The organism is Phenylobacterium sp. (assembly GCF_031984885.1).
GTDB lineage: Bacteria > Pseudomonadota > Alphaproteobacteria > Caulobacterales > Caulobacteraceae > Phenylobacterium.
In genome coordinates, this window is the sequence record NZ_DAMABV010000006.1 from 168,943 (window position 1) to 278,137 (window position 109,195).

The 109,195-nt window shown below is 69.2% G+C and carries 111 protein-coding genes, 5 tRNA genes and 1 pseudogene (2 of these 117 running past the window's edge); 73 read left to right on the forward strand and 44 right to left on the reverse strand.

Features of this window, described 5'->3' with window-relative positions; all coding sequences use genetic code 11:
- The 7 genes from RTL41_RS11140 to RTL41_RS11170 form a co-directional block, all read right to left on the reverse strand.
- Positions 1 to 862 carry the start of a TonB-dependent receptor gene (locus tag RTL41_RS11140; RefSeq protein WP_312164332.1) on the reverse strand. The gene continues 1,406 nt to the left of window position 1, outside the view, so the window shows 862 of its 2,268 coding nt (coding positions 1–862); the start codon lies at positions 860 to 862; its stop codon lies beyond the left edge, outside the window.
- 106 nt (positions 863 to 968) lie between these two features.
- Positions 969 to 1,880: a S1/P1 nuclease gene (locus RTL41_RS11145; protein WP_312164334.1), complete on the reverse strand. Its 912-nt coding sequence runs from the start codon at positions 1,878 to 1,880 to the stop codon at positions 969 to 971.
- A gap of 94 nt (positions 1,881 to 1,974) precedes the next feature.
- Entirely contained in the window at positions 1,975 to 3,510 is a 1,536-nt protein-coding gene (locus tag RTL41_RS11150) for a Ppx/GppA family phosphatase (protein ID WP_409418324.1), read from the reverse strand.
- Positions 3,491 to 5,689 (reverse strand): RNA degradosome polyphosphate kinase, encoded by a 2,199-nt coding sequence (locus RTL41_RS11155; RefSeq protein WP_312164338.1) that lies wholly within the window; start codon positions 5,687 to 5,689, stop codon positions 3,491 to 3,493. The genes RTL41_RS11150 and RTL41_RS11155 overlap by 20 nt, the downstream gene beginning before the upstream one ends.
- Positions 5,690 to 5,749: 60 nt before the next feature.
- Complete coding sequence (locus RTL41_RS11160) at positions 5,750 to 6,334, reverse strand: DnaA ATPase domain-containing protein (protein ID WP_312164340.1); 585 nt, start codon at positions 6,332 to 6,334, stop codon at positions 5,750 to 5,752.
- Between the two features lie 204 nt (positions 6,335 to 6,538).
- On the reverse strand, positions 6,539 to 7,303 hold the full coding sequence (locus tag RTL41_RS11165) for an arginyltransferase (protein ID WP_312164341.1): 765 nt from the start codon (positions 7,301 to 7,303) through the stop codon (positions 6,539 to 6,541).
- An 89-nt stretch (positions 7,304 to 7,392) separates the two neighbouring features.
- Positions 7,393 to 8,298, reverse strand: a complete 906-nt coding sequence (locus RTL41_RS11170) for a flagellar motor protein MotB (RefSeq protein WP_312164343.1) — start codon at positions 8,296 to 8,298, stop codon at positions 7,393 to 7,395.
- An 85-nt stretch (positions 8,299 to 8,383) separates the two neighbouring features.
- Between RTL41_RS11170 and RTL41_RS11175 the strand changes: the two genes are divergently transcribed.
- Together RTL41_RS11175 and RTL41_RS11180 are read left to right on the forward strand one after the other, a co-directional pair.
- The gene (locus RTL41_RS11175; protein WP_312164345.1) at positions 8,384 to 9,238 is read left to right on the forward strand and encodes an NAD(P)-dependent oxidoreductase; all 855 of its coding nucleotides are present in this window, start codon (positions 8,384 to 8,386) and stop codon (positions 9,236 to 9,238) included.
- Between the two features lie 3 nt (positions 9,239 to 9,241).
- Positions 9,242 to 9,697 (forward strand): hypothetical protein, encoded by a 456-nt coding sequence (locus RTL41_RS11180; protein WP_312164347.1) that lies wholly within the window; start codon positions 9,242 to 9,244, stop codon positions 9,695 to 9,697.
- 30 nt (positions 9,698 to 9,727) lie between these two features.
- On the opposite strand, the gene RTL41_RS11185 is transcribed toward RTL41_RS11180, so the two are convergent.
- From RTL41_RS11185 to RTL41_RS11195, 3 genes are read right to left on the reverse strand one after another with little or no spacing between them, the layout of a single operon-like run.
- Positions 9,728 to 10,111: an NUDIX domain-containing protein gene (locus tag RTL41_RS11185; RefSeq protein WP_312164349.1), complete on the reverse strand. Its 384-nt coding sequence runs from the start codon at positions 10,109 to 10,111 to the stop codon at positions 9,728 to 9,730.
- Positions 10,108 to 11,115: a porphobilinogen synthase gene (gene hemB, locus RTL41_RS11190; protein ID WP_312164351.1), complete on the reverse strand. Its 1,008-nt coding sequence runs from the start codon at positions 11,113 to 11,115 to the stop codon at positions 10,108 to 10,110. Before hemB ends, RTL41_RS11185 begins: the two co-directional genes overlap by 4 nt.
- Positions 11,112 to 11,591, reverse strand: a complete 480-nt coding sequence (locus RTL41_RS11195) for a hypothetical protein (RefSeq protein ID WP_312164354.1) — start codon at positions 11,589 to 11,591, stop codon at positions 11,112 to 11,114. The genes hemB and RTL41_RS11195 overlap by 4 nt, the downstream gene beginning before the upstream one ends.
- Positions 11,592 to 11,696: 105 nt before the next feature.
- On the opposite strand from RTL41_RS11195, the gene RTL41_RS11200 reads away from it, so the two are divergent.
- The 5 genes from RTL41_RS11200 to hemA all read left to right on the forward strand — a co-directional run bounded on the left by RTL41_RS11200 (position 11,697) and on the right by hemA (position 16,932).
- Complete coding sequence (locus RTL41_RS11200; RefSeq protein WP_312164356.1) at positions 11,697 to 12,836, forward strand: isobutyryl-CoA dehydrogenase; 1,140 nt, start codon at positions 11,697 to 11,699, stop codon at positions 12,834 to 12,836.
- Entirely contained in the window at positions 12,833 to 13,879 is a 1,047-nt protein-coding gene (locus RTL41_RS11205) for an enoyl-CoA hydratase/isomerase family protein (RefSeq protein WP_312164358.1), read from the forward strand. Before RTL41_RS11200 ends, RTL41_RS11205 begins: the two co-directional genes overlap by 4 nt.
- Before the next feature lie 45 nt (positions 13,880 to 13,924).
- Positions 13,925 to 14,644: a methyltransferase gene (locus RTL41_RS11210; RefSeq protein WP_312164360.1), complete on the forward strand. Its 720-nt coding sequence runs from the start codon at positions 13,925 to 13,927 to the stop codon at positions 14,642 to 14,644.
- Positions 14,645 to 14,653: 9 nt separating this feature from the next.
- Positions 14,654 to 15,550 (forward strand): 3-hydroxyisobutyrate dehydrogenase, encoded by an 897-nt coding sequence (gene mmsB, locus RTL41_RS11215; protein ID WP_312164362.1) that lies wholly within the window; start codon positions 14,654 to 14,656, stop codon positions 15,548 to 15,550.
- A 152-nt stretch (positions 15,551 to 15,702) separates the two neighbouring features.
- Entirely contained in the window at positions 15,703 to 16,932 is a 1,230-nt protein-coding gene (gene hemA / locus RTL41_RS11220) for a 5-aminolevulinate synthase (RefSeq protein WP_312164364.1), read from the forward strand.
- A 114-nt stretch (positions 16,933 to 17,046) separates the two neighbouring features.
- On the opposite strand, the gene RTL41_RS11225 is transcribed toward hemA, so the two are convergent.
- A complete protein-coding gene (locus tag RTL41_RS11225; protein ID WP_312164366.1) occupies positions 17,047 to 17,478 on the reverse strand; it encodes a MucR family transcriptional regulator in 432 nt (143 codons plus the stop codon).
- Positions 17,479 to 17,666: 188 nt separating this feature from the next.
- Between RTL41_RS11225 and glyA the strand changes: the two genes are divergently transcribed.
- From glyA to RTL41_RS11270, 9 genes are all read left to right on the forward strand, one after another.
- Positions 17,667 to 18,956, forward strand: coding sequence for a serine hydroxymethyltransferase (gene glyA / locus RTL41_RS11230; protein ID WP_312164368.1), 1,290 nt, complete (start codon positions 17,667 to 17,669; stop codon positions 18,954 to 18,956).
- A gap of 42 nt (positions 18,957 to 18,998) precedes the next feature.
- A complete protein-coding gene (gene nrdR / locus RTL41_RS11235; protein ID WP_312164370.1) occupies positions 18,999 to 19,472 on the forward strand; it encodes a transcriptional regulator NrdR in 474 nt (157 codons plus the stop codon).
- Complete coding sequence (locus tag RTL41_RS11240; RefSeq protein ID WP_312164372.1) at positions 19,462 to 20,112, forward strand: RibD family protein; 651 nt, start codon at positions 19,462 to 19,464, stop codon at positions 20,110 to 20,112. The genes nrdR and RTL41_RS11240 overlap by 11 nt, the downstream gene beginning before the upstream one ends.
- Positions 20,113 to 20,703: a riboflavin synthase gene (locus RTL41_RS11245; protein ID WP_312164374.1), complete on the forward strand. Its 591-nt coding sequence runs from the start codon at positions 20,113 to 20,115 to the stop codon at positions 20,701 to 20,703.
- 30 nt (positions 20,704 to 20,733) lie between these two features.
- Positions 20,734 to 21,198 (forward strand): 6,7-dimethyl-8-ribityllumazine synthase, encoded by a 465-nt coding sequence (gene ribH, locus RTL41_RS11250; RefSeq protein ID WP_312164377.1) that lies wholly within the window; start codon positions 20,734 to 20,736, stop codon positions 21,196 to 21,198.
- Complete coding sequence (nusB, locus tag RTL41_RS11255) at positions 21,195 to 21,653, forward strand: transcription antitermination factor NusB (protein WP_312164379.1); 459 nt, start codon at positions 21,195 to 21,197, stop codon at positions 21,651 to 21,653. Before ribH ends, nusB begins: the two co-directional genes overlap by 4 nt.
- Positions 21,640 to 22,590 carry a thiamine-phosphate kinase gene (thiL, locus tag RTL41_RS11260; protein ID WP_312164381.1) on the forward strand — a complete coding sequence of 317 codons (951 nt, stop codon included), beginning with the start codon at positions 21,640 to 21,642 and terminating at the stop codon, positions 22,588 to 22,590. The genes nusB and thiL overlap by 14 nt, the downstream gene beginning before the upstream one ends.
- A gap of 43 nt (positions 22,591 to 22,633) precedes the next feature.
- The gene (locus RTL41_RS11265; protein WP_312164383.1) at positions 22,634 to 23,089 is read left to right on the forward strand and encodes a hypothetical protein; all 456 of its coding nucleotides are present in this window, start codon (positions 22,634 to 22,636) and stop codon (positions 23,087 to 23,089) included.
- Between the two features lie 215 nt (positions 23,090 to 23,304).
- A complete protein-coding gene (locus RTL41_RS11270) occupies positions 23,305 to 25,431 on the forward strand; it encodes a sodium-translocating pyrophosphatase (protein ID WP_312164386.1) in 2,127 nt (708 codons plus the stop codon).
- Between the two features lie 75 nt (positions 25,432 to 25,506).
- Here the strand turns inward: RTL41_RS11270 and RTL41_RS11275 are convergent, their stop codons facing one another.
- On the reverse strand, positions 25,507 to 25,998 hold the full coding sequence (locus RTL41_RS11275) for an outer membrane protein assembly factor BamE (RefSeq protein ID WP_312164389.1): 492 nt from the start codon (positions 25,996 to 25,998) through the stop codon (positions 25,507 to 25,509).
- A 105-nt stretch (positions 25,999 to 26,103) separates the two neighbouring features.
- Between RTL41_RS11275 and RTL41_RS11280 the strand changes: the two genes are divergently transcribed.
- From RTL41_RS11280 to RTL41_RS11315, 8 genes are all read left to right on the forward strand, one after another.
- A complete protein-coding gene (locus tag RTL41_RS11280) occupies positions 26,104 to 26,634 on the forward strand; it encodes a ubiquinol-cytochrome C chaperone family protein (protein WP_312164392.1) in 531 nt (176 codons plus the stop codon).
- Positions 26,631 to 27,152 (forward strand): YceD family protein, encoded by a 522-nt coding sequence (locus RTL41_RS11285; RefSeq protein ID WP_312164394.1) that lies wholly within the window; start codon positions 26,631 to 26,633, stop codon positions 27,150 to 27,152. The genes RTL41_RS11280 and RTL41_RS11285 overlap by 4 nt, the downstream gene beginning before the upstream one ends.
- 84 nt (positions 27,153 to 27,236) lie before the next feature.
- Complete coding sequence (gene plsX / locus RTL41_RS11290; protein WP_312164396.1) at positions 27,237 to 28,289, forward strand: phosphate acyltransferase PlsX; 1,053 nt, start codon at positions 27,237 to 27,239, stop codon at positions 28,287 to 28,289.
- Positions 28,290 to 29,270: a beta-ketoacyl-ACP synthase III gene (locus RTL41_RS11295; protein ID WP_312164399.1), complete on the forward strand. Its 981-nt coding sequence runs from the start codon at positions 28,290 to 28,292 to the stop codon at positions 29,268 to 29,270.
- 155 nt (positions 29,271 to 29,425) lie between these two features.
- Entirely contained in the window at positions 29,426 to 29,728 is a 303-nt protein-coding gene (locus RTL41_RS11300) for an integration host factor subunit alpha (RefSeq protein WP_056019003.1), read from the forward strand.
- 13 nt (positions 29,729 to 29,741) lie between these two features.
- Entirely contained in the window at positions 29,742 to 30,155 is a 414-nt protein-coding gene (locus RTL41_RS11305; protein WP_312164403.1) for a MerR family transcriptional regulator, read from the forward strand.
- An 89-nt stretch (positions 30,156 to 30,244) separates the two neighbouring features.
- Positions 30,245 to 30,321, forward strand: a tRNA-Pro gene (locus RTL41_RS11310).
- 179 nt (positions 30,322 to 30,500) lie between these two features.
- Positions 30,501 to 31,136 (forward strand): outer membrane beta-barrel protein, encoded by a 636-nt coding sequence (locus RTL41_RS11315; protein WP_312164405.1) that lies wholly within the window; start codon positions 30,501 to 30,503, stop codon positions 31,134 to 31,136.
- Between the two features lie 34 nt (positions 31,137 to 31,170).
- Here the strand turns inward: RTL41_RS11315 and RTL41_RS11320 are convergent, their stop codons facing one another.
- Both RTL41_RS11320 and RTL41_RS11325 read right to left on the reverse strand, forming a co-directional pair.
- Entirely contained in the window at positions 31,171 to 31,368 is a 198-nt protein-coding gene (locus RTL41_RS11320) for a DUF2842 domain-containing protein (protein WP_312164407.1), read from the reverse strand.
- Between the two features lie 39 nt (positions 31,369 to 31,407).
- A complete protein-coding gene (locus RTL41_RS11325; protein ID WP_312164409.1) occupies positions 31,408 to 31,656 on the reverse strand; it encodes a GlsB/YeaQ/YmgE family stress response membrane protein in 249 nt (82 codons plus the stop codon).
- A 138-nt stretch (positions 31,657 to 31,794) separates the two neighbouring features.
- Here RTL41_RS11325 and RTL41_RS11330 point away from each other — a divergent pair, with 138 nt between their 5' ends.
- Positions 31,795 to 32,826: a COX15/CtaA family protein gene (locus RTL41_RS11330; RefSeq protein WP_312164412.1), complete on the forward strand. Its 1,032-nt coding sequence runs from the start codon at positions 31,795 to 31,797 to the stop codon at positions 32,824 to 32,826.
- Here RTL41_RS11330 and RTL41_RS11335 read toward each other — a convergent pair.
- The gene (locus tag RTL41_RS11335; RefSeq protein WP_312164415.1) at positions 32,823 to 34,259 is read right to left on the reverse strand and encodes an alkaline phosphatase PhoX; all 1,437 of its coding nucleotides are present in this window, start codon (positions 34,257 to 34,259) and stop codon (positions 32,823 to 32,825) included. The two genes, RTL41_RS11330 and RTL41_RS11335, sit on opposite strands and share 4 nt — an antisense overlap.
- A 217-nt stretch (positions 34,260 to 34,476) precedes the next feature.
- On the opposite strand from RTL41_RS11335, the gene rplM reads away from it, so the two are divergent.
- The 5 genes from rplM (at position 34,477) to RTL41_RS20880 (ending at position 37,465) form a co-directional block, all read left to right on the forward strand.
- Positions 34,477 to 34,950 carry a 50S ribosomal protein L13 gene (rplM, locus tag RTL41_RS11340; protein ID WP_312164418.1) on the forward strand — a complete coding sequence of 158 codons (474 nt, stop codon included), beginning with the start codon at positions 34,477 to 34,479 and terminating at the stop codon, positions 34,948 to 34,950.
- A 5-nt stretch (positions 34,951 to 34,955) separates the two neighbouring features.
- The gene (gene rpsI, locus RTL41_RS11345; protein WP_056019023.1) at positions 34,956 to 35,426 is read left to right on the forward strand and encodes a 30S ribosomal protein S9; all 471 of its coding nucleotides are present in this window, start codon (positions 34,956 to 34,958) and stop codon (positions 35,424 to 35,426) included.
- A gap of 92 nt (positions 35,427 to 35,518) precedes the next feature.
- Positions 35,519 to 36,499, forward strand: a complete 981-nt coding sequence (argC, locus tag RTL41_RS11350; protein WP_312164421.1) for an N-acetyl-gamma-glutamyl-phosphate reductase — start codon at positions 35,519 to 35,521, stop codon at positions 36,497 to 36,499.
- Entirely contained in the window at positions 36,496 to 36,936 is a 441-nt protein-coding gene (locus RTL41_RS11355) for a GNAT family N-acetyltransferase (protein ID WP_312164423.1), read from the forward strand. The genes argC and RTL41_RS11355 overlap by 4 nt, the downstream gene beginning before the upstream one ends.
- 265 nt (positions 36,937 to 37,201) lie before the next feature.
- Positions 37,202 to 37,465 carry a peptide-methionine (R)-S-oxide reductase gene (locus tag RTL41_RS20880; protein WP_409418325.1) on the forward strand — a complete coding sequence of 88 codons (264 nt, stop codon included), beginning with the start codon at positions 37,202 to 37,204 and terminating at the stop codon, positions 37,463 to 37,465.
- 46 nt (positions 37,466 to 37,511) lie between these two features.
- Here RTL41_RS20880 and RTL41_RS11365 read toward each other — a convergent pair whose 3' ends face one another.
- Both RTL41_RS11365 and phaC read right to left on the reverse strand, forming a co-directional pair.
- Entirely contained in the window at positions 37,512 to 38,480 is a 969-nt protein-coding gene (locus RTL41_RS11365) for an alpha/beta hydrolase (protein WP_312164426.1), read from the reverse strand.
- 23 nt (positions 38,481 to 38,503) lie between these two features.
- Positions 38,504 to 40,462: a class I poly(R)-hydroxyalkanoic acid synthase gene (gene phaC / locus RTL41_RS11370; RefSeq protein ID WP_409418326.1), complete on the reverse strand. Its 1,959-nt coding sequence runs from the start codon at positions 40,460 to 40,462 to the stop codon at positions 38,504 to 38,506.
- A gap of 152 nt (positions 40,463 to 40,614) precedes the next feature.
- On the opposite strand from phaC, the gene RTL41_RS11375 reads away from it, so the two are divergent.
- From RTL41_RS11375 to RTL41_RS11430, 12 genes are all read left to right on the forward strand, one after another.
- Positions 40,615 to 41,016, forward strand: coding sequence for a hypothetical protein (locus tag RTL41_RS11375; protein WP_312164428.1), 402 nt, complete (start codon positions 40,615 to 40,617; stop codon positions 41,014 to 41,016).
- 116 nt (positions 41,017 to 41,132) lie between these two features.
- Positions 41,133 to 42,353, forward strand: coding sequence for an LL-diaminopimelate aminotransferase (locus RTL41_RS11380; protein ID WP_312164429.1), 1,221 nt, complete (start codon positions 41,133 to 41,135; stop codon positions 42,351 to 42,353).
- Positions 42,350 to 43,639, forward strand: coding sequence for a homoserine dehydrogenase (locus RTL41_RS11385; RefSeq protein WP_312164432.1), 1,290 nt, complete (start codon positions 42,350 to 42,352; stop codon positions 43,637 to 43,639). The genes RTL41_RS11380 and RTL41_RS11385 overlap by 4 nt, the downstream gene beginning before the upstream one ends.
- A 45-nt stretch (positions 43,640 to 43,684) precedes the next feature.
- The gene (gene glpX, locus RTL41_RS11390; protein WP_312164434.1) at positions 43,685 to 44,638 is read left to right on the forward strand and encodes a class II fructose-bisphosphatase; all 954 of its coding nucleotides are present in this window, start codon (positions 43,685 to 43,687) and stop codon (positions 44,636 to 44,638) included.
- A 4-nt stretch (positions 44,639 to 44,642) separates the two neighbouring features.
- Positions 44,643 to 46,442, forward strand: a complete 1,800-nt coding sequence (gene recJ, locus RTL41_RS11395) for a single-stranded-DNA-specific exonuclease RecJ (protein ID WP_312164437.1) — start codon at positions 44,643 to 44,645, stop codon at positions 46,440 to 46,442.
- 103 nt (positions 46,443 to 46,545) lie between these two features.
- Positions 46,546 to 46,620, forward strand: a tRNA-Glu gene (locus RTL41_RS11400).
- Between the two features lie 165 nt (positions 46,621 to 46,785).
- Positions 46,786 to 47,391, forward strand: a complete 606-nt coding sequence (locus RTL41_RS11405) for a cold-shock protein (protein ID WP_312164440.1) — start codon at positions 46,786 to 46,788, stop codon at positions 47,389 to 47,391.
- Positions 47,392 to 47,467: 76 nt separating this feature from the next.
- Positions 47,468 to 48,028, forward strand: coding sequence for a DUF192 domain-containing protein (locus tag RTL41_RS11410; RefSeq protein WP_312164443.1), 561 nt, complete (start codon positions 47,468 to 47,470; stop codon positions 48,026 to 48,028).
- Positions 48,021 to 48,449, forward strand: a complete 429-nt coding sequence (locus RTL41_RS11415) for a PaaI family thioesterase (RefSeq protein ID WP_312164445.1) — start codon at positions 48,021 to 48,023, stop codon at positions 48,447 to 48,449. Before RTL41_RS11410 ends, RTL41_RS11415 begins: the two co-directional genes overlap by 8 nt.
- Before the next feature lie 70 nt (positions 48,450 to 48,519).
- Positions 48,520 to 48,596 (forward strand) — tRNA-Pro (locus RTL41_RS11420).
- A gap of 28 nt (positions 48,597 to 48,624) precedes the next feature.
- Entirely contained in the window at positions 48,625 to 48,930 is a 306-nt protein-coding gene (locus RTL41_RS11425; RefSeq protein ID WP_312164447.1) for an ETC complex I subunit, read from the forward strand.
- Between the two features lie 11 nt (positions 48,931 to 48,941).
- A tRNA-Arg gene (locus RTL41_RS11430) sits at positions 48,942 to 49,018 on the forward strand.
- Here RTL41_RS11430 and RTL41_RS20885 read toward each other — a convergent pair.
- The 3 genes from RTL41_RS20885 to metC all read right to left on the reverse strand — a co-directional run bounded on the left by RTL41_RS20885 (position 48,977) and on the right by metC (position 51,572).
- Entirely contained in the window at positions 48,977 to 49,711 is a 735-nt protein-coding gene (locus RTL41_RS20885) for a DUF4386 domain-containing protein (protein ID WP_409418330.1), read from the reverse strand. The two genes, RTL41_RS11430 and RTL41_RS20885, sit on opposite strands and share 42 nt — an antisense overlap.
- A complete protein-coding gene (locus tag RTL41_RS11435; RefSeq protein WP_312164449.1) occupies positions 49,708 to 50,301 on the reverse strand; it encodes a TetR/AcrR family transcriptional regulator in 594 nt (197 codons plus the stop codon). Before RTL41_RS11435 ends, RTL41_RS20885 begins: the two co-directional genes overlap by 4 nt.
- Before the next feature lie 74 nt (positions 50,302 to 50,375).
- Entirely contained in the window at positions 50,376 to 51,572 is a 1,197-nt protein-coding gene (gene metC, locus RTL41_RS11440; protein ID WP_312164450.1) for a cystathionine beta-lyase, read from the reverse strand.
- A gap of 223 nt (positions 51,573 to 51,795) precedes the next feature.
- Here metC and RTL41_RS11445 point away from each other — a divergent pair, with 223 nt between their 5' ends.
- Entirely contained in the window at positions 51,796 to 52,737 is a 942-nt protein-coding gene (locus RTL41_RS11445; protein WP_312164452.1) for an amino acid ABC transporter substrate-binding protein, read from the forward strand.
- Here RTL41_RS11445 and sseA read toward each other — a convergent pair.
- Genes sseA through RTL41_RS11460 form a run of 3 tightly spaced genes read right to left on the reverse strand, consistent with a single transcriptional unit; the run spans position 52,734 to position 55,873 of the window.
- Complete coding sequence (gene sseA, locus RTL41_RS11450) at positions 52,734 to 53,573, reverse strand: 3-mercaptopyruvate sulfurtransferase (protein WP_312164454.1); 840 nt, start codon at positions 53,571 to 53,573, stop codon at positions 52,734 to 52,736. The genes RTL41_RS11445 and sseA overlap by 4 nt on opposite strands.
- A 2-nt stretch (positions 53,574 to 53,575) precedes the next feature.
- Complete coding sequence (locus RTL41_RS11455) at positions 53,576 to 54,574, reverse strand: cysteine synthase A (RefSeq protein ID WP_312164456.1); 999 nt, start codon at positions 54,572 to 54,574, stop codon at positions 53,576 to 53,578.
- A gap of 42 nt (positions 54,575 to 54,616) precedes the next feature.
- A complete protein-coding gene (locus tag RTL41_RS11460; RefSeq protein WP_312164458.1) occupies positions 54,617 to 55,873 on the reverse strand; it encodes a cyclopropane-fatty-acyl-phospholipid synthase family protein in 1,257 nt (418 codons plus the stop codon).
- Positions 55,874 to 56,059: 186 nt separating this feature from the next.
- On the opposite strand from RTL41_RS11460, the gene kdsA reads away from it, so the two are divergent.
- From kdsA to RTL41_RS11485, 5 genes are all read left to right on the forward strand, one after another.
- Positions 56,060 to 56,911 carry a 3-deoxy-8-phosphooctulonate synthase gene (gene kdsA / locus RTL41_RS11465; RefSeq protein WP_312164460.1) on the forward strand — a complete coding sequence of 284 codons (852 nt, stop codon included), beginning with the start codon at positions 56,060 to 56,062 and terminating at the stop codon, positions 56,909 to 56,911.
- Between the two features lie 16 nt (positions 56,912 to 56,927).
- On the forward strand, positions 56,928 to 58,382 hold the full coding sequence (rfaE2, locus tag RTL41_RS11470) for a D-glycero-beta-D-manno-heptose 1-phosphate adenylyltransferase (protein ID WP_312164462.1): 1,455 nt from the start codon (positions 56,928 to 56,930) through the stop codon (positions 58,380 to 58,382).
- Positions 58,379 to 59,377 (forward strand): ADP-glyceromanno-heptose 6-epimerase, encoded by a 999-nt coding sequence (gene rfaD / locus RTL41_RS11475; protein ID WP_312164464.1) that lies wholly within the window; start codon positions 58,379 to 58,381, stop codon positions 59,375 to 59,377. The genes rfaE2 and rfaD overlap by 4 nt, the downstream gene beginning before the upstream one ends.
- 13 nt (positions 59,378 to 59,390) lie before the next feature.
- The gene (locus RTL41_RS11480; protein WP_312164466.1) at positions 59,391 to 60,515 is read left to right on the forward strand and encodes a DUF3089 domain-containing protein; all 1,125 of its coding nucleotides are present in this window, start codon (positions 59,391 to 59,393) and stop codon (positions 60,513 to 60,515) included.
- A gap of 64 nt (positions 60,516 to 60,579) precedes the next feature.
- A complete protein-coding gene (locus RTL41_RS11485; RefSeq protein ID WP_312164468.1) occupies positions 60,580 to 61,575 on the forward strand; it encodes an NADP-dependent oxidoreductase in 996 nt (331 codons plus the stop codon).
- Here RTL41_RS11485 and recG read toward each other — a convergent pair.
- Positions 61,572 to 63,647 (reverse strand): ATP-dependent DNA helicase RecG, encoded by a 2,076-nt coding sequence (gene recG, locus RTL41_RS11490; RefSeq protein WP_312164470.1) that lies wholly within the window; start codon positions 63,645 to 63,647, stop codon positions 61,572 to 61,574. The genes RTL41_RS11485 and recG overlap by 4 nt on opposite strands.
- Before the next feature lie 77 nt (positions 63,648 to 63,724).
- Here recG and RTL41_RS11495 point away from each other — a divergent pair, with 77 nt between their 5' ends.
- From RTL41_RS11495 to mfd, 3 genes are all read left to right on the forward strand, one after another.
- The gene (locus RTL41_RS11495; protein ID WP_312164471.1) at positions 63,725 to 64,315 is read left to right on the forward strand and encodes a hypothetical protein; all 591 of its coding nucleotides are present in this window, start codon (positions 63,725 to 63,727) and stop codon (positions 64,313 to 64,315) included.
- A gap of 61 nt (positions 64,316 to 64,376) precedes the next feature.
- Entirely contained in the window at positions 64,377 to 64,667 is a 291-nt protein-coding gene (locus tag RTL41_RS11500) for a succinate dehydrogenase assembly factor 2 (RefSeq protein ID WP_312164473.1), read from the forward strand.
- On the forward strand, positions 64,657 to 68,145 hold the full coding sequence (gene mfd, locus RTL41_RS11505) for a transcription-repair coupling factor (protein WP_312164475.1): 3,489 nt from the start codon (positions 64,657 to 64,659) through the stop codon (positions 68,143 to 68,145). Before RTL41_RS11500 ends, mfd begins: the two co-directional genes overlap by 11 nt.
- 44 nt (positions 68,146 to 68,189) lie before the next feature.
- On the opposite strand, the gene RTL41_RS11510 is transcribed toward mfd, so the two are convergent.
- Positions 68,190 to 69,518: a diguanylate cyclase domain-containing protein gene (locus RTL41_RS11510; RefSeq protein ID WP_312164476.1), complete on the reverse strand. Its 1,329-nt coding sequence runs from the start codon at positions 69,516 to 69,518 to the stop codon at positions 68,190 to 68,192.
- A 134-nt stretch (positions 69,519 to 69,652) separates the two neighbouring features.
- Here RTL41_RS11510 and RTL41_RS11515 point away from each other — a divergent pair, with 134 nt between their 5' ends.
- A complete protein-coding gene (locus tag RTL41_RS11515) occupies positions 69,653 to 70,429 on the forward strand; it encodes an SDR family NAD(P)-dependent oxidoreductase (protein WP_312164478.1) in 777 nt (258 codons plus the stop codon).
- Positions 70,430 to 70,491: 62 nt separating this feature from the next.
- The gene (locus tag RTL41_RS11520; RefSeq protein WP_312164480.1) at positions 70,492 to 71,625 is read left to right on the forward strand and encodes a CaiB/BaiF CoA-transferase family protein; all 1,134 of its coding nucleotides are present in this window, start codon (positions 70,492 to 70,494) and stop codon (positions 71,623 to 71,625) included.
- Between the two features lie 62 nt (positions 71,626 to 71,687).
- Here the strand turns inward: RTL41_RS11520 and RTL41_RS11525 are convergent, their stop codons facing one another.
- Entirely contained in the window at positions 71,688 to 72,767 is a 1,080-nt protein-coding gene (locus tag RTL41_RS11525; protein ID WP_409418327.1) for a substrate-binding domain-containing protein, read from the reverse strand.
- A gap of 278 nt (positions 72,768 to 73,045) precedes the next feature.
- On the opposite strand from RTL41_RS11525, the gene RTL41_RS11530 reads away from it, so the two are divergent.
- A complete protein-coding gene (locus RTL41_RS11530; RefSeq protein WP_312164482.1) occupies positions 73,046 to 74,029 on the forward strand; it encodes a YihY/virulence factor BrkB family protein in 984 nt (327 codons plus the stop codon).
- On the opposite strand, the gene RTL41_RS11535 is transcribed toward RTL41_RS11530, so the two are convergent.
- Entirely contained in the window at positions 74,001 to 74,234 is a 234-nt protein-coding gene (locus RTL41_RS11535; protein ID WP_312164484.1) for a sulfurtransferase TusA family protein, read from the reverse strand. The two genes, RTL41_RS11530 and RTL41_RS11535, sit on opposite strands and share 29 nt — an antisense overlap.
- Positions 74,235 to 74,322: 88 nt before the next feature.
- Between RTL41_RS11535 and RTL41_RS11540 the strand changes: the two genes are divergently transcribed.
- On the forward strand, positions 74,323 to 75,756 hold the full coding sequence (locus tag RTL41_RS11540) for an MFS transporter (RefSeq protein ID WP_312164486.1): 1,434 nt from the start codon (positions 74,323 to 74,325) through the stop codon (positions 75,754 to 75,756).
- Here the strand turns inward: RTL41_RS11540 and RTL41_RS11545 are convergent.
- The 3 genes from RTL41_RS11545 to RTL41_RS11555 are packed head-to-tail and all read right to left on the reverse strand — an operon-like array spanning position 75,753 to position 78,843.
- Positions 75,753 to 77,174: a CoA transferase gene (locus RTL41_RS11545; protein WP_312164488.1), complete on the reverse strand. Its 1,422-nt coding sequence runs from the start codon at positions 77,172 to 77,174 to the stop codon at positions 75,753 to 75,755. The genes RTL41_RS11540 and RTL41_RS11545 overlap by 4 nt on opposite strands.
- Complete coding sequence (locus RTL41_RS11550; RefSeq protein ID WP_312164490.1) at positions 77,171 to 77,938, reverse strand: 16S rRNA pseudouridine(516) synthase; 768 nt, start codon at positions 77,936 to 77,938, stop codon at positions 77,171 to 77,173. The genes RTL41_RS11545 and RTL41_RS11550 overlap by 4 nt, the downstream gene beginning before the upstream one ends.
- A complete protein-coding gene (locus RTL41_RS11555) occupies positions 77,935 to 78,843 on the reverse strand; it encodes a class I SAM-dependent methyltransferase (protein WP_312164492.1) in 909 nt (302 codons plus the stop codon). Before RTL41_RS11555 ends, RTL41_RS11550 begins: the two co-directional genes overlap by 4 nt.
- Positions 78,844 to 79,169: 326 nt before the next feature.
- Here RTL41_RS11555 and ftsZ point away from each other — a divergent pair.
- Positions 79,170 to 80,189, forward strand: a pseudogene (ftsZ, locus tag RTL41_RS11560) (cell division protein FtsZ); the annotation flags it as partial.
- A 75-nt stretch (positions 80,190 to 80,264) separates the two neighbouring features.
- On the opposite strand, the gene RTL41_RS11565 reads toward ftsZ, so the two are convergent.
- The 3 genes from RTL41_RS11565 to RTL41_RS11575 all read right to left on the reverse strand — a co-directional run bounded on the left by RTL41_RS11565 (position 80,265) and on the right by RTL41_RS11575 (position 82,803).
- On the reverse strand, positions 80,265 to 81,023 hold the full coding sequence (locus RTL41_RS11565) for a hypothetical protein (protein WP_312164493.1): 759 nt from the start codon (positions 81,021 to 81,023) through the stop codon (positions 80,265 to 80,267).
- 90 nt (positions 81,024 to 81,113) lie between these two features.
- Positions 81,114 to 82,412: a dicarboxylate/amino acid:cation symporter gene (locus RTL41_RS11570; protein WP_312164495.1), complete on the reverse strand. Its 1,299-nt coding sequence runs from the start codon at positions 82,410 to 82,412 to the stop codon at positions 81,114 to 81,116.
- 145 nt (positions 82,413 to 82,557) lie between these two features.
- A complete protein-coding gene (locus RTL41_RS11575) occupies positions 82,558 to 82,803 on the reverse strand; it encodes a hypothetical protein (RefSeq protein ID WP_312164497.1) in 246 nt (81 codons plus the stop codon).
- Positions 82,804 to 83,108: 305 nt separating this feature from the next.
- Between RTL41_RS11575 and ccoN the strand changes: the two genes are divergently transcribed.
- The 9 genes from ccoN to hemN all read left to right on the forward strand — a co-directional run bounded on the left by ccoN (position 83,109) and on the right by hemN (position 92,115).
- Complete coding sequence (gene ccoN / locus RTL41_RS11580; RefSeq protein ID WP_312164570.1) at positions 83,109 to 84,593, forward strand: cytochrome-c oxidase, cbb3-type subunit I; 1,485 nt, start codon at positions 83,109 to 83,111, stop codon at positions 84,591 to 84,593.
- Positions 84,594 to 84,608: 15 nt separating this feature from the next.
- On the forward strand, positions 84,609 to 85,343 hold the full coding sequence (ccoO, locus tag RTL41_RS11585; RefSeq protein WP_312164499.1) for a cytochrome-c oxidase, cbb3-type subunit II: 735 nt from the start codon (positions 84,609 to 84,611) through the stop codon (positions 85,341 to 85,343).
- Positions 85,340 to 85,519, forward strand: a complete 180-nt coding sequence (locus RTL41_RS11590; protein ID WP_312164502.1) for a cbb3-type cytochrome c oxidase subunit 3 — start codon at positions 85,340 to 85,342, stop codon at positions 85,517 to 85,519. The genes ccoO and RTL41_RS11590 overlap by 4 nt, the downstream gene beginning before the upstream one ends.
- Positions 85,506 to 86,372, forward strand: a complete 867-nt coding sequence (ccoP, locus tag RTL41_RS11595; RefSeq protein WP_312164504.1) for a cytochrome-c oxidase, cbb3-type subunit III — start codon at positions 85,506 to 85,508, stop codon at positions 86,370 to 86,372. The genes RTL41_RS11590 and ccoP overlap by 14 nt, the downstream gene beginning before the upstream one ends.
- 3 nt (positions 86,373 to 86,375) lie before the next feature.
- A complete protein-coding gene (ccoG, locus tag RTL41_RS11600; RefSeq protein ID WP_312164506.1) occupies positions 86,376 to 87,881 on the forward strand; it encodes a cytochrome c oxidase accessory protein CcoG in 1,506 nt (501 codons plus the stop codon).
- The gene (locus RTL41_RS11605; RefSeq protein WP_312164508.1) at positions 87,878 to 88,354 is read left to right on the forward strand and encodes a FixH family protein; all 477 of its coding nucleotides are present in this window, start codon (positions 87,878 to 87,880) and stop codon (positions 88,352 to 88,354) included. Before ccoG ends, RTL41_RS11605 begins: the two co-directional genes overlap by 4 nt.
- Positions 88,345 to 90,522 carry a heavy metal translocating P-type ATPase gene (locus RTL41_RS11610; RefSeq protein WP_312164510.1) on the forward strand — a complete coding sequence of 726 codons (2,178 nt, stop codon included), beginning with the start codon at positions 88,345 to 88,347 and terminating at the stop codon, positions 90,520 to 90,522. The genes RTL41_RS11605 and RTL41_RS11610 overlap by 10 nt, the downstream gene beginning before the upstream one ends.
- Entirely contained in the window at positions 90,523 to 90,672 is a 150-nt protein-coding gene (gene ccoS / locus RTL41_RS11615; RefSeq protein ID WP_312164512.1) for a cbb3-type cytochrome oxidase assembly protein CcoS, read from the forward strand. It begins immediately after the preceding gene.
- A 63-nt stretch (positions 90,673 to 90,735) separates the two neighbouring features.
- A complete protein-coding gene (hemN, locus tag RTL41_RS11620) occupies positions 90,736 to 92,115 on the forward strand; it encodes an oxygen-independent coproporphyrinogen III oxidase (protein WP_312164514.1) in 1,380 nt (459 codons plus the stop codon).
- 6 nt (positions 92,116 to 92,121) lie between these two features.
- On the opposite strand, the gene RTL41_RS11625 is transcribed toward hemN, so the two are convergent.
- The 4 genes from RTL41_RS11625 to RTL41_RS11640 all read right to left on the reverse strand — a co-directional run bounded on the left by RTL41_RS11625 (position 92,122) and on the right by RTL41_RS11640 (position 98,014).
- Positions 92,122 to 92,757, reverse strand: a complete 636-nt coding sequence (locus tag RTL41_RS11625; RefSeq protein ID WP_312164516.1) for a helix-turn-helix domain-containing protein — start codon at positions 92,755 to 92,757, stop codon at positions 92,122 to 92,124.
- Between the two features lie 97 nt (positions 92,758 to 92,854).
- Positions 92,855 to 94,444, reverse strand: a complete 1,590-nt coding sequence (locus RTL41_RS11630) for a fatty acid--CoA ligase (RefSeq protein ID WP_312164518.1) — start codon at positions 94,442 to 94,444, stop codon at positions 92,855 to 92,857.
- 10 nt (positions 94,445 to 94,454) lie between these two features.
- Entirely contained in the window at positions 94,455 to 95,639 is a 1,185-nt protein-coding gene (locus RTL41_RS11635) for an acyl-CoA dehydrogenase family protein (protein WP_312164520.1), read from the reverse strand.
- An 11-nt stretch (positions 95,640 to 95,650) separates the two neighbouring features.
- Positions 95,651 to 98,014, reverse strand: a complete 2,364-nt coding sequence (locus RTL41_RS11640) for a TonB-dependent receptor (protein ID WP_312164521.1) — start codon at positions 98,012 to 98,014, stop codon at positions 95,651 to 95,653.
- A gap of 168 nt (positions 98,015 to 98,182) precedes the next feature.
- Here RTL41_RS11640 and RTL41_RS11645 point away from each other — a divergent pair, with 168 nt between their 5' ends.
- Complete coding sequence (locus RTL41_RS11645) at positions 98,183 to 98,935, forward strand: helix-turn-helix transcriptional regulator (protein WP_312164523.1); 753 nt, start codon at positions 98,183 to 98,185, stop codon at positions 98,933 to 98,935.
- Between the two features lie 7 nt (positions 98,936 to 98,942).
- On the opposite strand, the gene cysW is transcribed toward RTL41_RS11645, so the two are convergent.
- The 3 genes from cysW to cysP are packed head-to-tail and all read right to left on the reverse strand — an operon-like array spanning position 98,943 to position 101,632.
- Entirely contained in the window at positions 98,943 to 99,773 is an 831-nt protein-coding gene (gene cysW / locus RTL41_RS11650; RefSeq protein WP_312164525.1) for a sulfate ABC transporter permease subunit CysW, read from the reverse strand.
- A complete protein-coding gene (gene cysT / locus RTL41_RS11655) occupies positions 99,770 to 100,576 on the reverse strand; it encodes a sulfate ABC transporter permease subunit CysT (RefSeq protein WP_409418328.1) in 807 nt (268 codons plus the stop codon). Before cysT ends, cysW begins: the two co-directional genes overlap by 4 nt.
- 48 nt (positions 100,577 to 100,624) lie before the next feature.
- Positions 100,625 to 101,632: a thiosulfate ABC transporter substrate-binding protein CysP gene (gene cysP / locus RTL41_RS11660; RefSeq protein ID WP_312164529.1), complete on the reverse strand. Its 1,008-nt coding sequence runs from the start codon at positions 101,630 to 101,632 to the stop codon at positions 100,625 to 100,627.
- Between the two features lie 296 nt (positions 101,633 to 101,928).
- Here cysP and RTL41_RS11665 point away from each other — a divergent pair, with 296 nt between their 5' ends.
- Together RTL41_RS11665 and RTL41_RS11670 are read left to right on the forward strand one after the other, a co-directional pair.
- Positions 101,929 to 103,275, forward strand: coding sequence for an LLM class flavin-dependent oxidoreductase (locus tag RTL41_RS11665; protein WP_312164530.1), 1,347 nt, complete (start codon positions 101,929 to 101,931; stop codon positions 103,273 to 103,275).
- Between the two features lie 12 nt (positions 103,276 to 103,287).
- Positions 103,288 to 103,464 carry a hypothetical protein gene (locus RTL41_RS11670; protein WP_312164532.1) on the forward strand — a complete coding sequence of 59 codons (177 nt, stop codon included), beginning with the start codon at positions 103,288 to 103,290 and terminating at the stop codon, positions 103,462 to 103,464.
- Here the strand turns inward: RTL41_RS11670 and RTL41_RS11675 are convergent.
- Both RTL41_RS11675 and RTL41_RS11680 read right to left on the reverse strand, forming a co-directional pair.
- Positions 103,461 to 104,171, reverse strand: coding sequence for an SDR family NAD(P)-dependent oxidoreductase (locus RTL41_RS11675; RefSeq protein WP_312164534.1), 711 nt, complete (start codon positions 104,169 to 104,171; stop codon positions 103,461 to 103,463). The two genes, RTL41_RS11670 and RTL41_RS11675, sit on opposite strands and share 4 nt — an antisense overlap.
- A gap of 41 nt (positions 104,172 to 104,212) precedes the next feature.
- Positions 104,213 to 105,058 (reverse strand): CmcJ/NvfI family oxidoreductase, encoded by an 846-nt coding sequence (locus RTL41_RS11680; protein WP_312164535.1) that lies wholly within the window; start codon positions 105,056 to 105,058, stop codon positions 104,213 to 104,215.
- 226 nt (positions 105,059 to 105,284) lie between these two features.
- On the opposite strand from RTL41_RS11680, the gene RTL41_RS11685 reads away from it, so the two are divergent.
- Positions 105,285 to 106,241 (forward strand): fatty acid desaturase, encoded by a 957-nt coding sequence (locus RTL41_RS11685; RefSeq protein WP_312164537.1) that lies wholly within the window; start codon positions 105,285 to 105,287, stop codon positions 106,239 to 106,241.
- On the forward strand, positions 106,238 to 107,083 hold the full coding sequence (locus RTL41_RS11690; RefSeq protein WP_312164539.1) for a PhnD/SsuA/transferrin family substrate-binding protein: 846 nt from the start codon (positions 106,238 to 106,240) through the stop codon (positions 107,081 to 107,083). The genes RTL41_RS11685 and RTL41_RS11690 overlap by 4 nt, the downstream gene beginning before the upstream one ends.
- Before the next feature lie 12 nt (positions 107,084 to 107,095).
- On the opposite strand, the gene RTL41_RS11695 is transcribed toward RTL41_RS11690, so the two are convergent.
- The gene (locus RTL41_RS11695; RefSeq protein WP_312164541.1) at positions 107,096 to 107,230 is read right to left on the reverse strand and encodes a hypothetical protein; all 135 of its coding nucleotides are present in this window, start codon (positions 107,228 to 107,230) and stop codon (positions 107,096 to 107,098) included.
- A tRNA-Ser gene (locus RTL41_RS11700) sits at positions 107,231 to 107,320 on the reverse strand.
- A 165-nt stretch (positions 107,321 to 107,485) separates the two neighbouring features.
- Between RTL41_RS11700 and RTL41_RS11705 the strand changes: the two genes are divergently transcribed.
- From RTL41_RS11705 to RTL41_RS11715, 3 genes are all read left to right on the forward strand, one after another.
- The gene (locus tag RTL41_RS11705; RefSeq protein WP_312164543.1) at positions 107,486 to 108,445 is read left to right on the forward strand and encodes a septal ring lytic transglycosylase RlpA family protein; all 960 of its coding nucleotides are present in this window, start codon (positions 107,486 to 107,488) and stop codon (positions 108,443 to 108,445) included.
- A gap of 63 nt (positions 108,446 to 108,508) precedes the next feature.
- Complete coding sequence (gene tmk, locus RTL41_RS11710; protein ID WP_312164572.1) at positions 108,509 to 109,153, forward strand: dTMP kinase; 645 nt, start codon at positions 108,509 to 108,511, stop codon at positions 109,151 to 109,153.
- Positions 109,146 to 109,195: the 5' end (the start) of a DNA polymerase III subunit delta' gene (locus RTL41_RS11715; protein ID WP_312164545.1), read on the forward strand. 949 nt of this gene lie beyond the right edge of the window; only the first 50 of its 999 coding nucleotides appear in the window; it begins with the start codon at positions 109,146 to 109,148; the stop codon falls past the right edge of the window. The genes tmk and RTL41_RS11715 overlap by 8 nt, the downstream gene beginning before the upstream one ends.

Sequence of the window (109,195 nt, forward strand, 5' to 3'; positions counted from 1 at the left end):
GATAGACCGCCGGGGCGACGCTGGGCAGCCTGAACAGCGGCGTGCTCTCCGAATAGCGGCGATCGAACGTCGCAAAGCCGTAGAGCGTCGTATCGCCGACCGGCAGCTCGGCGTTGGCGGCCAGATTCAGGTCAGTGGATTCCGGATCGCCATGGCGCTGGGTGACGCGGCCGATGCGTGGATCGATCCGCGCGGAATTGGTGAAGTTGCGATAGCGCGCCTCGGCGCTGAGCGTCAGGAAGCCGTCCTCGCCCAGCTTGAAGCCCTGGCGATAGGTTCCGATCGCCGTTTCGCCGTCGCCGTTCTCGGTCTGCCCGATCTGGAAGCTGCCCTGGCCGCCCTCGGCGTCGTGGCGCAGGATGATGTTGATGACCCCGGCGATGGCGTCCGAACCGTATTGGGCCGCCGCGCCGTCGCGCAGCACCTCGACCCGGGCGATGGCGCTGGCCGGAATGGTGTTGAAGTCGATCGGCACCGTGCCGCGGCCGACCGTGTTGTTGAAGTTCAGCACCGACGATGAATGCCGCCGATGGCCGTTGATCAGCACCAGCACCTGGTCGGGGCTGAGCCCCCGCAACGTCGCCGAGCGGGTGTTGGCCGAGGAGGGGCCGGTCGACGAGCGGGGGAAGTTGAAGGAGGGCGAGACGAACTGCAGGATCTTCGAGAGGTCGTTCAGGCCCCGGGCCGCCAGTTCCTCGCCCGAATACACGTCGACCGGCGAGGAGGTCTCGGTGGCCAGGCGCGCCGCGCCCCGCGAGCCGACCACCACCAGTTCGCCCAGGTCTTTCGGCGGGCTCTGGCCCCAGGCCTGACCGGCCATCAGGGCCAGTCCGGCCGCTCCCCACAACACCTTACGTCGCATGCCATCCCCCTTTGAGCGCTTGCGAAGCGGCTTGTGGCCGAGGGGATGGGCAGGGTCGAACGCAAAGCCTGCGACGGGCGTTGCGCGAAACGCAACGCGGGGCGCGTCAGTCCTTGGCGACCAGGGTCCGGGCGAGGTCGGCGAGCCGATACCCGGCCAGCGTCAGGCGGCGCTCGGCCTGGGCCGTAGCGTCGCGGACATAGGCCTTGCTCAGGTCGGGCGCCTCGGCCGCGGCGTCGCTCGACGTCAGGTCGGCGCGATAGGTCAGCGGCGCGGCGAGGGCGTAGCTCTCCCTGCGCCAGGCGCCGAAATCGGTCGGCTTGGTCTCCAGTTCCGGGAACGAACTGCGCGGATGGAGCTTCATGAGCGCGCGGGCCCGCGCCACCGCCTTCTCGGGTTCGCCGTCGCGATTGACCGAGTCGTCCCAGAACCAGTGCAGGCTGATCGGCTCGCCGGTCTTGGGATCGCGGACGTACTGCAGTCCGCCGCCGCGGTCGCCCTTGGGAAACCGGGCGGAGAAGAGTTGGGCGGTGTGCAGCGGCTGATGGATGTCGCCGGCGATGTGAAAGACCCAGGCCAGCGCCGTCGCGCGATCGGCGATGGGCGCGGCAGGGTCGCCAGCGACCGCCATGTTGAGGGCGAAGGCCTGATCGGCGGCCCCGGCCTGGTCGTCGGCCGGCGGCGCCGGCGGGGGTGCGCGGGAATCCACGACCGGGCTCAACGCATGGTGCCAGGTCGGATGGTCGTGCGCGCCGCCGCGCACATCGTCGGGCCAGCGGGCCAGCTCCATGAACACCCGCCGCGACCGCTCGTCGCCGGTCGCGCGGCCGATCGCGACCTCGAACGGGCCTCGGTCGGGATGGTGGGCGGCGATGGCCAGCAGTCGTTGCAGCGTCTCGGGATCGCTCGCGGCCAGTTCGTCATAGGCGATGGCGGCGGTGACCATGTGGCCTGGCCGGGTCCAGGCGTGGGCGGACGCTGGGATGGCCAGGACCAGGGCGGCGGCGAACAGGCGCATGTCGGTTTCCTCCAGAATGAGGACGCCTAGGTATCAGTCGTCTTGCGCGGCCATGTCGCAAAGGCCCGAACGCAGGTTGCGTCGCATGCAACGGCTAGCCGACCTGCAGCTTGAGCCGCAGGGCCTGGGCCAGGGTCTGGGCCCGCTTGGTGGTCTGCTCGCCCAGCAGCATGTCGCCCCAGCCGGGTTGGGCGGAGAGAACCAGCCGCTCGCCCTCGATGGCCAGGGTCGAGTGCGCGAGCAGGCCGGCGTTGCGGCCCGAGAGGTCGCAGCCCAGCCGGATCGCCGATCCCAGGGCGCGCGCCCGCTGGCGGCGCTCGCTGGAGAGCACCTTGGCGACGGTCCCGGGCTCCGGCGTGCTGGGGGCCGAGGAATGCCGGGCGAAGGCGGCGCTGGCCAGGAAGGCGCGCTCGGGATGGTTCATGCCCGCGATCGGCGCGCGCAGCACCTGCTCGAAGGCCAGTTCGCCCCGATGGTCGGGATGCAGCCGCGCGCCCAGGTCCGCCAGCCGGCAGGCCGCGGCGATGAGCGTCGGCTCCCGCGCGCCGAACACCGGCGCCAGCCGGCTGAAGGCGGGCGTCAGCCACCTGTGGAGCGCGACCCCGAGGTCGCCGGACAGGCCCCGCACCGTGGTCAGCGCCTCGCAGCCCTCGATCAGCGGGTCGCGGGCGGCTTCCTCCGGCGGCATGGCTTCCAGCAGCAGGCCCTCACGCAGGCCGTAGGCCGAGACCACGATCCGTTCGATGCCCAGGCGCTCGATCAGGGCGTCGAGCACCAGGGCCGAATAGGGCAGGGTGTCGAAACGCTTCTTCGACAGGCCCTGCATCCGCTCCAGGCTGCCCTTCGACTGGCGGGCGACGAAGCGGGCGACGTCCACGGCGTCGGAGCGGTTCATCTCGTACTGGTGGGCGACGCGCAGGGGATAGTCGGCCATCTCCATGTGCAGGAGCGCCAGGTTGCGCCACGCGCCGCCGACGGCGTGGAACTCCCGGGAGCGGAAGGAGAGGCCGGCGCCGTCGATCCGCTGCTCGATCACCTTGCGGACCTTGTCCAGGTCCAGGGTCTTGGGGGCCCCCAGCGCGAACGGGCCGAGCGGCAGGGTGATTCCGTCGCGCGGGGCGGCGGGGTCCAGGTGGACGAGCTCCAGGCTGGAGCCGCCCAGGTCGCCCACGACGCCGGAGGCGTCCGGTTGCCCGGCGATCACGCCCAGCGCCGCGTAGCGGGCCTCCTCGGGCCCTGAGACCACCCGCAGGCGCAGACCCGTCTCCATCTCGACGCGGGCCAGGAAGGCCGGGCCGTCGGAAGCCTCCCGCACGGCGGCGGTGGCGACGGCGAAGATGTCGGCCCGGTCCCAGCCGCTCAGTGCGGCCCGAAAGCGGCGCAGGGCGACGAGGGCGGTCTCCACGCCTTCCGGCGACAGGCGGCCGGTGGCCGGCAGGTCGCGGCCAAGCCCGGCCAGCGCCTTCTCGTTGAAGACGGTCCAGATCGCCCGGCCTTCCAGCCGGTAGATGACCAGACGCACGGAGTTCGAACCGACGTCGATGACGGCGGTCTGGCGGGAGCCCGGGTCTTGAAGCGCGTTCGCCCCAGGGTCGCCTTGGAAAGCCCGGCTATCCGCGCGGGGCCACATGATCGATCGCGCGCGGCATGTCCTTCACCTTCTGCCCCCGGCCCGACAGGCTGGGATTGGTCATGAAGTACTCGTGCGCGGAGAAGGCGCCCGGGTGGTCCCATGATGGGTCCCGGGTATAGCGGCCGTCCGCGTCGAGCGTCCAGCTTTGCGCTTCATCCTTCAGATTGGCCACCATGATCTGTTGCAGGACCTGCTGGTGGACCGTCGGGTTCTCGACGGGCGTGAGGCATTCCACGCGCCGGTCGAGGTTGCGGGGCATCCAGTCGGCCGACGAGATGAACACGCGATTCTCGGCCGAGGGCATCGCCGCCCCATTGGCGAAGGCGACGATTCGGGCGTGCTCCAGGAAGCGCCCGACGATGGATTTCACCCGGATGTTCTCCGACAGGCCGGGCACGCCGGGCCGCAGGCAGCAGATGCCGCGGATCACCAGGTCGATCTGCACCCCGGCCTGGCTGGCCTCGTAGAGGGCGTCGATGATCACCGGGTCGACCAGCGAGTTCAGCTTGGCCCAGATGGCGGCCGGCTTGCCCTCGCGGGCGGCCTGGACCTCGCGCATGATGAAGGTGAGCAGGTCGGCCTTCATGGTCAGCGGCGACGGCGACAGCTTTTCCAGGTGCTCGGGCCGGGCGTAGCCGGTGATGAAGTTGAACAGCTTGGCGCTGTCGCGGCCCAGGGCCGGGTCGCAGGTGAACAGCGACAGGTCGGTGTAGATCCGCGCCGTGACCGGGTGGTAGTTGCCGGTCCCGAAGTGGCAGTAGGTGCGAAGCTGGTCGCCTTCCTTGCGCACCACCATCGAGAGCTTGGCGTGGGTCTTGTACTCCACGAAGCCGAAGACGACGTGGACGCCGGCGCGCTCCAGGTCGCGCGCCCACTTCAGGTTGGCTTCCTCGTCGAAGCGCGCCTTGATCTCGACCAGGGCGGTGACGTTCTTGCCGTTCTCGGCCGCCTCGATCAGCGCGGCGACGATCGGGCTGTCGGACGAGGTCCGATAGAGCGTCTGCTTGATCGCCAGCACGTTGGGGTCGCGGGCCGCCTGGCGGATGAACTGGATCACCACGTCGAAGCTCTCGAACGGGTGGTGGACCAGGATGTCCTTGTCGCGAATGGCCGCGAAGCAGTCGCCGCCATAGTCGCGGATGCGCTCGGGGAAGCGGGCTTCGAACGGCTTGAACTTCAGGTCGGGCCGGTTCGACGGGATCAGTTGCGACAGCTCGTCCAGGCCCAGCAGGCCGTCGATGAGGATGATGTCCTCTTCCTTGGCGTGCAGGTTCTCGACGATGAAGTTGCGCAGTTCCTGAGGCATCTTGGCCTCGATCTCGACGCGGACGACCGACCCCAGGCGGCGCTGCTTCAGCCGCACCTCGAATTCGCGGACCAGGTCTTCGGCTTCTTCCTCGATTTCCACGTCGCTGTCGCGGATCAGCCGGATCACGCCCAGCGCCTCGACGTCGCTGTCGGGGAACAGGTGATCGAGGAAGAGCGCCGTCAGGCTCTCCAGGCTGATGAACCGGCGCTCGGGCCGCTTGCGGCGGCTGGGGGCGGCCGGCAGCTCCCAGAACCGGGCGACCTGGGCCGGGATCGGCACCAGCGCGTAGAGCATGCGCCCGTCCGACTTGCCCTTCAGCTTGAGCACGATCGAGAAGGCGAGGTTCGGGATGAACGGGAAGGGATGGGCCGGATCGATGGCCAGCGGCGTCAGCACCGGGAACACGCGCGAGAGGAAGACGCCTTCCAGCGCCTGCTTCTCCGCCGCGGTGACGTCGTTCGCCATGACGACCGTCAGGCCCTCGCCGGCCAGTTCTTCGCGCAGGCGCCGCCATTGCGACTGCTGGTCGGCCATCAGGTTGGCCGCCTCGGCGTTGACCCGCACCAGTTGCTCGGCGGCGGTCAGGCCGTCCTGGCTGACCGCGCGCACGCCTTCGCGGGCCTGGGCCTTCAGGCCCGCGACGCGGACCATGTAGAATTCGTCGAGGTTGTTGGCGGAGATCGAGAGGAACCGCAGGCGCTCCAGCAGCGGGTGGCGCGGGTTCTTGCTCTCGTCCAGCACGCGTTCGTTGAAGGCGAGCCAGGACAGTTCGCGATTGAAGAAGCGATCCGCTGAATCGACCAGTTCGGGGTCCAGGACCAGGGGACTGGCGTCGGCGGGCCGCGGCGGGGGAGCGGCGTAGGTCATCGAGGGCGCATCCGTAGGCATGGGCTGGTTCTGGACCAGCCGATCAGGTCCCGCAAGTCGTCAGTCGAATAGATCAAGATTCTCCATATCATCTTCAAGAATCTGTCGCGCAAGCATGCGCGAAATAGGGCGTTGTTCATCATCGGCGGCTTCGTCCAGCCGCTTGACGATCTCGTGTGCGAACGGGATCGACCGTTCCATGCGTCGCAGCAGGTACGGATAAACCTCCTTGGGCGGGCGAATGCTCCGCTCGCGGAAGAATTTTCTTAGGACGCCCTCCAGCACCTCGTCGTCCGGCTCCTCGATCTCGGCGACGAACAGCGCGTTCAGGCGCGAGCGCAGGTCGGGCAGTTCCGTGCGCCAGGCGGCGGGCGCCTCGCGGGCGGTCAGCAGCAGGCCGCAGCCCTCGCGCGCGGCCATGTTGATCAGGTGGAACAGCGCTTCGTCGTCGACGCCCTGGTCGACGTCCTCCAACAGCACGGGCCGGTCCGCGGCCGCGGCGACGTCCGGGCTCTTGCGATCGAGCGTCAGGGCCTGCGCGCGCTGCGCCCACTCCCGCGCCAGGTGCGTCTTGCCGCCGCCGGCCGGCCCGATCAGGGCCAGCGCGCCGCCCGGCCAGGCCGGCCATGCGTCCAGGGCCGCCATCGCCAGCGCGTTCGAGGGGCCCCTGATGAAGTCCTCACGGGCGAAGGAAGCCGGGCGCCGGAGCCTCAGGCGTAGTTGCCGCGTCATGCGCCAGGTCCAGACAACTGAAACACGCGCTCAATTTACCAAGACGGCCAGGGGCGGTCGACTTGGACGAAGGCGCTGCTTGGGGATGATTTGCCGATATCGCTGGAGAAACCGGCCTCAGGTCTCCGTAGTCCGCGCCTTGTCGCGCGCCGACATCAGCGACCAGCCTTCGGGCCGCAGCAGTTCGATCGGCGAGTAGCGGACCTTGTAGTCCATCTTCTCCGAACCGCGGACCCAGTAGCCGAGATAGACATACGGGATCTGCGTCAGGCAGGCCTGGACGACGTGGTCGAGGATCACGAACGAGCCGAGGCTGCGCTTGGTCAGGCTGGGGTCGTAGAACGAATAGACTAGGCTCAGCCCGTCGTTCATCAGGTCGACCAGCGCGCAGGCGATCAGGTCGCCCGGGCCGCCGTCCCTGGAGCGCAGGCGATACTCGATGATGTGGGTGCGGACCGCGGTGTCCTCGACCATGGCCACATAGTCGGGCCAGGTCATCTCGGCCATGCCGCCGTCGGCGTGCCGAGTGGTCAGGTAGCGGCGGAGCAGGTCGAACTGCTCCATCGTCGCTTCGGCCTCGACCAGGTGACGCTCCAGGTCCTCGTTGCGGGCCAGGGCCCGGCGCTCCGAGCGCGAGAACACGTAGTCGCGGGCCGGAAGCCGCGCCGAGACGCAGGCCGAGCAGCTTTCGCAGGCCGGGCGGTAGGCGATGTTCTGCGAGCGGCGGAACCCGACCTGGGTCAGGCTGTCGTTGACGCTGGCCCCGTCGGACAGCGGCAGGTGTGCAAAGACCTTCCGCTCATGCCGGTCCGGCAAGTAGGGACACGGACTTGGCGCGGTCAGGAAGAACCTGAGCTGTCGCGTCGGAAAGTGTTGCGTCACGGACGGCTCTCGAAACAGTGCGCCTGAAACCGATTAGGCGTCATGGGAAGCTCGGGCGCAAGCTCCCATGCGTCAGCTATGCAAACTCCTCACTGCAGGCCGTGATCCGGCGGCAGCACCGGCGCCTCGCGCAGCAGCACGATGGCGATGCGGCGGTTGCCGGCCAAGGTCGGGTCGTCAGGGTACAGAGGTTCGGAATTGGCCTTGCCGGACACCTGGTAGACGCGGTCGGGATCGACCCCCGCCGACTGCAGCACCCGGCGGGAGGCGTCGGCGCGGCCGGAGGAAAGCTGCCAGTCGCCGTCGGCCTTCACCCCGTTCGGGGACATGCTGGTGTGCCCGGACACGCTGATCCGGTTGGGAAGCTGGTTGATCACCCGGGCCACGGCGCGCAGCAGCAGCTTGGCGCGGTCGTTGGGTTCGGCGCGGCCGTTGGCGAACATCGAGCGGCCTTCCTGGTCGACCAACTGGATGCGCAGCCCTTCGGGCGTCACGTCGATCAGGATGTTCTTCGACAGCTCGGCCAGTTCGGGCATGTCCTGCAGCGCCTGGCGCAGGGACTGGGCGGCCGAGGCGAAGGCGGCCTGTTCGCGCTGCAGAACCGCTTCGCGCAGCGCCTCGGTCGAGGCCTCGCGCGCCATTTCCTTGGCCGCGTCGGTCTGGGTCCCGTCGTTGGGATTGCGCGACTCGGGCGCCATCTCCTCGATGATCGACTGCGAGCCGGCCGCCATGGCGCCGTCGTCGCCCAGGGCGGTGCCGCCCAGGATGCCGCCCGAGCCCGAGGTGCTTTCCGAGACGCTGGCGGGCGCGAAATAGTCGGCGATGCCGCGCTTCTGCTCGGGGCTGGTGGTGTTGATCAGCCACATCAGGAGGAAGAAGGCCATCATCGCCGTCACGAAGTCGGCATAGGCCACCTTCCAGGCGCCGCCGTGGTGGGCGTGCCCGTGGGCCTTCTTGACCTTCTTGATCAGGATAGGCGCTTCGCCCATCGCCATGGTGTTCTACCCCGGAAGCCCTGATTTCCGGGCAAGATGCGAGCCAGGCCGTTAAGATGGCGTTGAGCTTAAGAAGGAAGTTGGAATGAGAATCGCGTTCGTGGGCCTGGGCGTCATGGGCTTTCCGATGGCCGGTCACCTGGTCGGGGCCGGCCACGAGGTGGCGGTGTTCAATCGCAGCCCCCAGAAGGCCCAGGACTGGGTCGCCCAGCATCGCGGTCGGGCCGGGGCGACCATCGCCGAGGCGGCCGAGGGGGCGGAGATCGTCTTCCTCTGCGTCGGCAATGACGACGACGTCCGCGGCGTCGTCGCCCAGGCGCTGCCGGCCATGGCGGTGGGCGGGATCGTCGTCGACCACACCACCACCTCGGCCAAGGTGGCGCGCGAGATGGCGGCGTTGGCCCAGGAAAGCGGCCGCTGGTTCGTCGATGCCCCGGTCTCCGGCGGCCAGGCCGGCGCCGTGAACGGCCAGCTCACCGTCATGTGCGGCGGCGACCCGGCCGCCTTCGCCCGCGCCGAGCCGGTGATCGCCGCCTTCGCCAAGGCGACCCGGCTGATGGGCGGTCCCGGCGCGGGCCAGTTGACCAAGATGGTCAACCAGATCTGCATCGCCGGCGTCGTCCAGGGCCTGGCCGAGGGCCTCCACTTCGCCAAGCGCGCCGGCCTCGACCCGCTGGAGGTCGCCGCCGCCATCTCCAAGGGCGCGGCCCAGTCCTGGCAGATGGACAATCGCTGGACGACCATGAGCGAGGGCCGCTTCGACTTCGGCTTCGCCGTGGACTGGATGCGCAAGGACCTGGGCCTGGTGCTCGACGAGGCCCAGGCCAACGGCGCGCGGCTCGACATGACCGCCCTGGTCGACGGCTACTACGCCGAGGTCCAGGAGATGGGCGGCAATCGCTGGGATACGTCGAGCCTTGTGGCGCGGCTGGAGAAGTAGGGAATGCTCGAGCACGATGGCGTCGCGGAGAAAGCCTTCCTCGCCGAGTTCGACTTCAACTTTCCGTACGCAGACACGGTCGCGGCCAAGCGGCTAGTCGAGCGGGCTCAAGGCATCTCGTTGAACGCCGTCTTTTGCGTACTCAACGAGATTTGCCGAGCGCCCTATCCCGGTGTGGTGACTCGGGAGAGGCAGCGCGAGCTGCTTGAGCTATGGCGGATGGGACTTGATCATCCTCTCAAACAGTCCCTGGAACGCTGTGCGATCGCCTTAATCGATGACGCCCCTCTGCCTTGGGAGGAGAGCATGGAGATCATGCGGCTTGTTGGAACCTATCCAGCTCAGCGCGCTGCGCTTGGCATCGCCTACTGCTCGGGCGGCGGAGAAGTGGACGGCGATGCCCAGGCGCACAAACTCGATGGCGAAATTCGTCGCATGTGGGAGACGCAGGGCGTCTAAAGGGACCCATCGGCCCTTCCGTTCGGCCCTCTACCCCAGCCGCGGCAACACCTGGCGCTCCAGCAGCGGCGCCAGGCGCACCCGCGGCGGCGACTTCGGCTCGATCCAGAGCAGTTCCTCGATCTCGGCCTGGGCCAGGACGCCGCCGGCGACCTCGGCCAGGTAGATCGCGCCGTAGACGCGGGTGTCGGGCTCGTTGGCGGCCGGCGCGTCGAAGGTGCCCAGGTGCTGGGCGCTGACCAGGTCGCAACCGAGTTCCTCGCCCAGTTCCCGCGACAGCGCGTCGAGATCGGCCTCGCCGGGGTTGCGCTTGCCGCCGGGAAGCATGAACGCGCTCGTGCCGCGCTTGCGCACGGTCAGGACCCGGCCTCCATGATCGCGGATGACGCCGGCGACGATCTCGACCGCCTTCACGCCCCCAGCATCCGCGCGGCGCGCGGTGCGAAGTAGCTGATGATCCCGGCCGCGCCGGCGCGCTTGAAGGCGCCCAGGCTCTCCAGGATGGCGCGTTCCTCGTCGATCCAGCCGTTCTGGGCGGCGGCCATGATCATGGCGTACTCGCCCGAGACCTGGAACGCGAAGGTCGGCATGTTGAACTCGCGCACCACGCGGCTGACGATGTCCAGATAGGGCATGCCCGGCTTGACCATGACCATGTCTGCGCCCTCGGCGATGTCGAGGGCGACCTCGCGCAGGGCTTCCTCGGCGTTGGCCGAGTCCATCTGGTAGGTCTTCTTGTCGGCGGGACCGGCGGTGCCCAGCTTCCCCGAGCCGATGGCGTCGCGATAGGGGCCATAGAAGGCCGAGGCGAACTTGGCGGCATAGGACATGATCATCACGTCCTGCAGGCCCTCGGCCTCCAGCGCCGAGCGCAGCGCCCCGCAGCGGCCGTCCATCATGTCGGACGGGGCCAGGATGTCGCAGCCGGCCTTGGCCTGGACCAGGGCCTGCTCGACCAGGCGTTCGATGGTCGCGTCGTTGGCGATCTTGTCGCCTTCGATGACCCCGTCATGGCCGTGGTCGGTGAACGGGTCGAGCGCCACGTCGCACATGATCCCGACCTCGGGGGCCGCGTCCTTCATGGCCTTCACGGCCGTGGCGATGATCCCGTTCGGATCGGCGGCCAGCGAGCCGGCGGCGTCCTTCTTGGCGCCGTCGATGTGCGGGAAGATGGCGATGGCCGGAACGCCCAGCTTGCGGGCCTCGACGGCCGCCTTGGCGCAGTCCTTGACCGACAGCCGCGAGACGCCGGGCATCGAGGCGACCGGAACCTCGCCGTCGCCCTCGTGGACGACCATCGACCAGATCAGGTCGGCGGGGGTCAGGACGCTTTCGCGGACCAGGCGTCGGACCCAGTCGGCCTGGCGCAAGCGGCGAAGACGCAGGGCGGGGTAGGCGGCGAGGGGGGGCATGCTCATGAGCGCGCGCTGTGGCCCATCCCCTGCGCCGACGCAAGCCTGATGAAGCCCAGGGCCGGCGCGAACATCAGCCAAAGCCCGCCAATGGCCGAAAACAGCCCCATGCCGGCGATGAGGGCGATCAGCGTTCGGTCGACCGTGACGTCGGACAGCTTCACCTGGACCTGGTCGGGAATGCGCCAGCCGTCCAGGCGGGTGACCTGGAAGAGTTCCCCGGCGATGCTGATCACCGCGCCCAGGAAGCAGAGCCCCGCCGCCAGGGCGATGACGAAGGCCACCCAGAATATCCGAATCTGGAAACCGTAGTGCGAGCCGATGGTCGGCGGCGCCTCGTCACGCTGCGAATAGGCGATGATCGCCGCGATCAGCGCCGGCACGCCGGCGAAGAAGATCGCCGAGAACAGCAAGGCGTAGTTGATGTAGGCGAGATTGCGCGCGGACTCGCCAACGCGTCCGTCGACCGCTTGGACCGCCATGCAAATCACCCCGAGAAAGACCCGCCCCCGCGCGTCGCGTCGTTGACAGGTTGCTCCAGCGGAGCGACTTGCTCAAGTCAGCCTCTCAAATCCGGGTTGGAGCGAATGGATTTCACCCTCTCTGACGACCAACGCGCAATACAGGATGCGGCCAGGGCCTTCGCGGAGGCCGAACTTGCCCCGAACTCCGCGCGATGGGATGAGGACAAGCACTTCCCGATCGACGTCCTGCGCAAGGCTGCGGCCCTGGGCTTTGCGGGAATCTACATCGGCGAGGACGTCGGCGGCTCGGCCCTGACCCGGCTGGACGCCTCGATCGTGTTCGAGGCGCTGAGCTACGGCGACGTCTCGGTGGCCGCCTACCTGACCATCCACAACATGGCCTCGTGGATGATCGACCGGTTCGGGGCCGAGGAGCTGCGCAAGAGGTATCTGCCGCGCCTGACGACCATGGAGCTGATCGCCAGCTACTGCCTGACCGAGCCGGGCTCCGGCTCCGACGCGGCGGCCCTGCGCACCACCGCGACGCTGGACGGCGACCACTACGTGCTGAACGGCTCCAAGGCGTTCATTTCCGGCGGCGGGGTCTCCGATCTCTACGTTGTGATGGCGCGCACCGGCGAGCCGGGCCCCAAGGGCGTCTCGGCCATCGTGGTCGAGACCGGAACGCCGGGGCTCTCCTTCGGAGCCCAGGAGAAGAAGATGGGCTGGAACGCCCAGCCCACGGCCCAGGTGAACTTCGACAATGTCCGCGTGCCCGTGACGAACCGGATCGGCGGGGAGGGCGAGGGCTTCCGCTTTGCGATGATGGGCCTGGACGGCGGGCGGCTGAACATCGCCTCCTGCTCACTGGGCGGCGCGGCCTTCGCGCTCGACACCGCCCAGGCCTACATGAGCGAGCGCAGGCAGTTCGGAAAGCCGCTGGCCGAGTTCCAGGCCCTGCAGTTCAAGATCGCCGACATGGCCACCGAGCTGGAGGCCGCCCGGCTGATGGTGCGCCGCGCCGCCGACGCGCTCGACCATCGCGATCCGCAGGCCACCAAGTACTGCGCCATGGCCAAGCGCTTCGCCACCGACGCCGGGTTCGAGGTCGCCAACCAGGCGCTGCAGTTGCACGGCGGATACGGCTATCTGAAGGACTATCCCCTCGAGCGAGTCGTCCGCGACCTGCGGGTCCACCAGATCCTCGAGGGCGCCAACGAAATCATGCGGGTGATCATCGCCCGGGAGATGTTCCGGCAATGACTGACGAAGTCCTGATCCGCGTCGAAGGCGATGTCGGCCGCATCACGCTGAACCGTCCCAAGGCCCTGCACGCCCTGACCACGGCCATGTGCGCGGCGATGACGGACGCCCTGCTGGCCTGGCGCGACGATCCGGCCGTGAAGCTGGTCCTGCTGGATCACACCGGCGAGCGCGGCTTCTGCGCCGGCGGCGACATCCGCATGCTGGCCGAAAGCGGGGCGGGCGACGGCAAGGCCGCGCGCGAGTTCTTCTTCGTCGAGTATCGCCTGAACCATCTGCTGTTCGAGTACGCCAAGCCGGTCGTGGTGATCATGGACGGCGTGACCATGGGCGGCGGCGTCGGCCTGGCCATGCCGGCCGGCTATCGGGTGGCGACAGAGCGGACCACCTTCGCCATGCCCGAGACGGGCATCGGCCTCTTCCCCGACGTCGGCGGCGGCTGGTTCCTGCCGCGCATGCCCAGCCATATCGGGACCTGGCTGGCCCTGACCGGCGGGCGGATCAAGGCGGCGGACTGCGAGCTGGTCGGCGTCGCCACCGATTTCGTCGAGAGCGGCAAGGTCGAGGCGCTCAAGGCCGCCATCGTCGCCGACCCGGCCGCGATCGACGGCCTGCTGACCGACTACGAGGGCGACGCCGGGCGTCCGCCCCTGGCCGAGCATCAGGACGAGATCGACCGCATCTTCGGGGCCGACAGCCTGGAGGACATCCTCGCTCGCCTGAAGGCGGCCAGGACCGAGTGGGCCGACGAGCAGCTCAAGGTGCTGGCGACCAAGTCGCCCCAGACCATGAAGGTCGCGCTGCGCCAGTTGCGTCTCGGCGGGAAAATGGAGTCCTTCGCCGAAAACATGACGATGGAGTACCGTATCGGCGCCCGTGTCGTGCAGCGCCACGACTTCATCGAGGGCGTGCGCGCGGTCATCGTCGAGAAGGATCACGCCCCGCGCTGGAGCCCCGCGACGCCCGAGGCCGTCACCGAGGCCATGCTCGACGAGATTTTTGCTCCCCTTCCTTCCGCTGAGGAGTGGTCGCCTCTACCTTGACCCATAACGGCGGTCCGCGACGGAACCGCCGAGGGAGGACACGGGATGAAGCGCGAACTTTTGCTGGCCGCCGGCGCGGCCTTGATGTTGTGCATTTCCGGAGCGCAGGCCGCGCCGCCGGCCAACGTGACCGCCGCTGTCGCCGATGCCGGGCGGACCGACGCCGACAAGGCTCGCGACGCCGACAGGAAACCCGAGGAAATGCTTGAATTTGCTGGCGTAAAGGCCGGCGACAAGGTGGGCGAACTGCTGCCCGGCGGCGGCTATTTCACCCGTCTGCTGAGCGCCGCGGTCGGGCCGGACGGCAAGGTCTATGCCGGGGTTCCGGAGGCTGACGTCGAGAAGGCCAAGGCGGCGGCCAAGGGCAATGTCGAGGTCGTGGCCCTGACCCCGGGCGCGCTGGCCTTTCCCGAGCCGGTCGACCTGATCTTCACGGCGCAGAACTATCACGACTTCCACCTCAAGCGCCTGAACCTGGACGTCGCGGCGACCAACAGATCGCTGTTCGACGCCCTCAAGCCGGGCGGGACGCTGCTGATCATCGACCATGCCGCCGCGCCGGGATCGCCGGTCGAGGTCGCCGACACCCTGCACCGGATCGACCCGGCTGTCGTAAAGCGCGAAGTGGAAGCTGCCGGTTTCAAGTTCGTCAGCGAAAACAACGCCGTGCGCAATCCGGATGACCCGCATACGGCCAACGTCTTCGACCCGGCGATCCGCGGCAAGACCGACCAGTTCGTCTACAAGTTCCAGAAGCCCAACTAAGGACCCGCCATGCGTATCGCGTTCATCGGACTGGGGAACATGGGCGGCGGCATGGCCGCCAACCAGGCCAAGGCCGGCCGGCAGGTGGCCGCCTTCGATCTGGCGGCCCCGGCGCTGGAACGCGCGGCGGCGGCGGGCTGCGCGCCCGCCGCGTCCGTCGCCGAGGCGGTCGGGGACGCCGATGCGGTGATCACCATGCTCCCGGCCGGTCCGCATGTCCGGAAGGTCTACGCCGAGGACATCCTTCCGCACGCGCCCCGGAGCGCGCTGCTGATCGACTGCTCGACCATCGACGTGGAGAGCGCCCGCGCCGTGGCCGAACAGGCCAAGACGCAAGGCTTCCGCTTCGCCGACGCCCCGGTCTCGGGCGGGGTGGCCGCGGCCGACGCCGGGACCCTGGCCTTCATGGTCGGCTGCGACGAGCCCGACTTCGCCGATGTCGAGGCGGTCATCCAGCCCATGGCCCGCGCCGTCATCCGCGCCGGCGACCACGGAGCAGGGCAGGCGGCCAAGATCTGCAACAACATGGTCCTGGGGATCTCGATGATCGGGGTCTGCGAGGCGATCGCCCTGGCCGAGAAGCTGGGCCTTGATCCGGAACGGTTTTTCGAGATCGCCTCGAAGTCGTCGGGCCAGTGCTGGTCGATCAGCAGCTACTATCCCTGGCCCGGGCCTGTGGAGGCCGCGCCGTCCAACCGCGGCTACCAGGGCGGGTTCGCGACCGCCATGATGCTGAAGGACCTGAAGCTGGCCCAGCAGGCCGCCGCGGCGTCCGGCGCGGCCACGCCGATGGGCGCCCAGGCCGAGGGACTCTATGCCCTATTTGACCGCCTCGGTTATGGAACTAAGGACTTTTCCGGAGTTCTTCAGATGTTGCGCGGTCGGCTAGACGAACTGCAAGCCTGATCACGGACGCTGAAAGTTCGTTAACGAAATCTGATCGATTGCGCATGACGAATTGTAGACAATCAGGGCCTGCGGCGCGATAAGCCGGCCAATTGCAAGGGGACCGCTCCGCGGCGCGAGATCGTCGAACGCCTCGGGCGGAATTCAAGTCTATGGATTACAAGAACGCCTTCGCCACCGCCCTCGAACAGATCCGTTCGGAAGGCCGCTATCGGGTGTTCGCCGACTTGAAGCGTCACCGCGGGCAGTTCCCGCGCGCGACCTGGACCCGCCCGGACGGCGCTCAGTCCGACGTCGTGGTCTGGTGCTCCAACGACTATCTCGGCCAGGGCGAGAACCCCATCGTCACCGACGCCATGCACCAGGCGATCGACGAGGCCGGCGCCGGCTCGGGCGGCACCCGCAACATCTCGGGCACCACGCATTACCACGTCGAGCTCGAGCATGAGCTCGCCGACCTGCACGGCAAGGAAGCGGCGCTGCTGTTCACCTCGGGCTACGTCTCGAACGAGGCTTCGCTCTCCACGCTCTACAAGATCCTGCCTGGGCTGATCATCTTCTCTGACGAGCTGAACCACAACTCGATGATCTCCGGCATCCGCGCCGGCGGCCGCGAGCGCCGTCGGGTGTTCCGCCACAACGATCTGGCCCACCTGGAAGAACTGCTGGCCGCCGCGCCGGCCGACGCGCCCAAGGTCATCGCCTTCGAGAGCGTCTACTCCATGGACGGCGACATCGCCGACATGGCCGGCACCGTGGCGCTGGCCAAGAAGTACGGCGCGATGACCTATCTCGACGAGGTCCACGCGGTCGGCATGTACGGCCCGCGCGGCGCCGGCGTGGCCGAGCGTGACGGCGTGATGGACCAGATCGACATCGTCGAGGGCACGCTGGGCAAGGCGTTCGGCGTCATGGGCGGCTACATCGCCGCCGACGCGGTGATCGTCGACGCGATCCGCAGCTACGCCGACGGCTTCATCTTCACCACCTCGATCCCGCCGGCCCTGGCCGCCGGGGCGGTGGCCTCGATCCGGTATCTGAAGCAGCACAACGAGGTCCGCGAGGCTCACCAGGAGCGCGCCGCCACCCTGAAGGCCCGCCTGCGCAAGGCGGGGCTGCCGGTGATGGACTCGGTCAGCCATATCGTGCCGGTGCTGGTGGGCGACGCGGTCCACTGCAAGATGATCTCGGACATCCTGCTCGACGAGCACGGCATCTACGTGCAGCCGATCAACTATCCGACCGTGCCGCGCGGCACCGAGCGGCTGCGCTTCACGCCCTCGCCGGCCCACACGGACGAGATGATGGACGCCCTGGCCGACGCGCTGGAGAAGCTCTGGGTCCACTGCAACATCGCCCGCGTCGGCGGGCAGGCGGCTTAAGGTTCGTCCTTGCCGCCAGCGCCGGGCGGGCGCATACCCGCCTGAACTCGAAGTCTTCGGAGATCCTGCGGGTTCGCTGATCAAGTCAAACCAAGGGCGGCCAGGCCGCCCCGCCTATTTCCCGCGACGCACGCCTCGGCCCAGGCCGATCTGCTTGGCGAAGTCGGACCTGCGCGCCGCATAGGCCGGCGCGACCATCGGATAGTCGGGCGGCAGGCCCCAGCGGCGACGGTAGTCCTCGGGACTCATGTCGTAGCGCGAGCGCAGGTAGCGCTTGAGCATCTTCAGCTTTTTGCCGTCTTCGAGACAGACGATGTAGTCGTGCTGGATCGAACGGCCGATGGGGACAGCGGGCCGCGGCTTCTCTTCGGGGACGGGGGCCGGACCCTTGCCGAGGCCTTCGAGCGCGCCGTACACGGACCTGATGATTTCCGGCACCGCCTCGGCGGCGACGGCGTTGCGGCTGACATAGGCGGCGACGATATCGGCCCCAAGCCGCATCAATTCCTCGCCCGAACGAACCTCGGGCTCGGCTTCAATACTCATTCAGGACCCCCTGAGAACGCAATGACAAGCGAAGCGGGCGCGCGGACGCGGGCCCCTCCGTGGGGTTTGCAACGTCGTACGCAGAAGAATGTTCCATGCCGTTGGATCGCAGGTCCGATGGCGCTAAAGAGCGCATCACGAGGCGCTCAGCCCACTTCCGCCTCCCTGGTTTCCCGAAAGGCCCGCCCATGACCGTCCATGCACAAACCCCCGCAGACGCCTTCTTCTCGTCCAGCGTCGCCGAAACCGACAAGGACATCGCCGCCGTGCTGGGCGGGGAACTGAAGCGCCAGCAGGACCAGATCGAACTGATCGCGTCCGAGAACATCGTCTCCAAGGCGGTGATGGAGGCGCAGGGCTCGGTCCTGACCAACAAGTACGCCGAGGGCTATCCGGGCAAGCGCTACTACGGCGGCTGCGAAGTCGTCGACGTGGCCGAGCAGATCGCCATCGATCGCGCCAAGCAGATCTTCGGCTGCGAGTTCGCCAACGTGCAGCCGCACTCCGGCAGCCAGGCGAACCAGGCGGTGTTCATGGCCACCATGAGCCCGGGCGACACCTTCATGGGCATGGACCTGTCGGCGGGCGGGCACCTGACCCATGGCAAGAACGTGAACCAGTCGGGCAAGTGGTTCCGTCCGGTGGCCTATGGCGTGCGCCAGCAGGACCACCTGATCGACTACGACATGGCCGCCGAGGTCGCCCTGGCCGAGAAGCCGAAGGTGATCATCGCCGGCGGCTCGGCCTATAGCCGCCACATCGACTTCGCGCGGTTCAAGGAGATCGCCGACAGCGTCGAAGCCCTGCTGATGGTCGACATCGCCCACTATGCGGGCCTGGTCGCCGGCGGCGTCTATCCGAACCCGTTCCCGCACGCCGACATCGTCACCACCACCACGCACAAGACCCTGCGCGGCCCGCGCGGCGGCATGATCCTGACCAACTCCAAGAAGCTGGCCAAGAAGATCGACTCGGCGGTGTTCCCCGGCCTGCAGGGCGGTCCGCTGATGCACGTGATCGCCGCCAAGGCCGTGGCGTTCGGCGAGGCGCTGAAGCCCGAGTTCAAGCAGTACGCCCGCCAGGTGGTCGACAACGCCCGCGCGCTGTCCGACAGCCTCCAGAGCGCCGGCTTCAAGATCGTCTCCAACGGCACCGACAGCCACCTGATGCTGGTCGACCTGACGCCCAAGGGCGTGTCGGGCTCCGACGCCGAGGTCGCCCTGGAGCGTGCTCACATCACCACCAACAAGAACGGCATCCCGTTCGATCCGCTGCCCCCGATGCAGACCTCGGGCCTGCGCGTCGGCACGCCGGCCGGCACCACCCGCGGCTTCGGCCCGGGAGAATTCCGCCAGATCGGGACCTGGATCGGCGAGGTCCTCGATGGTCTTGCCAAGGGCGGCGACAACAGCGCCGTAGAAGCCAAGGTCCGCGACGAAGTGCTGGCGTTGACGAAACGCTTCCCCATCTACAGCTAGTCCCTGTATCTAGGGGTCTGGTTGGCCGGAAGGGGCTAGATCATGCGGTGCCCGTTCTGCGGCCACGCCGAAAGTCAGGTCAAGGATAGCCGCCCGTCGGAAGACGGCGCGGCCATCCGTCGTCGTCGTCTCTGCCCGGAGTGCGAGGGTCGTTTCACGACCTTCGAACGCGTCCAACTGCGCGAGCTGACCATCGTCAAGCGCTCGGGCCGCCGCGCCCCGTTCGACCGCGACAAGCTGGCGCGCTCGATCGCCCTGGCGACCCGCAAGCGGCCGATCGAGCCCGACCGGATCGAGAAGATGATCTCGGCGATCGTCCGGCAGCTCGAAAGCATGGGCGAGACCGAACTGCCCTCGTCGGTGGTCGGCGAACTGATCATGAAGCATCTCAAGGGCCTCGATGACGTGGCCTATGTCCGCTACGCCTCGGTCTATCGGGATTTCCGCGAGGCCGGCGAGTTCGCGACCTTCCTGGGCCAGGAGGGCCTGAACGACGGCGACGAGGATGGGCGCTAGCGTCACCCTCAAGCTGGCCACCTCGCTCGACGGTCGGATCGCCACCGCGACCGGCGAGAGCCGCTGGATCACGGGCCCGCAGGCGCGCAAGGCGGTGCATCAGTTGCGCGCCGGGCATGACGCGGTGCTGGTGGGGGTCGAAACCGCCCTGGCGGACGATCCCGAACTGACGGTGCGGCTGGAGGGCTGGAACGGTCCGCAGCCGGCGCGGGTCGTGCTCGACAGCCGCCAGCGCCTGGCCGACGACTGCAAGCTGGTGGCCACGGCCCGGGAGATCCCGACCTATCTGATCGCCACCACGCCGCCCGAGCCCCGCCTGGTGCAGGCTGGCGTTCGGGTGCTGCAGGTCCACGCCGTTGGCGACGAGCGCCCGGAATTGCGTGACGTCGTGGAAACCCTGGCGAGAGAGGGCCTGCAGCGGCTGTTCGTCGAAGGCGGCGGGCAGGTGGCGGGAAGCTTCCTGCGCTGTGGCCTGGTCGATCGGATCGAGTGGTTCCGCGCGCCGATGGTCATTGGCGGCGAAGGCCGGCCTGGGATCGGCGCGCTGGCGCTGAGCGCCCTGGCCGACGCCCCGCGGCTGCGCCGAGTTGAAATCCGCGAGGTCGGGGACGATCTCTGGGAGCGTTACGAGAGGATCTGAATGTTCACCGGCATTGTCACCGACGTGGGTCGCCTGCGCGCCGTCCGCGAGACCAATCGCGACCTTCGCTTCGAGGTCGAGACCAGCTTCGACCTGTCGACGATCGACATGGGCGCCTCGATCAGCCACGCCGGCTGCTGCCTGACCATCGTCGAGAAGGGCGATAACTGGTTCGCCGTCGAGATTTCCGGCGAGACCCTGGGCCTCACCACGCTGGGCGCGTGGAAGGAAGGCGACCCGATCAATCTGGAGCGGGCCGCGCGGGTCGGCGACGAACTGGGCGGGCACATCGTCTCCGGCCACGTCGACGGCGTCGGCGAGGTGATCTCCGTCGAGTCCGAAGGCGGCTCCCATCGCGTGAAGGTTCGCGTTCCGAAGCCTCTGCACCGCTTCGTCGCGCCCAAGGGCTCGATTACGGTCGACGGCGTTTCGCTGACCGTGAACGAGGTCGAGGACGACGTTTTCGGGGTGAATCTGATCCCCCACACCTGGGACGTGACCACGCTGGGCCGGCTGAAGCCCGGCTCCAAGGTCAATCTCGAGATCGACATGCTCGCTCGCTATCTCGCACGCTGGCGAGAAACGGCCTAAAGGGTCCGTCCAAACAGAGACTGGAGCCCCATGCTCGAAGACAAAATTCGCATCCTGATCGTCGAGGCCCGCTTCTACGACGATCTGGCCGACGAGATGCTGAAGGCCGCGGCCGACGTGATCACCGCGCACGACGCGGAATACGACGTGATCAGCGTGCCCGGCGCGCTGGAGATTCCGGGCGCGATCGCGGTGGCGGAGGAGGGCGGTCACCGTCCCGCCGGCAAGCGCTACGACGGCTATGTCGCGCTGGGCACGGTGATCCGCGGCGAGACCTATCATTTCGAGATCGTCTCGAACGAGTCGGCGCGCGGCATCATGGACCTGACGGTCGGCAAGCGGCTGGCGATCGGCAACGGCATCCTGACCGTCGAGGACGAGGACCAGGCCTGGGCGCGCGCCAGGGCCAGCGAAGGTGACAAGGGCGGCGGCGCGGCCCGCGCCGCGCTCGAGATGATCGCCCTGAAGCGCCAACTGCTCGGACAAGGCCGATGAGCCGCAGCCAACGTTCCGTCGCCCGTCTGGCGGCGATCCAGGCCCTCTATCAGATGGAGGTTTCCGGGGTCGGCGTGGAAGCGGTGATCCGCGAGTTTTCGGACCATCGTTTCGACCGCACGCTGGAAGGCGACATCGAGGGCGAGGGCGCGACCCTGGCCGCCGCCGACGAGGCCTTCTTCGCCGACCTGGTGCGCGGCGTCGTCGAGCATCAGCGCGAGATCGACGCCGCCGTCGTCAAGCGCCTGGCCGCCAACTGGCGGCTGGAGCGGCTGGACGCCACGGTGCGCGCCATCCTGCGCTCTGGCGTGTTCGAGCTCTCGCACCGTCCCGACGTCCCTACCGAGGTGGCGATCGACGAGTATGTCGAGCTGACCAAGTCCTTCTTCGAGGGCCCCGAGGCCGGCTTCGTGAACGGGGCGCTGGACGCGGTGGCCCGCGATGTCCGGGGCTGACGACGCCCCTGACGATCTGCCCGACGAGTTCGGGCAGATCGCTCGCCTCTATCGCCCTCTGACCCGCGGCGCGCCCGAGGCGTTCGACCTGCTGGACGATGCGGCGGCGATCCCGTCGCGGCCGGGCTTCGATCTCGTCATCACCAAGGACGCGATGGTCGAGGGCGTGCACTTCCTGGCTGGCGAGGCCCCAGACCTGATCGCGCGCAAGCTGCTGCGGGTGAACCTGTCGGACCTGGCCGCCAAGGGGGCCGAGCCCTACGGCTATTTCCTGGCTGTCGCCTGGCCCAGGGACTTCGACTGGCCAGCGCGGCAGGCCTTTGCGGCCGGCCTGGCGGCGGATGGCGAGGCGTTTGGCCTGGCGCTGCTCGGCGGCGATACGGTCTCGACGCCGGGGCCCCTGACGCTGTCCCTGACCATGCTGGGCTGGGTTCCGGCCGGGCGGATGATCCGCCGGGCCGGCGCCAGGCCCGGCGACCTGGTCATGGTGTCGGGGACCATCGGCGACGGCTGGCTGGGCCTGGCGGCGGCGCGCGGCGAGCTCCCGGACCCGGACGGGTATCTGGCCGGGCGCTATCGGCTCCCCAGCCCGCGCCTGGATCTGCGCGAGGTGCTGGCGGCCCAGGCCAGCGCGGCGGCCGATGTTTCCGACGGCCTGGTCGCCGATGCGCGCCACATCGCCAGGGCCAGCGGCGTTCGGCTGCGCCTGGAACTCGAGCGCCTGCCGCTGTCCGACGCCGCGAGAGCCTGGTCGAACGGCGCCGCGGGGCTGGCGGCGCTGGCCAGCGGGGGCGATGACTACGAGATCGTGTGCACCGGCCCGTCGCCGATCCCCGGGCTGACCGTGATCGGCGACGTCGTGGCCGGCGAGGGGGTCGAGGTCCGGGCGGCTGGCGCGCTCGTCGATGTCGGCGCGGGCGGCTGGCGGCATCTCTGACGCTCAAGCTTCCGGAAACCCGCCTGCTGTAAGGCTGGTCGCCATGATCCGCCGCGCCGTCATCGCCAGTCTTCTCGCCCTGGCCGCCGCGCCGGCCCGGGCGGCCGCGCCGCCCGAGGACGCGCAGAAGGACATCGGCCAGTATGTCGACGTCTCGCCGGTCGCGATCCCGATCCTGGCCGAGGGATATCTGGTCAACTACGTCTTCGTGACCATCAGGGTGAACCTGACCTCCGGCGCCAACGCGTCGAAGTGGCGGAGCAAGGAGCCCTATTTCCGCGACGCCCTGGCCCGTCTGGGACACCGGACCTCGTTCGCCAAGCCCGGGGACTACGCCTCGATCGATGCGCCCCGCCTGATCGCGGCCTTTCAGCGTGAAGCGGTGGCGATCGCTGGCAAGGACGTGAAGGGCGTGGTGATCACCGCCCAGACCGCCAAGCAGCAGCGCGGACTGCCCAGACCGGGGCCCAGGACCCCCAGGCCCGAGATCCAGCCCTAGAAAAGCGGCGCACAAGCCGCCTGTCGCCGCGTCACCATGGTCAAGGGGGCGTTGCACGCATGCGTTACAACTGGCAACGTCTCGACCATCAATAAGGAGCGGCGGATCAACGACGCTCTGCTTGAGGGAAAACGACAGGGGCCTGGAGCGTCGAGCACCGCCCAATCGTGGGCGGCGACCGGCGTCTTCGCGCAATCGATAGGGGCGCTTAGAACATGAGTCTTACGCTTACGCTGGTGATCACCGCCGGCCTGCTGGCGGTGCTCTACGGCATCGTGCGAACCGCACAGTTGTTGCGGGCTTCACCCGGTAGTCCACGCATGCAGGAGATCGCCGCGGCGATCCAGGAAGGCGCGCAGGCCTATCTGCGGCGTCAGTACACCGCCATCGGCATCGTCGGGATCGTGGTCCTGGTCGCCGCGGCCATTCTGATCGGGCCGCTGGCCGCGGTCGGGTTCGCGATCGGCGCGGTCCTGTCGGGCGCGGCGGGTTTCATCGGCATGCTGATCTCCGTCCGTGCGAACGTGCGCACGGCCCAGGCCGCGTCCGAAGGCCTGGCCAAGGGGCTTTCGCTGGCGTTCCAGTCGGGGGCCATCACCGGCATGCTGGTGGCGGGCTTCGCCCTGATCGGCGTCGCCGGCTACTACGCGATCCTGATCGGGCCGCTCGGGCATGAGAACACCAGCCGCGAAGTGGTCGACTCGCTGGTCGCCCTGGGCTTCGGCGCCTCGCTGATCTCGATCTTCGCCCGTCTCGGCGGCGGGATCTTCACCAAGGGCGCCGACGTCGGCGGCGACATGGTCGGCAAGGTCGAGGCCGGCATTCCGGAAGACGACCCCCGCAACGCCGCGACCATCGCCGACAACGTGGGCGACAATGTCGGCGACTGCGCCGGCATGGCCGCCGACCTGTTCGAGACCTATGCGGTCACCACCGTGGCGACCATGGTGCTGGCGGCGATCTTCTTCCGCGGCACGGACGTGGTGAGCAGCATGATGCTGCTGCCGCTGGCCATCTGCGGTGTCTGCATCGTCACCTCGATCATCGGCACCTTCGGCGTGCGGCTGGGCAAGTCCAACAACATCATGGGCGCGCTCTACCAGGGCCTGATCCTGACCGGCGTGCTGTCGGTGGCGGCGATCTACTGGGTGGTGACCACGCTGGTCACCGGCCCGGTCACCGTCGGCGACAAGACCTTCGACGCCACGAGCCTGTTCTGGTGCGGCATCACCGGCCTGGTGGTCACGGCGCTGATCGTGGTGATCACCGAGTACTACACCGGCACCGGCTTCCGGCCGGTGAAGTCGGTCGCCAAGGCTTCGGTCTCCGGTCACGGCACCAACGTGATCCAGGGCCTGGCCATGTCGCTGGAATCCACCGCCGCGCCGGCCCTGGTCATCGTGGTCGGGATCATCGTGGCCCATGGCCTGGCCGGCCTGTTCGGCATCGCCATCGCCACGACGGCCATGCTGTCCCTGGCGGGCTTCATCGTCGCCCTGGACGCCTTCGGCCCGGTCACCGACAACGCCGGCGGCATCGCGGAAATGGCCGGCCTGCCGCCGGAAGTCCGCGTCACCACCGATGCCCTCGACGCGGTCGGCAACACCACCAAGGCGGTGACCAAGGGCTACGCCATCGGTTCGGCCGGCCTCGGCGCCCTGGTGCTGTTCGCGGCCTATACCGAGGATCTGAAGTACTTCGCGGCCAACGCGGCGCCGGGCTCGTTCTTCGACGGACTGGGCGCGGTCGCCTTCGACCTCTCCAACCCCTACGTGGTCGTCGGCCTGCTGATTGGGGGGCTGTTGCCCTTCCTGTTCGGCGGGATGTCGATGACCGCCGTGGGCCGGGCCGCCGAGTCGGTCGTCGCCGAGGTGCGGCGGCAGTTCAGGGAGAACCCCGGCATCATGACCGGCGAAGTCAAGCCGGAGTACGGCCGCGCGGTGGACATCCTGACCAAGGCGGCGATCAAGGAGATGATCGTTCCGTCGCTGCTGCCGGTGTTCTCGCCGATCGTGCTGTTCATCATCATCAACCTGATCGCCGGCAAGGTGAACGCCTTCGCCAGCCTGGGCGCCATGCTGATGGGGGTGATCGTCACCGGCCTGTTCGTCGCCATCTCGATGACCTCGGGCGGCGGCGCCTGGGACAACGCCAAGAAGCTGATCGAGGAAGGTCACTACGGCGGGAAGGGCTCCGAGGCCCACAAGGCCGCGGTCACCGGCGACACCGTCGGCGACCCCTACAAGGACACGGCGGGTCCCGCCGTGAACCCGATGATCAAGATCACCAACATCGTGGCTCTGCTGCTGTTGGCGGTCCTGGCGCAGGGCGTGGTCGGCTAGACCCCGCGGCATCGCAAAAACGAGAAAGCCCCGGAGACTCTCCGGGGCTTTTTTGTTCGGCGCTTCGACGTCGTCCTAGCGACGGTCGCCCGGGCGCGACCCGGGAATGCCTTCGTCGTCGGAGTTGGGCAGCATGCCGCCGCGGCCGACGTTGCCCAGCAACTGCTCGAGAATCGTCAGCTCGCGGCCCCGAGTCGGGGTCTCGCGGCCGTTGAAGGCGATGACCTTGCCGTCCTTCAGCGTCATGGTGTCGACGGTTTTCACCACCTCGCTGTCCTTGTCGAAGGTCACCGCGACCACGTTGCGCGAGGTGACGATGGGGCGGCGGAACGCCACACGCTCCTTCACCTGGTCGATGTAGAACCAGACGTTCGGATCGAAGGTCGAGGTCGCCGACGGCGATCCGAGATTGGCGCGGACGGTCGATTTCGTATCGGTTCCGACCTTCACATCCCTCGGGTTGGCCTCGATGGCCTGGAAGCCGGAGTAGGTCGTAATAGGCGCACAGGCGGTGGCCGAGGTCAGCAGACCAGCGGCAAGTGCGACATAGGCGACGCGGCGAAACATGTGCGGACCGGACCTGTTCAATTCTTCGAGGCTTTGACCTATCGCTCGCCGCCCCTTAGTTCAATGCCGCCTGTATCTACGCCTGACGGCGAAATCGAGGCCGACATGTTTCTGGACCGCTTCTTCCGCCCTCGCACGACCCTGGCCATGGGCCAGAAACTGTACGCCGGGGTCGTGGCGCAGGCGCGCACGCCCGCGCTCTACGAGGCCTACGGGGTCCCCGATACGGTCGAGGGCCGATTCGAGCTCTACACCGTTCATGTCTTCCTCCTGCTCGACCGGTTGCGGGGGCAGGGGAGCCGGGCCGCCGAGACTTCGCAGGCGCTCTTCGACACCTATCTCGGCGCGCTGGACGACGCCCTGCGCGAGATGGGCGTCGGCGACCTCTCGGTCGGCAAGAAGATGCGCAAGCTCGGCGAAGCCTTCTACGGCCGGGTGAAGTCCTATGAGTCGGCCTTCGCGGCCCTGCCGCAGACCGACCACCTGCACGCCCTGCTCGGCCGCACCGTCTATGCGCAGGGGGGCGCGGAGAACGTGGCCAAGCTCGGCGAATACGTCTTGCGGCAACGCGCCGAACTGGCCCAGCAGAAGCTTGAGGGCCTGCTCGAGGGGCAAGCGGCCTGGAGCGCGGCATGAGCGCCTGGAAACATACGGTCCGGCTCGCGGACCTCGCGCGCGGCCCGGTGAGCGTCACGCTCGAGCCGGACGCCGAGACGCGAGCCGTGCTCGCCAAGGAGCTTGGCCTGGAGAGCCTGCCTGCGCTCACCGCACGGCTGACGGTTCGCCCGTGGCTGGACGGCGCCGAGATCAACGGGCGCTTCAAGGCGCGGGTCGAGCAGATCTGCGGCGTGACCCTCGACCCCTTCGAGTCGGAACTGGACGGCGACGTCGCGGTGCGGGCCGTCCCGACCGGCAGCCCCAATGCGCCGGCCGAATCGGCGGGGGGCGAGGTTGAAATGGACCTGGATGCGCCCGATCCGCCCGACGTCCTGGCCACAGACGAACTCGATCTCGCCGGCTATCTGGTCGAGCACCTGGCCCTGGAGATCGATCCCTTTCCCCGCAAGCCGGGAGCAGAGTTCGACTACACTCCGGATGCTCCCGAGGAATCTCCTTTCGCCGTTCTCAAGCGCCTGAAGGACGATGGTGCGTGATCGGCTCATTGTTTGCATCGGGGCGCCTCGGGTCATATCCTGACCTGGCTTGCGGCGCGACGCTGTGAGGAGTTAAGCAGCGCCGTGACGAGATCCCTAGCCATTTCGATTGATGCAATGGGGGGCGACCACGGCCCCTCGGTCGTGGTTCCCGGCGTCGCCCGTGCGGCGGCCGAGGCGCCGACCTTGCGCTTCCTGCTGCATGGCGACCAGGAGGCCATCTCCTCGGAACTCGCCAAGCACGCCGCCCTCAAGGACCGAGTCGAAATCCGCCATGCCGAGCGCGTGGTGGCGATGGACGAAAAGCCCGCCCAGGCCCTGCGCCGCGGCAAGGGCACCTCCATGTGGTCGGCGATCGAGTCGGTGAAGGCCGGCGAGGCGCAGGGCGCGGTGTCCGCGGGCAACACCGGCGCCCTGATGGCGATTTCGCTGCTGCTGCTGCGCATGAGCGTGGACGTCGAGCGGCCCTGCCTGGTGGTCGGGTGGCCGGGGGTGAGGGGAATCACCACGGTCCTGGACGTCGGCGCCAATGTGGATTGCGACGCCGAACGCCTGGTGGAGTTCGCGATCCTGGGCGAGGCGTTTCACCGCGCCGCGCACGGCGTGGCGCGGCCGACGGTCGGCCTGCTCAACGTCGGCTCCGAAGACATGAAGGGCCATGAGGAGGTGCGTCAGGCGCACGCCATCCTGCGCTCGGGCAAGTTTGACCTGGACTATCGCGGCTTCGTCGAAGGGGACGAGCTCTCGCAGAACAAGGTCGACGTCGTCGTCACCGATGGCTTCACCGGCAATATCGCCTTGAAGACCGCCGAGGGCACGGCGAAGTACCTGGGCGGCGAACTGCGGGCGGCGCTGACCGGCACCCTGACCTCCAAGCTGGGAGCGCTGATGGCGCGCTCCGGCCTGCTGAAATTCCGTGAGAAGCTAAGTCCCGACGCTGCGGCGCCTCTGCTTGGCCTCAATGGCGTGGTGGTGAAGAGTCATGGCGGCGCCTCCGACCGGGATATCGCCGCCGCGATCCGCATGGCCTCGAAACTCGCTCAAAGCGACTTCGCAGCGGAGATCGAACGGAATATGACGCGGCTCACCGCCGCGGTGGCCGAACAACAGCCGCCGGCCGTGGATGGAGCCGCCTGAGTGACCAAAGTTCTGCGTAGCGTCGTGACCGGAGTCGGAGGCTATCTGCCCGACGAGATCGTCACCAACAACGACCTGGCCAAGTTCGTCGACACCTCCGATGAGTGGATCGTCGAGCGCACGGGCATCCGCCAGCGCCACCGCGCCGCCAAGGACCAGCCGGTTTCGGACCTTGCCGTCGAGGCGGCAAGGCGGGCGCTGGAAGCGGCGGGCAAGACGCCGGCGGACGTGGACCTCATCATCGTCGCGACCACGACCCCCGACCTGACCTTCCCGGCGACGGCGACGATCGTACAGCGCAAGCTGGGGTGTCCGGTCGGGATCGCGTTCGACGTCCAGGCGGTCTGCTCGGGCTTCGTCTATGCGCTCTCCACCGCCGACGGCTTCGTCGGGCGCGGGCGTTCGAAGTGCGCGCTGGTCATCGGCGCGGAGACCATGACCCGCCTGATGGACTGGACCGACCGCGGCACCTGCGTGCTGTTCGGCGACGGCGCCGGGGCGGTCGTTCTGGAGCCGCAGGAAGGCGAGGGGACCACGGCGGATCGCGGCCTCCTGGGGTTCGCGCTGCGGGCCGACGGCGCCAAGCAGGATCTGCTGTTCGTGGACGGCGGGGTTTCGACCAACGGCCAGGTCGGTCACCTGCGGATGCAGGGCAACCAGGTCTTCCGCCACGCGGTCGTGAACATTTCCGAGGCGATCTTCGCCGCCGCCGCCGACGCCGGAGTCGAGATCGCAGAGGTCGATTGGTTCATTCCCCATCAGGCCAACCAGCGCATCCTCGAAGGGGTCGCCAGGCGGGTGGGCATCCACGAATCAAAGGTCATTTCGACGGTCGCCGAGCATGCGAACACCTCGGCCGCATCGATTCCGCTGGCCTGGTGGAAGGGCGTCCAGGATGGGCGCATCAAACCTGGTCAGATGCTGCTGCTCGAGGCGATGGGCGGCGGGCTGACCTGGGGCGCCTGCGTCGTCCGGCTATAGCGCCTGTTGCGAAGCACTTGCGTCTTCAGCGCGTAGGCGCGAGGGTGCGAGTGCGGACGATCAATCCGCTGAAGTCTTTGACCTGACGTGACAATCGGGTAGTGACGGCAGAACGACTAATAGAGTAACGGTGTTTTTTCGGGGTAGGGGCGTTCATGAAAGGCGCTACTGTGACGCGGGCCGACCTGTGCGAGGCGGTTCATGAGGAAGTGGGGCTGACCCGGCAGGATTGTTCCGAGCTGGTTGAGCGGACGCTGGAACTCATGGCCCAGGCTCTCGAAAAGGGCGAGCAGGTGAAACTTTCGGGATTCGGGGTCTTTCAGGTGCGTGAAAAGCGCGCCCGCATGGGCCGCAATCCCAAGACCGGGGAGCCCGCTGCGATCGAGCCGCGCCGGGTGATCGGCTTCCGAGCCTCCCAGGTCATGAAGGCGCGGGTGGACCGCGCCCTGGCGAAGTGAGGAAGGCGGCCAAGTGGCCAAAGGTCCGGACGCCTTTCGGACGATCTCAGAAGCAGCCGACGAGCTGAACGTGCCGCAGCATGTGCTGCGGTTCTGGGAGACCAAGTTCTCCTTCATCAGGCCGATGAAGCGAGCGGGCGGGCGGCGTTTCTACCGCCCGCAGGACATCGCGGTGCTGCGCGGCGTGCGCGCGCTGCTGCATGACGCAGGCTACACCATCAAGGGCGTGCAGAAGCTGCACAAGGAACAGGGGCTGAAGCGCCTGCTGGCCGCGGCCGACGGCGACATCGGCCCGCGCCCGGAAGGGCTGGCCCTGGACCTCGCCAACAGCGACCTGACCGAGGAAGGCCGCGAGCGGCTGCTCTTCGCCCTGGACGATCTTCAGAGCGCCAAGCGTCGCCTGGACGCCTTGCTGGACAAGGGCTGAGGCCAGCCTAAGGGACGTGATCGTCCCTCGACCTCGAAATACAGCTTGCCCGCCGTGCGCAAGTGGTTAGAAGGGCCGCTCGCCGATGTCGGAGCGTGGCGCAGCCTGGTAGCGCACTTGACTGGGGGTCAAGGGGTCGCAGGTTCGAATCCTGTCGCTCCGACCATCGGCGATACGGCCTTTCGCAGCCGTTCCTCCTGAAAAATTCCATGCCGCTAAGTCCGCCCCGCGCGGGCGAGACCTCGTGCGCGTAAAAATTGTAGAAATCGGTGAGCTACCACCTGGCATTGAGATTCAATTAACCATCCGCCCCGATCTTGCGCGCCATTGATTGGGAGGGAACACATGAACCTTAAGCTTTGCGCCGGCGTCGCCGGAACCGTCGTCCTGGCCGCCTCGAGCGCCATGGCGCAGTCGTCCGTGCCGGTGGGCTCGTACGTGCAGGTCAACCTGGGCGCCGGCGTCGCCGGCCAGACCGAGGTCAGCGTCTCGTCGCCGACCGGCTCCGGCTCGCAGGACGCGGACGTCGACGCCGGCTTCTTCGGCAGCGTCGCGGTCGGGCGCAACTTCGACAACAATGTCGCGGTGGAAGCCGAGCTGCTCTACGGCAAGAACGACATCGACACGGCCGATATCGACCGGGTTCTCGGCTTCAATCTGGACGCCTCGGTGAAGACCACCGCCGTGATGGCCAACGTCTACTACAATGTCGGGGGCCTGGGCCCGATCAACGCGCGGATCGGCGCGGGCGTCGGCTACGGGCAGTCGGAATACGAACTGCTGGGCGAAAGCGACAAGGGCGACGGCGTGATGTGGCAGGTGCTGGTCGGCGGCGCCTATCCGATCAACGACAAGGTCAGCCTGGACGTCGGCTACCGCTACCTGCGCGCGCCGGAATACGAATTGTCCGATGCCGGGACCAAGGTGAGCGCCGAAACCGGGGCTCACGTGGTGACGCTCGGCGCCCGCTTCGGCTTCTAGTCGCCGGCGAAAGGCCGCCCGGCGACGGGCGGCCTCAACGGCCGCGGTTCATCCAGGAGATCAGCGGCAGGATCGGCACGCCCCAGGCGAGCCCCCCGATGCCGTAGAACGCCAGCTTGGCCGCCCAATGGTCAGGCAGGCGCTCCCCGATCATCGTCAGCAGCCAGGCATAGAAGCCCAGGAAGACGACGATGCCGATGCCGCCAATGAATTTCCGGACGCGCGCGCTCATGCCCCTGCCTATAGGCGCCAGCGCGCGCGCCGTCACGTCCTAGCGCCTTTTGATGAGGCCCAGGAGAAACAGAAGCACGATCGCGCCGAGGGTGGCGACGATGAAGCTGCCGATCCAACCTCCGAAGCTGAAGCCGACAAGCCCGGCGATCCAGCCGCCGAGCAACGCCCCGACCACCCCGACAAGCAGGTTGGTCAGCAACCCGTGATCACGTTTCATCACCTTCTCGGCGACGAAGCCTGCGGCGATGCCGATGACGATCCACCCGATGATACCCACGCCCTGCATAGTTTGACCCTCCGGTTGAGTTCCACTCACCAAATGCGGTCAAGCTTCCGTGGTTCCGCCCCCCGAGCATGGACCTTAGGCGCGATCTCCGATAGCGGATCGCCGTAAGAACGCCCTGAAGAGCCTGCACCTTAAGTCATGACCTCGTTTCTTCGTTCAGACCGGTCGCGCCCGGTCGCGGTTTGGCTGTTCATCGTGGCCGCCCTGGTGCTGGCGATGGTGGTCGTCGGCGGGGCGACCCGCCTGACGGATTCCGGCCTTTCGATCACCGAGTGGAAGCCCGTCACCGGCGCCCTGCCGCCGATGTCGGCTGAGGACTGGGCCCAGGAGTTCGCGCGGTACAAGGAGATCCCGCAGTACCAGCAGGTGAACCAGGGCATGAGCCTGGAGGCCTTCAAGGCCATTTACTGGTGGGAGTGGAGCCATCGCCTGCTGGGCAGGCTGGTGGGCGCCGCGTTCGCCCTGCCGTTCGCCTATTTCCTGATCCGCCGCGAACTGCCCAGGCGCCTGGTCATCCGCTGCGCCGGGCTGTTCGTGCTGGGCGGCCTGCAGGGGGCCGTCGGCTGGTGGATGGTCGCCAGCGGCCTGGTCGACCGCGTCTCGGTCGCGCCCGAGCGCCTGGCCATCCACTTGGGCCTGGCCTTCGCGCTGCTCGGCGCGCTGGTCTGGACGGCGCTCGACGCCTGGTCCGGCGCGCCTCGGCAGACGGTGCCTAGCCCCTGGACCAAGGGCGCCTGGTTGCTGATCGGCCTGATCTTCTTCCAGATCCTGCTGGGCGCGCTGGTGGCCGGCAACGACGCCGGCTTGGTCTACAACGACTGGCCGTTGATGAACGGGGCCCTGTTCCCCAAGGAATATGCAGGCGAGGGGCTATGGGCGACGCTGGCCCACAGCCAGGCGGCGGTGCAGTTCAACCACCGGATCGTCGCCTATCTGCTGACGCTCGTCGGCCTGGCCATGGCCTGGGTGGCGACCCGCTCGCGCTACTTGCCGGCCGAGGCCAAGACCCTGGCCCTGGCCACCGGCGGCGCGATCGTCCTGCAGGCGCTGCTGGGGATCGTCACCCTGGTGGCCGCGGTCCCGGTCTGGCTCGGCATGGCCCACCAGGTGACCGCCGCCCTGGTGCTGTCGCTGGCGGTGGCCTTCGCCTGGCGGGTGCGTCGTCCCTAGGCCCTGAACGCCTTCCACGGCCCGGTGATCGCGAGCGTGCAGCCGGGCGTGTAGATGTTGACGAACAGGGTCGAGCCGTCGGGCGAGAAGCAGGCGCCGGCCAGTTCCGACGTGCCCCGGACCTTGGCGCCCGGCAGGGTCTGGGCGTTGCGGCCGAGCGTGTAGATCTGGCCTTGCGGCGTGATGGCCCGCAGATAGTTGCTGCCGCCGATCTTGTCCTCGCAGGTCACGATATGGCCCCACGGCGCGATGGCCAGATTGTCGGCCATTTCCATCGTCCGGATGTCCGAGGGCTCGACGAAGAGCTGCAGGCGTCCTGGGGCGTCGGCTTCGCCGGCCTGGCCCTCATGGGCGCTCGGCACGTAGCGCATGACCTGGCCGTGGAACTTCGGGCCGCCGCTGATGCAGGTGAAATAGAGCTCGCCCTGGCCGAAGAAGACGCCTTCGCCGCGCGCGAACCAGGAGGCCCCGGCGGCATTGCCGCGTTGGCGCAGGTCGGTGTCGGGATTGTCCACGCCGTCCAGGTCGATCCAGCGGACGTTGCGCCAGTCGCCCTGTTTCCAGGAGACCGCGTCCCAGTTTCGCGGGTCGCCCTCGCCGACGACGGCCAGGGCCTGGAGCTTGCCGCCGGCGTGGAGCTTGCGGCGGTCGTTCGGCAGGTAGCGGTAGAACAGGCCTTTGCCGTCCACCTCGTCCTCGGTCAGGTAGACGACGCCGGTGCGCGGGTCGATGGCGCAGGCCTCGTGCTTGAAGCGGCCCATGCCGGTGATCGCGACCGGCTCGGCCAGGCCGCGCAGGGCCGAGGGGACCTCGAACACCCAGCCGTGATCCTTCTTCACGCCCTGGCCGGCCTTCACCACCGTCTCCTCGCAGGTGAGCCAGGAGCCCCAAGGGGTGACGCCGCCGGCGCAGTTCACCGCCGAGCCGGCCAGGCTCAGGTGCTGGGCCTTCAGCTCGCGCGACTTGAGGTCGTAGATCAGGGTGCTCGTGCCGCCGCCCAGCGGCAGGCCGTCGATGTCGGTGTCATAGAGGCTGGCGGCCGCCACCTTCGACGCCAGGCCGCGGTCCTCGCCGAAGGCGGTGATCTTCAGATCGCGGGGCGGGGGGCTGATCTCGTGGTTGCGGACCAGGGCCACCCGGTTGCGGCCGGCCGGGAAGCAGCCCATGCCGTCCATCTTGCCCGCGGCCACCAGGCCGTCGTCCATCCTGTCCCCGGCGCGCGAGATCACCTTGTAGGAGAAGCCCTCGGGCAGGTCGAAAATCTCGGCCGGGTCGCGGCGCAGCGGGCCGTAGCCGGCGACTTCGCTGGCGTAGCCGGGATTGGAATAGCCCTCCGCATCGGCGGTGATCTGGGCGTTGGCGTAGCGCGCCAGGCCGGCGAAGGCGGCTGAGGCGGCTGCGGTCTGGAGGAACTGACGGCGGGACGCGAACATGAAGGGGTTTCCAGCTAGGCCTCGGGACGAGAGGCGACCATAGAAGCTGGACCGCGAAATCCGACGGTATTATAATACCTAAGCCGGGAAAGCCTTATCCGGTAACGATTTGCGGCTTGTCGCGCGCAAACAGTGTTGACAGGGGCGCGGTAACCCCGTACTAGCCGCGCCCTCGCCGGGACCTTTCTCGTCCCGCCAACCTAACGGACCCGTTCCCATGATGAAGACGACGGCTTCGCTGAAGCCCGCCGACGTCGAGAAGAAGTGGATCGTGATCGATGCAGAGAACGCCGTCGTCGGCCGTCTCGCTTCGTTCATCGCCATGCGTCTTCGCGGCAAGCACCGCCCGGACTACACCCCGCACGTCGATTGCGGCGACTATGTCGTCGTGGTCAACGCCGACAAGGTGAAGTTCACCGGCAAGAAGCTGCAGGACAAGACCTACTACTGGCACACCGGTTATCCGGGCGGCATCAAGGAACGCACCGCGGACAAGATCCTCGGCGGCAAGTATCCTGAGCGCATCCTGGAAAAGGCCGTCGAGCGCATGCTGCCCAAGGAAAGCCCGCTGGCCCGCAAGCAGATGACGCACCTGCGCATCTACAACACCGGCGAGCATCCGCACGAAGCGCAGAACCCCGAGACCATCGCGTTCGCTTCGCTGAACGCCAAGAACGTGCGGAGCCTGTAAGACAGATGTCCGAGACCCAAGGTTTCGAGGCCCTGCAAGGCCTCTCGTCCAACCCGCAAGCCGCGCCGGCCGAGCCGAAGATCGACGCTCAAGGCCGCGCCTACGCCACCGGCAAGCGCAAGAACGCCATCGCCAAGGTCTGGATCAAGCCCGGCAAGGGCACGATCACGATCAACGGCCGCGACCAGGAAGTGTATTTCGCTCGCCCGGTGCTGCGCATGATGATCGCCCAGCCGTTCCAGGTCACCGATCGCGTCGGCCAGTTCGACGTCATCGTTTCGGTCGAAGGCTCTGGCCTGTCGGGCCAGGCCGGCGCCATCCGCCACGGCCTGTCCAAGGCCCTGACCTACTACGAACCGGCCCTGCGTCCGGTCCTGAAGCCGCACGGCTTCCTGACCCGCGACAGCCGCGTCGTCGAGCGTAAGAAGTACGGCAAGGCCAAGGCCCGCCGCAGCTTCCAGTTCTCGAAGCGCTAAGAGCTGCGCGAGCAATCGCGTTTGGGAAGGGCGCTTCGGGAAACCGAGGCGCCCTTTCTGCTGTTTGATCCACCCGTTCTGGATTTCCGACCATGGCCCACACAGTCTTCATCGATGGCGAAGCCGGCACCACCGGCCTGCAGATCCGGCAGCGGCTGGCCGAGCGCCGCGACCTGGAAGTCGTGTCGATCGACCCGGCCAAGCGCAAGGATCCGGCCGCCCGGGCGGAGCTGCTGAACGGGGTCGACGTCGCCATCCTCTGCCTGCCCGACGAGGGGGCCAGGGAAGCGGTGGCGATGATCACCAACCCGGCGGTCAAGATCGTCGATCCGTCGACGGCGCATCGGGTGTCGCCCGACTGGGTGTTCGGCTTTCCGGAATGGAAGCCCGGCCACCGCGACGCGATCCGGGCTTCGAAGCGGGTGACCAATCCAGGCTGCTGGTCGACGGGCTTCATCGCCCTGATGGCGCCGCTGGTGCGCGACGGCCTGGCGCCGACGGACTGGCCGGTCAGCGTGCACGGGGTTTCGGGCTATTCGGGCGGCGGGCGCAGCCTGATCGAGGAGTTCGAGCAGCAGGCGCCGCCGGCCGGCACGCGCGACGCCTATCGCGGCTATGGCCTGACGCTGAGCCACAAGCACCTGCCCGAGATGGTCGCCTATACCGGCCTGGCCAACACGCCGTTGTTCTCGCCGGCGGTCGGCCGCTACGCCCAGGGCATGCTGGTGGAGATCCCGCTGCACCTGAACATGATGCCCAAGGCGCCCAGCCTGAAGGACCTGCGCGAGAGCCTGGCCGGCGCCTACGAGGGCGAGGCCTTCGTGGAGGTGGCGTCGGAAGCCGAGTGCGCCGAACTCCAGGCCGCGCGGGCCGGGGCCGCCGCCTATGTCGCGGCGCTGGACCCCGAGGCGCTGAACGGCACCAACCGCATGAAGCTGTTCGTGTTCGGGGCCGAGGGCCGCGGGCAGGCGCGCCTGATCGCGGTGCTCGACAACCTGGGCAAGGGCGCCTCGGGCGCGGCGGTCCAGAACCTCAACATCATGCTCGGCCTGCCGGAAGGCGAAGGGCTGTGAACCTGCGCAGGGCCGCAGTCGCCGATGCCGAGACCTGTGCGATGATCCAGAGGGAGGCCAATCTGGCGTCCCTGCCGTTCCTGCCCGCCGATCCGGATGTCACCGGCGCGGTTCAGTTCTTCGGGACTGTTCTGATACCCGAGAACGAGACCTGGATTGCGGAGGTTGACGGCCAGCCCGTGGCCTATGTCGCCTTCCATCCGGGCTGGCTGGAGCATCTCTATGTGCTGCCGGGCCATCAGGGGCGTGGGATCGGTCCGGTCCTCCTGGCCAAGGCCCTGGAGGACGGGTCCGCGCGCGAGCTCTGGACGTTCCAGAAGAACGCCAGGGCGCGGAAATTCTACGAGGATCGTGGTTGGGTTCTGGTCGAGCTGACCGACGGTCAGGGAAATCGCGAAAAGGAACCGGATGCGCGTTACGCCTGGGCCGGGCCCTGAGCTTGCATCCGACTCGCGGCGGGCGTCGTATTCCTCTGCATGAGCAAGATCGACCGCCGCGCCTTTCTGATGGGCTCAGCCCTGGCCTGCGTTCCGGCGCTCGCCGGCGCCGCCACGGACCCCTATGCCGCCTCGCCCTGGCGCAAGCTTACCGACGCCGACTGGCGCAGGCGCCTGGACACGCCGACCTACAACGTCCTTCGCAAGGAGGCGACCGAGATGGCCGGGACCAGCCCCCTCAACAAGGAAAAGCGGAAGGGGACCTATGTCTGCGCCGGTTGCGCCCTGCCGCTGTTCATCTCGGAACTGGAAGTTCGAGAGCGGGACGGGGTGGCCGAGCTTCTACACCGCGATCAAGGGCGCGCTCGGCAAGAAGACCGACTTCGCGATCGGCGTGCCGCGGACGGAATATCATTGCGCCCGCTGCCTGGGACACCAGGGCCACGTGTTCCCGGACGGCCCGCGTCCGACCGGCCTGCGCTACTGCAACAACGGCGACGCCTTGAGGTTCGTACCCGCCAGGGCGTGAGCGGCAGGGAGGGATTGCAGCAACCGTCCCGTTGGCGGGCCTATCGTCATGTTTGCGGCGCGATCTTCCCGGAACCTGCCGATCGCTCGATCGCGGCCAGCACGTGGTCGACGCCGCGCAGCACGGCGTCCGAATGGGTGAGGCCGAGCAGGGTGGCGTGCTGGGCGGCGGGCTCGTTCTCGTAGTAGCCGGCGCGGGAGTTGCGCTCGGGCGCGCGGCGGGCCGTGTTCCAGCCGGCCATCAGCTCTGCATTACCGGCCGTGATCACCGCCACCGGCCAGTCCGGATCGAGGGGAACGGCGGCGGCCTGCACCGCCCCCTGCGGCCAGACCATCACCTCGTCGGCGGCGGTGCGGGCGTGGCGGCCGGAGACGAAGGCGTGGCGTTTCTCGGCCTTGCCCTGCGGCGGCAGGCCGATGCGGTCGCCCATGTAGTAGGCGATCTTCGAGAGACCGAGACTGCCGGCGAGCGCGCTGACGCGGCCCACGGCCTGGACGCCGCTCAGGAAGCGCTGCGCCTGGGGATTTTCGGCCATCTCCGGCGTGGTGGCCTCGAGCAGGACGAGCCCGGCCACCTGGTCGGGATGGCGGCCCGCATAGAGGCGGATGTGCTGGCCGGCCATCGAATGGGCCATGAACACGAAGGGGCCGGTTTCGCCCGAGGCCGCGATCAGCCTGGCGAGGTCGGCGACGATGGCGGCGCTGTCGCGGGGTTTGGGGCCCGGATCGGAGAAGCCCATGCCGGCCCGGTCATAGGCGCAGGACCGAAGGCCCTTGGCCGCCAGACGCTGCTGGATGGCGGCGAAGTCGGCCGCCAGGCCCCAGGCGCCGGCCTCCATCCAGATCACCGGCTGGTCGGTCTTGGGGCCGACGCAGACCAGCCGCAGCTTGCGGCCGCCGATGTCGACGAGGCGGCCGCTCGGCTCGAAGGGTCCGGAAAGGGCGACGAGCGCGAAGCCCGCGCCGATCCATAGGGCCAGCAACGCCGCCAGCCCCAGCACGACCGCCTTGATCATCTCGCCCCCGAACGCTCAGTCGCCTACGACTTGACCTTCACATAGGAACCCGGCGCGTCCTCGATAGGGGCGAGCTTGCCCTTGGCCGGATCGCGCGCGGGAACCAGGCCGCCGGACTTGGCCCGCAGCCACTCCGCCCAATGCGGCCACCAGGAGCCGGGCGTCTCGGCAGCCCCGGCCATCCATTGCTCGACGGACTCGGGCAGGTCGCTGTTGGTCCAGTGCTGGTACTTGTTCGCGACCGGGGCGTTGATCACCCCGGCGATGTGGCCAGATCCGGCCAGGGTGAAGGTGACCGGGCCGCCGAACAGCCGCGCGCCGCGATAGACCGAGCGGGCCGGGGCGATGTGATCCTCCTTGGAGGACTGCACATAGACCGGGGTCTTCACGTTCTTCAGGTCGAGCTTGACGTTGTCGAGCACCAGCTCGCCCTTGGCGAGGGCGTTCTCGCCGTAGAACTTGCGCAGATAGAACAGGTGCAGCGCCTTGGGCATGCGGGTCTGGTCGGAGTTCCAGAACAGCAGGTCGAAGGGCTTGGGCTCCTTGCCCATCAGGTAGTTGTTCACGAAGAACGACCAGATCAGGTCGTTGGCGCGCAGCGAGTTGAAGGTCTCGGCCATGGCCTGGCCCGAGAGCACCCCGCCGGCGGCGTCCATCTGCTTTTCCAGGTCGCCCAGCCAGTCCTCGTTGGTGAACAGCAGCAGGTCGCCGGCTTCGGCGAAGTCCTGCTGGGCCGCGAAGAAGGTCGCCGAGGAGATGCGCTGGTCGTTCTTGGCGGCCATGTGCGCCATGGACGAGGAGAGCAGGGTGCCGCCGATGCAGTAGCCGACGGTGTTGACGCGATCGACGCCGGCCTGGGTCATCGCCGCGTCGGTCGCCGCATAGATGCCCTCGTGCATGTAGTCTTCGAAGGTCTTGCCGGCGAGGGCCGGGTCCGGATTGACCCAGGAGGCCACGAAGACGGTGAAGCCCTGGTCGGTGAGCCAGCGGATCATCGAGTTCTCGGGCCGCAGGTCGAGGATGTAGAACTTGTTGATCCAGGGCGGGAAGATCAGCAGCGGGATCTCGTGCACCTGCTCGGTCGTCGGGTTGAACTGCAGGAGCTGCAGGATCGGGTTCTGGAAGACGACCTTGCCCGGCGCGGTGGCGACGTTCTCGCCGATCTTGAACATCTCGTAGTCGGTCTGGCTGATCGCCAGTTGGCCGCCGCCGCGGGTCAGGTCGACGGCGAAGTTCTCCATGCCCTTGACCAGCGACTCGCCGCGGCTGGCCATCGCCTCGCGCAGGGCGGCGGGGTTCGAGGCCAGGAAGTTCGAGGGCGAGAAGGCGTCGGTGAGCATCTTCATGAAGAACTCGACGCGGCGCTTGGTCATCGGATCGGCGCCCTCGACCTCGGAGACCAGCCCGTTCAGCCAGTTGGAGGTCAGCAGGTACGATTGCTTGATGACGTCGAAGACGGGGTTCTCGATCCAGTCGGGATCGTTGAAGCGCTTGTCGCCCTTCTCGGGCTTCACGACCGGCTCGACGCTTTCGCCGCCGGCGCGGCGCGCGGCCGACTGCCAGAGCTCGAGATAGCGCTGGAACAGGTCGGCCTGGGCGCGGACCAGGCGGTCGGGTTGCGCCACGAGGCGGCCCATGACGTCGGTCAGGGCGGGGGCCACATGGAAGGGATCGGGCTGCAGGCCGGCCGGGCGTTCGGCCTGACGCAGCGCCGCCTCGGCGATTGCGCCCTGGGCGGTGAGGGCGGCGCGGGCGAGGTTGGCCGAGAGCTTCTCGACCATCTCGCGCTGGTCGGCGCTCAGGAGGTCGAGGCCCGGGCGAGCGAGGTTGGGGGCGGCCTGCGGCTCGGGGGCCTTCGCATCCTGCCCGGGCGCGGCGGCTTCCTGCCTGGCCTCGGGCTTGGGCTTGGCCGACGCCTTGTCAGCCGCCTTGGCCTTCTTCTTCCCCTTGGATTTCGTCGGCGCAGCGGCTTGATCAGTCATCGCACAGGTTCCTCCCACATGCGTATTCCTTTGGGGCGAAGCCGTTCACGCTCTTCCGCCCGACGCGATAGTGGCATAAGACCGGGACGGAAATGAACGCGCCGCTACGACTTTTTGCATGTTCTTCGCTCGGAGCCTCCGCTCGGGGGGTTTTGGGCTGCGCGGCGAGCGCCGTCCTGCTGGCCGGATGCATCAGCAACCCGTTCGCGCAGGCGAAGGTGGACCCCAATTCCGCGGTGGCCGAGGACGTCGCGCGGATGGCGCGCGAGTCGCGGTCCTATCCCAGCTTCGCCGACATTCCGCCGCCGCCCGCGCGGCAGCGGCCCGTGGGATCGTGGGGCAAGGCCGCCGACCAGCTCGAAGTCGCCGGCGCGCAACTGGACCGCGACACCGCCCCTAATACCTGGACGTTGAGCGGCACCGATCGCTTCGTGGCGCGCGCCCGCGCCCAGGCCGGGCCCGACATCGGGACCGACGCGTCGACCACGCCGTCCAGCGAAGCTTTCGCCAAGGAGCTGCGGGAGCGAGCTACCCCGCCTCCGTCGCCGAGATAGATGCGGCTGGCGGGGGCATAAAAGACCTTGAACCTGCTTGGCGGACCCCTTCGCGGGGGCTATCCATGCGCGACTTCAGCTCCCCATCGCCGCGGCATGCGCGGCCAGAGCTCAAAATGACTCCCGATTTCCATCGTATCCGCCGTCTCCCGCCCTACGTCCTCGAGGAAGTGAACCGCATCAAGGCGCGGCTTCGCAGCGAGGGCGTCGACATCATCGACTTCGGCATGGGCAATCCCGACATGCCGACCCCCAAACACATCGTCGAGAAGATGATCGAGACGGCCCGCGACCCCAAGGCGGGCCGCTACTCCGCCTCCAAGGGCATCTCGGGCCTGCGCAAGGCCATGGCGGGCTATTACCAGCGCCGCTTCGGGGTGACGCTGAACCCCGACAGGGAAGTGATCGCCACCCTGGGTTCGAAGGAGGGCTTCGCCAACCTGGCCCAGGCGCTGACCGCGCCCGGCGACGTCATCGTCTGCCCCAACCCGGCCTATCCGATCCACGCTTACGGCTTCATCATGGCCGGCGGGGTGATCCGCCACGTCCCGGCCCATTCGCCGGAGGAATACTTGGCGGGCGTCAGCCGCGCGGTGAAGCACTCGGCCCCGCCGCCCAGCGTGCTGATCCTGTCCTATCCGTCGAACCCGACCGCGCAGTGCGTGGACCTCGACTTCTACCGGGACGCCATCGCCCTGGCCAAGAAGCACGAGATGCTGGTGATCTCCGACATCGCCTATTCGGAGATCTATTTCGACGACAACCCGCCGCCCTCGGTGCTGCAGGTCGACGGGGCCAAGGACATCGCGGTCGAGGTCAATTCGCTGTCCAAGACCTATGCGATGGCCGGCTGGCGCGTGGGCATGGTGGTCGGCAACGAGCGGATCTGCTCGGCCCTGGCGCGGGTGAAATCTTATCTGGACTACGGCGCCTATACCCCGATCCAGGTGGCCGCGGCCACGGCGCTGAACGGTCCGCAGGACTGCGTCGACGAGATCCGCGCGATCTACAAGGCGCGCCGCGACACCCTGGTTTCGTCGATGAAGCGCGCCGGCTGGGAGATTCCCTCGCCGCCGGCCTCGATGTTCGCCTGGGCGCCGGTGCCCGAGAAGTTCAAGGAGGCCGGCTCGCTGCTGTTCTCCAAGCTGCTGATCGAAGAGGCGGGCGTGGCGGTGGCGCCGGGCGTGGGCTTCGGCGAGTACGGCGAGGGTTATGTCCGCGTCGGCCTGGTCGAGAACGAGCAGCGCATCCGCCAGGCGGCGCGCAACGTGAAGAAGTTCCTGGCCAACGCCGACGAGATCCTCGGCAGGGCCCACAACACCATGGCGGCGCAATGAGTAAGTCTGAGTGGCGGGTCGGGGTCGCGGGCCTGGGTACGGTCGGCGGCGGCCTGCTGAACTTCCTGGCCGATGTTCCCGGCTTCGCGCCGGCCGGCGGCCAGGCCGTGGTGACCGGGGTCTCGGCGCGTTCGCGCTCGCGGCCGCGGCCGTTCGACATCTCCAACCTGCCCTGGTTCGACGATCCGGTCGAACTGGCGAAGTCGCCGGACATCGACATCTTCGTCGAGCTGATCGGCGGCTCCGACGGGCCGGCCAAGGCCGCGGTCGAGGCGGCGCTGAACGCCGGCAAGCCGGTCGTGACGGCCAACAAGGCGCTGATCGCCGAGCACGGGGCCGAGCTGGCGGCCCTGGCCGAGTCCAAGGGCGTGCCGCTGCTGTTCGAGGCCGCGGTGATGGGCGGCACCCCGGCGGTGAAGATGCTGCGCGAGGCGATGGTCGGCGACGACGTCAAGTCGGTGGCCGGTATCCTCAACGGCACCTGCAACTACATCCTCTCGGAAATGGACACCGGCGGGCGCTCGTTCGCCGAGGTCCTGGCCGAGGCCCAGCGCCTGGGCTACGCCGAGGCCGACCCGACCATGGACGTCGGCGGCTTCGACGCGGCGCACAAGATCTCGATCCTGGCCGCCCTGGCCTTCGGCTGCGCGCCGAACTACGCCGCGGCCGAGATCGAGGGCATCGACCAGGTGGCGCTGCTGGACATCCAGCTCGCCAAGGACCTGGGCTACAAGATCAAGCTGATCGCCTCGGCCGACAGCTCGGCCGACGGGGTGCTGGTGCGGGTGCACCCGACCCTGGTGGCGCAGAACCATCCGCTGGCCCAGGCGGGCGGCGCGCTCAACGCGCTGTTCATCGAAGGCACGCGGATCGGCCGCATCTTCATCCAGGGGCCGGGCGCCGGCTCGGGCCCGACCGCCGCCGCCGTGGCCGCCGACATCGCCGACGTGATGACGGGCGCCCAGCGTCCGGTGTTCCAGGCGCCGGCGGGGTCGCTGAAGCCCTTCACTCCGGTCGATCCGGCCAGGAGCATGAGCCGGGCCTATCTGCGCTTCCTGGTGAAGGACGAGCCGGGCGTGATCGCCGCGGTGTCCGAGACCTTGGCCGAGGCGGGCGTCTCGATCGAGAGCTTCCTGCAAAAGCCGGTGGAGAACGCCGAAGGCGTGCCGATCGTGCTGACCACCCATGCGGTGGCGGAGTCGGTGCTGACGGCGGCGATCGACCGCATCGCCAATCTGCCGGCCGTGCTGGAAAGACCGCGCCTCTTGCGGATCGCCCGCATATAAGAATCCAACGACAATCTGCGCCCGATAAGGCGCTGGGAGAGACAGATGAGTTCGCAAGATCTGGATCGCGGCCTGGTTCTGGACGCGGTCCGGGTGACAGAGATCGCCGCGATCGCCGCCTGGAAGCTGGTGGGCCGTGGTGACGAGAAGGCCGCCGACCAGGCCGCCGTCGACGCCATGCGCACGGCGCTGAACGACCTCGACATCGACGGCGAGATCGTCATCGGCGAGGGCGAGCGCGACGAGGCGCCGATGCTCTACATCGGTGAGAAGGTCGGCCGCGGGACCGGCCCGGCCATCGACATCGCGCTCGATCCGCTGGAGGGCACGACCCTGACCGCCAAGGCCATGGCCAACGCGCTGGCGGTGATGGCCTGGGCGCCGAAGGGCACCTTGCTGAACGCGCCCGACACCTACATGGACAAGATCGCCTGCGGCCCCGGCTATCCGGCCGGGATCATCGATCTCGACAAGACGCCGGCGCAGAACGTCCAGGCGCTGGCCGAGGCCAAGGGCGTCGAGCCGTCCGAGATCACCGTCTGCGTGCTGGACCGTCCGCGCCACGCCGAGATCATCGCCTCGGTCCGCTCGGTGGGCGCGCGCGTCTACCTGATCACCGACGGCGACGTGGCCGGCGTGATCAACACCTCCGACCCGACCACGGGCGTCGACCTCTATGTCGGCCAGGGCGGCGCGCCGGAGGGCGTGCTGGCCTGCGCGGCGCTGAAGTGCGTCGGGGGCCAGTTCCAGGGCCGGCTGGTGTTCCGCAACGCCGACGAGAAGGCGCGCGCGGCCCGGGTCGGCATCACCGACCTCGACAAGAAGTACGACCTGCACGAGATGGTCCGCGCCGACGCGATCTTCGCGGCGACCGGGGTCACCAACGGCGCCCTGCTGGACGGCGTGGTCTATGAGGACGGCTTCGTCCACACCCATACGCTGGTCATGAACTCGTCCACCCGCACGGTGCGTGAAGTGCGGATGAAGCGTCCGGTCTAGGACCATGCCCGACGGGGGCGAGGCGGCGGGTTATCTCGGCGTAGCGCGGTCGCTCACCGGCCGGATGTGGCGCGAGCGGCCGGCGGACGCCGCCGTCGTTCGCCGCCACCAGCTCGGGCTGGGCCTTTCCGAACCCCTGGCGCGGGCCCTGGCCTCGCGCGGGGTGGGGGGCGACGCCGGCGAGACCTACCTCAATCCCACGCTCAAGGCGCTGTTTCCCGATCCGTCAAGCTTCCTCGACATGGACCGGGCGGCGGCGATCCTGATCGACGCCCTGCTGGCTGACCGGCCGATGACGGTGTTCGCCGACTATGACGTCGACGGCGCCTCGAGCGCGGCCCAGCTCGTCCGCTGGTTCCGCGTTATGGGCAAGGAACTGCCCATCTACGTCCCGGACCGGATGACCGAGGGCTATGGCCCGTCGCCGGCCGCGTTCCGCAAGATCCGCGACTCCGGCGTCGACCTGGTGGTCACCGTCGACTGCGGCGCGGCCGCCTATGAGGCGCTGGCCTGCGCCAAGGAGATCGGGCTGGACGTGGTGGTGATCGACCACCACCTGATGCGCGACCTGATCCCCGACGTCGCGGCCCTGGTGAACCCCAACCGTCCCGGTTGCGAGTCCGGGCAGGGCGTGCTGGCCGCCGCCGGCGTGGCCTTCGTCCTGCTGGCCGCCCTGAACCGCGAGGCGCGGGGCAGGGGGCTGTTCGAAGGCCGGCCCGAGCCGGACCTGCGCCAATGGCTCGACCTGGCCGCCCTGGGCGCGATCTGCGACGTCACCCAGTTGGTCGGCTTCAACCGGGCGCTGACGGCCCAGGGGCTGAAGGTGATGTCCGCCTGGCGCAACCCCGGCCTGAAGGCGCTGCTGGAGGTCGCCAAGGGCTCGGGACCGGCCAGCGTGTTCCATGCCGGCTTCATCCTCGGCCCGCGGATCAATGCGGGCGGGCGGATCGGCCGCTCGGACCTGGGGGCGCGGCTGCTGTCGACCGACGATCCGGAGGAGGCCGCGGCCCTGGCCGCCGAGCTCGACGCCCTCAACGCCTCGCGCAAGGAGGTCGAGAAGGAGATCTTCGAGGAGGCCGTCCGCATCGTCGAGCGCGAGAGCAACCAGGCCGACGCGCCGATGACCCTGGTCGCCGCCGACGGCTGGCACCCCGGCGTGATCGGCATCGTCGCCAGCCGGCTGCGCGAACGCTATCGCAAGCCGACCATGGTCATCGGCGTCGATCGGGCCGCGAACGTCGGCAAGGGCTCGGGACGCTCGCAGCCGGGGGTCAATCTGGGCCGGGCGGTGCAGGCGGCGTTCGACGAGGGGCTGCTGCTGGCGGGGGGCGGTCACGCGATGGCCGCCGGCCTCTCGGTGCGCCCCGAACTGATCCCGGACCTGCGCGCCTTCCTGAACGACAAGATGTCCGCCGAGGCCGAAATCGCCGCCGCCGAAGACGCCCTGGACATCGATGCGCTGGTGACGGCCGGCGGGGCCGACCGGGGGCTGTGGCAGGCCTTCCAGGCCATGGCCCCGTTCGGCCCCGGAAACCCCGAGCCGATGTTCGCGGCGGCCAATGTCCGCGTGGAGCGCCCCATGGCCCTGCGCGGGGGACATGTGCGGGTCACCCTGACCGACGGCTCGGGGGGGGGGCTGAAGGCCGTCGCCTGGCGCGCCGAGGAGACGGAACTCGGCCGCCGGCTGCTGAACGAAGCCGGCGCGATCCATGTCGCAGGTCGTCTGAAGCCGGACGATTGGCAGGGACGCGAGAGCGTCGAACTGGAAATCGAGGACGTCGCCGACCCGCGCCGCGTCGGCTGAGCCTTGAGCCGAAGGCGCTCGGATAACGGCGTACTGAAAAAGGTTGAGCAAGGCGCTTGCGCCCCCGCGGAATCGACAATATAGACACCGCTCTCGCGGACGCGGTCCCTTCGTCTATCGGTTAGGACGCCAGGTTTTCAACCTGGAGAGAGGGGTTCGACTCCCCTAGGGACTGCCACCGCGAGGCTCCCAAAAACACCAAGAATGCGACGCAGGCGTGAGAAACACGACCGATGCGTGTGGGGCCTGTAAAATGCCCCATTGACGGCATTAGCCCACAAGAACACTGTTATGGTTGGCCATATCCGAAAGGATCGGGGGGAGACCGGGGCCAGAGGGGCAGATGTCTGGTTACGAATTCGAGGGAGTAGGTCCACACGAAGAAGCCGTGCGGATCAGCGGGCGTGTGAAGTGGTTCGACGCCGGCAAGGGCTATGGTTTTGTCGTTCCTGACGACCCCAATCAAACGGGGTTGAAGGACGTTTTGCTTCACGTGACAAGTCTTCGCAATTCCGGACGCGAAAGCGCTCTGGAGGGTGCGGTGATCGTGTGCGACGTGATCAGGCGTCCCAAGGGCTGGCAGGTCGCCGAGGTGCTGGAGGTGGACGAGAGTTCGGCTCCGCCTGCGTCGGACCGCCGCCGTCACGACGACGGGCAACATGGGCGACGCGACGCCTTCGACCGTGGCGGGTTCAACGCCCGTCCGCAACGGCGGCCGCTGGCGCCGCGCGGTCCGCTGGAGCGGGCCAAGGTGAAGTGGTTCAACCGCGCGAAGGGCTACGGCTTCGTGGTCCGCGACGGTGAGACCGGCGACATCTTCGTGCACATCGAAACCCTGCGCAGGTCCGGTATCGAGGACCTGCAGCCGGGGGACGACGTCATGGTGCGCTTCGCGGAAGGTCCGAAAGGGCTTGTCGTCGCAGAGATCGAGTCTGTAGGTCTGGCCTAGGGTCCCCTGGGGACTCTCGATCCGGTGGGGCGCGGCGGTCGTCGCGCTCCGAAACCTGCAGCCTCGGAGGTCTCCGGTGCCCAGTCTGATGAGGCCGCCTCGCGGCCTGACCGCGCTCGTCGGCGCGTTGGCCCTGCTGGCGGCCTGCGCGCAGGAGCCGGCCGCTCAAACCGCATCCAGTTCGGAACTCCCGACGGTCGCCAAGCCCGTATCGGCGCCGGCCGCGGTGGGCGGGGCGGCGGGCGAAGCGCCGGCCGGGCTCGAGGTCCTGGAGACGGTGACGCCCAGCGGGCGCACGCGCTTCTTCGTCGAGATCGCCGACAACGACGCCGAGCGCGAAAGGGGGCTGATGTTCCGCAAGGAAGTGCCCTCCGATCGCGGCATGCTGTTCGACTTCCAGACCCCGCGCGAGGTGGCGTTCTGGATGAAGAACACCCTGATCCCGCTCGACATCATCTACATCCGGCGCGACGGGACGGTGCTGTCGATCGCCCGCAACACGACGCCGTTGTCGGAGACCCCGATCCCGTCCGGCGGACCCGTGGTCGGGGTGCTGGAGCTTGCCGGCGGGCGCGCCGAGCAGATCGGCCTGATGCCGGGCGACCGGATCGAACATCGGATCTTCAAGCGTGACTGACCCCGACGTCGTTCCCGAGCCGCCGACCGGCTTCGTGCCGTCCGGCAGCCGCGGACCCTTTTCGAGCCACAACGGGCCGTATTTCCACCGGGCCGAGATGGGCGAGACGACCGAGCAGGCGTTCTATGCCCTGCCGCGGCACGCCAACGGCCTGGGCCTGGTCCACGGCGGGATGCTGACGGCGTTCCTGGACGGCCTGATGGGCGCGGCGGTCTATCGCTCGGTGCGCCAGACGGCGGTCACGATCCATCTCTCGGTGGACTTCCTGCACATGGCGCGGGTCGGCGAATGGGTGATGGGCGAGGCGAGGGTCACCCGCGCCACCCGCGACGTCGCCTTCGTGGAGGCCCGGGCGCACGTGGCCGGAACCGACGTCGTCCGGGGCTCTGGCGTGTTCAAGCTGATGCGACGGCACGGCTAGAGGCTCGCGGCGACTTTGTTCAATTGCGGGAAAGGCCAAAGCCTTATATCCCGCCCACGCCGGCGCTCTTCGGGGTGTAGCGCAGCCTGGTAGCGCATCTGCTTTGGGAGCAGAGGGTCGCAGGTTCGAATCCTGCCGCCCCGACCACGCCGGTCAGAATTTTATGAGGCTTCGCATGCTCGCGCGCATCTATCGTCCCGCCAAGAACGCCATGCAGTCCGGCAAGGCCAAGACCAAGGACTGGGTGCTGGAGTTCGAGCCGGCGTCGGCCAGGCGCTCGGACCCGCTGATGGGCTGGACCCTGACCAGCGACATGAACGGCCAGATCCGCCTGTCCTTCGAGACCCGCGACGAGGCGGTGGCCTACGCCCAGGCGCACGGCATTCCGTTCCAGATCACCGAACCGAAGACGCCCAAGCGCATCCTGAAGGCCTACGCCGACAACTTCGCCTACACTCGCAAGCAGTCCTGGACGCACTAGCGGCCTGACAGGCGCCCATAGCTCAACCGGATAGAGCATCCGCCTTCTAAGCGGACGGTTGCAGGTTCGAGTCCTGCTGGGCGCGCCACACCGCCCGTTGCGGTTCCCGCCTGTCCCGCAGCATCATGACGCCCAGAACCAGCGCCCATAACGTCCAAAGCGTATAGGCGGCGGCGTTGACGGCGCCGGCCAGGGGCGCGCCATAAGGCTCGGCCATGCCGAAGACCACGCCGGCCGCAAGGACTGCGCCGGCCAGGGCGAAAACCCGGCTTTTCCTGAACAGCAGCGCTGAGACGAAGATGGTCCAGGCCCCGGTGAAGAGGTAGCCGAGGTGCTCGCCCACGCCCATGCCGAGATAGCGGTTGGCGGCGTCGAACAGGGCGACGGCCATGGCCTTGTCGAGTTGCGTCGCTTCCGGCGCCGTATAGGCCGTAGCGAGGGCCGGAACCAGCATCACCCAGCGGAGCAGGCCGAGCGCCTGGACCAGCCCGGCGAGGACGCCGGCGCCGACCGACAGCGCTGCGAGCAGGAGGCCATGCCTGCGCAGGACCAGGCCCGTCGCGATCGCTGCGCCGATCATCAGGACCGCTGCCGCGGTCATCGCATACCAGTACGCCTGCAGTTCCGCCCCGCCCGCGGCGAAGCGAACCAGCACCTCGCCCGGCGGGCGGCGAAGAATGTCGGGATAGTCGAAGCGCAACTGCAGGCCGGCGAAACCGGCGGCGAAGACGAGCGGGGCGACGATCCAGAGGACGCCGGCGGTGCGGCGGGCGGCGTTCATCGGTGCGCCTCGAGATGCGGGACGAGGAGGCGGCGGAACAGGCGCACGCCCTGATCCATAGCGGCGCTGCTGAAGGCGGCGCCGCCGGCATGGTTGAAGACGAGCCAGAAATCGCCGACCAGCCACAGCAACTGAACGAGATCGTCGAGCTCTTCCTCGTCGCGGAAGGGCCTGAGCACGCCCGCCTCGACGAACCGTCCGAGTAGCGAGCGGGTGTTGGCCACGCCGGCGGCGCGGTTGGTCCGATAGGCCTCGGCAAGCTCCGGGTCGGCGTCGAGCAAAAGCGCCAGGTCGCGGAAGAAGAAGCGGTAGCGCGCCTGGATCGCGAAATTGCCCGCGGCCATCGCCTCCATCGTCGCAACGTCCGGCTCCGCGCCCGGCGGGATGGCGTAGTTGTCGGCCCACTCGTCCGAGATGCGCGCGAACAGCGCGCGCACGATCTCGGCCTTGTTGCGGAAATGATAGTAGAGGTTGCCGGGGCTCATCGAGAGCGCCTCGGCGATGTGGTTGGTCGTCACCTGCGCTGGGCCGCGCTCGTTGAACAGCGCCAGCGCGGTGTCGAGGATGCGGGTCTTCGTATCGGCCTTCATGGCCGGATCGATTAGAGCATTTACTCTAAAGCGTCAAATCGCCTGCATTTCCCGGCCTGCCGGGCGCTCCGCCGTCAGGCGAGGCGTGCATAGGCGTCGAGGCCACGGCGCAGGTCGGCGATCAGGTCCGCTTCGGCTTCCAGGCCGATGTGCAGGCGCATCAGGGGCCCTTCGTAGGTCGGGGCGTATTTGCGCTTGCCGAGTTGCGGATCGCTGACGATCGCCAGGCTTTCGAAGCCGCCCCAGGAGAAGCCGAGGCCGAACAGTTGCAGGGCGTCTAGGAAGGCGTCGGCGGCGGCGGGCGAGCCGGTCTTCAGCACGAAGCCGAACAGGCCGCAGGCGCCGGTGTAGTCGCGCGCCCACAGTTCGTGGTCCGGCGATCCCGGAAGGGCCGGGTGGATGATCTGGGCGACCTCCGGCTGCTGGGCCAGCCAGGCGGCGATGCGCAGGGCGGCGTCGCCCTGGGCCTTCAGGCGTGCGGGCAGGGTCCGCAGGCCCCGCAGCATCTGGTAGGCGTCCTCGGGCGCGACCGCCCAGCCGAGGTTGTGCACCCCGTCCTGCAGCTTGCGCACCAGGGCCGGGTCGCGCGCGGCGGCCGAGCCCATGAAGACGTCCGAGTGGCCGCCGACATACTTGGTCAGGGCCTGGACGCTGATGTCGACGCCATGCTCCAGCGGCTTGAAGAGGTAGCCGGCGCCCCAGGTGTTGTCGGTGAGGGTGAGGATGCCGCGGGCCTTGGCGAGCTTGGCGACGGCGGCGAGGTCGGTCATCTCGAAGGTCAGGGAGCCGGGCGACTCCAGCATGATCAGGCGGGTCTGGTCGCTGGCCAGGGCGAGCAGGTCTTCGGGCGACAGGCGCGGGTCGAAATAGCGGACGGTGACGCCATAGCGCTTGAGGACGTTGTCGCAGAAGCGCCGGCTGGGCTTGTAGATGTTGTCCGCGGCCAGGACCTCGTCGCCGGCCTGCAGCACGGCCAGGACCGCGCCGGTGACGGCGGCGAGGCCGGAGGGGTAGAGGCAGACGCCCTGGGCGCCCTCCATTTCGCCGAGCGCGCACTTGAGCGCGTCGTGGGCGGCGAGGCCGGCGCGGCCGTAGGTGAGGAAGGCGTCGTCGTCATAGAGCGCGGCGGCGTTCGGCAACAGGACGGTCGAGCCTTTCTGGATCGGCGGTCCGACCGTCTTGACCAGATCATCCGCGCGGACGCCGCCTGCGCGGATGAGGCGTGTTTCTTCGGTGAGGCGGGTTGACGGGGTGGAGCGAACTTGGGCCATGATCGCGTGGCACTTAGAGCCTCCATAGCTTCGCAATCAAGGAGGGCGGCCAATCTCGCGGCTCAGTATTTCTACGAAGACCCTCAGCGGCCTTGCCGCAGTCCTGCTGCTGGCCGCCTGTGGCAAGGAACAAGCCGCTCCGCCGCCGCCGCCCCCGCCGAAGGTCGACGTTCCCGCCGCGGCCGCCGCCTATACGCCCAAGGCCAGTCCGACCCTGGCGGCCGTGAGGGCCAGGGGATGGGTGTCCTGCGGCGTCAATCCGGGCTTGCCGGGCTTCGCCTTCGCCGACGACCGCGGCGCCTGGCGGGGGTTCGACGTGGACATCTGCCGCGCGGTCGCGGCCGCGACGCTGGGGGACGCGAAGGCGGTCCGCTTCACGCCGGTGGACGCCGCCGACCGCTTCGCGGCGCTGCGCGGCGGCAGGATCGACGTCCTGGCGCGCAACACCTCGTGGACGCTGGCGCGAGACACTGGCGAGGGGGTCGACTTCGCGGCCGTCACCTATTTCGACGGCCAGGGCTTCCTGGCGCCCAAGGCGCTGAACCTGACCAGCGCCGACGAGCTGAACGGGGCGCGGATCTGCGTGCAGCACGCCACCGCCAGCGAGGCCAATGTCGAAGACTATTTCCGGACCCGGGGCCTGAAATACACGCCCGTCGTGACCAAGACCGAGGCCGAGGCCCGGGCGGTCTATCAGAGCGAGGGCTGCGACGCCTTCACGGCCGACGTCTCGGCCCTGGCCTCGGCGCGCTCGGTGATGAACAGCCCGAACGCCCATGTGATCCTGCCGACCGTGATCTCCAAGGAGCCGCTGGCCCCGGTCGTGCGCCAGGACGACCCGGTCTGGACCGACATCGTGCGCTGGACCGTCTATTCGCTGATCCTGGCCGAGGAGGTCGGGGTCAGTTCGAAGACGGCGGACGAACTGGCCAAGAGCTCGTCCGATCCGCGGGTGCGGCGGCTGCTGGGCGCCGAGGGCGACTTCGGGGCGCCGATGGGGCTGAAGCCCGACTTCGCCTACCAGGCCATCCTGCAGGTCGGCGCCTATGACGAGATCTTCGCGCGCAACGTCGGGGCCCAGTCGGCCCTGAAGCTGGAGCGGGGGCACAACGCCCTCTGGAACGCGGCCCAGCCCGGGCTGCTCTATGCGCCGCCGGCCCGCTAGGGGCCGGTGACGACCGGCGCGTCCGGCAGGCCGCCCCACTCGGTCCAGGAGCCGTCGTAGACGGCGGTGCGATCGAGGCCCAGCCTGGCCAGGGCGAGGGCCAGCACGGACGCGGTCACGCCCGAGCCGCAGGTGGTGACGATCGGCCTGGCCAGATCGACGCCGGCCGCCTCGAAGGTCGCCTTCAATTCGTCGGCCGGCCGCAGGGTTCCGTCGGCGGCGATCACCTGCTCCCAGGGCAGGTTGGCGGCGCCGGGCATGTGGCCCGAACGCAGACCGGCGCGCGGTTCGGGGGCCTCGCCGGTGAAGCGCGCCGCGGCGCGGGCGTCCAGCATGCGCGCCGCGCCCGAGGCGAGGATCTCGCGGACATCGGCGGCGCTGCGCACGAGGCCGGGGTCGAAGCGCGGCTCGACCGCGACGGGCTGGGGGCGAACCTCGCCGGCCTCGACCGGGCGCCCCTCGGCCAGCCACTTGCGCAGCCCGCCGTCCAGCACGTGGACCTTGTCGTAACCCATCGCCCGGAGCGTCCACCAGACGCGGGCGGCCGAGCGGATGCCGTGGACGTCGTAGACGACGATCTGGGCGTCGCGGGCCAGGCCGAGCGCGCCGGCCGCTTCGGCGAAGGCTTGCGGCGTCGGCAGCATGTGCGGCAGGTCGGTGTCGTGATCGGCGACATGATCAATGTCGAAGAACACGGCTCCAGAAACATGCCGTTGGAGGTGCTCCTCGCGGCCGTTCCGGGCCTCGGCCGGCATGTGCCAACTGCCGTCGACGACGCGGACGTCGGGAGAGCCGAGGCGCTCGGCCAGCCAGGCGGTGGAGACGACCGGGGCCATGGCTACAGCCAGCGCGGGACGGGGAAGCCGCGCTCCTTGAGGAACGCCGGGTTGAAGATCTTGCTCTGGTAGCGCGAGCCCTGGTCGCAGAGGATGGTCACGATGGTGTGGCCTGGGCCGAGGTCCTTGGCCATGCGGATGGCGCCGGCGACGTTGATGCCGGTCGAGCCGCCCATGACCAGGCCCTCGTGCTCGACCATGTCGAAGATCACGTTCAGCATCTCGACGTCGTCGATGCGATAGGGGTGGTCGACGCTCAGGCCTTCGAGATTGGCGGTGATCCGGCCCTGGCCGATGCCCTCGCTGATCGAGGTCCCTTCCGACTTCAGCTCGCCGTCGGCGTACCACGAATAGAGCGCCGCGCCGTGCGGGTCGGCCAGGCCGATCCTGATGTCCGGGTTGCGGGCGCGCAGGCCCTCGGCGACCCCGGCCAGGGTGCCGCCCGATCCGACCGCGCAGATGAAGCCGTCGACCTTGCCGTCGGTCTGGGCCCAGATCTCGGGGGCGGTCGTTTCGACGTGGGCCTGGCGGTTGGCGACGTTGTCGAACTGGTTGGCCCAGATCGCGCCGGCCGGCTCCTTGGCGTTCAGCTCCTCGGCCAGGCGGCCGGAATAGCGCACATAGTTGTCGGGATTGGAGTAGGGGACCGCGTCGACCTCGACCAGCTCGGCGCCGAGCAGGCGGATGGCGTCCTTCTTCTCCTGGCTCTGGGTGCGCGGGATGACGATGGTGGTGCGATAGCCGCTGGCGGCGCCGACCATGGCCAGGCCGATGCCGGTGTTGCCGGCGGTGCCCTCGACGATCCGCCCGCCGGGCCGCAGCAGGCCGCGGCGTTCGGCGTCGCGCACGATGTAGAGGGCGGCCCGGTCCTTCACCGAGGCGCCGGGATTCATGAACTCGGCCTTGCCGAGGATTTCACACCCGGTGGCCTCGCTCGCACGGCGAAGGCGGATCAGCGGGGTGTTTCCGATGGCGTCGAGGACGCTGGGAGCGACGGTCATGGCCGTCTACTTAAGGCTCGAATCCAGGAAGGAACAGGGGGATCAGGCCTTGGCGAGGCTGAGCTGCACCACATTGGTCCGCTCGGTGCGGAAACCGGCCTCGCAGTAGCTGAGGTAAAACCGCCAGAGCTTGCGGAACCGCGCGTCGAACCCCAGGGTCGCGATCTCGTCCCAGGCGCTTTCGAAGCGCTTGCCCCATTCGGCCAGGGTGTCGGCGTAGTCCTGGCCAAAGCGCGTGATGCCGGTCCAGGCCAGACCCGCGCGCGTGGTCTCGCTCTTCAGCCGGGCCTCGGAGGGCAGCATGCCGCCGGGGAAGATGTACTTCTGGATGAAGTCGGCCCGCCGGCGATAGGCGTCGAAGATCTCGTCGCGAATGGTGATGATCTGCAGGCCGGCCCGGCCGCCGGGATTGAGCACCTGCTGGATCTTGCCGAAATAGGTCGGCCAGTAGCGCTCGCCCACCGCCTCGAACATCTCGATGGAGGCGACGCGGTCGAAGCGGCCCTCGACGTCGCGATAGTCGATCATGCGGATCTCGGCCCGCTCGTTCAGGCCCTGGTCGAAGATCCGTTTCCTGGCGAAGTCGAACTGTTCCTGCGAGATGGTGATGCCGGTGACCTTGGCGCCCACCTCCTTGGCGGCGAATTCCGCGAACCCGCCCCAGCCGCAGCCGATCTCCAGGACCGATTGATCGGTCTCCAGGCCCATGCCGTGGGCCAGGCTGCGGTACTTGTTGGTCTGCGCCTGGTCGAGGGGCTGTCCGCGCCGTTCGTAGCGGGCCGACGAATAGGTCATCGTCCGGTCCAGCCACTGGGAATAGAAGGCGTTGCCGAGGTCGTAGTGGGCGTGGATGTTCTTGCGCGAGCCCTTGCGGGTGTTGGCGTGCAGCCTGTGGCCGACGAAGTTGACCGCCCGCATCAGCGGGTTGCCGAGGAAGAAGCGGGCCAGGCGGTCGAAGTTCAGGCTCATGGCGCATAGCACCGCCGACAGGTCGGGCGTGTCCCACTCGCCGGCCATGTAGCCTTCCGCAAAGCCGATATCGCCGGCGGCGAGCACGCGGCGCATGAAGGCGAAGTCGTGAACGATGATCCGGGCCTCGGCGCCCGGCTCGCTTCCCTTGATGCGCAGCTCGCGGCCGGACGGGGTGGTGAAGGTCAGCGTGCCGGCCCGCCAGTTCAGCGCGAGCAACCGGGCCGCGAAGCGGAACGCGGCAGGCGCGCCGGCCAATGCCGGCAGCTTGCCGAAGGCCCGTGGTGAAGCGGCCAGTGCCGCCAGCGATGGTTCATGCGCCAAGCTCATGGTCGCAGCCCTCGTTTTTCACACGCTCACAGTGCATTTGGGATCGAAATGAATCAACTCCAGTGGCGCTCCGCGATCGGGCAGAACCCTGTGTTCACGTTTTCGCGCTTGTGAACGGACCGGACGCGCGCCACTTAGGCGCCAGCGGCGGGCCTGCCGCGGCATGAGCAAAATACCGGGATTGTCATGACCTCACTGACGCTTGACCGCTGGAATCTCTCGATCGGGGACGACCAGCCCTTGGTCGTGATCGCAGGCCTGAACGTGCTCGAGGACCTCGAGCTGGCGCGCGATGCGGCGCGTCATCTGAAGGAGATCACCGGCGAGCTTGGCCTGCCCTATGTGTTCAAGGCCAGCTTCGACAAAGCCAACCGCTCGTCGATCCGCAGCTATCGCGGCCCCGGGATCGAGAAGGGGCTGGAGATCCTCAAGGCGATCAAGGCCGAGTTCGACGTTCCGATCTGCACCGACCTGCACGAGGTCGAGCAGGCCGAGCCGGTGGCCGAGGTCGCCGACCTGGTGCAGATCCCGGCCTTCCTCTGCCGCCAGACCGACCTGGTGGTGGCCACGGCCCGCGCCACGCAGAAGGCCGGCGGCCTGCTGCACGTCAAGAAGGGCCAGTTCCTGGCCCCCTGGGACTGCCGCAACATCCTCGACAAGATCAACGAGGCGGTCGAGCAGGACATGACCATCCTGTGCGAGCGCGGGGTTTCGTTCGGCTACAACAACCTGATCGTCGACATGCTGGGCATCCAGGAGATGAAGGAGCTGGGCGCGCCGGTGACCATCGACGCCACCCATGCCGTCCAGTTGCCCGGAGCGAACCCGAAGTCGAACGGCGCCTCGACCGGCGGCCGTCGCGCGGGCGTGCCGATCCTGGCCAAGTCGGCGGTCGCGGCCGGCGCCGACGGCGTCTTCCTCGAATTCCACCACGACCCGGACAAGGCGCTCTGCGATGGGCCGAGCTGCCTGCCGCTGAGCGACGCCAAGGGCCTGCTGTCCACGCTGAAAGCGGTTCATGCGGCCGTGCGCCAATAGGTTTAGGCTCTGATCCATGGACCTCGCGGCCCTTCAGAAGATTCTCTCGGCCCTGGCGGGCGCCCGCATCGTCTGCGTCGGCGACCTGATGGTCGACCGGTTCGTCTATGGCGACGTCACCCGCGTCTCGCCCGAGGCGCCGATCCCGGTGCTGGCCCGCAAGCGCGAGCTGGTGATGCTGGGCGCGGCCGGCAACGTGGCGCGCAACGCCGCGGCGCTGGGCGGCGAGGTCTGCCTGGTCGGGATGATCGGCGGCGATCCCGAGGGGCTGGAGGCGCTGCGCCTGATCAAGGCCGAGGAGGGGGTCGAGGGCTTCGTGGTCACCGACGCCGGGCGTCCGACCACCCTGAAGACCCGGTTCGTCTCCGGCGGCCAGCAACTGCTGCGCGTCGACATGGAGACCAGCGGCCCGGCGGCGGGCGATGTCGAACAGCGGCTGGTGCGCACGGTGCGCGACGTGGCCAAGGGCGCGGGCGTCATCCTGCTGTCCGACTACGGCAAGGGCGTCGTGACCCCGGCGGTCATCGAGGCCTGCCGCGCCTCGGGCGCGCTGATGATCGTCGACTCCAAGGCCCGCAGCTTCGCGCGCTATGGCGCGGTGGACATCGTCAAGCCGAACGCGGCCGAACTGGCCCACGCCACCGACATGCCGACCCAGAGCGACGTCGAGGTCGAGGCGGCCCTGGCGCACGCCCTGACCCTGTGCGAGGCCAAGGCGATCCTGGTCACCCGCGCGGCCAAGGGCATTTCGCTGGCCGTTCGCGACGAGCCGGTGCGCCACTTTCCCGGCGTGCCGCGCGAAGTCTTCGACGCCTCAGGCGCGGGCGACACGACCCTGGCGGCGCTCGGCGTCGCGCTGGCCGCCAAGGTCGAGGTGGCCGACGCCATCGAGTTCGCAATGCTGGCGTCCGGGGTCGCGGTCGGCAAGGCCGGCACCGCGGTCGTCACCCCCGAAGAGATGATCGAAGCCTCGATCACCGCCCACATGGCCCCCGCCGAGGCCAAGATCGCCACGCCCCAGCGCATGGCCGACGAGATCGCGCGCTGGCGGGCCAAGGGGCTGAAGGTGGGCTTCACCAACGGCTGTTTCGACATTTTGCATCGTGGCCATGTCGCCTACCTGACACAGGCGCGGGCCTGGTGCGACCGGCTGATCGTCGGGGTCAATTCGGACCGCTCGGTGCGCGAACTGAAGGGCGAGGGGCGTCCGGTGAACGACCTGGAGAGCCGCGCCATGGTGCTGGCGGGCCTGGGCTCGGTCGACCTGGTCGCGCCCTTCGACGAGGATACGCCGATCAAGCTCATCGAGGCCGCGCGGCCCGACGTGCTGATCAAAGGCGCCGACTATGCCGAGAGCGAGGTAGTCGGCGGCGATTTCGTGAAGTCTTATGGGGGCGAGGTCAGGCTGGCCCAGATCGTCGACGGCTATTCGACGACCGCGGCCATCGCCCGGATGCAGGAGAAGGCATGACCCGTCGCATCATCTTCGTCACCGGCGGCGCCGGCTTCATCGGGTCGAACATCGTGGCCAGGCTGGCCGAGGATCCGAACCTCGACGTCGTGGTCTGCGATCGCCTCCGCGAGGCGGAACTGGGCAAGTGGCGCAACATCGCCAAGCATCCGATCGGCGATTTCGTGGCCCCCGAGGCGATGTTCGACTGGCTGGACAAGCGCTGGCGGGACGTCGAACTGGTCGTGCACATGGGCGCGGTCTCCTCGACGACGGAACCCGACGCCGACAAGATCATCCATTCGAACTTCACGCTGTCGCGCGACCTGTTCCGCTGGTGCGCCGATCACCAGCGCCGTTTCGTCTATGCGTCCTCGGCCGCGACCTATGGCGACTCGGTCGATTTCCAGGACAGCGACGACATCGACTCGCTCGCCGCCCTGCGCCCGCTGAACACCTATGGCTGGTCCAAGGCGCTGTTCGACCTGTTCGCGGCCCGGCAGGCCGCGCGCGACTATGCGCCGCCGCAATGGGTGGGGCTGAAGTTCTTCAACGTCTACGGGCCGAACGAGGAGCATAAGCACTCGATGAAGTCCGTCGCCTCGCAGATCTGGCCGAAGATCCGCGACGGCCATTCGGTGCAGCTTTTCAAGTCGTATCGCGAGGGCGTGCCGGACGGCGGCCAGAGCCGCGATTTCGTCTATGTCCGCGACGTGGCCGACGTCGTCGCCTGGCTGGCCAAGAACGAGCAGGTGAACGGGATCTACAATCTCGGCTCGGGCACGGCGCGGACCTTCGAGGATCTGGCGCGCGCGGTGTTCACGGCCGCGGGCCGCGAGCCGGAGATCGAGTACACGCCGATGCCGCCCGCGATCCGCGACAAGTACCAGTACTTCACCCAGGCGCACATGGAGCGGCTGCAGGCCGCCGGCTACAATCAGCCGATGACCAGCCTGGAGGACGGCGTGGCCGACTATGTGACGCGCTATCTCTCCCAGCCCGATCCGTACCGTTAGGCGACGGGGGACCATGGCGGACCGTCCGAGGGGTTTTCGGCGTCTGGTGACCGCCGCGATCGTCCTGGTCGCGCTGGTGCTGTCCGCCGCCGCCTATGTCTGGCGCGACGACATCCTTCGGACCCGGCTCGATCCCAAGGAGCCGTTCCAGATCTACGACCCGCCGCCTGCGCCCGACTATGCGCAGCGCGCCGCCTGGGCGCTGATGCCCAAGGCGCCCGAGACGCCGACGATCGGCGAGCCGGCGGCCGACGTGTTCTTCGTCGGGCCGACCACCTTCGACGGCGGCCGCCACTGGAACGCCCCGATCGACGATCCGAAGGCCGACCGGCTGTTTCGCCAGGTGATGGCGCCCAACTATGCCGGTCCGTTCGTGCGGGTCGGCCGGATCTTCGCACCGCGATACCGCCAGGCCAGCCTCTACACGCTGATGACCCTGCGCGACGACGCCAAGGAGGCGCGCCGGTTCGCCTATGGCGATGTCGCCGCCGCGTTCCGCTATTATCTCAGCCACTACAATCAGGATCGCCCGTTCGTGATCGTGGGCGTGGAGCAGGGCGGCACCCTGGCCAGCCGGCTGATCGCCGAGGAGATCGCGCCCCATCCCGCCCTGCGCTCGCGGATCGCCGCGGCCTATCTGATCCAGACCGTCGTCCCCTCGGACCGTCCGCCGTTGCCGCCGTGCATCGCGCCCCGGCAGACCGGGTGCCTGGCCGCCTGGGCCTCGGTCTATGAGGGCGATCCTGAGCGCGCGCAGGCGCTGATCGACCGCTCGCTGGTCTGGAACGAGACCGGGCAACTGGTCAATCTGGGCGGGCGCACGCCGGTCTGCTTCAATCCGCTGTTCGGGGCCGTGGTGGACGCCGAGGCCCCGGCCCGGCTGAGCCTGGGCGCGACCAACGCCACCGGCCTGGAGTGGGGCGCGCGGCCGGCCTTCCTGACCCGCCAGGTCGGGGCCCGGTGCGAGAAGGGCCTGTTGCGGGTCACCCGGCCAAAGTCGCCCTCGCTGAAGCCGTCGGGCTCCTGGACCGATCGCCGGCGGGTCCCCGGCTACAACCTGTTCTTCGCCGATCTGGAGGCCGACGCGAGCGCGCGTGTGGCGGCCCTGGCTGAGCCGCGGTCGCCGGCCGCCGATTGACCCCCGGACGCCGGAGGGACCATCGTGGGCGAAGGCGCAGCCGGGCGCCGCAGGAGACCGCGCGATGGACAACCGCCAGATCGTTCTCGACCAACTGCCGCAGGGCAAGCTGACGCCTGAGCATTTCCGCATGCAGACCGCGCCCGCGCCGGCGGCCGGGGAGGGCGAGGTGCTGGTCCGCACTCGCTATATCTCGCTCGACGCGGCCAACCGGGCCTGGATGCAGGGCGCGACCTATCGCTCGGCCCTGGCGGCCGGGGACGTCATGGCGGGCGGCGCCGTGGCCGAGGTGATCGAGAGCAAGGCGGCCGGGCTGAAGCCGGGCGACCTGGTCTTCGCCGACACCGGCTGGCAGGACTATGCGGCGCTTCCCGCGAAGGGATTATCGCCGCTGCCCGACCTCCAGCCGGTCACGCACCTGATCAGCGTCTATGGCGTGGCGGGACTGACGGCCTATTTCGGGCTGATGGAGTGCGGCCGCCCGCAGGCCGGAGAGACGGTCGTGGTGTCCGCCGCCGCGGGATCGGTCGGGTCCATCGTCGGGCAACTGGCGAAGATCAAGGGCTGCAAGGTCGTCGGTGTCGCCGGCGGCGCGGAGAAATGCGCCTGGCTCACCGACGAGCTAGGCTTCGACGCGGCGGTCGACTACAAGGCCGGCGACGTGCGCCGGGCCCTGCGGGCGGCCTGTCCCGACGGGATCGACGTCTATTTCGACAATGTCGGCGGCGACATCTTCGAGGCGGCGCTGTTCAACATGAACAACTTCGGCCGCATCGCCTGCTGCGGGGCGGTGTCCCAGTACGACGGCGCCGCGCCGCCGCACGGGCCGCGCGGGGTTCCGGGCCTGATCGTCACCAAGCGCCTGAACGTCCGCGGCTTCATCGTCTCGGACTTCTACGACCGCCGCGACATCGCCCTGGCCGAGCTGCAGGGCTGGGTGGCCAGCGGCGCGCTGAAGGTGCAGGAGGACGTGATCGAGGGGCTGGAGAACACGCCCGCGGCCCTGGTCGGCCTGCTGGCCGGCGAGAACCGCGGCAAGCGAATGATCAAGGTTAGCTAGCCGGCGTCCTTCAGCGGCGAAGCCGGCCGCCAGTCGAAGAGCTCCTGAAGGACCCGCAGCGCCTGTCCGCGCGGCGAGGTCAGATCGGGGTCGCGATCGGTGATCATGCGGGCGTCGTCGCCGGCCGCCGCGATCAGGTCGCGATGGGCGATCGGGTCGGCGAACACGTAGGCGGGGAAGCCCGACTGGCGCAGGCCCAGGGCGTCGCCGCCGCCACGCAGTTCGAGGTCGGTCTCGGCGATCTGGAAGCCGTCGTCGGTGCGGCGCAGGATGTCCAGCCGCTTCTGGGCGGTCTCCGACAGCGGCGGGTCGTAGAGCAGCACGCAGGCGCTCTCGCGCGAGCCGCGCCCGACCCGGCCGCGCAACTGGTGCAACTGGGCCAGGCCGAAGCGCTCGGCCTGCTCGATGACCATGATCGTGGCGTTGGGAACGTTCACCCCGACCTCGACCACCGTGGTGGCGACCAGCAGGCTGATCCTGCCGTCGGCGAAGTCGGCCATGACGGCGTCCTTCTCCGGCCCGGTCATCTTGCCGTGCACCAGGCCCACGCCCGGCCCGATGCGCTGGCGAAGCTCCTCGGCGCGCTTCTCGGCCGCCTTGAGGTCGATCAGTTCGGATTCCGAGACCAGCGGGCAGATCCAGAACGCCTGGGCGCCCTGGGCGATGACGTCGCGCAGGCGGGCCTCGACCTCGGGCAGGCGGTTCATCGGAACCGCGCGGGTGGCGACCGGCGTGCGGCCCGGCGGCTTCTCGTCGATGCGCGAGACGTCGAGGTCGCCGTAGACGGTCAGCTCGAGCGTGCGCGGGATCGGCGTCGCCGACATGGCGATCAGGTGGACCGCCTCGCCCTTGGCCTGCAGCCGCTGGCGCTCGGCGACGCCGAAGCGGTGCTGCTCGTCGACGGCGGCGAGCTGCAGGTTCTGGAAGGCGACGTCGTCCTGGAAGAGGGCGTGGGTTCCGACCGCGACCTGCACCGCGCCCGAGGCCAGGGCCCGCAGCTTCTCGGCGCGCGCCAGGCCCTTGTCGCGCCCGGTCAGGAGGACCGCGGCGATCCCATGATCCGACAGCGGGCCGCAGATCGTCTCGAAATGCTGGCGTGCGAGGATCTCGGTCGGCGCCATCAGGGCGCTCTGGCCGCCCGAGGCGGCGACGTCCGCCATGGCCAGCATCGCCACGACCGTCTTGCCGGAGCCGACGTCGCCCTGGATCAGGCGGCTCATCCGCTCGCCGGCGGCGAGGTCGGCGCGAATGTCGGCCAGCGCGCGTTCCTGGGCGCCGGTCAGGGTGTAGGGCAGGTCGCTCCGGACCTTGGCGGCCAGGTCCGAGGGCGCGATGCTGGCGGCGGGCGCGGCGCGGCGGTCGGCCTTTCGCTGGGCCATGGCCAGTTGGTGGGCCAGGAGTTCGTCATAGGCCAGCCGCCGGGCGTGCGGGGTCTGCGGCGACAGGTCGATCTCGGACTGCGGCGCGTGCATCAGCTCCAGCGCCTGGCGCCAGTTCGGGAAGCGTTCGCGCGCCAGCCATGCCGGGTCCTGCCATTCCGGCAGCTCGGGCGCGCGGCCCAGGGCTTCCAGCGCGAACTTGCGCACGGTGCGGGCGGGCAGGCCGGCCGTGGCGGGATAGACCGCCTCGAACGCCGGGATCTCGTCGGCGCGATCGAGCGGGACGATATAGTCCGGGTGGGCGATCTGCAGGTTCAGGCCGAAGCGCTCGACCTTGCCGCTGACCAGCCGTCTGGCGCCGAGCGGATGCTTGGCCTCGAGCTGGCCGCCGAAACTGCCGAAGAAGACCAGGCTGAGCACGCCCGTGCCGTCATAGGTCTCCACCCGCCAGGGCTGCTGGGGACTGCGCGGGCGCTTGTAGGCGTCGATCTGGACCTCGAAGATCTGCACGGCGCCCTCGATCGCGGTGGCCGCCGTGGCGCGCTCGCGCCGGATCACCGAGTGCGGCCGCAGGAAGGCGACGTCGCGCACGATCGGCCCGGCCAGCTTTTCCAGCAGGGGCGCAACGCGCGCGCCCACGCCCTTCAGCGAGGTGACGGGGGCGTAGAGCGGAAAGAGAATCTCGGGCCGCATGCAAGGAACATAGCGCGACCATGGACAGGGCGCGGCCCCCATGATGAAGTTCCGCAAAACCCAAGGGGGGAATCCATATGCGTAACGCGCTTCTGGCGGCGGTCGGCGTCGCCTTGCTGGCCGGCTGCAGCCCGGCCGAACAGGCGGAGCAGGCCAAGGCCCCTGTCGCCGAACCGGCCGTTCCCGTCGATCCGACCTTCACCGGCCTGACCCGTCCGAAGGGCGACGCCCAGTTCGGCTATTACCTGCCGACCAGCGAGGTGAAGGTCGGCGTCTACCGGCTCGACAACCTACACATCGCCGGCCAGATGGGTTTCAACGACTGGGAGAGCGGCCAGCGCACCAAGACCTACGCGCCGGTCATGCTCGAATTCGTCGACATCACCAGCCCGGCCCGCAGGAACGCCCTGGGAAACGTGGTCTATTCGGTGAAGCTCAAGGTCCTGCCGACCGCATACGCCGTCACCGACGACCGGATCCGCCTGGTGGGCAGCCATCCCAAGCTCGGCGAAGTGCGGCTGGACGCCAGGCTCGACCCGGCGGCGCTGAAGAAATCCCAGGCCGCCAAGGGCAAGGACGACGTGACCGTCGCCAGCGGCGCGCTGCAGGTCGGCGACACCCCGTTCAAGGACGTATCCTTCACCTGGCGCGGCGGCGACTGGGGTTGAGCCACTTTCGCTAAGCGCACTCTGGCGTGAGCTGGTGGGGCGGCCTATATCGGCCGCTCCCATGAGCACCGATGACACACGACTGAAGCGTTTGAAGTTCCGGGCCTGGCACCGGGGCTTTCGGGAAGCGGACCTCATCCTGGGGCCGTTCGCGGACAAATACGCCCATAGCTTGACGCCCGAGCAGCTCGACGCCTTCGAGGCGCTGATGGAGCAGGCCGACCAGGACCTCTATGAGTGGATCGTCGAGCGGACGCCGACCCCGCCTGAGTTCGACGGCGAAATCATGGGCATGATCAAGGCGTTCCGCTTCGAAGCTTACGAGGCGCGGGGAGGGCCGCATGGCGGCTGACGGTTTCCGTGCGCCGACGGCGGCGGAGACGCGGCGCATCGCCCAGGATCCGGGCCGGCTCGACCTGGTCGGCGCGCCGGAGGGCTTCGACGCCCTGGTCATGGCCGACATCGTCAAGGCGCGCGGCGGCCTTTCGATGTTCGTGGCGCGGGACGGATCGCGCCTGTCGGCGTTCGTCGACGCATTCTCGTTCTTCGCCTCGAACGTCGAGATCGTGCGCTTCCCCTCGTGGGACTGCCTGCCCTACGACCGCATCGGGCCGTCCGCGGGCGCCGCCGCCGAGCGGATGACCGCCCTGGCGCGGCTGGCCAAGGGGTTCGACCCCAAGAAGCCGGCGCTGCTGGTGACCACGGTCCCGGCCCTGCTGCAGCGCGTTCCGCCGAAGTCGGCGGTCGAGGGCGCGGCATATTCGGCCACCGTCGGCAACGTGGTCGAGATCGCCGACCTCGAACGCTATTTCGCCATCAACGGCTATCAGCGCGCCTCCACCGTGTCGGAGCGCGGCGAGTTCGCGATCCGCGGCGGGGTGATCGACGTCTTCCCGCCCAACGCCGAGGAGCCGGTTCGCCTGGACCTGTTCGGCGACACGCTGGAATCGATCCGCGGCTTCGATCCGGAGACCCAGCGCTCGACCCGCCAGCTCAAGGACATCTCGCTGCTGCCGGTCAGCGAGGCGTTGCTGGACAAGGACGCCATTTCCCGCTTCCGCCGCGGCTATGTCGAGGCGTTCGGCGCGCCGGGCGGCGATCCGCTCTACGACACGGTCAGCGAGGGCGGCCGCCGCGCGGGCATGGAGCACTGGCTGCCGCTGTTCTACCCGGACATGGCGACGCTGCTGGACTACCTGCCGTCCGACACCCTGATCGCCCTGGATCACCTGGCCGACGCGGCCCGCGACGAGCGCCTCTCGATGATCGAGGACGCCTACGACGCCCGCGCCCAGGCCGACCGCAAGGTCCACTACCGCCCGCTGGAGCCGAGCCGGCTCTACATGGACGCCGACGAGTACCGCGAACGCCTGGCCGTGCGGCCGACCCGCCGGTTCTCGGCCTTCCAGGAGGTCGAGGGCGAGACCGTCGTCGACATGGGCGCGCGGCTGGGCCGGGCCTTCACCGCCGAGCGCCAGCAGGACTCGGTCAACCTCTTCGAGGCGACCGCCGACCATGCCCGGCGCCTGGTCGGGGAGGGCAAGCGCGTGCTCTTCGCCTCGTGGTCCGACGGCTCGTCCGACCGCCTGGGCGCGATGCTGGCCGATCACGGCCTGAAGAACATCACGCTGGCGCCCTACTGGGACGCGGCCCGGGCGGCCGATCCGAAGGTGTTCCAGCGCGTGGTGCTGCCGCTGGAATCGGGCTTCGAGACCGACAAGCTGGCGGTCATTTCCGAAACCGACATCCTCGGCGACCGCCTGGCGCGGCCGCGCCGGCGGCGGCGGGCTTCGAACTTCCTGGCCGAGGCCTCGTCGCTGGCGCCCGGCGATCTCGTCGTGCACATCGACCATGGCATCGGGCGCTATGAGGGCCTGAAGACCCTCGACGTCCAGGGCGCCCCGCACGATTGCCTGGAGCTGCAGTACGGCGGCGAGGCCAAGCTCTACCTGCCGGTCGAGAACATCGACCTGCTGACCCGCTACGGCAGCGACGGCGAGGGCGTGCAGCTCGACCGCCTGGGCGGCGCGGCCTGGCAGGCGCGCAAGGCCAAGGCCAAGGAACGGCTGCGCGAGATGGCCATCGGCCTGATCCGCATCGCCGCCGAACGGGCGACCAAGGACACCGACGCCATCGTCCCGCCGCATGGCGTGTTCGACGAGTTCTGCGCCCGCTTCCCCTACGAGGAGACCGAGGACCAGCTCAACGCCATCGGCGACGTGCTGGAGGACCTGGGCGCGGGCAAGCCGATGGACCGGCTGATCTGCGGCGACGTCGGCTTCGGCAAGACCGAGGTCGCGCTGCGCGCCGCCTTCGTGGTGGCCATGAGCGGCCAGCAGGTCGCCGTGGTCGCCCCGACGACCCTGCTGGCCCGCCAGCACTACAAGACCTTCTCCGAGCGCTTCCAGGGCTGGCCGGTGAAGGTCCGCCGCCTGTCGCGGCTGGTCCCGGCCAAGGAGGCCAGCGAGACCCGCACGGCCCTGGCCAACGGCGAGGTCGAGATCATCGTCGGCACCCATGCGGTGCTCTCCAAGCAGGTCGGCTTCAAGAACCTCGGCCTGGTGATCGTCGACGAGGAGCAGCACTTCGGGGTCAAGCACAAGGAGAAGCTCAAGGAGCTTCGCGCCGACGTGCACATGCTGACCCTGACGGCGACGCCGATCCCGCGGACCTTGCAGATGTCGCTGTCGGGCATCCGCGAGATGTCGATCATCGCCACCCCGCCGGTCGACCGGCTGGCGGTGCGGACCTACATCACCCCCTTCGACCCGGTGGTCATCCGCGAGGCGCTGCTGCGCGAGAAGTACCGCGGCGGCCAGGCCTACTACGTCGCCCCGCGGATCAGCGACCTGCCGGACCTGCAGCGGTTCCTGCGCGAGCAGGTGCCCGAGGTGAAGTTCGTCGTCGGTCACGGCCAGATGGCGCCGACCCAGCTCGAGGAGGTGATGAGCGCCTTCTACGAGGGGCAGTACGACGTGCTGCTGTCGACCACCATCGTCGAGAGCGGCCTCGACATCCCGACCGCCAACACCATGGTCCTGCACCGCGCCGACATGTTCGGCCTGGCCCAGATGTACCAGTTGCGCGGCCGCGTGGGCCGGGCCAAGGCGCGGGCCTACGCCTATCTGACCACGCCGGCCGAAAAGCAGATCACCCTCTCGGCCGAGCGTCGCCTGAAGGTGCTGCAATCGCTCGACAGCCTGGGCGCCGGCTTCCAACTGGCCAGCCACGACCTGGACCAGCGCGGCGGCGGCAACCTGCTGGGCGAGGAGCAGTCGGGCCACATCCGCGAGATCGGGGTCGAGCTTTACCAGCAGATGCTGGAGGACGCGGTCAACGAGCTGAAGGAGCTGGCCGGCAAGGGCGAGGCGGCCGACCGCGGATGGTCGCCGCAGATCAACACCGGCGCCGCCGTGCTGATCCCCGACGACTACGTGCCCGACCTGAACGTCCGGCTGTCGCTCTATCGCCGCCTGTCCGAGGCCGAGAAGGCGGGCGACCGCGAAGCCCTGGCCGCCGAGATGATCGACCGCTTCGGCCCGCTGCCGCCCGAGGCCGGGCAACTGCTGAAGGTCGTGGCGATCAAGGGGCTGTGCCGCGAGGCCAACGTCGCCAAGATCGACGTGGGTCCCAAGGGCGCGGTCGTCACCTTCCGCGGCGACGAGTTCAAGAACCCCATGGGCCTGGTCGGCTTCGTCCAGAAGAACCAGGTCGCCTGGAAGATCCGTCCCGACCACAAGGTCGTGGTGAAGGGCGAATGGGAGACCCCCGAACAGCGGCTCGCGGCCGCCGAGGGCATATTGAGCGAACTGGCGAAGCTGGCGGCCTGAGGCGTTTGGCGCCAAGGCCGGCCGCCGCTGCGGCGGAGAATGCTCTAGCTGGCCTTCTGGTGCGCCCGCGCGGCGGCTTCCTCCAGCGCCTTGCCGACGCTCTCGGGCGAGGTGACCTCGGCGACGCCGATGTCGAAATCGACGACGAAGGGCGGCTGGCCGTCGCCGGCCTCGAAGGCGGTGCAGCCGATGACCGCGGCGATCCGCTCGCCGGCGGCGCGGGCGGCCGCCTTGCCGGTGGCGGGCAGGGCCAGGGCGAACACCTCCTGGCCGAGGCGCGCGGCGGTGTCCTCGACACGCACCAGGCGGCCGATCATCGAGCCGATCTGCGGGATGGCGCGGTCCAGCCAGCCGCCGGCGCGGGCGGCCGACACGTCGGAGCGTTCGGCGACCTTCAGTACGCAGACCGATAGCGGGCGGCCGCGGATGCGCGAGGCCTGGGCCAGCCGGCCGACATGGCGGGCGAACAGGTCGCGGGTGAACAGGCCGGTGGCCGCGTCCATCAGGCCCGACGTCCTGGCCATCTCCAGGGCGCGGCGGATGGCGGTCTGGCGGCGATAGCTGCGGGCCAGTTCGAGGACGCGCCGCGCCGTCTCGGTCTCCGGCGTTTCGGGGGAGGCCACGTCCGAGACGCCCCGGTGATAGGCCTCCGACATCGTCACATAGCTCTCCTGGCGCATGTAGAGCAGCGCAGGCGTGTGATAGAGGCGGGTGTTGCGCCGCATGCCGGCGGCGATGGACAGGGCTTCCTGGCTGGTGTCGCCGGCCCAGAGCACCACGGCGTCGAACGGCCGCTCATGCAGGTAATCGAAGGCCGTATAGGCGGTGAAGGCGCCGACCACCTCGGCTCCCGACCGGGTCAGGGCGTTGGCCAGGGCCAGGAACTGCGGCGCGGGCTCGCCGATCGCCAGCACATGGTAGGACGAGGCGTCCGGCTCGGGCATGTCCAGCCGCCGGCCGCGGTCGGCGAAGGTCTCCAGGCGCAGCTCGAACTCTTCCTCGGCGACGGCGGTGCGGACCAGGGTCTCCAGCCGCATCACCATCTGCGCCGGATGCACGGGCGCGGCCAGGGTGAGGTCGAAGTCGTAGGTGTCCAGTTCGGGGCCGGGGTCGCCGATGGCGATGACGGGCAGCCGGCGCGGCGCGCAGGCGGCCTTCAGCCGGCGCGACATGGTCAGCGCCTCGTGCCCGCCGCTGGCCAGGTCGACGATCGCCGCCTCGACATGCAGATCGGCCAGGGCCGCCGTGGCGGCATAGGGGCCGCGCGCCGTCACCGTGCGCCAGCCGAGCCGGTCCAGCCCTTCGGCCAGCGGTCCTGCGAGGGCGTCGTCCCTTGCAACGATCAAGACTCGCGCCTGGACGCCCGCCGTCATTCGCTTAAACCCTGGCTCTTGGTCGCGACGCCAGCGCCCAGGCTGGGCGGGAATCGACGTGCGTCTCGACTATACAGCCGCAGGGCGAATGACACAGCGACGCCGAGTCGCAAGACTGTGGAGGACGGATCGGGATGGAACAGACCCTGAAGGGCCAGGTGGCGGTGATCACCGGGGCGTCCGGCGGACTTGGCGCGCACTTCGCCCATGTCCTGGCCCGGGCCGGCGCGTCGGTCGCCCTGACGGCGCGGCGACTGGATCTGGTCGAAAACCACGCCGGCGCGATCGCGGGCGAGGGGCGCCAGGCGATGGCGCTGAAGCTGGACGTCGCCGACGCCGCCTCCATCGGTCCGGCCTTCGACGAGGTGGAGACCGCCCTCGGACCGATCTCGATCCTGGTCAACAACGCCGGCGTCGGCGGCGAGGGGCTGGCTCTCGACCTCGCCATCGAGGACTGGGACCGCACCTTCGACGTCAATGTCCGCGGCGTGTTCTTCGCCGCCCAGCAGGCCGCCAGGCGGATGATCGCGTCGGGAACGGCCGAGCGCGGCGACGCGCGGATCGTCAACATCGCCTCGATCGCCTCCCATACGGTGCTGCCGGGGCTGTCGGCCTACTGCGCGTCCAAGGCCTCGGTCGCCATGCTGACCCGCAGCCTGGCGCGGGAATGGGCCCGCCGGGGGATCGCGGTGAACGCCATCTGCCCGGGCTATATCGAGACCGACATCAATGCGGGATGGTTCAAGACCGAGGGCGGCCAGAAGCAGATGAAGGGCTTTCCGCGGCGGCGGCTGATGGAGGCGGGCGACCTCGACGCGGCCCTGATGATGCTGTGCGGCCCGGCGGCGCGGGCCGTCACCGGCGCGGTGATCACCATCGACGACGGCCAATCCTTGCCCGGCGGCGGCTGAACCCGTTGGCTGACGGCGCGTCATAGCCTCTAGGCTGGGACCAAGAGACAGGGAGACATCGTATGGGTCAGGGACCGCTTTCAGGCCTGAAGGTCGTGGAGTTCGCCGGGATCGGGCCAGGCCCGTTCTGCGGCATGCTGCTGTCGGACCTGGGCGCGGACGTGGTGCGGATCGACCGCAAGGGGCACGGCCGCGCCTCGGCGGCCGACATCACCAGCCGCGGCCGCCGCTCCATCGGCCTGGACCTGAAGAACCCCGCCTCCATCGAGACCTGCCTGAAGCTGATGGAGAGCGCCGATGCGGTGTTCGAGGGCTTCCGCCCCGGGGTGATGGAGCGCCTGGGCCTGGGGCCGGACGTCGCCCTGAAGCGCAATCCGAAGCTGGTCTATGGCCGGATGACCGGTTGGGGGCAGTTCGGCCCCTATGCCAACGCCGCCGGCCACGACATGAACTACATCGCCATCACCGGGGCGTTGCACGCCATCGGCACGGGCGAGAAGCCGGTTCCGCCGCTCAACCTGGTGGGCGACTTCGGGGGCGGCGCGCTCTATCTGGCGTTCGGGCTGCTGGCGGGGGTGCTGAGCGCGCGGGAAACCGGCCGGGGGCAGGTGATCGACTGCGCCATGAGCGACGGCGCGGCCTCGCTGATGTCGATGTTCTACGGCTTCAAGGCCAGCGGGATGTGGAAGGAGGAGCGCCGCGCCAACCTGCTCGACGGCGGCGCGCACTTCTACGACACCTACCAGTGCGCCGACGGCAAGTGGATCTCCATCGGCTCGATCGAACCGCAATTCTACGCCCTGCTGCTGGAGAAGACCGGCATCAACGACCCGGCGTTCGCCGCCCAGATGGATCGCGGCGCCTGGAACGGCCTGCGCGAGAAACTGGCCCATGTGATCGCCCAGAAGACCCAGGCCGAATGGTGCGAGATCATGGACGCCACCGACGTCTGCTTCGCCCCGGTGCTGGACCTGGACGTGGCCCCCAGGCATCCGCACAACGTCGCGCGGGAGACCTTCGTGGAGCTCGGCGGGGTGGTGCAGCCCGCGCCCGCGCCGCGGTTCTCGGTGACCCCGGGGGCGATCCAGGGGCCGCCGCCGGCGATCGGGGCGCACGATCGCGAGGCGCTCGGCGACTGGGGCTTCTCGGCGCAGCAGATCGACGAGCTCAAGGCCGCCGGGGCCCTGGCCGGATAGGACAAAGGCCCCGAAGCGCGTCGCCTCGGGGCCTCCGTTTCGCCACGTGTGGGGAGCGCGGCCTACTTCTCGGGCGCGCTGATGGTCTTCAGGTCGCTGGCCGCGGTCTTCTGGGCGGCGTGGTCTTCGGCGCCGAGCGGGATCAGGCCGCGCTGTTGCAGGTAGCCGCCCTTGCCGGTGGCGGCGTCCGACACGAACGCGTTCACATATTCCCGCAGGCCCGGGATGACGCCGATGTTCGCCTTCTTCACGTAGATGTAGAGCGAGCGCGACACCGGGTAGGAGCCGTTCGAGATGGTCTCGAAGGTCGGGGCCACGCCGTCCACGGTCGCCGCCTTGACGGTGTCCATGTTGTTCTCGAGGAACGAGTAGCCGAACACGCCCAGGGCGTTGGGGGTCTTGGTCAGGGTCTGGACGATGGCGTTGTCGTTCTCGCCGGCGTCGACCCAGGCGCCGTCGCCGCGGATCGTGTGGGCCTTGGCCTTGAAGCCGTCCTCGTCCTTCTCGCGCAGGGTCTCGAGGGTCGGGATCTTCCGCGCGCCCTTTTCCAGGCCCAGCTCGACGAAGGCGTCGCGGGTGCCCGAGGTCGGCGGCGGGCCGTAGACCAGGATCGCCTGCGACGGCAGCGAGGCGTCGACGTCCTTCCAGTTCTTGGCGGCGTTCTTGGCGAAGCCGCTGGGCGAGGGGAGCTCGGCCGCCAGGCCGCGATAGACCTGGTCGATCTTGAAGTTGTAGGTCGGGCCGTTCTTGGCGTTGGCGATGACGATGCCGTCATAGCCGATCTTGACCTCGATGATGTCGGTGACGCCGTTGGCCGCGCACTGCTCGAACTCGGACTTCTTGATCGGGCGCGAGGCGTTGGCGATGTCGGGGAAGCCCGCGCCGGTGCCGCTGCAGAACAGCTTGAAGCCGCCGCCGGTGCCCAGGCTCTCGACCTTGGCCGGACGTCCGCCCGTGGTCTTGGCGACGTTTTCGGCGACGCGGGTCGCAAACGGGAAGACGGTCGAGGAACCGGCCGCCCAGACCTGGTCGCGCCCGCTGGCGCTGGGGCCGGCGGCCTTTTCGGTTCCACCCTTCGGGGCTTGCTGGCCGCAGGCGCTCAGGGCGACGGCGGCGACGGCGAGATAGGCGAAAGTCTTCATGATCTGGCTCCGCTGGGTGACGCAGAGGCGCTAACATTGTTGTTTGACGGTTATGTGAAGGTTGAGTGACGAACGCGCGCAAACTGAACGGGTTCTACGAACCGCGTTCAGCCGGGGTTCAGCCGCCGCGGACCAGTCTCGTCCCTGGCCGGTCGTCGCTCACTCCCGTCCCTCAATGCGGCGGCCGGCTCGATGGCAATGACACGCCCATCGGCGGCGCGCCGGTTTCCCAGCAAGGGCCGGCGCGCCGTAGGCGTGCGGCCCGGCTCGATCATCGCTTGCGTGAGGGCGCGCGCTTCAGCACCTTCCGCGCCATGTCGCTGCGGCAACGAATCCTGAACCTGCGTGAAGTCGATTGGGATCCTTCCCATTGGCTGCGCCTGGCGCTGCTGATCACCGGCCGCGCGCTCCGCCGCCTCTGGGGGCGCGACGTCATGCTCTACACGGGCGGCGTCTCGTTCTTCATCATGCTGGCGGTGTTCCCGGCGCTGGCGATCGGCATCGGCCTCTACAGCCTGCTGGCCGACCCGAACGAGGTGGCGCACCAGGCCGAGGCCCTGGCCCGGCTCATGCCGTCCGGCGCCCAGGCGATCTTCCAGGAAGAGCTGGAGCGGCTGGCGCAGACGCCGTTCCACTCCGTCTCGGCGCAGAGCGGCGTGGCCCTGGTGGTCGGCGGCTACGCGGCCCATCGCGGCTTCAAGGCGCTGCTGGCGGGCCTGTCGTTCATCCACGACGAGGAGGCGCCGCGCGGCTTCCTGGGTTTCAACCTGCTGGCCCTGGTGGTGCTGATCGCGGCCTTCGTGATGCTGGCCTCGCTCTCGGCGGTGTTCTTCTACTTCCGCTTCGTCGCCGCCGCGTTCGGGCTCCGGCCGCTGGCGGGGGTGTCCTGGCTCTACAGCGAATGGACCTGGGTCAGCTTCGGCCTGACGATGGCGATGACCATGATCTATCGCTTCGCCATGTCCAGCCGGGCGGTGGCCTGGCTTCCGTCGATCCTGGGCGGGGTGTCGGCGGCGATCCTCTGCCTGCTGGTGTCGTGGGCCAGCGCCTTCTATGTCGAGCAGATCGCCCATCTGGGCGCGACCTACGGCTCCGTCGCCGCGGTCGTGGTCTTCCTGATCTGGCTGTCCTGGAGCGTGAACGCCGTCTTCTTCGGCGGGGCGTTCGCCACAGAGATCGAGATCGTCCTGGGCGAGCGGCGCCGGCAAAAGGCCCTGGCGCAGGCGGTCGACCCTAGCCTGGCCGCGCGACCAGAAAACTGAGCACGCCGTCGGTCTCGGCGCTCTCCACGACCACGAAACCGCCGCCGGCCGCGAAGTGCGGGACGTCGATCCTCGCCAGCGGATCATCGGCGAGCAGCCGCACGCGCGCGCCCGCAGGCGCGTCCTCCAGGGCCCGTCGCAGGCGCAGGGTCGGCACCGGGCAGCGATGGCCGCGCGCGTCGACGGTGATCTCGGCAGTAAACATCTTGTGGGGCCATACAGGCAGATTGTCCTGAACCCAAGCGTCGCCGTTGCGTTGTGGCTCACTTATGCAAGGCAATGGGGGAGGGCGCATGAGCGGCAGCTTCACAACCAATGTTCCGGCCCGGCTGGACCGGCTGCCCTGGAGCCGTTTCCACTGGCTGGTGGTGACGGCGCTGGGGATCACCTGGATCCTGGACGGCCTGGAGGTGACCCTGGTCGGCTCGCTGTCGCCGGCGATCTCGGAGGGGCTGGGCCTCTCCACCACCCAGATCGGGCTTTCCGGCAGCGCCTATATCCTGGGCGCGGTGCTGGGCGCGCTGGTGTTCGGGCGGCTCACCGACAGCTTCGGCCGCCGACGGCTCTTCACCATCACGGTCGGGGTCTATCTGGTCGCCACCATCGCCACGGGCTTCGCCTGGGACTTCTGGTCGTTCGTGCTGTTCCGGTTCCTGACCGGAGCGGGGATCGGCGGGGAGTACGGCGCGGTCAACTCGGCGATCCAGGAGCTGATCCCGGCCCGGCGGCGCGGCTATACCGACCTGGCCATCAACGGCAGCTTCTGGGTCGGCGCGGCGCTGGGCGCCGCCGGCTCGCTGATCGTCCTGGACCCGAACCTCGTCGACCAGGCCTGGGGCTGGCGCCTGGCCTTCATCATCGGCGGCCTGCTGGCCCTGATCGTCATCTATGTCCGCCGGTTCATTCCCGAGAGCCCGCGCTGGCTGATGACCCACGGCCACCCCGAGCAGGCGGTGGCGGTCGTGGCCGCCATCGAGGCCAGCGTCGAGCGAGCCTCCGGTCGCCCGCTCGGACCTATGGATGAGCTTCCCCGGCTGCGCCTGCGCCCGATGAAGACCTCGTGGTTCGACATCGCCCGGTCGCTGATCGTCCACCATCCGCGGCGGACGGTGCTGGGCCTGGTGCTGATGGCGACGCAGGCCTTCTGCTACAACGCGATCTTCTTCACCTACGCCCTGATCCTCACGAAGTTCTACGCGGTGCCGGCCTCGGCCATCGGCTGGTTCATCCTGCCGTTCGCAGCGGGGAATTTCCTAGGCCCGCTGCTGCTGGGCCACTTCTTCGACAGCATCGGCCGCAAGCCGATGATCGCCCTGACCTATGGCGTCGCCGGGGTGCTGCTCTGCGTGACGGGCTGGATGTTCTCGGAGGGCCTCCTGACCGCGGCCTCGCAGACCGCCGCCTGGACGGTGATCTTCTTCTTCGCATCGGCCGGGGCCAGCGCCGCCTATCTGACGGTCGGCGAGAGCTTTCCCCTGGAGACCCGGGCGGTGACGATCTCGCTGTTCTACGCATTCGGGACGCTGCTGGGCGGGGTCGGCGGGCCGGCCCTGTTCGGGGCGCTGATCGACACCGGCGCGCGCAGCCAGATCCTCTGGGGCTATCTGCTGGGCGGGGGGCTGATGCTGGTCGCCGCGGTCGTCGAGCTGTTCCTGGGCGTGGCGGCCGAGCGCAAGCCCCTGGAGGAGGTGGCCCGGCCGCTGTCGATGATGGACGACGCGCCCTAGGCGGGCCAGGCGGCGGGATGGGCGCCGAGCGGAGTGGTCGGCCTGGTCCATCGCGCCGGGGTGAGGGACATCTGCACCGGAGGCCGCAGATGCCGGACCGGGCCGAAGCCCGAGGGCGAGTCCATGCGCCAGCCGTCGATCTCGGCGGGGGAGGCCGGCTGCGTGGCGGCCAGCGCCTCCACCGGCCTCAGGCCGAGCGCGCGGAGCCACATCGCCGTCTGGGCCAGCGAGACGCGCACCATGTAGCTGCCGCCGTACAGCGCGCGCCGCTGCAGCGCCACCATGGTTCCGAAGGCGGCCAGGAAGCCGGTCGTGTAGTCCGCGACCGCCGCCGGTTGCAGCCGTGGGCCCGCGCCGCCGAACGCCGCGCCATGGATGTCGGCCATGCCGGTCACGGTCTGGGCGAGCTGCTCCCAGCCCGGGCGGCCCGACCAGGGCCCTTCGTGCCCGTAGGCGTTGATCGAGGTGTAGACGATGCCGGGACGCAGCCGGGCCAGGTCCAGCGGCCCCAGCCCCATGCGTTCCAGCGAGCCGAGCCGGTAGCCCTGGCTGAACACGTCGGCTTCGGCGACCAGCTCCTTCAGGCGCGCCAGCTCCGCGGGCAGGTCGAGCCAGGCCGACAGCTTGCCGTGGCCCACGTCGCTGATGAAGAACTCCGTCGCCGGGAGGTTGGGCGAGGCGATGTAGAGCACGTCGGCGCCGTGCTGGGCCAGGGTGCGTCCGCAGGTGGGCCCCGCGAGGACCCGCGTCAGGTCGAGCACGCGCAGGCCGGAGAGCGGCGCGTCCCCCGCCGCCGGCAAGGGCATGGGCGGGCCTTCGGCGATCTTCACGACCTCCACGAGCGGGCGCGCGGCCAGGATGCGCCCTTGCTCGGACTGGTCCCACTCCTCGGCGGTGCGGACCATCGCCCCGCAGACGCCGGCCTCGGCGATCGCGTTCTCCAGATCCATCGCCGTCCAGGTCATCGCGGCCGCCGCGACGGCGGCGGTGTCGGCGGGCGAGCCGAGCAGCCTGTGCAGCTTGGCGGCGCTGCTCGGAAAGCTAGGGTGCAGGAAGACGTGCCGGCGGTCCTTGGTCTCGAAGAACCCCATGGCGGGCGTGCCGCGCCCGCCGCCTCCGGCGTCGTCGGGGCGCAGCGGCGGCGCGCGGGACGAGTCCTCGAACACCTGCAAGGCGAAGCTCAGCAGCGCCGCGCCGGCCTCGCGCGGCGACACCGCGACCTCCTGGGCCTGGCCCGAGCGCATCGTCCAGAGCTCGGCGGCCAGGGTCCCCACCGCAGCCAGCGCCGCCGCCGCGGCGGCCTCGGCGTGGAACCGGGTGTTCAGCGCCGGCGGCTCGTCGGCGATGCGGACGAAGTCGGGGCGCGGCCGTCCCGCCAGCCGCATCAGTTGGTCGAACGCCTGGTCGGCCGGGGTCATCGGGGGCCTCCGGCGGCTTCCGTCGCGGTGACTGCGAACACCTGCTCGGCCGTGGCCGCGGGCAGGACGCGGTAGTCGCCGGCCTCGAGGTCGTCGGGCAGGGAAAGCCCCCCGATCCGGTCGCGGTGCAGGGCGGTCACGTGGTTGCCGACCGCCGCGAACATGCGGCGGACCTGATGATAGCGGCCTTCCTCGATCAGCAGCCGGGCCTTGCGTTCGCCGAGCGGCTCCAGCACCGCCGGCAGCAGCGGCTTTTCCTCGCCCTCCAGCATCAGCGCGCCGGCGGCGAAAATCTCGCCTTCGTGCCCCTCCAGCGGCCGGTCGAGGTCGGCGACGTAGCTCTTCTGAACGTGACGCCGCGGCGAGATCACCCGATGCAGGAAGTCGCCGTTGTCGGTGATCAGCAGCAGGCCGGAGGTCTCCTTGTCCAGGCGCCCGACGCTGGAAAGCGCCGGGTCCCGCACCCGCCAGCGCGGCGGCAGCAGGTCGTAGATGCGGTCGCCATATTCCTTGTGGGAGCAGACCACGCCCAGCGGCTTGTGCATCATCACCACCAGGGGCGGCGGCGGATCGACCGGCTGGCCCATCACCCGCATCCGCTGCGGCAGGTCCGCACCGATCGCGATCCGCGCGCCGGCGTCGGTCAGCGCCACGCCGTCCAGCACGATCTCCCGCGCGGCGACCAGTCCGTGCATCTCCTTGCGGCTGCCATAGCCCAGGTTGGAGAGCAGGCGGTCGAGCCGCATGGTCGGGACCTTGCTCATCGTCGGGCCTCGTAGATCTTGTAGCCGCCGCTGTCGGCCACCGGGACGACGGTCTTGAACGCCTCGGCCAGCGCCGCTTCGTAGGGCAGGTGGCGGTTGGCGGTCAGCCACAGGCGTCCGCCCGTCCGGAGCACCCCCGCCGCCGCGCGGATGAACGCCTGGCCCAACATGCGGTCTTCCTGGCCGCCGTCGTGGAAGGGCGGGTTCATGACCACGAAATCCAGGCCCGACAGCGCCTTGGCGGCGTTGCGCACGTCGGCCCATTCGAAGCTGGCGCGCGGATCGACGATATTGTGGCGCGCACAGTCGAGGGCGCGTCGATCAAGCTCGATCAGCTTCAGGGTCTGCACGTCGGGCGAGGTCAGCACCGCGCGCGACAGCCAGCCGATCCCGCATCCGAAGTCGGCGCCGTGACCCGCCAGCGGGGGCAGGTTGCGCAGCAGCAGCTCGCTGCCCGGGTCCAGGCGATCCCAGCTGAATACGCCTGGCTGCGACCACAGGCCGAGCGGCAGGATGCGCGGCGCGCCGTCGTCCAGCGCGCCGGCCAGGTTGAGCGCGGCCTGGGGCCGTTCGAGCTCGCAGATCCGATGATGCCGGCGCGAGGTCTCGGCGACGTCGCAGCCGAAGCCTTGCAAGGTCTTTTTCAAGCGCAGGCCGCCGCGATCCTTCGGCGCGGCCGCCGTCAGGAGCCCGCCGGGCTTGAGCGCCCGCAGGGCCTGGGCCAGCAGGTATCGCGCCTCGATGGCGCCGCCGGGAACCAGCAGGGCGATCTCGTCCAGCGAGGCGTCGTCCAGCGAGGCGATGTCGTCGGACCCCGGGATCAGCGGCGAGAGCTGGCGCGCGCCCCTGGGCGTCTCGATGACGTCAGGCGGCGGGTTTCCATAGACGGCGGCGAGCAAGGGCATGGTCCGGGGCGGCGAATCCTAAGGGCGCATCTCTAACCCGTCGCAATCGGACACCGAAGTTGAGTTGGCGGCGCGTCGCGACGGGTCCACCCCTCTTGGCATGGCTAAGATACATTCGACAGCCGTTGTCGCGCCCGGCGCGCAGATCGACGGGACTGCGGCCTAAAACCCGCCGCCGCTTGCTGTTTACGCCGCAATGGGCCAAGTCGTGACCCCGTGCCTGGACGGTCGAGTCCGGTTTGCACCACATTCCTGTGGAACTGGTCCGCGCTTGGTTGTGGAATCGCCGGCGGTCACGGCAGGGACGTACGAGGAGTTTTGCGAGCATGTCAGTGTCACCCCCCAACGGAACGCGCCCGGCGGTCACCCAACTGAAGCCCCGGATCGTCGTGTTCGGTGTGGGCGGCGCGGGCGTCAACGCGGTCAACAACATGATCGAGTCGGGGCTGGAGGGCGTCGACTTCGTGGTGGCCAACACCGACGCCCAGCAGCTATCGCTGTCGCTGGCCAGCCAGCGGATCCAGCTTGGCGTGCGGGTCACCCAGGGGCTCGGCGCCGGCGCCAATCCCAATGCCGGCCTCAGCGCCGCCGAGGAGTCGGCCGAGGACATCATCCGCTACCTGGACGGCGCGGACATGGTGTTCATCACCGCCGGCATGGGCGGCGGCACCGGCACCGGGGCTGCGCCGTTCGTCGCCCGCTGCGCCCGTGAGCGCGGCATCCTGACCGTCGGGGTGGTCTCCAAGCCGTTCCGCTTCGAGGGCCGCCACCGCATGCGCCTGGCGGAAGCGGGCCTGCAGGAACTGCAGCAGTACGTCGACACCTCGATCATCGTGCCCAACCAGAACCTGTTCCGGGTGGCCACCGAGCAGACCACCTTCGCCGAGGCCTTCGGCATGGCCGACCAGGTGCTGCATTCGGGCGTGCGCTCGATCACCGACCTGATGGTGCTGCCGGGCCTGATCAACCTCGACTTCGCCGACGTCCTCAGCGTCATGGGCGGCATGGGCGCGGCGATGATGGGCACGGGCGAGGCCACCGGCGCCGACCGCGCGGCCGTCGCCGCCCAGAACGCCATCCAGAACCCGCTGCTGGACGAAACCTCGCTAGCCGGCGCCAAGGCGGTGCTGATCAACGTCACCGGCGGGACGGACATGACCCTGCTGGAGGTCGACGAGGCCGCCAACGTCATCTCCGATCAGGTCGATCCGGACGGCAACATCATCTTCGGCGCCGCCTTCGATCCGTCGCTGGAGGGCAAGCTGCGGGTTTCCGTGGTGGCCACCGGCATGAACTCGCTGAACGGCGGGGCCGAACAGGCGCAGGCCCCGGCGACGCCGGCGGCGTCGCTCGCAGCGGATGGCGCTTCGTCGTCAACGCCGCGCCGCTTCTGGTGACGCGGCGGGGCGGCCGGGCGCGGCTCAGAACGTGAACGTCAGGCCGACCAGCGGCCCGCTGAACGAGGCGTCGTAGATCAGCCGGTCGCCCTCCCACTTGGTCGAGTAGTAGCGGTAGCCGGCCTGGGCGGTGATCGTGTCGTTGAAGCGGTAGGACAGGTAGCCCTGCAGCTCGTAGAGGTAGTCGGAGGAAACCCCGAACCCGCCATAGGTGGCGATGCCGGTCAGGCCGAAGTGTTCGCTGAGCCGGGTCTTGCCGCGCACCCCGACGACCGGGTCCCAGAGATCCTCCTCCGTGCCGAAGGAAACGCCGCGGTTGGCGGTGCGGACCGAGACGTCGGTGTCGATCCCGAGGTAGTGCGCGCCGCCCAGCAGGTCGACATACGCCGTCTCGGTCTCGTAGGCCCGCCAGTAGGCGACGATGAGGCCCTTCGTGCCGGAGATCTTCACCTCGCCGTCGATGGCGGGCAGCGGCCCGGCGGTGATGTTCTTGTCGGCCTCGATCTCGTAGTAGGTCAGGTCGCCCAGCACCCCGAACCGGCCGTAGCGCACGTCGACGGCGCCGGTGAACGCGCCGGACAGGCCGATGTCGTCGAAGTTCACGTGGATGTCGGGATCGAGACCCCCTCCTGGGGTGCGCCCGGACTCGGCGGTGACGTCGCCCTGCGGGAACGCGACCCAGAGGTAGGGCGTCACCGAGATGCTCCAGTCGTCCTCGGCCTGCGCAGCCAGCGGGAACATGGCGGACGCCAGCAGCAACGTGAAAACCCCGATCGTGCGCATGAAGTGTCTCCTGGATGGCGACAGGGAGACTGGGCGATCGCGACGATCAATGCTGTCGGGGGAAGACCCTAGGGGCGCTGCGCGAACAACCTATTCGACGGGCTTCCTCCGATAGACCTCTTCGTCCAGTTCGCCTTCCCACTTGGCGACGGTGACGGCGGTGGAGAGGTCGCTGGTCGCGTTCGTGATCGTGCGGGTCATGTCCAGCAGCCGGTCGAACGGCAGGACGAAGCCCACCACCAGGGCGGTCTGCTCGGCGCCCAGGCCGATCACCTGCAGCACCGCCGCCAGCATGAACAGCGAGGCCGAGGGCACGGGCGCGGTCCCCAGCGCCACCACCGTCGTAGCCAGCGCCAGCATCACGTACTGCGAGAAGTCCAGTTCGACCCCGAACGCCTGCGCCGACAGCATCGCGAGCAAGGCGACATAGAGGGCGGTGCCGTCCATGCTGAGCGTGACGCCCAGGGGCAGGGCGGTCGACGTGACGGCGTGACTGACGCCGAGGTTCTTCTCGGCGACGCGCATGGCCACCGGCAGGGTCGCGGCGCTCGACGAGGTCGAGAAGGCGATCGTCACCGCATCGGTGATGTCGCGGAAGAAGGGCAGGACCGGCATCCGCGCGAAGAAACGCACCAGCCCGCCATGGACCACCAGGGTCTGGACGGCGCAGCCGAGGACCAGGGCCAGGGCCAGCTTCATGACATGCAGGAAGGCGCCGGGCCCGGACGTTCCCATCACCCAGGCGACCAGGGCGAAGACCCCGAACGGCGCGACCTCCATGATGAACCGCACGATCTGCAGCATGATGTCGGCGCCGATCTGGAAGATCCGGGCCACCGGCTCGCCCCTCGGCGCGATGGCCAGGATGCCCAGGCCGACCAGGATGCCGAAGAAGATCACCGACTGGATGTTGCCTTCGGCCAGCGCCGCGATCGGATTGGTCGGGATGATGCCGATCAGGTGCTGGCCGAGGCTCGGCGGCGCCTTGGTCACCGCCTGGGGCGTGGCGCCCGACAGGTCCATGCCGACGCCGGGCTGGAAGATCGTCCCCATGGTCAGGCCGACGGTCACCGCGAAGACGGTCAGGGTCAGATAGATGACCAGGGTCTTGATGCCGATCGATCCCAGCCGCCGGGGATCGCCCATGGCGGAAATCCCCGACACGATCGAGAAGAAGACCAGGGGCGCCACGATCATCCGGATCAGCCGGATGAAGACGTCGCCCATCCACTTGATCTGGACGGCGGCCTCGCCCAGCGCCAGTCCCACGGCGGTCCCGAGAACCAGGGCCAGCAGGATCCGCTTCCACAGCGCCACGTCGAACCAGTAGCGTCGGAGCGGGCCGTGGCCCTTGGCGGCTTCGGGCGCGGCGTCTTGGTCAGTCGCCATACTGATTCCTCAGATTGCGGCGCGGGGAAGGACTGACTGACGATAGGCGCACGAACGCGCAACAGGCCAGCCCGGAGCGCGATCATGGACCGGCTGCGCCCGGAGTTGGCCTGAAGGAGGACTGGTTTGGAGGGCGCCGTGCGCCTCAGCTCGACGAGCTAGCCGCGGCCTTCATCCGGCGGCGGCCGGCGATCAGGGTCGCCGTCCCGGAGGCCAGCAGGGCCGCCGCGCCGATCAGCCAGGGGCAGTGAGGCTGGCCCGCAGCGCCGCAGATCACCCCGAGATTGGCGACGCCGCGCGCGGCCAGCCAGGCCATCTCGGCGCTCAGCGCCGATCCCACGAGCATGACCGCTCCGGCGGCGGTGACCAGATCCGACTTCAACTGCGTCATGGCGTCCTCGATTTCGTGACTGGAAACCATAAGCCCAGGGCGCGGCGGCGGCGCCTTGACCGAAATCAATGCCGCTCCTGCGGGGTGCGGTCATGTCCCGGGTGTCGTCACCATGACTCGCTTGGGGGACTATGACCAGCTTGCCGGCTCCAGAGACCAGCACGCCGCGCGATGCGGTGCTTCTCTTCATCCTGATGGGCGTCTGCGCTTTCGGCGCGCTCATCGCCACCGCCTTGTCGGCGGATCCGCTGTTCCGGCTGCAAGGCTGGATCTTCCTGGCCGCGTTCCTGGCCGCCCTGTCGGTCATGACCGTCGCGATCAACTCCGGCCGCCTGCGCTCGCCGCAGGACCGCTACGCCGACGGCGTGGTCAGGGCAGGGGTGATCGCCACCATGTTCTGGGCGGTCGTCGGCATGTCGGTCGGCGTGTTCATCGCCGCCCAGCTCTCCTGGCCAAGCCTGCTCTATTTCTCCGATCACGGCTGGCTGAACTTCGGCCGCCTGCGCCCGCTGCACACCTCGGGCGTGATCTTCGCGTTCGGCGGCAACGCCCTGATCGCCACCTCCTTCTACGTGGTGCAGCGCACCTGCCGCGCGCGCCTGGCCGGCGGCGTCTGGCCCTGGTTCGTGTTCTGGGGCTACCAACTGTTCATCGTGCTGGCGGCGGTCGGCTACGTGGCCGGCATCACCCAGTCCAAGGAATACGCCGAGCCGGAGTGGCTGGTGGACCTCTGGCTGACCATCGTCTGGGTCGCCTACCTGCTGGTGTTCCTCGGCACGATCTGGAAGCGCAAGGAACCGCACATCTACGTGGCCAACTGGTTCTACCTGGCCTTCATCGTCACCATCGCGCTGCTGCACATCGTCAACAACCTGGCCGTCCCGGTCGGGGGGCTGAACAGCCGCAGCTACTCGCTGTTCGGCGGCGTCCAGGACGCCCTGCTGCAGTGGTGGTACGGCCACAACGCCGTCGGCTTCTTCCTGACCGCCGGCTTCCTGGCGATGATGTACTACTTCGTGCCCAAGCGCGCGGAGCGGCCGGTCTATTCGTACCGCCTGTCCATCGTCCACTTCTGGTCGCTGATCTTCATCTACATCTGGGCGGGCCCGCACCACCTGCACTACACGGCGCTGCCCCAGTGGGCCCAGACCCTGGGCATGACCTTCTCGATCATGCTGTGGATGCCGTCCTGGGGCGGGATGATCAACGGCCTGATGACCCTCTCGGGCGCGTGGGACAAGCTGCGCACCGATCCCGTCATCCGCATGATGGCGGTCTCCATCGCCTTCTACGGCATGGCGACCTTCGAAGGCCCGCTGATGTCGATCCGCGAGGTCAACGCGCTCAGCCACTACACCGACTGGACCATCGGCCACGTGCATTCCGGCGCGCTCGGCTGGGTCGGCTTCATCTCCTTCGGCGCCGTCTACTGCCTGGTGCCCTGGCTCTGGAAGAAGGAGCGGCTCTACTCGCTGAAGCTGGCCGAGTGGCACTTCTGGATCGCGACCCTGGGGATCCTTCTCTACATCTGCGCGATGTGGGTTTCCGGGATCATGGAAGGCCTCATGTGGCGCGAATACACGCCCCAGGGCTTCCTCGCGAACTCCTTCGTCGAGACCGTCGCGGCCAAGCACATCGAGAACGTCATCCGCACCCTGGGCGGAGCCATGTTCCTCGCTGGCGCGGTGATCATGTCCTACAACCTGTGGCGTACGACCCGCATGCCGAGCCAGGCGCCCAGCGCCCAGAGCCTCGGCGGTCCCGCCCCCGCGCTCGTCGCGGCGCAGTAAGGCGAGACGTCCAACATGTGGAAGCATCACACCAAGCTGGAGCGGCATTCCCTGCCGCTGGTCATCGCGATCCTGATCGTCGTCTCCATCGGCGGCATCGTCGAGATCGCGCCGCTCTTCTGGCTGGAGAGCACGGTCGAGGAGGTGGAAGGGGTGCGCCCCTACACCCCGCTCGAACTGGCCGGGCGCGACATCTACATCCGCGAGGGCTGCTACACCTGCCACTCGCAGATGGTCCGCCCGCTGCGTGACGAGGTCGAGCGCTACGGCCACTACAGCCTCGCGGCCGAGAGCATGTACGACCACCCGTTCCAGTGGGGCTCGAAGCGGACCGGCCCGGACCTGGCCCGGGTCGGCGGCAAGTACTCGGACGGCTGGCACAAGGACCACCTGGTCGACCCGCGCTCGGTCGTGCCGGAATCGGTCATGCCGCCCTACGCCTTCCTGGCGCAGAAGACGCTCGACTACCGCGACATCCAGGACAAGATCCGCGCCATGACCAAGGTCGGCGTGCCCTACACCCAGGACATGATCGACAACGCCAAGGACGACCTGGAGACCCAGGCCGACCCGTTCGCGGCGCCGACCAAGTTCCAGGCCCGATACGGCGGCAAGGTGCTGCAGCGCGACTTCGACGGCGAGCCCGGCCGGCTCTCCGAAATGGACGCCCTGATCGCCTACCTGCAGATGCTCGGCACGCTCGTCGACTTCAGCACCTACCAGGCCCAGGCGCCGGAGAACCGGCGATGAGCGAGCTGACCTACGAGACCGTGGCGAGGTTCGCCCAGCAAGGCGGGCTGATCTACTTCGGCCTGATCTTCGCGGGCGGCGTGCTCTACGCCCTCTGGCCGCGCAACCGCGAGGCGTTCAAGCGCCTCGCCAGCCTTCCCCTGCAAGATGACGAGGACCCCGATGTCCAAGCGTGAATCCGACGAGGTGACGGGCGTCGAGACCACGGGACACGAGTGGGACGGCATCCGCGAACTGGACAACCCGCTGCCGCGCTGGTGGCTCTACATGTTCTGGGCCGGCATCGTCGTGGCGGCCGTCTACTGGGTGCTGATGCCGGCCTGGCCCGGCGTGAGCAGCTATACCCGCGGCGTGCTCGGCCAATCGGACCGCGCCGACGTCGAGACGGCCCTGAACGACCTGAAGACCGTCCGCGGCGCCCAGGCCGCGCGCCTCAAGACCGCCAGCCTCGAGCAGATCGAGCAGGACCCGGATCTCCAGGCCTACGCCCAGGCGGTCGGCCAGTCGGTGTTCGGCGACAACTGCGCCACTTGCCACGGCACCGGCGGGGTCGGGGCCAAGGGCTACGCCAACCTGCGCGACGACGTCTGGCTGTGGGGCGGTTCGCTGGAGGACATCCACCACACGATCGAGGTGGGGATCCGCGCCGACCATCCGCAGACCCGCTTCTCGCAGATGCCGGCCTTCGGCCGCGACCAGATGCTGAGCGCCACCGAAATCTCGGACCTGACGGAATACGTCGTGGCGCTGTCGGGCCGGCCGGCCGACGCCGGGGCGGTTCGCCGGGCGGCGCCGGTCTACCAGGCCCAGTGCATCGCCTGCCACGGCCCGACCGGCGCGGGCGACCAGAAGCAGGGCGCCCCGGACCTGACGGACCAGGAGTGGCTCTACGGCTCCACGCGCGCCGACATCCACGCCCAGATCTGGAACGGCCGCGGCGGCGTCATGCCGAGCTGGAAGGCGCGCTTCGACCCTGAAACCCTGAAGGCGCTGGCGGTCTACATCCACGCCAACGCCGGAGGCCAATAGGCCATGACCGTCGTCATAGACAGGACCCGTGCTTCGGCCCCCAAGCATGGAACGGGTCCCGTCTCGGCCGCCGCCCGGGCTCGCAAGAGCGCGGATCCGGGCGGCGGCCTCTACAAGCCGCGCGCGCCGATCTATCCCAAGCTGGTCCATGGCCGCTGGCGCGCGATCAAGTGGGCGGTGATGATCGTCACCCTGGCGATCTACTACATCACCCCCTGGATCCGCTGGGACCGCCCCGGCGTGCTGCCCGACCAGGCGGTGCTGGTCGATTTCGCCGGCCGCCGCTTCTACTTCTTCGACATCCAGCTCTGGCCGCAGGAGGTGCACTTCATCACCGGCCTGCTGGTGCTGTCGGCCCTGGCCCTGTTCCTGGTCACGGCGCTGTTCGGGCGCCTGTGGTGCGGCTACACCTGCCCGCAGACGGTCTGGACCGATCTCTTCATCTATGTCGAGCGCCTGTTCGAGGGTGACCGCAACGCCCGCATGCGCCTGGACGCCGCCCCCTGGTCCCTGGACAAGGCCTGGCGGAAGATCGGCAAGCACGCGGTCTGGCTGGGCATCGCCTTCGCCACCGGCGGGGCCTGGATCTTCTATTTCCACGACGCGCCGGCCCTGCTGCGCGACTTCTGGACCCTGCAGGGCCCGGTCACCGGCTACGTCTTCTGCCTGCTGCTGACCTTCACGACCTACGTCTTCGCCGGGACGATGCGCGAACAGGTCTGCATCTACATGTGCCCCTGGCCGCGCATCCAGGGCGCGATGCTCGACACGAACTCGCTGCAGGTCACCTATCGCTACGACCGCGGAGAGCCGCGCGGCGCGCACAAGAAGGCCGCCGGCTGGGCCGGGCGCGGCGACTGCGTCGACTGCCACCAGTGCGTCACCGCCTGTCCCATGGGCATCGACATCCGCGACGGGGCGCAGCTCGAATGCATCAACTGCGGACTCTGCATCGACGCCTGCGACGAGATCATGATCAAGGTCGACCGGCCGAAAGGGCTGATCGCCTACGACACCGACGCCGCGGTCGAGGCGCGGGCGGCGGGGAAGCCCGCCGTCTATCGGCTCGTCCGCCCGCGCACCATCTTCTACGCCCTGGCCCTGGCGGTCGTCGGCGCGCTCATGGTCTGGGGGCTCAGCGTCCGGCCGACCATGGACCTGCACGTCCTGCACGACCGCAACCCGGTCTTCGTGCGCCTGCACGACGGGGCGGTGCGCAACGGCTACACGATCAAGATCGCCAACCGCACCTTCCAGGCCCAGACCTACACCATCGCCTTCGTGGGATCGCCCGGCGCGATCCTCAAGACGCCCGGCGAGCGGGCCGGCCAGGCCGCGCTGAAGGTCGAGGTGCCGGCCAACGAGGTCCGCGCCGTCCGCATCTTCGTGACCCTGCCGCCTGAGGCGATCACCGCCAACAACCTCGCCGCCGCCTTCCTGGTCGCCAGCCCGTCCGACCAGATCGAGGGCAAGACCACCTTCCTCTCGGGAGCCGCGAACGCGCCATGACCGTCCAAGCCGCCCGCAAGCCCTTCCGTGTCACCGGCTGGCACGTGCTGATCTCGGTGATCGCCTTCTTCGGGGTGGTCATCGCCGTCGACAGCCTGTTCCTGGTCCTGGCCTACCGCTCGCACCCCGGCCAGGTCTCGGTGACGCCCTATGAAGACGGCCTGGCCTACAACCGCGCGGTCGCCCAGCGCCGCGCCCAGGCGGCCCTGGGATGGAGCGCGACCGCGGCGCCCGCCGAAAGCGGGGTGGTGGTGGCCATCGCCGACGCCGGCGGCGGCCCGGTCGCGGGTCTGAAGCTGACCGGCCTGCTGCGCCGTCCCGCCACCGAGGCGGGCGAGTTCGCCCTGACCTTCGTCGAGACCGCTCCTGGCCGCTATCACGCCCCCGTCAGGCCCGCCGCCGGCGCCTGGGACGTCCATGTCCAGTCGCAGGGGCAGGTCTTCCAAGCGGAGCGCCGACTGACATGGCCCTGATCTCCGACGCGCCGAACCGGCAGGACTTCTCCGCCTTCCTGCGTCCGGCCGAGGACGGCGGGCGGTCCATCGAGCTGCTGGTCAAGGGCGCGCGCTGCGCCGCCTGCCTGGCGAAGATCGAGCGCGAGGTCCGCGCCCTGCCGGCGGTGGAGTCCGCGCGCCTCAACCTGACGACCGGCAAGCTCGCCGTCGGCTTCCAGGCCGGGGCCGGCGATCCCAGCCTGGTGCTCGACCGGCTCGAGCGCCTCGGCTACCCGGCCACGCTCTATGATCCGGGCAAGGCCGCCGCCGCGCGCGACGCCGAGGGCCGCCGTCTGACCCTGGCGCTGGGCGTGGCCGCCTTCGGCGCCGGCAACGCCATGATGTTCTCGGTGCCGATCTGGGCCGGCCTGTTCGGCCAGGAGCTCGGCCCGGCCACGCGGACCATGATGATGTGGCTCAGCGCCGTGATCGGCGCGCCCTGCGCCATCTATGCCGGCATGCCGTTCTTCGAGTCGGCCTGGCGCTCGCTGCGTGCGGGGCGGGCCAATATGGACGTGCCGATCTCCATCGGCGTGATCCTCACCCTGCTGATCTCGTTCGTGGAGACGGTGCTGCGGGGCCGGGACGCCTATTTCGACGCCGCTGTGTCGCTGCTGTTCCTGCTGCTGATCGGCCGCTGGCTGGACCATCGACTGCGGGCCAGCGCCCGCAGCGCCGCGGCCGACCTGCTGGCGATGCAGGCCCCGGCCGCGACCCTGGTCGGCGAGGACGGGGCCGAGCGCCGCATCCCGCTGGGCGACATCGCGCCGGGCGATGAGCTCATCGTGCGTCCGGGCGAACGCATCCCCGTGGACGCGGTGATCGCCGCCGGGGTCTCCGAACTCGACAAGTCGCTGCTCACCGGCGAGACGACGCCGGTCCGCGTGGCGCGCGGCGAGGTCTGCCAGGCCGGCGCCCTGAACCTGGGCGGCGTTCTGCGCCTGCGGGCCGCCGCCCGTTCGGAGGATTCCGCCGTGGCCGCCATCGCCCGGCTGGTCGAGGCCGGAACCCAGTCGCGTTCGAAGTACGTCCGCCTGGCCGACAAGGCCGCGTCCCTCTACGTGCCCGTGGTCCATACGGCTGCGGCCCTGACCTTCGCCGGGGGCTGGATGCTGGGCCTTGGCCCGCGCGAGGCGCTTCTGCGCGCGGTGGCGGTGCTGATCATCACCTGTCCCTGCGCCCTGGGGCTGGCGGCGCCCGCCGTCCAGGTGACGGCCTCGGCGCGGCTTTTCCGGCGCGGGGTGCTGGTGAAGTCCGGCGCGGCGCTGGAGCGGATAGCCGAGGTCGACCACGTGATCTTCGACAAGACGGGCGTCCTGACCGAAGGGCGCCCCGAACTGATCGATCCGATCCCCGCCGCGGTCGCCATGGCCGCGCCGCTGGCCCGGGCCTCGGCCCACCCGCTGTCCAGGGCGCTGGCGGCCCACGCCGGCCCGACCCTGCTGGCCGAGGACGTCGTGGAAACCGCGGGGCAGGGGATCGAGGGGCGCATCGGCGGCCGCCGGGCCCGGCTCGGCCGCGCGGCCTTCGTCGGCGTCGCCGGCGCCCCGTCGAGCGAGACCGAGCTGTGGTTCGGCTTCGAGGGCGACACCAAGGTCCGCTTCGTCTTCGCCGACCAGTTGCGATCCGATGCGGCGCAGACCATCGCCGCCCTCAAGGCGCGCGGCCTGACCGTCGAGGTCCTCTCGGGCGACATCGCCGCGGCGGTCGACAAGGCGGCGCAGGCCGCAGGCGTCGCCGAGCGGCGCGCCGGCCTGACCCCCGCCGACAAGGCCAGGATCGTCGCCGAGCGCACGGCCGAGGGCCACAAGGTGCTGATGGTCGGCGACGGGCTCAACGACGCCGCGGCCCTGGCCGGCGCCCACGCCGCCATGGCCCCCGGCACGGCCCTCGACGCCAGCCAGAACGCCGCCGACCTGGTGTTTTCGGGCGAGGGGCTGGGCGCCGTGGTCGAGGCTCTCGACGTCTCCAGGTCGGCCCGCCGCCGCGCCCTGGAGAACTTCTCGTTCGCCGCGCTCTACAACCTGGTCGCCGCGCCGGCCGCCATGGCCGGCCTGGTCAACCCGTTCGTCGCCGCCCTGGCGATGTCCGGCTCCTCGCTGGTGGTGACCCTGAACGCCCTGCGCACCCGGGGCGGGAGACGTTAGATGAGCATCCTGATGTTCCTGGCCCCGGCCTCGGTGGCCCTGGCGCTCATCGGCCTGGGCGCCTTCTGGTGGACGTTGCGCAGCGGCCAGTACGACGACCCGCTGGGCGACGCCTCGCGCATCCTCCTGGACGATGATCGTCCCGATTGACGGATGTCACGGCGCAGCTCGGCCGGGCGGGCGACAAGATCGCCGAGTTCACAGGAGCCGACCGTGACCGCCCACGCGCTGCAAGATCCCCAGGCGCTCGCCGATCTCATCGCCCGCTATGACGGGCGCGCCCCGCGCTACACCAGCTATCCCACCGCCGTGCAGTTCACCCCGCAGGTGGGGGAGGCGGCCTACCGCCGGTGGCTGGCGGAGCTTCCGGCGCACGAGCCGGTCTCGCTCTACATGCACGTCCCGTTCTGCGCGCGCCTGTGCTGGTACTGCGGCTGCAACACCCGCGCGGTGAACCGCCACGAGCCGGTCGCCGCCTATGTCGGCAAGCTGCTGGACGAGATCCGGCTGCTGGGCCAGGCCCTGCCGTCCAGGCCGCCCGCCAATGCGCTGCACTTCGGCGGCGGCACCCCCAACATGCTGTCGCCCGCCGAGCTAGACGTGCTGTTCGCGGCCCTGGGCCAGGTCTTCGACCTGTCCGCCGACATCGAAGTCGCCACAGAGATCGACCCGCCGGCGCTCACGCGCGAATGGGTGAGGGCGGCCGCCGCCCACGGCCTGCGGCGCGCCAGCCTCGGCGTCCAGAACCTGTCGCCCGAGGTCCAGGCCGCCGTCGACCGCAAGGGGACCATCGAGGAGGCCGCGCGCTGCGTCGGCTGGCTGCGCGAGGCGGGCGTCGCCTCGATCAACCTGGACCTGATGTACGGCCTTCCGCACCAGACCACGGCCAACACCCTGGCCACCATCGACGCGGTCCTGAGCCTGCGGCCCGAGCGCCTGGCTCTGTTCGGCTACGCGCACGTGCCGTGGATGAAGTCGCATCAGCAGTTGATCGCCGAAGAGGCCCTGCCGGGGCCGGCCGAGCGCCTTGACCAGAGCGAACGCGCCGCCGAGCGGCTGGTCGCCGAAGGTTATGTCCGCATCGGCCTCGATCATTTCGCCTTGCCGGACGATGAACTGGCCGTGGCGTTGGCGGAGGGCCGGCTGCGCCGCAACTTCCAGGGCTACACGACCGACGCCGCCCGCACCCTGATCGGGATGGGCGCCTCGGCGATCGGCGGGTTTCCGCAAGGCTATGTCCAGAACCTGACGAGAGAACTGGACTGGCGCGCCGCCCTGGAGCGGGGCGAGCTGCCCGTCGCGCGCGGGGTGACGCTCACGGAAGAGGACCGTTTCCGCGGCGAGATCATCGAGCGGCTGATGTGCGACTTCGCCGTGGACCTGCGCGTGGCCTGCGCGCGCCATGACCGGTCCCTCGCCGACCTGGCCCTGATCCTGGCGCGGCTGGAGCCGTTCCGCCGCGAGGGCCTGATCGAGGCCGAGGGCGGGCAGGTCCGCGTCGTCGGGGCCGGGCGGCTGGTGATCCGCTCGATCTGCGCGGCGATCGACGAGTATTTCGACGCCCAGCAGGGGCGCCACGCCAAGGCCTTGTAAGGGAAATCAGGCGGCCGCGAGGTCTTCCAGGGCTTCGTGGTCGCGAACCCGGAACCGGCGGCAGCTCTCGAACTCCACCACCCCGGAGGACTGCAATTGGGTGATCATGCGCGAGACCGTCTCGATGGTCAGGCCGAGATAGTCGGCCATGTCCTGGCGGCCCATGGCCAGCTCCACCGCGGTTCCGCCGCGGCGCTGGGCCAGGCCCAGCAGGAAGCTCGCCACCCGCTCGCTGGCGCTCTTGCGGACCAGCAGGGTCAGGTGCTCGCGGGCGCTCTCGAGGTCGCGCACCGTGGCGTCCCACATCAGGCCCTTGAGCTCTTCCTCGCCGCCCGCGGCCAGCAGCGCCTGACGGCTCGCCGCCAGGATCACGCAGTCGCTGAGCGCCTCGGCGGCCATGCTGTGCTGGTCGCGGGTCTCCAGGCCGAACACGTCGCCGGGATAGTAGAAGTCCCCGATCGGGCGGCGGCCGTCGGCCATGAACCGCGAGGTCCGGACCACGCCGCTGATCATGCGGTAGACCAGATCGGCGCGCTCGCCCTGGCCATAGATCTCTTCGTCCTTGGCGAAGGTCATCGGCACGCCGATCCGGCTGATCAGGTCTCGATGATCGTCCCGGAGAATCGTTTCGCTGCAAGTCATACCCAACTCCCGATGACCCATTGACTAGGCCGGGGCGGGCAGGCGGCAAATTTCGGTTCGTCCCTTACGGAGCGGCCCTTACGTACTCCTACGGAGGCTAGTTCACGCGGCGGTTTCGCCCGGCCCAGTAGGGCTCGCGCAGCTCCCGGCGCAGGATCTTGCCCGAGGCGTTGCGGGGCAGGGCGTCGACGAAGTCCACGCTCTTGGGGGCCTTGAAGGCGGCGATGCGGGTCCGGGCGAAGGCGATGATGTCCTCCGGATCGGGATCGGCGCCGGGCTTGCGGGCCACGATCGCCTTCACCGCCTCGCCCCACCTGTCGTCCGGCACCCCGATCACCGCCACCTCGGCGACGTCCGGGTGGCCGTAGACGGCGCTCTCGACCTCGGCCGGATAGATGTTCTCGGCCCCGGAAATGATCATGTCCTTCACCCGGTCGTGGATGAAGAGATAGCCGTCCTCGTCGAGATAGCCGGCGTCGCCGGTGCGCAGCCAGCCGTCGTGCGCGACCGTCGCGGCCGTCGCCTCCGGCAGCCGCCAGTAGCCGGCCATGTTGGACACCGAGCGCACCGCGACCTCGCCGACCGTGTTCGGCGGCAGCGACTCGCCGGCCTCGTTCACGACCTTCAGCTCGACGCCGGGCATCGGCAGGCCCGCGGCCCGCATGCGGGCGTTGCCGGCCGGATCGTGGTCCTCGGGCGGCAGATAGACGATGGTCCCGCAGGTCTCGGTCATGCCGTACTGCTGGACGAAGCCGCAGCCGAACACCTCCATGCACTCGCGCAGCAGGTCCAGCGGGATCGGGCTGGCGCCGTAGAGGATGTACTTCAGCCGCGAATAGTCGACCTGGCGCGCGTTCGGCTGACGCACCACGATCTGCAGCGCCGCCGGGACCATGAACATCTTCGAGATCCGATCCCGCTCGATGTAGTCCAGCACCTTGAAGGGATCGAACTCCCGCGCCACCACGCCCCGGGCGCCGTTGACCAGGCCGACGATCCCCCAGCCGGTTCCGCCGATATGGCCGACCGGCATCGCCACGAGGCTGACGTCGTCCGGGCCCCACTGGTTCCAGGCCATCGGCGTCTCCTGCGCGCGGCGGCGGCCGCCCAGGATGTTCAGGTGGCTCAGCATCGCGCCCTTCGGCCGGCCGGTCGTCCCGGAGGTGTAGAGCTGCACCGCCACGTCCCGCTCGTCGATCGCGATGGCCGGATCGGTCGGTGGCTGGGCGTCGCGCCAGGCCTCGTAGGTCGGCCAGCCCGATGGGCCAGCCTCCATCGCCACGAACGTCACGCCGGGCAGTTCGGCCGCGATCTGCTCTGCGGCCTGCAGCACCTCGGGGCCGACGAACAGCATCCTGGCCTGGGCGTCGCCGGCGATGTAGGCGATTTCGGGCGGGGCGAGCCGCCAGCCGATCGGGGCCATGATCACCCCGGCCTTGGCCGCTCCGAACAGCAGCTCGAAATAGTGGTCGCTGTTCTTGCCCAGATAGGCGATGCGGTCGCCCTTCTTCAGGCCCTGCGCGATCAGCGCCTGGGCCGCGCGATTGCTGCCCGCCTCGAACTGGGCGTAGGTCGTCTCGCGCCCCTCGAAGGCCAGCGCGACGGCGTCCGGCCGTTCCCTGGCGTGGAAGCGCGGGACGTCGGCCAGGGTGGGCATGGCGTAGAAGTCGATGACGGGGGCGGCCATGACGGTCTCCTCAGAGCCCGAGCACCAGGCGGGCGATGATGTCCCGCTGGATCTCGTTGGAGCCGCCATAGATCGAGGCGGCGCGATCGTTCAGGTATCTGGGCATGGCGGTCAGCACCGCCTCGGGCCCGATCGGCGGGACGTCGGAGCCGGGCTCGCGCGCGTCCGGCTGATCGACGCCGCCATGGACGCCGGCGACCTCCAGCAGCAGTTCGTCGATCCGCTGCATCGCTTCGCCGCCCTGGGTCTTGAGCATCGAGGAGGCCGGGCCGGGGTTCGTCCCGGCCGACAGCGCCGCGAGGATCCGCTGCTCGGACATCTCGATGGCCTGCACGGCGATCTCCGTGTCCATCAGCCTGGCGCGGAAGGCCGGCTGGGCGAGCAGCCCGGCCGACTGCGCCGCCGAGCGCACCCGGCCCAGCATGACCTTCAGCCCGGGGGCCGAGCCGCCGCCCCGCTCGAACTCCAGCAGGTGCTTGGCGACGGTCCAGCCCTGGTTCTCCTCGCCCAGCCGCCCGGAGACCGGCGCGCGGACGTCCTCGAAGAAGACCTCGTTGACCTCGTGCTCGCCGGCCAGGGTGATGATCGGCCGGACCCGGATCCCGGGGCTGTGCATGTCCAGCAGCAGGAAGGTGACGCCGGCCTGCGGCTTGCCGCCCGTCTGCGTCCGCACCAGGCAGAACATCCGGTTCGCCCAGTGCGCATGGGTGGTCCACAGCTTCGAGCCGCTCAGGACATAGTCGTCGCCGTCGCGGACCGCGCGCAGTTGCAACGAGGCCAGGTCGGAACCAGCCCCCGGCTCGGAATAGCCCTGGCACCAGTAGTCCTCGCCCGAGAGGATGCGCGGCAGGTAGTGCGCCTTCTGCTCGGGCGTGCCGTAGCCCATGATCACCGGCCCCACCATGCGCAGGCCCATCGGGGCCAGGCTGGGAGCCCCGGCCCGCGCGCATTCGGCCGCGAAGACGTGACGCTGCATCTCGCTCCAGCCGGGGCCGCCATAGGCCCTCGGCCAGCTCGGCGCCGCCCAGCCCCTGGCGTGCAGGATCTTCTGCCAGGGCAGGCTGAAACGCCTGTCCATGAACACGCTGGTCGCCCGGCGGCCGGCCTCGCGCAGTTCCGGGGTCAGCGCCTCCTCCAGGAAGGCGCGGACCTCGTCGCGAAAGGCCAGTTCGTCGGCGGTGAGATCAAGATTCACGCAGGCGCGTCCTAGAAGCGGCCGCGCAGCGTAACCCCATAGGTCCGCGGCGGGGCCAGGAACGTCGCGAAGGTCCCGGTCTGCAGCGGCTGGTCGACGACGACCTGGTTGTAGTCCTCGTCGGTCAGGTTCTGGGCCCAGAGCTCGGCCGACCACCTCTCGTCCTGGGTTCCCAGCGCCAGGCGGGCGTTGACCAGGGTCAGGGCGGGCTGCGACTTCAGCGGATCGAGGTTCGAACCGGTGTTGTATTCCGAGGTGTACTTGGCCGAGACGCTGGCCCGGAACTCCAGGGTTTCGCCGATCGGGCGCTCGTAGTTCACCGTGCCCGCCGCCGACCAGAGCGGGGCGTAGGACAGGCGGGTGTGCGGCAGGCGAGGGGAGATCCCCGCCGGCGGGACGAAGTCGCCGAACTGCGTCTCGGCATAGGTGACGCCGCCGGAGAAGCTCAATCCCTCGACCGGCGGACGCCACATCAGGTCGACGTCGACCCCGCGCGAGACCACCTCGGGGATCGAAGCCACCAGCCAGCTTATCCCGGTATAGGTGTTGAGCTGGAAGTCCTCGAAGGTCTGGTGGAACAGCGTCGCGTTGGCCAGCAGGCTGTAGTCCGGCGTGTTGGTCTTTACGCCCAGTTCGTAGCTGACCACGGTTTCGGCCGGGAAGCTGGTGTCGGGATCGATGACGCCGGCCGCCTTGCGGGCGCGGTCGAGGTTGAACCCGCCGCTCTTGAAACCCTCGGCATATGAGGCGTAGGCCATCACGCCCTGGTTGAAGCGATAGCTCGCCTTCAGCGTGCCGCCCCAGCGGCCTTCGCTCTGCTTCTGACGGGTGACGACATTGTCGAAGGCCGGGTCCGAGTGCGGGGCGCAGATCGCCCCGGTCACCGCGGCCGGCAGCGGCCGGGTCAGGGCCGTGGCGCAGGCGTTCGCCGGCGCGGCGTTGGTGTAGTGGCTGCGAACCGTCTTCTCGTCGTCGGAATAGCGCAGGCCCAGGGTCAGCTCGAGCGCCTCGGTGACCTTCCAGCTATTGTTGGTGAACAGCGCCCAGCCCTTGGAATTGTGGTCGAAGCTGTCGCGCGGCCCGGCCCCGGCCGGGAAGTTGGTCCCGAACGGCAGTCCGGTGAGCTGGGAGACGAAGACCGGGTTCGGCGAGCCCGTCGGCGCCGACAGCAACAGGCCGAAATAGGTCTCGTAGGCCGTGCCGAACGTCGTCGCCGACGCCGTCTTCAGGTCTTCGTCGGAATAGAAGGCCCCGATCAGCCAGTTGACCGTCTCGGTCGCGCCGGCCAGGCGAAGTTCCTGCGAGAACGATTTGATTTCGTTGAAGCTCGATCCGTTCGCGGGCCGATACCAGATGTCCGCCGAGGAGAAGTCGATGTCCGAGCCGTTCTCCGCCCGCCAGTTGCGGAAGGCGGTGATCGAGGTCAGGGCGACGGCGTCGTTGATGTCCCAGTCGATCTGGGCCGAGACGCCCTTGTCGGTGATCTTCGAGCCCATGTCGCGGTTGGCGTTTGCCAGCCGGGCGCCCGGGTTCGGCGGGCGCTGGATCCCCTCGTCGCCGGCCAGGGAGTCGATGATCGGCGCGGTCGGCCCCGCCACGGTGACGAAGTTCACGCAGCAATGCTCGTCGCGGTCGGAGTAGTCGGCCAGCAGCCTGATGTCGAGATTGGCGGCGGGCGTCACCAGCAACTGGCCGCGGACCGTGTAGTAGTTCTGGTCGGTGTCGTCCTGCCGGGTTCGCGGGCCGGCGCCGACATGCACGTCGGCGAAGCCGTCGCGCTCGCGCTTGGCCACGTAGAGCCGCCCGGCCATCATGTCGGGGACGATCGGGCCGGTGAGGCTGCCGGCGATCCCGAACGCGCCATAATCGCCGACGGTGACCTCGCCCGCGGCCTCGAAGTCGAACGCGGGGGCCTTGGTGATGACGTTGATGACGCCGGCCGAGGTGTTCTTTCCGAACAGGGTGCCCTGCGGACCCTTGAGGATCTCGACCCGTTCCAGCTCGCCGAGATCGCCGAAGGCCACGCCGCTGCGCGCCCGGTAGACGCCGTCGACGACCGTTCCGACCGAGGACTCCAGGCCCGGATTGTCGCCGATGGTGCCGACGCCGCGGATCCGCGCCGAGGTCTGCGCCTCGCTGGTCGAGGAGGTCACGCTGAGGCCGGGGGCCAGGACCTGCAGGTCCTTGATGTCCCGCACGCCCGCATCCTGGAGTTGCCGTTGCGGAAGGGTCGTGACCACCACAGGCACGTCCTGCAGGTTCTGCTCGCGCTTCTGGGCCGTCACCACCAGCTCGGCGACGGTTCCGGCCTCCTGGGCCAGGACCGGGGTCGCAGCGCATGCCGCCGCGATGACCGCCCACGAGGCGGTCCGCATTGCGTGTCTCATCTTCCCTCCCGCTGCCGGCGTCGAAGGCCGGCGGTTCTTGCACATCGCCGTCTTGGTGCGGCGAGGCGGGAATGCTTGCGGAACTTGGCGTTGCAGGACAAGCTAACGGAAGTGATAGGCGCCGCAGGGGAGGCTCGCCGTCGTGGGGGCTCAGCGATGACCGAAGAGGCGCGCGAGGAACTCGAGCTCATCGAACGCCTGGCGGTCGAGGTTCGCGATCGCGGCGCCGAGATTGGTCTGCCCTATATCGCGGTCAGCGCCGACATCGGCGACCCCGAGCCCATGCGGGACGGGCAGGGGCGGCCCTTCGCCGAAACCCTGTTTCGCTGGCTCGACCCAGGATTGCGGTACTGGCAGGACCGCGGCTTCGCCCTGCGGTCGGCCTTCGTCTTCGCCTGCCGCTATACGGCCGAGCCGTTCTACTTCCACGACGGCCGTTTCGGGGCCTGGCGAGCGTCGCCGCGCCTGGAGGCGATCAACGTCGTCCAGAGCGCCGACACCGTGGAGATCGGCACGGCCATCGTCGCGCCGGCCCACCTGCCGGGCGGCGTGATCGGCGCCATCGTCTGGGCCTCGCCCGAGCCCTTCGACATCCGCCCGGTGTTCGAGCAGCGGGCGGCGGAGCTCTCGATCCTCTCGCTGAGGTTCATGGCCGCCTACAACGATCGCGGCTCCTCGCCCGAGGGCCTGGTCCACCTGACGCGTCGGGAGATCCAGTGCCTGAAGTGGGCCGCGAAGGGCAAGACCGACTCCGAAATCGCCGAGATCGTGAAGATCTCCATGCCGACCGTCCGCTTCCACATGCGCAACGCCGCCGACAAGATGGGCGTCGCGGGCCGGCCCCAGGCGGTGCACCGCGCCTCCGTCCTCGGCTATGTCGGAGAGCGGCGCATGACCGGCCGGGCCTGAGCGGGCTCTAGCGGCGGCCGAGCCGCAGTTCCCCCAGGGTCTTGAGGACCAGGGTCGCCAGGGCCAGGACGGCGAGGATCGAGGCGGCGGCGAAGGCGCCTGTGGTGTTGTAGTCGTTGAACAGCACCTCGATGTGCAGGGGCAGGGTCTCGGTCTTGCCGCGGATCTTGCCCGACACCACCGAGACGGCGCCGAACTCGCCCATGACGCGGGCGTTGCACAGCACCGCGCCGTAGAACAGCGCCCAGCGGATCTTCGGCAGGGTGATCGCCACGAAGGTCGTCAGGCCTCCTGCGCCGAGCGAAAGCCCGGCTTCCTCCTCGTCGGCGCCCTGCTCCTGCATGACGGTGATCAGCTCGCGGGCCACGAAGGGGCTGGTGACGAACATGCTGGCCAGGAAGATCGCCGGCACAGTGAACATCACCCGCCATCCCTGGTCGGCCAGGAACGGACCGAACAGGCCCTGGGAGCCGTAGAGAAACAGGTAGGCGACGCCGGCGACGATCGGCGAGACGGCCACCGGCAGCTCGATGAGGGTGGTGAGGATCTGCTTGCCGCGGAACTGGTGGCGCGTCACCGCCCAGGCCGCGCAGATCCCGAACATCACGTTGATCGGCACGACGACGAGCGAGGTCAGGACCGTGAGCCAGATCGCGTGCAGGGTGAACGGGTCGGAGACCTTCTCGGCATAGACCGCCGCGCCCAGCGCAAAGGCGCGCTCGAAGACCACGAGCAGCGGCGCGCCGAACATCAGCACCGCCAGGACCAGCGCCGAGCCGATCAGCAGGCGGCGGGAGAGCGCCGAGTGGCCGGCGCGAAGGTGGGGGCGCGGGGTCATCCGCGGCCCTCGCGCGCGTGCCGCCAGAATTGCAGCGCGTTGACGGTCAGCAGGGTGGCGAAGGACGCCGCCAGAAGCGCGACGGCGAGGCCGGCCGCGCCCGGATAGTCGAACTCCTCCAGCCGGATATAGGTCAGCAGGGTGGTGACCTCGGTCTGCATCGGCACGTTGCCGGCGATGAAGATCACCGCGCCGTACTCGCTTAGCGCCCTGGAGAAGGCCAGGGCCGCGCCGGACAGCAGGGCCGGCAGCACCGCCGGGAACACGACCTGCAGGAACACCGTCAGGTCCGAGGCGCCGAGGCTGAAGGCCGCTTCCTCGGCCTCGGGCTCGAGATCCTCGAGCACGGGCTGGACGCTGCGGATGACGAACGGGATGCTGGTGAAAGCCATGGCCACGGCGATGCCGGCCGGGGCATAGGCGACCTTTACGCCCAGCGGCTCCAGCAGGCCGCCGGCCCAGCCGGTGGGCGCGAAAATGGCCGACAGCGCGATCCCCGCGACCGCCGTGGGCAGGGCGAAGGGCAGATCCACGACGGCGTCGAGCACGGCGCGTCCGGCGAACCGATAGCGCACCAGCACCCAGGCGAAGAGGAAGCCGGCCACCGTGTTGAAGGCGGTCGCCGCCAGCGCCGTCCCGAAGGTCAGCCGATAGGTGGCGAGCGCGCGCGGCGAGCTGACGCCCGCCCAGAGCGTCGCCCATCCGGTCTCGCCGGATTTCCAGAGCAGGGCGGCGATCGGCGCCAGCACGATGATCGCCAGATAGCTGAGGGTGACGCCCATGGTCAGGCCAAAGCCCGGCATGGTGCGGGCTCGCCGCCGCGCCACCTCAGTACGCAGGTCTGCGGGTGGTCATCTGCGGACGAACACCTGGTCGAGGACGCCGCCCGCGGCGAGGTGTTCCTTGGCCACCTGGTCCCAGCCGCCCAGGGTCTGCTCGACGGTCAGGATGCGGGTGGGGGTGAACTGGTTGCGGTAGTCGGCCGCCACCTTGCGGTCGCTGACGCGGTAGAAGTGCCTGGCCAGGATGTGCTGGGCCTGCGGCGTATAGAGGAACTTCAGGTAGGCCGTCGCGACGTCGCGCGAGCCGCGCTGGTCGACCACCTTGTCCACGACCGCCACCGGGAACTCGGCCAGCAGGCTGACCGGCGGGGTGACCACCTGGGCCTTGGCGGCGCCGGCTTCCTTGACGGTGCCGAGCGCTTCGGCCTCGAAGGTGACGAGGACGTCTCCCTGGCCCTTTTCCAGGAAGGTCGTGGTCGCCTGGCGCCCGCCGGTGTCGAAGACCACGACGTTGGCCAGCAGCTTGCGGGCGAACTCGGCGGCCTTGACCTTGTCGCCCTTGTTCTTGTCCAGGGCATAGGCGTAGGCCGCCAGATAGGTGTAGCGGCCGTTGCCCGAGGTCTTCGGGTTGGGGATGACGATGCCGACGCCGGGCCTGGTCAGGTCGTCCCAGGTCTTGATGCCCTTGGGATTGCCGCCGCGGACCACGAAGGCGGGCAGCGAATAGTAGGGCGAGCTGCGGTTGGGCAGCAGGGTGCGCCAGTTGGCCGGCACCAGCTTGCCCTTGTCGTGCAGGGTCTGGATGTCCGTCACCTGGTTGAAGGTGACGACGTCGGCGGGCAGGCCCTCGAGCACGGCGCGGGCCTGGGCCGAGGAACCGGCATGGGACTGGTTGACCTTGATGGTCTGGCCGCTCGACTTCTTCCAGGCGGCGACGAAGGCCGGATTGATGTCGGCGAAGGTCTCGCGCGAGACGTCGTAGGAGACGTTGAGGATTTCGTCGACCGCGGCGGCCGCCGGCGTCGTCATGAGAAGCGCCGCCGCCATGCCGGCGACAAGGATGGATCGCGGTTTCATCATCAGCCCCGAAGACGCCGGCGCGCCTTGGCGTCGTCGGCAGATATTCCTATAGATCCAGTGGGGCATCCGGTGGCGATGCAGTTTTTCTCCTAGCACCGTGAGGGAGCCTGCCAGCCCGGGCCCGGGCCTTCGGCCGAGAGCCGTTCCTCACGGCTCTGGCGTTCCAGCCCCGCGACGCCGACAGTATTTCTGCTCGAAAGGCCCAGAATATATCGGCCGGCGCGATCCTGCAGGGGCGTGCGAGCATACCCCATCTCAAGGCTCAGGACGCGGCTGAAGGATCGGGGAACGAGATGGGCCAGACCAAGATGCTGAAGCTGGGCGCGTTCATGCGGCCGGTGAGCATCCACACAGGAGCCTGGCGATACCCGGGGGCGATCCCCGACGCCAATTTCAACTTCCCGGCCATGAAGCGCTTCGTGCAGAAGCTGGAGGCCGGCAAGTTCGACGCCTTCTTCATGGCCGACCACCTGGCCGTGCTGAACATGCCGGTCGACGCCCTGAAGCGAAGCCACACGGTGACGTCGTTCGAGCCTTTCACCCTGCTGTCGGCCCTGGCCAGCGTGACCGAGCACATCGGCCTGATGGCGACCGCCTCGACCACCTATGACGAGCCCTATCACATCGCCCGGAGGTTCGCCTCGCTCGACCACATCTCCGGGGGGCGGGCCGGGTGGAACATCGTCACCACGGCCAATCCCGACGCGGCCCTGAACTTCGGCCTCGATGAGGACGTCGACCACGACGAGCGCTACCGGCGGGCGCGCGAATTCTACGATGTGGTCACGGGCCTGTGGGACAGCTTCGCCGACGACGCCTTCGTGCGCGACGTCGAGTCCGGCGTCTATTTCGATCCGTCGCGGATGCATGTCCTGGCCCACAAGGGGCCGCACCTGTCGGTCCGTGGGCCGCTGAACATCGCCAGGCCCGTCCAGGGCTGGCCGGTGATCATCCAGGCCGGCGCCTCGGAAGCGGGGCGCCAGCTCGCCGCGGAGACCGCAGAGGTGGTGTTCGCCGCGGGCGGCAGCCTGGAGGCGGCCAAGGCCTTCTATGCGGACGTCAAGGCGCGGGCGCGGGCGGCCGGGCGCGATCCCGAGGGCGTCAAGATCCTGCCCGGCGCCCTGGTGGTGGTCGGCGACACGGTCGAGGAGGCGAAGGCCAAGCGCGCGCTGCTGGACAGCCTCGTGCACTACGACAGCGGCATCGGCTCGCTGAACAGCGGTCTGGGCTACGACGTCTCAGGTTTCGATCCCGATGGGCCGCTGCCCGAGATTCCGGAGACCAACGCCAGCCAGAGCGGCCGGGCGCGGATCGTCGCCATGGCTCGGCGCGAGAACCTGACCATCCGTCAACTGGCGGCGCGGGTGGGAAGCTACGGCGGCCAGGCCTTCGTCGGGACGCCGGCCACCATCGCCGACGAGATCGAGCAATGGCTGGACGAGGAGGGCGCGGACGGCTTCAACATCATGTTCCCCTATCTGCCCGAGGGGCTCGACGACTTCGTCGATCGGGTGATCCCCGAACTGCAGCGCCGGGGCCGGTTCCGGACCGAGTACGAGGGCGCGACGCTGCGGGAGAATCTTGGGCTGCCGCGCCCGGGGAACCGCTTCTTTCCCGCCGCGCGCGCCGCCGCCGAGTGAACGAGGCGCCGCATGACTCGGAAATCGCCGCCTCGGCCGCCCCGCGAGATCACCCCGAGGGACCTTCCGCTCATGGAGCCGGACCTGCTCGGCGTCGTATCCATGGTGCTGCACGGCCGCGCCTCGCCGCCGGCGGAGGAGCCGCCGCCGTCAGATCCCGAGGTCGGGAAGCCGGCGCCGGAGAGCTAGAAGGCCTCGGCCCAGGGCCGCAGGTCCAGCTCGAGCGTCCAGGCGCTGCGATGCTGCTGATGCAGGACGAAATAGGCCTGGGCGATGGCGTCGATGTTCAGGAGGCCGTCCGGGCCGCGCTGCTCCTTGAGCTGCGGGACGCGTGAGAGCAGGCGTTCGCCTTCGATCCCGCCGTCGATCACCACATGGGCGACGTGGACGCCCTGCGGTCCGAACTCCCGGGCCAGGCTCTGCGAGAGATTGCGCAGGGCGCCCTTGGCCGAGGCGAAGGGGGCGAAATTGGCCTTGCCGCGCAGTTCGAGCAGCGCGGGAAGCGCCGCCTGAGCGACCTGGAAGCCGCCGAGGGCGTGCTCGCGCCAATGCGCCTCGAAGTCGGACTCGGCGAGATCCAGGAACGGCGTGGGGCGGTTGCTGCCGGCGTTGTGGATGGCCGCCGCAAGCGGAGCCAGCGCCTGGGCCGCCTCGACGAAGCGGCGGGCGTCCGCGGCCTGCGAGGCGTCGCCGACGACGGCGGCGACCTGCAGGCCTTCGGCGAGAAGGGCGCGCTCGGTGGCCCGAAGCTTCTCGGCGTTGCGCCCCGCCAGGGCGACGGGGAAGCCGGCGCGGCCGAAGCGACGCGCCAGGGCCGCGCCGAGCCCCCGTTCGGCGCCGACGCCGGCGATGAGCACGCTGCCGGCCGGTCCGTCAGCCAGGGAAGATTGCGACATGGGGTCTCCGTTTTCGAGGGCTGGCGCAGGCCGTGCCGGCTTCAGTCGAAGAAGGCGATGGTGCGGAACTCGATGCTCTCGCGCGGCGGCGTGCCGGGCGGCGTGGTGGGATCTTCGAACGCGGTGTGCGGGGCGAAACGCGCCACGTCGGCGGAGTCCCAGCACTTGATCAGCAGCGCTTCGTCCGGCCGGAGATCGGGGACGTAGCACCAGCGCTGGCTAGGATTGTAGGCCAGGCCATAGATCTCGCCGGTCCGGTGGGGGAAGCGCAGTTCGGAAGGGAGCAGGTCCGCGGGATCGATGCTGCCGGCGTCGCCAAGCGCCAGCGGCCAGTCGCGGGCCGGCGCCCCGATCGGCCGCCAGACATTGATGATCGCCGCCCGCCTGCGAAGCAGGTCGTCGGCCTGGTCGCCCAAGATGTCGCGCACGCGCTGCGGGCCGGAACGGAGCGTCTGGTCCACATGCACGCGCGTGGCGGGCTGGCGCGGCAGGCCCGCGGCGCGGTCTTCGGCGCCGGTCATGCGGCGCCTGAGCGTATGGTCGAAGACCACCACGCGAGACGCCCCCGTCGCGGACTTCACGATCTCGGCCGCTTCGGGATGGCCGAGGGCCAGGGTCTGGGCTTCGTCCCAGAAGTCGCGGACCGCGCTCTGGTGGCGGACCAGCGCGAAGCCCTCGACGTCGAGCGAGAACGTATCCGCCACGGGGCGGACGTCGGCGATCGAGACCAGGCGTTCGTCGGGCGTGATGTTCGTGCGTGGTCCGCCATCCGGCGGCTCGTAGGCGTAGCTGTAGAGCCCTTCGCCGGGTCGGGTGAAACCGAGCCTGGCCTGAACGGCCTGGAGCGGCGCTGGAGCGTTCGAGCGTGCGGCGGTCTTGGCGGACATGGCGTCACCTCCTGAGGCCCTCGCTTCCGATATGGGCCGGCTGAAGCGCCGCGACAGGGCGGAGGGACCTCCTCGGCTTTCGAGTTTATTTGGCGGGCCCCGCCAGAACTTCTGGGGACAGGCCGATCTCCGGTCGGTCGGCGTCGAACCGCCACACGCAGCTTTTCTAAATTCCTATGGAATTAATATGAATTGAAAGCGCGCGCCCAGGACGGGAGCGTAGGGCGTGCCAGAACTCCCCGAAATCAAAGACGAAGCCGCTTCACTGACCGCTCGGCCAAAGGCCTGGGCCGCCGCCATCGAGTGGCCGACCGTGCTGCTGGCGGTCGTGATCCATGGCGGATGGATCGCGCTGACCCTGTTGCACGATCAGGCGCCCCCCGCGTTGTTGTTCATCCTCGGCGGCTGGCTGATCGCCTGGCACGGCTCGCTCCAGCATGAGGCGATCCACGGCCATCCGACGCCTTGGCGGCGCGTCAACGACGCCGTGGCCGGCCTGCCGCTTTCGCTGTGGCTGCCCTATGAAGTCTACCGGGCATCCCATCTGGCGCACCACGCCAGCGAGCATCTTGCGCATCCGGAACACGACGCGGAGTCGCGCTATCTCCCGGCCGGCGCGGGATGGCGGCACGCGATGGCGCTGGCCGCGGCGCGGGCGCAGTCGACCCTGGCGGGCCGCCTTGTGCTCGGCCCGTTGATCGAGGTGGCGCGCTTCCTCTGGGGAGAGGGCGGCCGGGTGGTCCGCAACGCGCCGGGCAGCCGGGCGGTCTGGGTCCGCCATGCTGTCGCCGTGGGCCTTGTCTGGGCCTGGCTGCACTATGTCTGCGGGCTTGGCCTCGTCGATTACCTCGCGTTCTTCGTCTATCCGGGGTTGTCGCTCACCCTGATCCGCTCGTTCGCGGAGCATCGCGCGAGCGCCTCGCCGGCTGGGCGGGTGGCGATCGTCGAACGGGCGCCGCTGCTGGGGCTGCTGTTCCTCAACAACAACCTGCACGCGGTCCATCATCAATGGCCGGGCCTGTCCTGGTGGCGGCTGCCGGGGCGCTATCGGGCGCACCGCGAGGCGCTGCTCGCGGCGAACGGCGGCCTCGTCTACGCAGGTTACGCCGATGTCTTCCGGCGCTTTTTCTTCCGGGCGCACGATGTCGTCGTGCATCCTCTGGCGGGGAGGGATGCGGCTTGACCGAGTTCGCCTCTCTGGTGCGCGGAGCCGTGGGCCTTCAGTCTCTGGCTTCCCTGGCCATGTACGATCGGCCAAGCCTGCGAGCGGCGAACGATACGCTGTGGAGCGCGATCGCCGAGCGGCTGGCGTCGGAGGGCATGGATGCGCCGCGTGAACTTTCGCGCGATGTGGATCTGTACGACGTCTGGCGAAATCCGAGCCTGCTTCTGGCCCAGACCTGCGGCTACCCTCTGACCACGACGCTCAAGGATGCGGTGCGGATCGTCGCGACGCCGCGCTATCTCGCCCCCGGCTGCGCCGGCGCCTTTCACCGCAGCGCGATCGTCGTGGGGGGCCGTAGCGGGGTTCAAGAGCTGGAAGCCCTGCGCGGCGCCCGCTGCGTGATCAATTCGCGGGATTCCAACACCGGAATGAACCTGCTGCGGGCCAAGATCGCGCCGCTCTCCCGCGAGGGCCGGTTCTTCGGCGAGGTGCAGGTCAGCGGTTCGCACGCCGCCAGCCTGGCGGCGGTTGCCGCCGAGCGGGCCGATGTCGCCGCGATCGACGCGGTCACCCTGGCGCTGATCGCGCGCGACGAGCCGGACCTGGTTTCGGCGGTGCGGATTGTGGGCTGGACGCGCGCCTGCCCGGGGCTGCCGCTCGTCACCGCGGCGACCACGACCGCCGCCGGCGTCCTTGCCCTGCGCCGTGCGCTGAACGCCGTCGCGGCCGATCCGCAACTGGCGGCGACGCGCAGCGCCTTGCTGCTCGACGGGTTCACGGTGCTGTCGGCCGCCCAATATCGCCAGGTCGCCTGTCTTGAGCGCCAGGCCGTCGAGCGGGGCTATCCCGAACTCGCCTAGCGCTGGCGGGCTTCAGAGCCCGTGGGCGTGTCCGAGCGACGTCAGGATCTCGCGGCGCAGGCCGATCAATTCCGGATGGTCGCGATGACGCGGATAGTCGAGCCGGACGGCGACCTCGCGCACGATCCGGGCCGGATCGGCGGCCAATGGCGGATGGGGTGGGATTCGAACCCACGGTAGGCTTCCACCTACGGCGGTTTTCAAGACCGCTGCCTTAAACCACTCGGCCACCCATCCGGAAGGAGGGGCCTATAGCAGGGCGAAGGCGGGGGCTCCAGCGGCCTGAAGCCGTTCCAGATAGCCTTAATGAAATCGGTCGGTTCGTTAACCCTGCTGCAAGGCTCGCGCCGTCACCATGGGCTCGATAGCGCTGGGGAGCGTTGACTTAGGAGGAGCGTGGCCATGACCCGCATCCGTTTTTGCGCGCCGGCCCGCAGCCTCGTCGTCGTACTGATGGGGACCGCGGCCCTGGCCGCCTGCGCCACGCCGCAGCCGCGTTACGCCGCGAAGCATCCCGTCGCCGGGCCGACGCCGGGCCAGCTCCCCAACGGCGCGGGCGGACGCTACAAGGTCGGCGCACCCTATGAGGTCGGCGGCGTCTGGTACGCCCCCAAGGAGGAGCCGGACTACGATCAGGAAGGCCGCGCCACCTGGTACGGCGCCTCGCACCACCTGAAGACCACCGCCAACGGCGAGGTGTTCGACCGCTATGCGCTGTCGGGCGCCCACACGACCCTGCCGCTGCCGTCCATCGTCGAGGTCACCAATCTCGAGAACAACCGGACGGTCCAGATCCGCGTCAACGATCGCGGCCCGTTCAAGGGCGACGCCCTGATCGACGTCTCGCAGGAAGCCGCCCGCCAACTGGGCTTCGAGCAACAGGGACAGGCCAGGGTGCGCGTGCGCTATATCGGCCCGGCCCCGCTCGGCGCGCCCGACGCGGGCCTGCGCTATTCCGCCTACACGCCGGCGCCCACGCCGTCCGACCAGCTTCCCGGGGGCCCGACGCCCTATACGGGCCTGAGGCCGGGGCCTGTGGAGACGCCGGTCGCCTCGCAGCCCCTGGCCCCCTTGGCTCCCTTGGCTCCCTTGACGCCGGCGGCGCCGGCCGCGCCCGCCAATGGCGCGGTCTACCGTGTGCAGGCCGGCGCCTTCGCCGACCAGGCCAACGCCCAGCGCGTGGTCAGCCAGCTCGGTTCGGCGGTCGTGGCCCGGGTCGAGCCGTTCCAACGCGCCGACGGCATGACGCTCTACCGCGTGATGGTCGACGGGACGACGGACGAGGGCGAGGCCTGGGCCCTGCGCGACCGCGTCGCCTCCTATGGCTTCGCCGAAGCCCGGGTCGTGCGCCCCGGCGCCTGAGCCCAGGCCGCTGCGGCCAGTTGAGCGCTGGACAAACCGGGCGAACGGGCCATTTTGGCCGGCGTGACGCGTGGGCGGTTCATCACTTTCGAAGGCGGCGAGGGCGCGGGCAAGTCGACGCAGGTCCGGCGCCTGGCCGCGCGCCTGCAATCGGCCGGGCGCGAGGTGGTCGCGACCCGTGAGCCGGGCGGCTCGCCCGGCGCCGAGGCCATCCGCAATCTGGTCCTGAAGGGCGACGCCGACCGCTGGAGCCCGATGACCGAGACCCTGCTGATGTACGGGGCGCGGCGGGACCATATCGAGCGGACGATCCTGCCGGCCCTGGCGCGGGGGGCCTGGGTGGTCTGCGACCGCTTCGCCGATTCCACGCGCGCCTATCAGGGCGGGGCAGGGGGCGTGGACCCGGCCTTCATCTCGGCCTTGGAAACCCATGTCCTGGCCGACGTGCGGCCCGACCTGACCCTGGTGTTCGACCTGCCGGTCGAGGTGGGGCTGGCGCGCGCCGAAGCCTTCGCCCAGGCGGACGGCCACGCCGAGACGCGGTTCGAATCCAAGGGGGCGGCCTTTCACGAACGCCTGCGCAGGGCGTTCCAGCAGATCGCGGCCGCCGAGCCGGACCGCTGCGCGCTGATCGACGCCGCCGCCGGCATCGACGAGGTCGAGCGCGAGGTCTGGCGGACGGTCGAGCGGCGGCTTGTCCATGGCTGACGCTGCGCCCCACCCGCGGCAGGTCTTCGAGCTCAAGGGGCA

Excerpts from the sequence above, each read along its gene's own strand:
- ribH (WP_312164377.1), top strand. The coding sequence starts at position 20,734 with ATGCTCGAAGACAAAATTCGCATCCTGATCGTCGAGGCCCGCTTCTAC.
- RTL41_RS11145 (WP_312164334.1), bottom strand. The coding sequence starts at position 1,880 with ATGCGCCTGTTCGCCGCCGCCCTGGTCCTGGCCATCCCAGCGTCCGCC.
- RTL41_RS11435 (WP_312164449.1), bottom strand. The coding sequence starts at position 50,301 with ATGAAGGCCGATACGAAGACCCGCATCCTCGACACCGCGCTGGCGCTG.
- nrdR (WP_312164370.1), top strand. The coding sequence starts at position 18,999 with ATGCGGTGCCCGTTCTGCGGCCACGCCGAAAGTCAGGTCAAGGATAGC.
- RTL41_RS11205 (WP_312164358.1), top strand. The coding sequence starts at position 12,833 with ATGACTGACGAAGTCCTGATCCGCGTCGAAGGCGATGTCGGCCGCATC.
- RTL41_RS11520 (WP_312164480.1), top strand. The coding sequence starts at position 70,492 with ATGGGTCAGGGACCGCTTTCAGGCCTGAAGGTCGTGGAGTTCGCCGGG.
- RTL41_RS11405 (WP_312164440.1), top strand. The coding sequence starts at position 46,786 with ATGTCTGGTTACGAATTCGAGGGAGTAGGTCCACACGAAGAAGCCGTG.
- RTL41_RS11545 (WP_312164488.1), bottom strand. The coding sequence starts at position 77,174 with ATGACCCCGGCCGACCAGGCGTTCGACCAACTGATGCGGCTGGCGGGA.
- RTL41_RS20880 (WP_409418325.1), top strand. The coding sequence starts at position 37,202 with ATGTCTGCGCCGGTTGCGCCCTGCCGCTGTTCATCTCGGAACTGGAAG.
- RTL41_RS11540 (WP_312164486.1), top strand. The coding sequence starts at position 74,323 with ATGAGCGGCAGCTTCACAACCAATGTTCCGGCCCGGCTGGACCGGCTG.
- RTL41_RS11245 (WP_312164374.1), top strand. The coding sequence starts at position 20,113 with ATGTTCACCGGCATTGTCACCGACGTGGGTCGCCTGCGCGCCGTCCGC.
- cysW (WP_312164525.1), bottom strand. The coding sequence starts at position 99,773 with ATGACCCCGCGCCCCCACCTTCGCGCCGGCCACTCGGCGCTCTCCCGC.
- RTL41_RS11550 (WP_312164490.1), bottom strand. The coding sequence starts at position 77,938 with ATGAGCAAGGTCCCGACCATGCGGCTCGACCGCCTGCTCTCCAACCTG.
- argC (WP_312164421.1), top strand. The coding sequence starts at position 35,519 with ATGGCCCACACAGTCTTCATCGATGGCGAAGCCGGCACCACCGGCCTG.
- ccoS (WP_312164512.1), top strand. The coding sequence starts at position 90,523 with ATGAGCATCCTGATGTTCCTGGCCCCGGCCTCGGTGGCCCTGGCGCTC.
- sseA (WP_312164454.1), bottom strand. The coding sequence starts at position 53,573 with ATGGCCCCGGTCGTCTCCACCGCCTGGCTGGCCGAGCGCCTCGGCTCT.
- metC (WP_312164450.1), bottom strand. The coding sequence starts at position 51,572 with ATGGCCCAAGTTCGCTCCACCCCGTCAACCCGCCTCACCGAAGAAACA.
- RTL41_RS11335 (WP_312164415.1), bottom strand. The coding sequence starts at position 34,259 with ATGTTCGCGTCCCGCCGTCAGTTCCTCCAGACCGCAGCCGCCTCAGCC.
- hemA (WP_312164364.1), top strand. The coding sequence starts at position 15,703 with ATGGATTACAAGAACGCCTTCGCCACCGCCCTCGAACAGATCCGTTCG.
- RTL41_RS11200 (WP_312164356.1), top strand. The coding sequence starts at position 11,697 with ATGGATTTCACCCTCTCTGACGACCAACGCGCAATACAGGATGCGGCC.
- RTL41_RS11675 (WP_312164534.1), bottom strand. The coding sequence starts at position 104,171 with ATGTCGCAATCTTCCCTGGCTGACGGACCGGCCGGCAGCGTGCTCATC.
- RTL41_RS11570 (WP_312164495.1), bottom strand. The coding sequence starts at position 82,412 with ATGGCGACTGACCAAGACGCCGCGCCCGAAGCCGCCAAGGGCCACGGC.
- ccoP (WP_312164504.1), top strand. The coding sequence starts at position 85,506 with ATGTCCAAGCGTGAATCCGACGAGGTGACGGGCGTCGAGACCACGGGA.
- RTL41_RS11265 (WP_312164383.1), top strand. The coding sequence starts at position 22,634 with ATGATCCGCCGCGCCGTCATCGCCAGTCTTCTCGCCCTGGCCGCCGCG.
- RTL41_RS11705 (WP_312164543.1), top strand. The coding sequence starts at position 107,486 with ATGACCCGCATCCGTTTTTGCGCGCCGGCCCGCAGCCTCGTCGTCGTA.
- RTL41_RS11270 (WP_312164386.1), top strand. The coding sequence starts at position 23,305 with ATGAGTCTTACGCTTACGCTGGTGATCACCGCCGGCCTGCTGGCGGTG.
- RTL41_RS11285 (WP_312164394.1), top strand. The coding sequence starts at position 26,631 with ATGAGCGCCTGGAAACATACGGTCCGGCTCGCGGACCTCGCGCGCGGC.
- RTL41_RS11485 (WP_312164468.1), top strand. The coding sequence starts at position 60,580 with ATGGACAACCGCCAGATCGTTCTCGACCAACTGCCGCAGGGCAAGCTG.
- RTL41_RS11280 (WP_312164392.1), top strand. The coding sequence starts at position 26,104 with ATGTTTCTGGACCGCTTCTTCCGCCCTCGCACGACCCTGGCCATGGGC.
- rfaD (WP_312164464.1), top strand. The coding sequence starts at position 58,379 with ATGACCCGTCGCATCATCTTCGTCACCGGCGGCGCCGGCTTCATCGGG.
- RTL41_RS11210 (WP_312164360.1), top strand. The coding sequence starts at position 13,925 with ATGAAGCGCGAACTTTTGCTGGCCGCCGGCGCGGCCTTGATGTTGTGC.
- RTL41_RS11330 (WP_312164412.1), top strand. The coding sequence starts at position 31,795 with ATGACCTCGTTTCTTCGTTCAGACCGGTCGCGCCCGGTCGCGGTTTGG.
- hemB (WP_312164351.1), bottom strand. The coding sequence starts at position 11,115 with ATGAGCATGCCCCCCCTCGCCGCCTACCCCGCCCTGCGTCTTCGCCGC.
- RTL41_RS11640 (WP_312164521.1), bottom strand. The coding sequence starts at position 98,014 with ATGCGGACCGCCTCGTGGGCGGTCATCGCGGCGGCATGCGCTGCGACC.
- rplM (WP_312164418.1), top strand. The coding sequence starts at position 34,477 with ATGATGAAGACGACGGCTTCGCTGAAGCCCGCCGACGTCGAGAAGAAG.
- RTL41_RS11275 (WP_312164389.1), bottom strand. The coding sequence starts at position 25,998 with ATGTTTCGCCGCGTCGCCTATGTCGCACTTGCCGCTGGTCTGCTGACC.
- RTL41_RS11680 (WP_312164535.1), bottom strand. The coding sequence starts at position 105,058 with ATGTCCGCCAAGACCGCCGCACGCTCGAACGCTCCAGCGCCGCTCCAG.
- RTL41_RS11180 (WP_312164347.1), top strand. The coding sequence starts at position 9,242 with ATGCTCGAGCACGATGGCGTCGCGGAGAAAGCCTTCCTCGCCGAGTTC.
- RTL41_RS11320 (WP_312164407.1), bottom strand. The coding sequence starts at position 31,368 with ATGAGCGCGCGCGTCCGGAAATTCATTGGCGGCATCGGCATCGTCGTC.
- ccoG (WP_312164506.1), top strand. The coding sequence starts at position 86,376 with ATGACCGTCGTCATAGACAGGACCCGTGCTTCGGCCCCCAAGCATGGA.
- RTL41_RS11380 (WP_312164429.1), top strand. The coding sequence starts at position 41,133 with ATGACTCCCGATTTCCATCGTATCCGCCGTCTCCCGCCCTACGTCCTC.
- RTL41_RS11630 (WP_312164518.1), bottom strand. The coding sequence starts at position 94,444 with ATGGCCGCCCCCGTCATCGACTTCTACGCCATGCCCACCCTGGCCGAC.
- RTL41_RS11155 (WP_312164338.1), bottom strand. The coding sequence starts at position 5,689 with ATGACCTACGCCGCTCCCCCGCCGCGGCCCGCCGACGCCAGTCCCCTG.
- RTL41_RS11160 (WP_312164340.1), bottom strand. The coding sequence starts at position 6,334 with ATGGCGGCCCTGGACGCATGGCCGGCCTGGCCGGGCGGCGCGCTGGCC.
- RTL41_RS11225 (WP_312164366.1), bottom strand. The coding sequence starts at position 17,478 with ATGAGTATTGAAGCCGAGCCCGAGGTTCGTTCGGGCGAGGAATTGATG.
- RTL41_RS11175 (WP_312164345.1), top strand. The coding sequence starts at position 8,384 with ATGAGAATCGCGTTCGTGGGCCTGGGCGTCATGGGCTTTCCGATGGCC.
- RTL41_RS11150 (WP_409418324.1), bottom strand. The coding sequence starts at position 3,510 with ATGTGGCCCCGCGCGGATAGCCGGGCTTTCCAAGGCGACCCTGGGGCG.
- RTL41_RS11170 (WP_312164343.1), bottom strand. The coding sequence starts at position 8,298 with ATGGCGATGGGCGAAGCGCCTATCCTGATCAAGAAGGTCAAGAAGGCC.
- RTL41_RS11455 (WP_312164456.1), bottom strand. The coding sequence starts at position 54,574 with ATGACCGTCGCTCCCAGCGTCCTCGACGCCATCGGAAACACCCCGCTG.
- RTL41_RS11590 (WP_312164502.1), top strand. The coding sequence starts at position 85,340 with ATGAGCGAGCTGACCTACGAGACCGTGGCGAGGTTCGCCCAGCAAGGC.
- mfd (WP_312164475.1), top strand. The coding sequence starts at position 64,657 with ATGGCGGCTGACGGTTTCCGTGCGCCGACGGCGGCGGAGACGCGGCGC.
- nusB (WP_312164379.1), top strand. The coding sequence starts at position 21,195 with ATGAGCCGCAGCCAACGTTCCGTCGCCCGTCTGGCGGCGATCCAGGCC.
- rfaE2 (WP_312164462.1), top strand. The coding sequence starts at position 56,928 with ATGGACCTCGCGGCCCTTCAGAAGATTCTCTCGGCCCTGGCGGGCGCC.
- RTL41_RS11480 (WP_312164466.1), top strand. The coding sequence starts at position 59,391 with ATGGCGGACCGTCCGAGGGGTTTTCGGCGTCTGGTGACCGCCGCGATC.
- recG (WP_312164470.1), bottom strand. The coding sequence starts at position 63,647 with ATGCGGCCCGAGATTCTCTTTCCGCTCTACGCCCCCGTCACCTCGCTG.
- RTL41_RS11365 (WP_312164426.1), bottom strand. The coding sequence starts at position 38,480 with ATGATCAAGGCGGTCGTGCTGGGGCTGGCGGCGTTGCTGGCCCTATGG.
- RTL41_RS11670 (WP_312164532.1), top strand. The coding sequence starts at position 103,288 with ATGACTCGGAAATCGCCGCCTCGGCCGCCCCGCGAGATCACCCCGAGG.
- rpsI (WP_056019023.1), top strand. The coding sequence starts at position 34,956 with ATGTCCGAGACCCAAGGTTTCGAGGCCCTGCAAGGCCTCTCGTCCAAC.
- RTL41_RS11645 (WP_312164523.1), top strand. The coding sequence starts at position 98,183 with ATGACCGAAGAGGCGCGCGAGGAACTCGAGCTCATCGAACGCCTGGCG.
- RTL41_RS11300 (WP_056019003.1), top strand. The coding sequence starts at position 29,426 with ATGAAAGGCGCTACTGTGACGCGGGCCGACCTGTGCGAGGCGGTTCAT.
- RTL41_RS11315 (WP_312164405.1), top strand. The coding sequence starts at position 30,501 with ATGAACCTTAAGCTTTGCGCCGGCGTCGCCGGAACCGTCGTCCTGGCC.
- RTL41_RS20885 (WP_409418330.1), bottom strand. The coding sequence starts at position 49,711 with ATGAACGCCGCCCGCCGCACCGCCGGCGTCCTCTGGATCGTCGCCCCG.
- RTL41_RS11665 (WP_312164530.1), top strand. The coding sequence starts at position 101,929 with ATGGGCCAGACCAAGATGCTGAAGCTGGGCGCGTTCATGCGGCCGGTG.
- thiL (WP_312164381.1), top strand. The coding sequence starts at position 21,640 with ATGTCCGGGGCTGACGACGCCCCTGACGATCTGCCCGACGAGTTCGGG.
- cysP (WP_312164529.1), bottom strand. The coding sequence starts at position 101,632 with ATGAAACCGCGATCCATCCTTGTCGCCGGCATGGCGGCGGCGCTTCTC.
- ccoO (WP_312164499.1), top strand. The coding sequence starts at position 84,609 with ATGTGGAAGCATCACACCAAGCTGGAGCGGCATTCCCTGCCGCTGGTC.
- RTL41_RS11575 (WP_312164497.1), bottom strand. The coding sequence starts at position 82,803 with ATGACGCAGTTGAAGTCGGATCTGGTCACCGCCGCCGGAGCGGTCATG.
- glpX (WP_312164434.1), top strand. The coding sequence starts at position 43,685 with ATGAGTTCGCAAGATCTGGATCGCGGCCTGGTTCTGGACGCGGTCCGG.
- RTL41_RS11500 (WP_312164473.1), top strand. The coding sequence starts at position 64,377 with ATGAGCACCGATGACACACGACTGAAGCGTTTGAAGTTCCGGGCCTGG.
- RTL41_RS11510 (WP_312164476.1), bottom strand. The coding sequence starts at position 69,518 with ATGACGGCGGGCGTCCAGGCGCGAGTCTTGATCGTTGCAAGGGACGAC.
- RTL41_RS11460 (WP_312164458.1), bottom strand. The coding sequence starts at position 55,873 with ATGAGCTTGGCGCATGAACCATCGCTGGCGGCACTGGCCGCTTCACCA.
- ccoN (WP_312164570.1), top strand. The coding sequence starts at position 83,109 with ATGACCGTCGCGATCAACTCCGGCCGCCTGCGCTCGCCGCAGGACCGC.
- phaC (WP_409418326.1), bottom strand. The coding sequence starts at position 40,462 with ATGACTGATCAAGCCGCTGCGCCGACGAAATCCAAGGGGAAGAAGAAG.
- RTL41_RS11535 (WP_312164484.1), bottom strand. The coding sequence starts at position 74,234 with ATGTTTACTGCCGAGATCACCGTCGACGCGCGCGGCCATCGCTGCCCG.
- RTL41_RS11495 (WP_312164471.1), top strand. The coding sequence starts at position 63,725 with ATGCGTAACGCGCTTCTGGCGGCGGTCGGCGTCGCCTTGCTGGCCGGC.
- glyA (WP_312164368.1), top strand. The coding sequence starts at position 17,667 with ATGACCGTCCATGCACAAACCCCCGCAGACGCCTTCTTCTCGTCCAGC.
- RTL41_RS11525 (WP_409418327.1), bottom strand. The coding sequence starts at position 72,767 with ATGAAGACTTTCGCCTATCTCGCCGTCGCCGCCGTCGCCCTGAGCGCC.
- RTL41_RS11625 (WP_312164516.1), bottom strand. The coding sequence starts at position 92,757 with ATGACTTGCAGCGAAACGATTCTCCGGGACGATCATCGAGACCTGATC.
- cysT (WP_409418328.1), bottom strand. The coding sequence starts at position 100,576 with ATGCCGGGCTTTGGCCTGACCATGGGCGTCACCCTCAGCTATCTGGCG.
- kdsA (WP_312164460.1), top strand. The coding sequence starts at position 56,060 with ATGACCTCACTGACGCTTGACCGCTGGAATCTCTCGATCGGGGACGAC.
- RTL41_RS11385 (WP_312164432.1), top strand. The coding sequence starts at position 42,350 with ATGAGTAAGTCTGAGTGGCGGGTCGGGGTCGCGGGCCTGGGTACGGTC.
- RTL41_RS11240 (WP_312164372.1), top strand. The coding sequence starts at position 19,462 with ATGGGCGCTAGCGTCACCCTCAAGCTGGCCACCTCGCTCGACGGTCGG.
- RTL41_RS11425 (WP_312164447.1), top strand. The coding sequence starts at position 48,625 with ATGCTCGCGCGCATCTATCGTCCCGCCAAGAACGCCATGCAGTCCGGC.
- RTL41_RS11555 (WP_312164492.1), bottom strand. The coding sequence starts at position 78,843 with ATGCCCTTGCTCGCCGCCGTCTATGGAAACCCGCCGCCTGACGTCATC.
- RTL41_RS11325 (WP_312164409.1), bottom strand. The coding sequence starts at position 31,656 with ATGCAGGGCGTGGGTATCATCGGGTGGATCGTCATCGGCATCGCCGCA.
- recJ (WP_312164437.1), top strand. The coding sequence starts at position 44,643 with ATGCCCGACGGGGGCGAGGCGGCGGGTTATCTCGGCGTAGCGCGGTCG.
- RTL41_RS11565 (WP_312164493.1), bottom strand. The coding sequence starts at position 81,023 with ATGCGCACGATCGGGGTTTTCACGTTGCTGCTGGCGTCCGCCATGTTC.
- RTL41_RS11605 (WP_312164508.1), top strand. The coding sequence starts at position 87,878 with ATGACCGTCCAAGCCGCCCGCAAGCCCTTCCGTGTCACCGGCTGGCAC.
- mmsB (WP_312164362.1), top strand. The coding sequence starts at position 14,654 with ATGCGTATCGCGTTCATCGGACTGGGGAACATGGGCGGCGGCATGGCC.
- RTL41_RS11610 (WP_312164510.1), top strand. The coding sequence starts at position 88,345 with ATGGCCCTGATCTCCGACGCGCCGAACCGGCAGGACTTCTCCGCCTTC.
- RTL41_RS11515 (WP_312164478.1), top strand. The coding sequence starts at position 69,653 with ATGGAACAGACCCTGAAGGGCCAGGTGGCGGTGATCACCGGGGCGTCC.
- RTL41_RS11195 (WP_312164354.1), bottom strand. The coding sequence starts at position 11,591 with ATGGCGGTCCAAGCGGTCGACGGACGCGTTGGCGAGTCCGCGCGCAAT.